At 53.4% G+C, this 115,343-nt stretch carries 102 protein-coding genes and 1 pseudogene (2 of these 103 running past the window's edge); 61 read left to right on the forward strand and 42 right to left on the reverse strand.

Annotated elements, in window-relative coordinates:
• Positions 1 to 523, forward strand: the 3' portion of a protein-coding gene (locus tag H6G13_RS04260; protein ID WP_190481938.1) for an SPFH domain-containing protein. The gene continues 767 nt to the left of window position 1, outside the view; the window shows 523 of its 1,290 coding nt (coding positions 768-1,290); the start codon falls outside the window, past its left edge; it ends in the stop codon at positions 521 to 523.
• A 191-nt stretch (positions 524 to 714) separates the two neighbouring features.
• Here the strand turns inward: H6G13_RS04260 and H6G13_RS04265 are convergent, their stop codons facing one another.
• On the reverse strand, positions 715 to 1,092 hold the full coding sequence (locus H6G13_RS04265; RefSeq protein ID WP_190482872.1) for a nuclear transport factor 2 family protein: 378 nt from the start codon (positions 1,090 to 1,092) through the stop codon (positions 715 to 717).
• 397 nt (positions 1,093 to 1,489) lie between these two features.
• On the opposite strand from H6G13_RS04265, the gene H6G13_RS04270 reads away from it, so the two are divergent.
• Complete coding sequence (locus H6G13_RS04270) at positions 1,490 to 1,804, forward strand: hypothetical protein (RefSeq protein ID WP_190481939.1); 315 nt, start codon at positions 1,490 to 1,492, stop codon at positions 1,802 to 1,804.
• Between the two features lie 35 nt (positions 1,805 to 1,839).
• Here the strand turns inward: H6G13_RS04270 and H6G13_RS04275 are convergent, their stop codons facing one another.
• Positions 1,840 to 2,817, reverse strand: a complete 978-nt coding sequence (locus H6G13_RS04275; protein WP_190481940.1) for a hypothetical protein — start codon at positions 2,815 to 2,817, stop codon at positions 1,840 to 1,842.
• A gap of 893 nt (positions 2,818 to 3,710) precedes the next feature.
• Between H6G13_RS04275 and H6G13_RS04280 the strand changes: the two genes are divergently transcribed.
• The 6 genes from H6G13_RS04280 (at position 3,711) to H6G13_RS04305 (ending at position 7,903) form a co-directional block, all read left to right on the forward strand.
• On the forward strand, positions 3,711 to 3,956 hold the full coding sequence (locus H6G13_RS04280; RefSeq protein ID WP_190482967.1) for a hypothetical protein: 246 nt from the start codon (positions 3,711 to 3,713) through the stop codon (positions 3,954 to 3,956).
• Positions 3,957 to 4,036: 80 nt separating this feature from the next.
• The gene (locus H6G13_RS28555; protein WP_242028145.1) at positions 4,037 to 4,267 is read left to right on the forward strand and encodes a hypothetical protein; all 231 of its coding nucleotides are present in this window, start codon (positions 4,037 to 4,039) and stop codon (positions 4,265 to 4,267) included.
• A gap of 568 nt (positions 4,268 to 4,835) precedes the next feature.
• Positions 4,836 to 5,726 (forward strand): AraC family transcriptional regulator, encoded by an 891-nt coding sequence (locus H6G13_RS04290; protein ID WP_190481941.1) that lies wholly within the window; start codon positions 4,836 to 4,838, stop codon positions 5,724 to 5,726.
• A gap of 434 nt (positions 5,727 to 6,160) precedes the next feature.
• A complete protein-coding gene (locus H6G13_RS04295; RefSeq protein WP_190481942.1) occupies positions 6,161 to 6,847 on the forward strand; it encodes a hypothetical protein in 687 nt (228 codons plus the stop codon).
• A 134-nt stretch (positions 6,848 to 6,981) separates the two neighbouring features.
• Entirely contained in the window at positions 6,982 to 7,149 is a 168-nt protein-coding gene (locus H6G13_RS29360; RefSeq protein WP_347277448.1) for a hypothetical protein, read from the forward strand.
• Between the two features lie 160 nt (positions 7,150 to 7,309).
• The gene (locus tag H6G13_RS04305) at positions 7,310 to 7,903 is read left to right on the forward strand and encodes a hypothetical protein (RefSeq protein ID WP_206756510.1); all 594 of its coding nucleotides are present in this window, start codon (positions 7,310 to 7,312) and stop codon (positions 7,901 to 7,903) included.
• Between the two features lie 19 nt (positions 7,904 to 7,922).
• On the opposite strand, the gene H6G13_RS04310 is transcribed toward H6G13_RS04305, so the two are convergent.
• Together H6G13_RS04310 and H6G13_RS04315 are read right to left on the reverse strand one after the other, a co-directional pair.
• Complete coding sequence (locus tag H6G13_RS04310) at positions 7,923 to 10,025, reverse strand: pentapeptide repeat-containing protein (RefSeq protein WP_190481944.1); 2,103 nt, start codon at positions 10,023 to 10,025, stop codon at positions 7,923 to 7,925.
• Between the two features lie 49 nt (positions 10,026 to 10,074).
• Complete coding sequence (locus tag H6G13_RS04315; RefSeq protein ID WP_190481945.1) at positions 10,075 to 10,512, reverse strand: hypothetical protein; 438 nt, start codon at positions 10,510 to 10,512, stop codon at positions 10,075 to 10,077.
• Positions 10,513 to 10,761: 249 nt separating this feature from the next.
• Here H6G13_RS04315 and H6G13_RS04320 point away from each other — a divergent pair, with 249 nt between their 5' ends.
• Both H6G13_RS04320 and H6G13_RS04325 read left to right on the forward strand, forming a co-directional pair.
• The gene (locus H6G13_RS04320; RefSeq protein ID WP_190481946.1) at positions 10,762 to 11,190 is read left to right on the forward strand and encodes a thioesterase family protein; all 429 of its coding nucleotides are present in this window, start codon (positions 10,762 to 10,764) and stop codon (positions 11,188 to 11,190) included.
• Between the two features lie 174 nt (positions 11,191 to 11,364).
• A complete protein-coding gene (locus H6G13_RS04325; RefSeq protein ID WP_190481947.1) occupies positions 11,365 to 13,098 on the forward strand; it encodes a glycoside hydrolase family 15 protein in 1,734 nt (577 codons plus the stop codon).
• Between the two features lie 24 nt (positions 13,099 to 13,122).
• On the opposite strand, the gene H6G13_RS04330 is transcribed toward H6G13_RS04325, so the two are convergent.
• Positions 13,123 to 14,319 carry a Coenzyme F420 hydrogenase/dehydrogenase, beta subunit C-terminal domain gene (locus H6G13_RS04330; protein ID WP_190481948.1) on the reverse strand — a complete coding sequence of 399 codons (1,197 nt, stop codon included), beginning with the start codon at positions 14,317 to 14,319 and terminating at the stop codon, positions 13,123 to 13,125.
• 403 nt (positions 14,320 to 14,722) lie between these two features.
• Here H6G13_RS04330 and H6G13_RS04335 point away from each other — a divergent pair, with 403 nt between their 5' ends.
• Positions 14,723 to 16,747 (forward strand): serine/threonine-protein kinase, encoded by a 2,025-nt coding sequence (locus H6G13_RS04335; RefSeq protein ID WP_190481949.1) that lies wholly within the window; start codon positions 14,723 to 14,725, stop codon positions 16,745 to 16,747.
• 167 nt (positions 16,748 to 16,914) lie between these two features.
• Complete coding sequence (locus H6G13_RS04340) at positions 16,915 to 17,415, forward strand: hypothetical protein (RefSeq protein WP_190481950.1); 501 nt, start codon at positions 16,915 to 16,917, stop codon at positions 17,413 to 17,415.
• 17 nt (positions 17,416 to 17,432) lie between these two features.
• Here the strand turns inward: H6G13_RS04340 and H6G13_RS04345 are convergent, their stop codons facing one another.
• Entirely contained in the window at positions 17,433 to 18,407 is a 975-nt protein-coding gene (locus tag H6G13_RS04345; protein WP_242028147.1) for a phosphodiester glycosidase family protein, read from the reverse strand.
• Between the two features lie 87 nt (positions 18,408 to 18,494).
• Between H6G13_RS04345 and H6G13_RS04350 the strand changes: the two genes are divergently transcribed.
• From H6G13_RS04350 to H6G13_RS04405, 12 genes are all read left to right on the forward strand, one after another.
• Positions 18,495 to 19,469 carry a glycosyltransferase gene (locus H6G13_RS04350; protein WP_190481951.1) on the forward strand — a complete coding sequence of 325 codons (975 nt, stop codon included), beginning with the start codon at positions 18,495 to 18,497 and terminating at the stop codon, positions 19,467 to 19,469.
• Between the two features lie 13 nt (positions 19,470 to 19,482).
• Positions 19,483 to 20,694, forward strand: coding sequence for a glycosyltransferase (locus tag H6G13_RS04355; RefSeq protein WP_347277431.1), 1,212 nt, complete (start codon positions 19,483 to 19,485; stop codon positions 20,692 to 20,694).
• 33 nt (positions 20,695 to 20,727) lie between these two features.
• Complete coding sequence (locus H6G13_RS04360) at positions 20,728 to 23,061, forward strand: hypothetical protein (RefSeq protein ID WP_190481952.1); 2,334 nt, start codon at positions 20,728 to 20,730, stop codon at positions 23,059 to 23,061.
• A gap of 521 nt (positions 23,062 to 23,582) precedes the next feature.
• On the forward strand, positions 23,583 to 24,872 hold the full coding sequence (locus H6G13_RS04365) for a glucose-1-phosphate adenylyltransferase (RefSeq protein ID WP_190481953.1): 1,290 nt from the start codon (positions 23,583 to 23,585) through the stop codon (positions 24,870 to 24,872).
• 117 nt (positions 24,873 to 24,989) lie between these two features.
• Complete coding sequence (locus H6G13_RS04370) at positions 24,990 to 25,526, forward strand: AAA family ATPase (RefSeq protein WP_190481954.1); 537 nt, start codon at positions 24,990 to 24,992, stop codon at positions 25,524 to 25,526.
• A 43-nt stretch (positions 25,527 to 25,569) separates the two neighbouring features.
• Complete coding sequence (locus H6G13_RS04375) at positions 25,570 to 27,246, forward strand: iron ABC transporter permease (RefSeq protein ID WP_190481955.1); 1,677 nt, start codon at positions 25,570 to 25,572, stop codon at positions 27,244 to 27,246.
• Between the two features lie 59 nt (positions 27,247 to 27,305).
• The gene (gene purN, locus H6G13_RS04380; protein ID WP_190481956.1) at positions 27,306 to 27,968 is read left to right on the forward strand and encodes a phosphoribosylglycinamide formyltransferase; all 663 of its coding nucleotides are present in this window, start codon (positions 27,306 to 27,308) and stop codon (positions 27,966 to 27,968) included.
• Positions 27,969 to 28,058: 90 nt separating this feature from the next.
• Positions 28,059 to 28,265: a hypothetical protein gene (locus tag H6G13_RS04385; protein ID WP_190481957.1), complete on the forward strand. Its 207-nt coding sequence runs from the start codon at positions 28,059 to 28,061 to the stop codon at positions 28,263 to 28,265.
• 27 nt (positions 28,266 to 28,292) lie between these two features.
• Positions 28,293 to 28,700 (forward strand): biopolymer transporter ExbD, encoded by a 408-nt coding sequence (locus tag H6G13_RS04390; RefSeq protein ID WP_190481958.1) that lies wholly within the window; start codon positions 28,293 to 28,295, stop codon positions 28,698 to 28,700.
• Between the two features lie 207 nt (positions 28,701 to 28,907).
• A complete protein-coding gene (locus H6G13_RS04395; protein ID WP_190481959.1) occupies positions 28,908 to 29,363 on the forward strand; it encodes a transcriptional repressor in 456 nt (151 codons plus the stop codon).
• Positions 29,364 to 29,479: 116 nt separating this feature from the next.
• On the forward strand, positions 29,480 to 29,806 hold the full coding sequence (locus tag H6G13_RS04400) for a hypothetical protein (protein ID WP_190481960.1): 327 nt from the start codon (positions 29,480 to 29,482) through the stop codon (positions 29,804 to 29,806).
• A 13-nt stretch (positions 29,807 to 29,819) separates the two neighbouring features.
• The gene (locus H6G13_RS04405) at positions 29,820 to 31,241 is read left to right on the forward strand and encodes a 1-acyl-sn-glycerol-3-phosphate acyltransferase (RefSeq protein ID WP_190481961.1); all 1,422 of its coding nucleotides are present in this window, start codon (positions 29,820 to 29,822) and stop codon (positions 31,239 to 31,241) included.
• 19 nt (positions 31,242 to 31,260) lie between these two features.
• Here H6G13_RS04405 and H6G13_RS04410 read toward each other — a convergent pair whose 3' ends face one another.
• The 10 genes from H6G13_RS04410 to ureE all read right to left on the reverse strand — a co-directional run bounded on the left by H6G13_RS04410 (position 31,261) and on the right by ureE (position 40,782).
• Positions 31,261 to 31,998 (reverse strand): alpha/beta hydrolase, encoded by a 738-nt coding sequence (locus H6G13_RS04410; protein WP_190481962.1) that lies wholly within the window; start codon positions 31,996 to 31,998, stop codon positions 31,261 to 31,263.
• A 187-nt stretch (positions 31,999 to 32,185) separates the two neighbouring features.
• On the reverse strand, positions 32,186 to 32,602 hold the full coding sequence (gene mscL / locus H6G13_RS04415; RefSeq protein WP_190481963.1) for a large conductance mechanosensitive channel protein MscL: 417 nt from the start codon (positions 32,600 to 32,602) through the stop codon (positions 32,186 to 32,188).
• Positions 32,603 to 32,735: 133 nt separating this feature from the next.
• A complete protein-coding gene (urtE, locus tag H6G13_RS04420; protein ID WP_190482875.1) occupies positions 32,736 to 33,443 on the reverse strand; it encodes an urea ABC transporter ATP-binding subunit UrtE in 708 nt (235 codons plus the stop codon).
• A 50-nt stretch (positions 33,444 to 33,493) separates the two neighbouring features.
• The gene (urtD, locus tag H6G13_RS29050) at positions 33,494 to 34,618 is read right to left on the reverse strand and encodes an urea ABC transporter ATP-binding protein UrtD (protein WP_190481964.1); all 1,125 of its coding nucleotides are present in this window, start codon (positions 34,616 to 34,618) and stop codon (positions 33,494 to 33,496) included.
• Positions 34,619 to 34,651: 33 nt separating this feature from the next.
• Complete coding sequence (gene urtC / locus H6G13_RS04430; protein ID WP_190481965.1) at positions 34,652 to 35,842, reverse strand: urea ABC transporter permease subunit UrtC; 1,191 nt, start codon at positions 35,840 to 35,842, stop codon at positions 34,652 to 34,654.
• A 3-nt stretch (positions 35,843 to 35,845) separates the two neighbouring features.
• Entirely contained in the window at positions 35,846 to 37,018 is a 1,173-nt protein-coding gene (locus H6G13_RS04435; RefSeq protein ID WP_190481966.1) for a branched-chain amino acid ABC transporter permease, read from the reverse strand.
• A 460-nt stretch (positions 37,019 to 37,478) separates the two neighbouring features.
• Complete coding sequence (gene urtA / locus H6G13_RS04440; RefSeq protein WP_190481967.1) at positions 37,479 to 38,789, reverse strand: urea ABC transporter substrate-binding protein; 1,311 nt, start codon at positions 38,787 to 38,789, stop codon at positions 37,479 to 37,481.
• Positions 38,790 to 38,959: 170 nt separating this feature from the next.
• Entirely contained in the window at positions 38,960 to 39,586 is a 627-nt protein-coding gene (gene ureG, locus H6G13_RS04445) for an urease accessory protein UreG (RefSeq protein ID WP_190481968.1), read from the reverse strand.
• Between the two features lie 4 nt (positions 39,587 to 39,590).
• Complete coding sequence (locus H6G13_RS04450; protein WP_190481969.1) at positions 39,591 to 40,295, reverse strand: urease accessory protein UreF; 705 nt, start codon at positions 40,293 to 40,295, stop codon at positions 39,591 to 39,593.
• Complete coding sequence (gene ureE / locus H6G13_RS04455) at positions 40,288 to 40,782, reverse strand: urease accessory protein UreE (protein WP_190481970.1); 495 nt, start codon at positions 40,780 to 40,782, stop codon at positions 40,288 to 40,290. The genes H6G13_RS04450 and ureE overlap by 8 nt, the downstream gene beginning before the upstream one ends.
• A 332-nt stretch (positions 40,783 to 41,114) precedes the next feature.
• Between ureE and H6G13_RS04460 the strand changes: the two genes are divergently transcribed.
• The 6 genes from H6G13_RS04460 (at position 41,115) to H6G13_RS04485 (ending at position 49,893) form a co-directional block, all read left to right on the forward strand.
• Entirely contained in the window at positions 41,115 to 41,699 is a 585-nt protein-coding gene (locus tag H6G13_RS04460; RefSeq protein WP_190481971.1) for a helix-turn-helix transcriptional regulator, read from the forward strand.
• A gap of 183 nt (positions 41,700 to 41,882) precedes the next feature.
• The gene (locus H6G13_RS04465; protein ID WP_190481972.1) at positions 41,883 to 42,662 is read left to right on the forward strand and encodes a photosystem II S4 domain protein; all 780 of its coding nucleotides are present in this window, start codon (positions 41,883 to 41,885) and stop codon (positions 42,660 to 42,662) included.
• A gap of 119 nt (positions 42,663 to 42,781) precedes the next feature.
• Positions 42,782 to 44,122, forward strand: a complete 1,341-nt coding sequence (locus tag H6G13_RS04470; protein ID WP_199305732.1) for a hypothetical protein — start codon at positions 42,782 to 42,784, stop codon at positions 44,120 to 44,122.
• Positions 44,123 to 44,409: 287 nt separating this feature from the next.
• On the forward strand, positions 44,410 to 46,476 hold the full coding sequence (locus H6G13_RS04475; protein ID WP_190482877.1) for an NAD(P)H-quinone oxidoreductase subunit 5: 2,067 nt from the start codon (positions 44,410 to 44,412) through the stop codon (positions 46,474 to 46,476).
• A gap of 230 nt (positions 46,477 to 46,706) precedes the next feature.
• Positions 46,707 to 48,296 (forward strand): NAD(P)H-quinone oxidoreductase subunit 4, encoded by a 1,590-nt coding sequence (locus H6G13_RS04480; RefSeq protein WP_190481973.1) that lies wholly within the window; start codon positions 46,707 to 46,709, stop codon positions 48,294 to 48,296.
• A 166-nt stretch (positions 48,297 to 48,462) separates the two neighbouring features.
• Positions 48,463 to 49,893 carry a trypsin-like peptidase domain-containing protein gene (locus tag H6G13_RS04485; RefSeq protein WP_190481974.1) on the forward strand — a complete coding sequence of 477 codons (1,431 nt, stop codon included), beginning with the start codon at positions 48,463 to 48,465 and terminating at the stop codon, positions 49,891 to 49,893.
• Positions 49,894 to 49,909: 16 nt separating this feature from the next.
• Here H6G13_RS04485 and H6G13_RS04490 read toward each other — a convergent pair whose 3' ends face one another.
• The 5 genes from H6G13_RS04490 to H6G13_RS04510 all read right to left on the reverse strand — a co-directional run bounded on the left by H6G13_RS04490 (position 49,910) and on the right by H6G13_RS04510 (position 54,457).
• A complete protein-coding gene (locus tag H6G13_RS04490) occupies positions 49,910 to 50,116 on the reverse strand; it encodes a chlorophyll a/b-binding protein (protein ID WP_190481975.1) in 207 nt (68 codons plus the stop codon).
• Between the two features lie 402 nt (positions 50,117 to 50,518).
• Positions 50,519 to 50,974, reverse strand: a complete 456-nt coding sequence (locus H6G13_RS04495) for a GNAT family N-acetyltransferase (protein ID WP_190482878.1) — start codon at positions 50,972 to 50,974, stop codon at positions 50,519 to 50,521.
• A 72-nt stretch (positions 50,975 to 51,046) separates the two neighbouring features.
• Positions 51,047 to 52,891, reverse strand: coding sequence for a dihydroxy-acid dehydratase (gene ilvD, locus H6G13_RS04500; protein ID WP_190481976.1), 1,845 nt, complete (start codon positions 52,889 to 52,891; stop codon positions 51,047 to 51,049).
• A 146-nt stretch (positions 52,892 to 53,037) separates the two neighbouring features.
• Positions 53,038 to 53,199: a hypothetical protein gene (locus tag H6G13_RS28285; protein ID WP_199305734.1), complete on the reverse strand. Its 162-nt coding sequence runs from the start codon at positions 53,197 to 53,199 to the stop codon at positions 53,038 to 53,040.
• A gap of 331 nt (positions 53,200 to 53,530) precedes the next feature.
• Positions 53,531 to 54,457 (reverse strand): AraC family transcriptional regulator, encoded by a 927-nt coding sequence (locus tag H6G13_RS04510; protein ID WP_190481977.1) that lies wholly within the window; start codon positions 54,455 to 54,457, stop codon positions 53,531 to 53,533.
• A gap of 168 nt (positions 54,458 to 54,625) precedes the next feature.
• On the opposite strand from H6G13_RS04510, the gene H6G13_RS04515 reads away from it, so the two are divergent.
• Positions 54,626 to 55,996, forward strand: a complete 1,371-nt coding sequence (locus tag H6G13_RS04515) for an MATE family efflux transporter (RefSeq protein ID WP_190481978.1) — start codon at positions 54,626 to 54,628, stop codon at positions 55,994 to 55,996.
• A 176-nt stretch (positions 55,997 to 56,172) separates the two neighbouring features.
• Here the strand turns inward: H6G13_RS04515 and H6G13_RS04520 are convergent, their stop codons facing one another.
• Positions 56,173 to 57,258, reverse strand: a complete 1,086-nt coding sequence (locus H6G13_RS04520) for a PEP-CTERM sorting domain-containing protein (protein WP_190481979.1) — start codon at positions 57,256 to 57,258, stop codon at positions 56,173 to 56,175.
• Positions 57,259 to 57,699: 441 nt separating this feature from the next.
• Positions 57,700 to 58,794, reverse strand: coding sequence for a photosystem II q(b) protein (gene psbA, locus H6G13_RS04525; protein WP_190481980.1), 1,095 nt, complete (start codon positions 58,792 to 58,794; stop codon positions 57,700 to 57,702).
• Between the two features lie 180 nt (positions 58,795 to 58,974).
• Between psbA and H6G13_RS04530 the strand changes: the two genes are divergently transcribed.
• Positions 58,975 to 59,757: a TetR/AcrR family transcriptional regulator gene (locus H6G13_RS04530; protein ID WP_199305735.1), complete on the forward strand. Its 783-nt coding sequence runs from the start codon at positions 58,975 to 58,977 to the stop codon at positions 59,755 to 59,757.
• Between the two features lie 37 nt (positions 59,758 to 59,794).
• Here H6G13_RS04530 and H6G13_RS28570 read toward each other — a convergent pair.
• Positions 59,795 to 60,121: pseudogene (locus tag H6G13_RS28570) on the reverse strand (LysR family transcriptional regulator substrate-binding protein); the annotation flags it as partial.
• Positions 60,122 to 60,160: 39 nt separating this feature from the next.
• The gene (locus tag H6G13_RS04535; protein WP_190482968.1) at positions 60,161 to 60,301 is read right to left on the reverse strand and encodes a LysR family transcriptional regulator; all 141 of its coding nucleotides are present in this window, start codon (positions 60,299 to 60,301) and stop codon (positions 60,161 to 60,163) included.
• A gap of 425 nt (positions 60,302 to 60,726) precedes the next feature.
• Between H6G13_RS04535 and H6G13_RS04540 the strand changes: the two genes are divergently transcribed.
• Together H6G13_RS04540 and H6G13_RS04545 are read left to right on the forward strand one after the other, a co-directional pair.
• Entirely contained in the window at positions 60,727 to 61,584 is an 858-nt protein-coding gene (locus H6G13_RS04540) for a hypothetical protein (protein ID WP_190481981.1), read from the forward strand.
• A 296-nt stretch (positions 61,585 to 61,880) separates the two neighbouring features.
• The gene (locus H6G13_RS04545; RefSeq protein ID WP_190481982.1) at positions 61,881 to 62,924 is read left to right on the forward strand and encodes an S-layer homology domain-containing protein; all 1,044 of its coding nucleotides are present in this window, start codon (positions 61,881 to 61,883) and stop codon (positions 62,922 to 62,924) included.
• Positions 62,925 to 63,035: 111 nt separating this feature from the next.
• On the opposite strand, the gene H6G13_RS04550 is transcribed toward H6G13_RS04545, so the two are convergent.
• Positions 63,036 to 63,662: an FMN-binding negative transcriptional regulator gene (locus tag H6G13_RS04550; RefSeq protein WP_190481983.1), complete on the reverse strand. Its 627-nt coding sequence runs from the start codon at positions 63,660 to 63,662 to the stop codon at positions 63,036 to 63,038.
• Between the two features lie 360 nt (positions 63,663 to 64,022).
• On the opposite strand from H6G13_RS04550, the gene H6G13_RS04555 reads away from it, so the two are divergent.
• On the forward strand, positions 64,023 to 65,390 hold the full coding sequence (locus H6G13_RS04555; RefSeq protein WP_190481984.1) for a cyanophycinase: 1,368 nt from the start codon (positions 64,023 to 64,025) through the stop codon (positions 65,388 to 65,390).
• Between the two features lie 47 nt (positions 65,391 to 65,437).
• Here H6G13_RS04555 and tilS read toward each other — a convergent pair whose 3' ends face one another.
• On the reverse strand, positions 65,438 to 66,457 hold the full coding sequence (tilS, locus tag H6G13_RS04560) for a tRNA lysidine(34) synthetase TilS (protein WP_190481985.1): 1,020 nt from the start codon (positions 66,455 to 66,457) through the stop codon (positions 65,438 to 65,440).
• A gap of 322 nt (positions 66,458 to 66,779) precedes the next feature.
• On the opposite strand from tilS, the gene H6G13_RS04565 reads away from it, so the two are divergent.
• The 3 genes from H6G13_RS04565 to H6G13_RS04575 all read left to right on the forward strand — a co-directional run bounded on the left by H6G13_RS04565 (position 66,780) and on the right by H6G13_RS04575 (position 71,944).
• Positions 66,780 to 68,882, forward strand: a complete 2,103-nt coding sequence (locus tag H6G13_RS04565) for an FAD-dependent oxidoreductase (protein ID WP_190481986.1) — start codon at positions 66,780 to 66,782, stop codon at positions 68,880 to 68,882.
• A gap of 416 nt (positions 68,883 to 69,298) precedes the next feature.
• Positions 69,299 to 71,329, forward strand: coding sequence for a S8 family peptidase (locus tag H6G13_RS04570; protein WP_190481987.1), 2,031 nt, complete (start codon positions 69,299 to 69,301; stop codon positions 71,327 to 71,329).
• Positions 71,330 to 71,527: 198 nt separating this feature from the next.
• Positions 71,528 to 71,944, forward strand: a complete 417-nt coding sequence (locus tag H6G13_RS04575) for a hypothetical protein (RefSeq protein ID WP_190481988.1) — start codon at positions 71,528 to 71,530, stop codon at positions 71,942 to 71,944.
• 15 nt (positions 71,945 to 71,959) lie between these two features.
• On the opposite strand, the gene H6G13_RS04580 is transcribed toward H6G13_RS04575, so the two are convergent.
• Positions 71,960 to 74,569 carry a filamentous hemagglutinin N-terminal domain-containing protein gene (locus tag H6G13_RS04580; RefSeq protein WP_190481989.1) on the reverse strand — a complete coding sequence of 870 codons (2,610 nt, stop codon included), beginning with the start codon at positions 74,567 to 74,569 and terminating at the stop codon, positions 71,960 to 71,962.
• A 204-nt stretch (positions 74,570 to 74,773) separates the two neighbouring features.
• Between H6G13_RS04580 and H6G13_RS04585 the strand changes: the two genes are divergently transcribed.
• The 8 genes from H6G13_RS04585 to glmU all read left to right on the forward strand — a co-directional run bounded on the left by H6G13_RS04585 (position 74,774) and on the right by glmU (position 86,330).
• Positions 74,774 to 77,392, forward strand: coding sequence for a CHAT domain-containing protein (locus H6G13_RS04585; RefSeq protein WP_190481990.1), 2,619 nt, complete (start codon positions 74,774 to 74,776; stop codon positions 77,390 to 77,392).
• 39 nt (positions 77,393 to 77,431) lie between these two features.
• Positions 77,432 to 78,607: an alpha/beta hydrolase gene (locus tag H6G13_RS04590; protein ID WP_190481991.1), complete on the forward strand. Its 1,176-nt coding sequence runs from the start codon at positions 77,432 to 77,434 to the stop codon at positions 78,605 to 78,607.
• A 600-nt stretch (positions 78,608 to 79,207) separates the two neighbouring features.
• A complete protein-coding gene (locus H6G13_RS28290) occupies positions 79,208 to 79,879 on the forward strand; it encodes a PEP-CTERM sorting domain-containing protein (protein ID WP_199305736.1) in 672 nt (223 codons plus the stop codon).
• Positions 79,880 to 80,554: 675 nt separating this feature from the next.
• Positions 80,555 to 80,911 (forward strand): hypothetical protein, encoded by a 357-nt coding sequence (locus H6G13_RS04600; RefSeq protein WP_190481992.1) that lies wholly within the window; start codon positions 80,555 to 80,557, stop codon positions 80,909 to 80,911.
• A 473-nt stretch (positions 80,912 to 81,384) separates the two neighbouring features.
• Positions 81,385 to 81,618 carry a hypothetical protein gene (locus H6G13_RS04605; protein ID WP_190481993.1) on the forward strand — a complete coding sequence of 78 codons (234 nt, stop codon included), beginning with the start codon at positions 81,385 to 81,387 and terminating at the stop codon, positions 81,616 to 81,618.
• A 563-nt stretch (positions 81,619 to 82,181) separates the two neighbouring features.
• Complete coding sequence (locus H6G13_RS04610) at positions 82,182 to 83,621, forward strand: ATPase domain-containing protein (RefSeq protein ID WP_190481994.1); 1,440 nt, start codon at positions 82,182 to 82,184, stop codon at positions 83,619 to 83,621.
• Positions 83,622 to 83,624: 3 nt separating this feature from the next.
• Positions 83,625 to 84,713, forward strand: a complete 1,089-nt coding sequence (locus H6G13_RS04615) for an ATP-binding protein (protein ID WP_190481995.1) — start codon at positions 83,625 to 83,627, stop codon at positions 84,711 to 84,713.
• A 246-nt stretch (positions 84,714 to 84,959) separates the two neighbouring features.
• On the forward strand, positions 84,960 to 86,330 hold the full coding sequence (gene glmU / locus H6G13_RS04620) for a bifunctional UDP-N-acetylglucosamine diphosphorylase/glucosamine-1-phosphate N-acetyltransferase GlmU (protein ID WP_190481996.1): 1,371 nt from the start codon (positions 84,960 to 84,962) through the stop codon (positions 86,328 to 86,330).
• A gap of 99 nt (positions 86,331 to 86,429) precedes the next feature.
• Here glmU and H6G13_RS04625 read toward each other — a convergent pair whose 3' ends face one another.
• The 5 genes from H6G13_RS04625 to fabG all read right to left on the reverse strand — a co-directional run bounded on the left by H6G13_RS04625 (position 86,430) and on the right by fabG (position 90,544).
• The gene (locus tag H6G13_RS04625; protein ID WP_190481997.1) at positions 86,430 to 87,287 is read right to left on the reverse strand and encodes a DMT family transporter; all 858 of its coding nucleotides are present in this window, start codon (positions 87,285 to 87,287) and stop codon (positions 86,430 to 86,432) included.
• A gap of 16 nt (positions 87,288 to 87,303) precedes the next feature.
• Positions 87,304 to 87,891 carry a DUF2996 domain-containing protein gene (locus H6G13_RS04630; protein WP_190481998.1) on the reverse strand — a complete coding sequence of 196 codons (588 nt, stop codon included), beginning with the start codon at positions 87,889 to 87,891 and terminating at the stop codon, positions 87,304 to 87,306.
• 46 nt (positions 87,892 to 87,937) lie between these two features.
• Positions 87,938 to 89,011 (reverse strand): GDP-mannose 4,6-dehydratase, encoded by a 1,074-nt coding sequence (gene gmd, locus H6G13_RS04635; RefSeq protein WP_190481999.1) that lies wholly within the window; start codon positions 89,009 to 89,011, stop codon positions 87,938 to 87,940.
• Positions 89,012 to 89,357: 346 nt separating this feature from the next.
• On the reverse strand, positions 89,358 to 89,612 hold the full coding sequence (locus H6G13_RS04640; protein WP_190482000.1) for a hypothetical protein: 255 nt from the start codon (positions 89,610 to 89,612) through the stop codon (positions 89,358 to 89,360).
• A 170-nt stretch (positions 89,613 to 89,782) separates the two neighbouring features.
• Positions 89,783 to 90,544 (reverse strand): 3-oxoacyl-[acyl-carrier-protein] reductase, encoded by a 762-nt coding sequence (fabG, locus tag H6G13_RS04645; RefSeq protein WP_190482001.1) that lies wholly within the window; start codon positions 90,542 to 90,544, stop codon positions 89,783 to 89,785.
• Positions 90,545 to 90,718: 174 nt separating this feature from the next.
• On the opposite strand from fabG, the gene trxA reads away from it, so the two are divergent.
• From trxA to H6G13_RS04665, 4 genes are all read left to right on the forward strand, one after another.
• The gene (trxA, locus tag H6G13_RS04650; protein ID WP_190482002.1) at positions 90,719 to 91,039 is read left to right on the forward strand and encodes a thioredoxin; all 321 of its coding nucleotides are present in this window, start codon (positions 90,719 to 90,721) and stop codon (positions 91,037 to 91,039) included.
• A gap of 25 nt (positions 91,040 to 91,064) precedes the next feature.
• Positions 91,065 to 91,802: an adenylate/guanylate cyclase domain-containing protein gene (locus tag H6G13_RS04655; RefSeq protein ID WP_190482003.1), complete on the forward strand. Its 738-nt coding sequence runs from the start codon at positions 91,065 to 91,067 to the stop codon at positions 91,800 to 91,802.
• A gap of 45 nt (positions 91,803 to 91,847) precedes the next feature.
• Complete coding sequence (folK, locus tag H6G13_RS04660; protein ID WP_190482004.1) at positions 91,848 to 92,345, forward strand: 2-amino-4-hydroxy-6-hydroxymethyldihydropteridine diphosphokinase; 498 nt, start codon at positions 91,848 to 91,850, stop codon at positions 92,343 to 92,345.
• 142 nt (positions 92,346 to 92,487) lie between these two features.
• Complete coding sequence (locus H6G13_RS04665) at positions 92,488 to 93,060, forward strand: NUDIX hydrolase (RefSeq protein WP_190482005.1); 573 nt, start codon at positions 92,488 to 92,490, stop codon at positions 93,058 to 93,060.
• A gap of 64 nt (positions 93,061 to 93,124) precedes the next feature.
• On the opposite strand, the gene H6G13_RS04670 is transcribed toward H6G13_RS04665, so the two are convergent.
• Together H6G13_RS04670 and H6G13_RS04675 are read right to left on the reverse strand one after the other, a co-directional pair.
• Positions 93,125 to 93,310: a DUF4278 domain-containing protein gene (locus tag H6G13_RS04670; protein ID WP_190482006.1), complete on the reverse strand. Its 186-nt coding sequence runs from the start codon at positions 93,308 to 93,310 to the stop codon at positions 93,125 to 93,127.
• Between the two features lie 241 nt (positions 93,311 to 93,551).
• Positions 93,552 to 93,719, reverse strand: a complete 168-nt coding sequence (locus tag H6G13_RS04675; RefSeq protein ID WP_190482007.1) for a hypothetical protein — start codon at positions 93,717 to 93,719, stop codon at positions 93,552 to 93,554.
• A gap of 167 nt (positions 93,720 to 93,886) precedes the next feature.
• Between H6G13_RS04675 and H6G13_RS04680 the strand changes: the two genes are divergently transcribed.
• Entirely contained in the window at positions 93,887 to 95,329 is a 1,443-nt protein-coding gene (locus H6G13_RS04680) for an FAD-binding domain-containing protein (protein ID WP_190482008.1), read from the forward strand.
• 25 nt (positions 95,330 to 95,354) lie between these two features.
• Here H6G13_RS04680 and H6G13_RS04685 read toward each other — a convergent pair whose 3' ends face one another.
• A complete protein-coding gene (locus H6G13_RS04685) occupies positions 95,355 to 95,711 on the reverse strand; it encodes a GNAT family N-acetyltransferase (protein WP_206756511.1) in 357 nt (118 codons plus the stop codon).
• An 83-nt stretch (positions 95,712 to 95,794) separates the two neighbouring features.
• A complete protein-coding gene (locus tag H6G13_RS04690) occupies positions 95,795 to 96,019 on the reverse strand; it encodes a hypothetical protein (protein ID WP_190482009.1) in 225 nt (74 codons plus the stop codon).
• Positions 96,020 to 96,352: 333 nt separating this feature from the next.
• Here H6G13_RS04690 and H6G13_RS29055 point away from each other — a divergent pair, with 333 nt between their 5' ends.
• Positions 96,353 to 96,487, forward strand: a complete 135-nt coding sequence (locus H6G13_RS29055) for a hypothetical protein (RefSeq protein WP_277882481.1) — start codon at positions 96,353 to 96,355, stop codon at positions 96,485 to 96,487.
• Positions 96,488 to 96,559: 72 nt separating this feature from the next.
• On the opposite strand, the gene H6G13_RS04695 is transcribed toward H6G13_RS29055, so the two are convergent.
• On the reverse strand, positions 96,560 to 96,793 hold the full coding sequence (locus H6G13_RS04695) for a hypothetical protein (RefSeq protein WP_190482010.1): 234 nt from the start codon (positions 96,791 to 96,793) through the stop codon (positions 96,560 to 96,562).
• Positions 96,794 to 97,336: 543 nt separating this feature from the next.
• On the opposite strand from H6G13_RS04695, the gene H6G13_RS04700 reads away from it, so the two are divergent.
• Together H6G13_RS04700 and H6G13_RS04705 are read left to right on the forward strand one after the other, a co-directional pair.
• Positions 97,337 to 97,870, forward strand: a complete 534-nt coding sequence (locus H6G13_RS04700) for a sigma-70 family RNA polymerase sigma factor (RefSeq protein ID WP_190482011.1) — start codon at positions 97,337 to 97,339, stop codon at positions 97,868 to 97,870.
• Positions 97,871 to 97,875: 5 nt separating this feature from the next.
• Positions 97,876 to 98,484: an LptA/OstA family protein gene (locus H6G13_RS04705; protein WP_190482012.1), complete on the forward strand. Its 609-nt coding sequence runs from the start codon at positions 97,876 to 97,878 to the stop codon at positions 98,482 to 98,484.
• A 311-nt stretch (positions 98,485 to 98,795) separates the two neighbouring features.
• On the opposite strand, the gene H6G13_RS04710 is transcribed toward H6G13_RS04705, so the two are convergent.
• Both H6G13_RS04710 and metH read right to left on the reverse strand, forming a co-directional pair.
• Positions 98,796 to 101,687: a Calx-beta domain-containing protein gene (locus tag H6G13_RS04710; protein ID WP_190482013.1), complete on the reverse strand. Its 2,892-nt coding sequence runs from the start codon at positions 101,685 to 101,687 to the stop codon at positions 98,796 to 98,798.
• Between the two features lie 340 nt (positions 101,688 to 102,027).
• Positions 102,028 to 105,735 carry a methionine synthase gene (metH, locus tag H6G13_RS04715; protein ID WP_190482014.1) on the reverse strand — a complete coding sequence of 1,236 codons (3,708 nt, stop codon included), beginning with the start codon at positions 105,733 to 105,735 and terminating at the stop codon, positions 102,028 to 102,030.
• Positions 105,736 to 105,893: 158 nt separating this feature from the next.
• On the opposite strand from metH, the gene uraH reads away from it, so the two are divergent.
• Together uraH and H6G13_RS04725 are read left to right on the forward strand one after the other, a co-directional pair.
• Positions 105,894 to 106,253, forward strand: coding sequence for a hydroxyisourate hydrolase (uraH, locus tag H6G13_RS04720; protein WP_190482015.1), 360 nt, complete (start codon positions 105,894 to 105,896; stop codon positions 106,251 to 106,253).
• 32 nt (positions 106,254 to 106,285) lie between these two features.
• A complete protein-coding gene (locus tag H6G13_RS04725) occupies positions 106,286 to 108,001 on the forward strand; it encodes a ShlB/FhaC/HecB family hemolysin secretion/activation protein (protein WP_190482016.1) in 1,716 nt (571 codons plus the stop codon).
• Positions 108,002 to 108,141: 140 nt separating this feature from the next.
• Here H6G13_RS04725 and H6G13_RS04730 read toward each other — a convergent pair whose 3' ends face one another.
• Positions 108,142 to 109,047 carry a protein-glutamate O-methyltransferase CheR gene (locus H6G13_RS04730; RefSeq protein ID WP_190482017.1) on the reverse strand — a complete coding sequence of 302 codons (906 nt, stop codon included), beginning with the start codon at positions 109,045 to 109,047 and terminating at the stop codon, positions 108,142 to 108,144.
• 249 nt (positions 109,048 to 109,296) lie between these two features.
• Between H6G13_RS04730 and H6G13_RS04735 the strand changes: the two genes are divergently transcribed.
• The 5 genes from H6G13_RS04735 (at position 109,297) to H6G13_RS04755 (ending at position 112,295) form a co-directional block, all read left to right on the forward strand.
• On the forward strand, positions 109,297 to 110,025 hold the full coding sequence (locus H6G13_RS04735; RefSeq protein ID WP_190482018.1) for a Crp/Fnr family transcriptional regulator: 729 nt from the start codon (positions 109,297 to 109,299) through the stop codon (positions 110,023 to 110,025).
• 6 nt (positions 110,026 to 110,031) lie between these two features.
• A complete protein-coding gene (locus H6G13_RS04740) occupies positions 110,032 to 110,430 on the forward strand; it encodes a response regulator transcription factor (RefSeq protein ID WP_190482019.1) in 399 nt (132 codons plus the stop codon).
• Positions 110,431 to 110,630: 200 nt separating this feature from the next.
• On the forward strand, positions 110,631 to 111,059 hold the full coding sequence (locus H6G13_RS04745; protein ID WP_190482020.1) for a response regulator: 429 nt from the start codon (positions 110,631 to 110,633) through the stop codon (positions 111,057 to 111,059).
• A 69-nt stretch (positions 111,060 to 111,128) separates the two neighbouring features.
• On the forward strand, positions 111,129 to 111,827 hold the full coding sequence (locus H6G13_RS04750) for a Crp/Fnr family transcriptional regulator (RefSeq protein ID WP_190482021.1): 699 nt from the start codon (positions 111,129 to 111,131) through the stop codon (positions 111,825 to 111,827).
• 54 nt (positions 111,828 to 111,881) lie between these two features.
• Positions 111,882 to 112,295 carry a hypothetical protein gene (locus tag H6G13_RS04755; RefSeq protein ID WP_190482022.1) on the forward strand — a complete coding sequence of 138 codons (414 nt, stop codon included), beginning with the start codon at positions 111,882 to 111,884 and terminating at the stop codon, positions 112,293 to 112,295.
• On the opposite strand, the gene H6G13_RS04760 is transcribed toward H6G13_RS04755, so the two are convergent.
• Positions 112,234 to 115,343, reverse strand: the 3' portion of a protein-coding gene (locus H6G13_RS04760) for a PAS domain S-box protein (protein ID WP_190482023.1). 31 nt of this gene lie beyond the right edge of the window; the window shows 3,110 of its 3,141 coding nt (coding positions 32-3,141); its start codon lies beyond the right edge, outside the window; the stop codon is at positions 112,234 to 112,236. The genes H6G13_RS04755 and H6G13_RS04760 overlap by 62 nt on opposite strands.

Genomic DNA, 115,343 nt, shown 5'->3' on the forward strand with positions numbered 1-115,343 from the left:
AGCCGCAATCTCTGAAGCCGAATCAGAAATTGCCGCCGAAGTTGCTCGCACCGAAGCGGCTCTAGCCGTGCAGCGGGAACGCCGCAACCAGGTAGAGCAGCAGCTCCAGGCCGATGTAGTCGCTCCTGCCGAAGCTGCCTGTAAACGTGCTCAAGCCGAGGCCAAAGGCGAAGCTGCCAGCATCATCGAGGATGGTCGGGCCAAGGCCGAGGGTATTCGAGAGCTGGCCGAAACCTGGAGAGCCGCAGGCGACAGCGCCCGCGAGATCTTCCTGTTCCAGAAGCTAGAAACGCTGCTGGGCAGCCTAGTTGCCACTGTGCCCGATATCGAAGTCGAAAAAGTCACGGTGATCGACCCCGGCGGTGGAAGCAGTGCTACTAAGCTGGCCTCGTTTATGGAGCAGCTACGCCAGAGCACAGGCCTTGACTTGGCTCAGACTGTTCGTGGTTTGGGCGGCAATGGGAATGGCAACGGCAATGGTAGTGCATCGTTGCCTAGCGATCGCAAAGATACTGCTAGTTAAAACTGTCGGTTTCTGCTAGTTAAACCCCAGGGTTCTTAGAGAACTCTGGGGTTTTAGATTTTGCTTTTGCGATCGCACCCTAAGCAGCGTTTGTCTGTCTGCTGCCATGATGCATTGGTCGGATAGTGCCACTGATAGCTTTCAACGGCTCAAACTCCCGCTACTGTACGAGATTTAGGGAGTTTAGGCCTTTAGACCGTCGCACTGGCGCTGCCACCAACGATTTGCCAGCCGTTTTCGCCTTTGTGCCAAACTCTCATGTAGCGATAATCGCCTGAGAAGGCATTGCCTAAATACGTGACGCTCAGGAAGATTTTGGCCGCCACAAGAACAACGTTCTCACTGCAGACCCGTATTTCTAATTCTTTAGGTACAAACTCGTGAAACTGTGTGCCACCAGTACGGTGCAGCTCTAAATCCATCGCTTTAGTGGCCAGTTCGCCAGTTGGTCCCACGAAAAGCAGATCATCAGCGATGAGCACGTCCAATTCAGACACGTCTGAGGCTGCCATTGCGGTGTAGAGTCGTGCTTCGCATTCGCGAATTTGGGTTTCAATTTCTAAATTCAGGTTTTTCATTGTCATCTAGATACGAATTGCGTACCTACCGATAGATCGAGGCGGCCTAACGGTCGCGCTCACCGGACACAGATAACCTTTGCAACTCAACCGAAAAAACTGGGTGTTCCGGTGCAGCGCGGTTGTTAGCTGGCGGTCATTACGATAGAACACCACTAAGTTCAGCTCCAGATCTCGTATTACTCTTCCAATTTTTTACTTAAATTTTACCGAGAGTTTAGTGCAACAGCAGAAAATAGTGCTAATGTACTATATGAAGTGCATTTGCTTCGACTTCGCTTATCTGCGCTGCATCTACTTAAATTTTAATAAAGCAGAACGAATTATCCTGATTCTTGAGACTCTCCTGTGGAGAACTATAAGTCTCTCATTGCAGGATAGTACTTGTATGAGTTCCAATGATCAGAAGGCAAAAGCGAAAGTTTTCATTTCTATAGTTTTTGAAATTGTAGGTGAGAGTATTAGTGCAATGCCTAATCACGAAGAGATTAAAAGTTTAATTGCTCAAGCAGATTTAGAAATAGAAGGAAATCAAACTTTCAGTGATCTGCTTGAGCAATTAGCATCAAATATTGAAAACGATGAGGAAACGCTTGCTATGATTGCAGAGAAATTGGACGAGTACAAGCGACGTATATATAACGCTTTGGAAAATGATCTACCAGATTATCCCGATCGTGAGAGTTTTTACAAAAAGCCCTAAATCATAAATGTTAAAGAGCGAAATCTTGTAAGCTGCTATGATTTTGCAGCTTCGCTGTAAGAATATTGATCAATCAATTCAATGAATTGATTTAGATAATTAACGACTGTAATCTTGGTAAGATTGGAGGACAAAGGATCGTTGTCTGGATAATCCTTAAGATTTTTGAACTGGCTGTTTAGGATAGAGTTTGCTATCGCTCGAATAATCTTTTTATAAGCTTCTTTGTCAGGAACACCAGATTCATTCATATGCCTCATGCCAATACAGCCTATTGGCATAAGAAATCCAAGATCGTTGTCAATGCTGCAAACTAGCCAAGCACTAAGATATGCATATATATCAACTCTTAGTGAATGAAGATCATTTCCTGCCCTAATTCTTTCAGAAACCTCCTCGAATTCCAATTCAAGCCCATCCATGATACCTTGTACGGCAAGTTGATCTAGAAATCTTTCAGGCAAGTCGTGAATAACGCATCTTACCTCTCTCGATGCTTTATTATTTCTAAATTCCTCATCTAATTTTTTCCCAAACGCGAGCCTGTCTTCAGAGTAGGCTTCTTTTAATTCTGAGTTAACTTCTTGAAGTTTTAGATTTTCATATCCAAGAGATTGCTTCAGATAAGAAAGATAATTTTGATCTAAGCGTTGTCTAATATTCGAGTTATTTAGCTGGTTTTGGAGTGATTGTATCTCCTGGAGAAATTTATTTCTTACACCTTCTTCAATGTTTTTAGTCGCAGCATCGAATTCGGTCGCTATCACATCCTTAACGAAGTCGTATCCCAGTACAACTAAAGTTGCAGTAGTGATAATTCCAAGGACACCCTGTTCAATTGGGCTTTTCCAAATACTTATTGCTGCCAAGAAGAAGGACAGAATGACAGAGAATAGATAAAACCCCAACAAATGAGTTATCGTTTGCTCCCTCGTTTGAACTATTCTCTTACCTCTGATACGACTATATATCCTCCACCAGGGTTTAGTGATAACACTTCTCAGCTTATTCATGATGGTTTGCTAGTTGTGGTAGATAGAAAGAGTCTAAGGATAAAACAGCCTATGCAACCTTGATATTTCCCGCTATCTTATCAAATTCTTCTATCAGGGACTATGATCTACTCAAAACAAACCTCAGCTAGATAGCTTCAACCCCTCACTACGACGGCTAACGGCACAAGTCAGCGGTTGCAAATGAACTTGAACGTTGATGAGATTGCCCCTCGTCACTGCCCTCACCGACAATCTTCTGGGCGATTTCGCTACCACAGATAACACTCAAACCACCGCCTCAACAGACTATATTCTGGGTGTTTTCGGGCTGACCGATAACCTCCAAGCACGAGTGCAAAGACTGGATGCGGAGCCAGCTAACTCGTTATTAGAGGGAAACTTTCCACCTAATCACCCTGTACAGGTGATTAGGTGGAATTCTGTCAGCCTAATACCCCTATAGGGGAGATTAGGTAGAAACACGTCAGCCTAATACGCCTGTGGAGGTGATTAGGTGGAAAAATTCAGTATAACCACCCCTTTTTCTGACGGGCTAGGTTGCTTATGTTTTATTTAATGTTCAGTTGGTATGCCTCTAACCCTGTGGAGCCTAATCAACTCCTGCCTTCAAACAAAATTTCTCGATACGCTTGACGCCTGCTTAGCGCACACCGTATTCTCAGTCATTAAGCTGTCAAGTCCGACAGTTGAGACACAGAACTCATGGACTTAGCGCCGCCTGCAAGTGTTGGAAGCACAAACAGGCGACTATTCCCCCGAAGCTGTTCCTGCCAGTTCGGAGGCTTGGAGGCCACTATACCTCCCCAGCCGCCCCGATTGCACACATCTAGGGGCTGCTAGGAAAGTGAGTTCTGGTTTCCTAAACCACAACATAGGAACCCAGAACCACCATGTTTCAATCAACCGAAACGGGCGCTCAACCGCCCACAGTTTCACCTACCCAATTAACCAAGGCCAAACCCAACCGCCAAAAAGTCACTAACGTACTCTACGGCAGCCTAGAAGCCCTTGACCGCATGACCAAGTACCTCCATACCCTCCAGTACACAGACCCCGACGACTGGAGCGACCCCATCCCTAGCGGCAAAGATTGCCAGTGGATGGTCGTGCACATAAAGCACCTGCTGATTGAGTAGGGTCTGAAGGCCAGTCCTGGCTTGGAGGAAACCCAACAAACTGCTGACAGCGTTAGGTTTTGCCGAGCTTGGCGCTGTTGATGAAATCAGCATTTTGCAAAATACTCTTGGGAAAGCTGCTATCGCTATACCTGCCATATTTGCGATCGCACGTTCCCAACAGTAAGACGAACAGTCCCCTTGTGCTGAAATACCCCCACGCCCAACCAGGCCGAGAACCCCTGCGCCATATCTTGATCGGCTCTCCCGACGGTGTGCAGCAGGCCATCCACACCCCACACATTCTTAACCACACCGACCAACTCACTTGAAGCAAAATTTTTCGGGTGCCTCCCACCGGCATTTTGATTACTCCAGAGCAGGGCAAAGTGTTCCGCTATTTGTTGCGCTACTGCACCCTTAGCCAACGAGAACGGTGTGCGCCATACTGCACTGTGGTGCACACAAGCTAATTTTTGGGGGTTGCGATCGCATCGCTAAAAACATTTAAAAATTTCCCTGTGATTTATCTAAAGCAGAATATTATGCAGAGGTGTTCCAATTAATCCGCCAAAGCCTTGATGTGGCGGAATTGTTTTATACAAGTACTCGGCTATAAATCTTAGGCAGCAACAAATCTGCCTAACCTACCAACTTGGAAGCTTAGACAACAATTTCCCTTCCAAGAATGAGTTATGTGAGCGTTCGAAGTCTTTCGGAACGCTGGAAAGGGCTTTTGAATACTTTCCTCAAGCGTTCAGGTGAATACCTGTATCGGAGCACTTAATCTAGGCTACGTAACCTCTCGAATGAGTTCTAAAAGAGCTAAGGCAAGGTTGCTGCCATGCCATGAATCCTTGATAAAGCTTCGTTAATTCAATAATCCACAGGGTGAGTGATATGTCAGAGAATCAGTCTACTTTTGAGCAGAGCTATCGCTGGCAATACCCCGATGTTTTCCCCCGAACACCTGTACTGACAAGCTATGAAACGGATTGGAACAGCATCAGTCTAGAGTATCAACATCAGCCAGCCGGAGGAACGCCCACAGTTTGCGTTGACCACTATATGGTGGGTATCTATCTTGGGCAGAACTGTCAGCTAGAGCATATTTTAGATGGGCATCTGCAAACAAAAATGGTTTCTAGCGGTGCAGTGATGTTGTGCCCCATGCATCACTCCCACAGCTTTCGCTGGGATCGAGAGATCCACGCAATGGGCCTCAATTTAATGCCAGAACTACTCGCCCGCAATGCCTCGGAGCTGTCTGGATCCGAGAGGGTCGAATTTATACCGCACTTCGCACTTTACGATCCACTCATTCAGCACATTGGCTTAGCCCTCAAAGCCGATCTGGAGTCCCACAAACCCGGTGGTCGGCTTTATGCAGAGAGCATGGCAAACGCATTGGCCGTTCATCTGCTTAGGCACTACTCCTCTCACAACCACCAACCCACACGCAACTTTGAGGGTCTAGCGCCTCGTCAACTCAGACAAGTCATTGACTACATCAATGACAACCTTGAGCAGGACTTGGGGCTAGAAGAACTAGCTGCGATCGCAAAGCTCAGCCAGTTCCACTTCTCCCGCTCCTTCAAGCGCTCTACGGGCCTGAGCCCGCACCAGTACGTGATTCGTCAGCGCGTTGAACGGGCCAAGCAACTGCTGAAACAGGGGGGGATGAGCATTTGCGAAGTTGCGATCGCCTGCGGCTTCACCCACCAAAGCCACCTCAATCGTCACTTCAAGCGTCTGACGGGAATTACACCAAAGAATTTTTTGAAGCCATAGCAATTTTGTGCAAAAACAGCACACTTGTGCAAGATCTTCAAGCCTAGTTGATTTAATCTTAACTTCATTCGATAAATAATCGGAGAAGACTGCTGTAGCGTAATGCTAGTAGTAGAACAAAGTAGCTATCACGATCAAGTCGTCGGCCAAATCCTACCCGAAGAGTTATGAAGATCTCTGTAAAGTGGTTTTTACATGGAAGTTGCTGTACCTTAGCTGCATTGGCTCCAGTGTTAAATCTGGAAGGCGACTTGCTCTGGTACACGATTCTAATTCATATTAATTCTTAAACATGAAAAACCTTATTGAGACGGCATCAGTTGAACAGCGTATAGCTTGACCTTAGGCAAGCTTTTATCCACTGAAGCTCTACTTTTTTCAAGAGAACAAACAAGTATTAGCCAGAGAAAGTCCAATTTAGGTAGGGGAGAGCAATGTCACAAAGTCTGTCAATTACTGCTCTCATAGCAGGCGTCATCTTCATCATACTTGGTTTAACTGGAGGAGGCTTCAAGATTTTTGGAGCTGAGATAGCATCATCTATCTCCAATAAATACTTACGCTTTATAGCAACCGCGTTTGGCATCATTTTCCTCATAATCTCATTTCCACAAGTTCTTTCTGAACAACAAGTAACAGAGCCATTTAGAACGAGCAACCAAACTTCGGCTTCCATCAACAACTTATTCGACAAGACAACAATTACAAATAGCATACTAGAACCAGTAGACTTTACGGCGCAGGGGATCCCAGTCGTTGCAACAGAAAACGGCAACGGAGCAAAGTTGTCAGTCAGAGTAAATAACCTTTCTGGTGATATAAACAAAAATGATTATAAGCTTGTCTCTTTTGCAAGAGTTAACGGAAGTAGTAATTGGGATTATCAAGGATCAAAGATTTTATCAGAATCCCCCTCTCCTTTCGAACTGACACTCTGGCATGATCCAGAAGCCAACGCAGGCAATCAGAAGTTGTACGAAGTAATTACAATTATCTCTTCAACACTCAGTAGTTCTGCCCCCAAAACTTTCACTGAAGATGATGTAGAAAGATTTCAGATTACAAGAAGTGAGACTTTGGTATTTTACCGGGACGATTCACGACGATCTATTCCCCAGTAAGTAAAACCATAAGAAGTAATCAATGTACATCGATTACTTCTTATATCTAAAGTGATAATGATCATAGAAGTTATAGGTTAAATGGCTGGGCTGCCTTTAGCGGCAACTCTGCTGCTGCACCTCAGTTAGCAGGCATTTTCGCCTTGATGAGGCAGGCGAATTTTGACTTGTCTCATACCAGAATTAAGCAGATTTTGCAGCACACTATCACTGATGTGTCGAAAGGAGTTAGCAATCCCTGCAGCAGCGATGCATCTGATCGTGATGGTCTGGATTTAGCTTCGGGTTTATGGTGTAGCTGATGCTTATGGTGTGATTTGAGGAGTGGCGCGTACTAAATTTTCTGTTTGAAAGCAGTAACTTGTGGTGGTTCGCCCAGCCTACCAATTGAGGTAGAAATAACTTGGAGAAACTTCGAAATCAAGACTCAGTTCAAAGTTTTTGTATCGGGAGTTAGCATACATGACCATGAAATCTGATTATTTAAAACTCAAAGAGCATTTAGACGAGATTTTGTGGGAATTTGAGAAGATTCTTGAGGAAAAAGGAATTAATGGAATAGAAGTTGTGTTAACCGAGGCTAATTTCGTATCTCGCTCACGCAAATCGAAGACAGCTTTTTCACTGCGAAAAATTCTGGAAGAGTGCTTTCCGTTAGGAGCCAAAAATATTGAAGAAAAACATATTTTGGCAACTCAAAGTTTGTTAAATTTGAATAAATATTCGGAGACTGCCATTAAAGTTTTGCTTGAGGTAGTCAACAGTCCAAATAATTATTCATCCTCTTTACAGGGGCTAGCAGTTAAAATCCTTGAAGAGTTACCTGATCTACACAAAAAAACTCTGCAAAAAACCGGTTCTAAACAGTCAGATAACCCAATTCCCTTAGAAGAGACGTCAGTACAAGTACTTGAAGATTCAGTCAGCTTAGATAGTGTCTTCTTCTCTAAAGATGCTCCTGTTGCAACTCCTAAGAATTGCACAAACCTAAACGACAAAAACTATACTAAGGATACGTGTTGCACATCATCTTCATCTAAGGAAAAGGCAGAATAGGCTTTAAAGTAGTAAAACGTTAGAGTCCTAGCTCCCTACAGTCCCGATTAGGGTCTAAAGAGAACTTCTCAGGGAGGTTTGCTTGGCACAGTATTGACTGTTCAAGTTGCGATTGTTGAAGCCCCTTGGCTGTTTCAAAATTTGTCTTGTATGCGAAACTCTCCTCAAACTTGGCATCTTCTAATAAAGCTTCACTGAAATCGGCGCTTTTAAGGTTGGCTTTACTAAAATCAGCCCCCCTAAAATCAGCGGAACTAAGATTGGTTTCGGCTAGATGCGCCGCCCTGAAATTTGCCCTCCAAAGGGTCGCCCCACTTAAATCCATACCGTTTAGAACATCATTACAAAAATTAGCTTCTTCTAAGTTGTCCTTCTGGCCTACGAAAATCATGTATCTAACCAGTATCGGAATGCCACGGTTTTGCTGACAATCGTCATCCTTTCGATCAATAATTCCTTCTATAAAACCAAGTAGGGCAAAGTGTAAAATAGCTAGTGTTCCTGCAAAAGGAAAAATCGCAAAGACAGAACTCACTTTCAAGAGACTTTGTCGCTGCTTTATTCTACTTGCGCGTATAAATTGTTCTGCCAAACTGGACAAGGCAGTTTCGGAATTGTTTTTGTTTGTTTGAAGAAAGCTTCTAGCATCACGCAAAGACCGCCCCTGCAATAAGCAATCTTTAGCTCTCTGCCGATCACTCCACTCGATCGCTACCTGTTCAATTCTGCGTTTTTGCCGTAAAGTCTCCCAATGTTCCTTCAGCCAGTCCTGCAGCTCCTTCCAGTTACGGATCAGGGCTTCGTGGGCAACTTCGAGCATTTCAACCTGCTGCTCGTTGCAGGACGTGACTAAGATCCAAACGCCGGGCCGGGCAAAGCAGTCGATCACTTCTCGAACGAGGGCTTCGCTGCTGTCTCCCGTGATAAGTTCAGAAATCGCGGCGCGGCGGCGAGTGTTTTTGTTGTCTTCGTTGATTTGTACCAGGGCGAGAAACGTGCAGCGAGCGACTCTTTGCTGATCGGGCGTTAAGGACTCATAGAGCCGTTTGGCTTCGCTGGCCAGTGCTCCGCCCACGCCGCCGATGTGCTTCAGCGTGTCTGCGGGTTCCACACCATTGCGAAGCCCCTCCCAGATTTGAGTCAGCGCAAACTGCAGCAGGGGGAGGGCGGCTTCTTGGCCTTCGGTTTCTCGAATTAGCCACTGCACGGTGGCTTTATCTAAGGCGTGCCCGGCTCGTTTTGCTGGCTCGGTGATTGCGATCGCAAGCTCCTCTGGCTGCATAATAGGTACTAAAAACCCTTGGGAAGAAAAGAGCTTGTTCAATCGCGGGTGTTGCTGAGTAGCTCCCAAAAAATCACTCCGCAGCGTCAAAATAATCGAGACTCGTTGGGAGCGATTGCTGGCTGCACACAGCAAATTCTCCACAAAAGCATCCCGCTCCGCTGCATCTGTGCAGAGCGTGTAGATCTCCTCAAACTGATCCACCAAAACGATGAGCGGTGAGAAGCTAATATCAGGAAAGACATCTGCAATCCGGCGCAGCCCGTCAAATTCCTTCTGACTATTGGCCTGAAGCAATTCCTCCTTAAACTCGCGCGTTTTAGCAACGGGCATGGGATCACTTGTCGCAATTCGAGCCAGCACTGTGGCTAAGGCTTCGAGGGGATGGTTGCCAGGGGTTAGCACCACGACGCGAGTGCGATCGCATCCCGGCAATAGCTGCTTACCCAAAGCAGGAATTAACCCTGCCCGCGCTAGAGATGACTTTCCCGAACCGGATGGGCCGTATATGGGTAAGACTCGAACCGTGTTGCGATCGTTATACAGCTGTTGAAATCGTTGCCACAATTGCTCAACGTGAAGCGATCGTCCGAAGAAGCGATCGCCATCGGTTTCCCGAAACGTCAACAGACCCTGATAGGGATTTTGTCCTAGTTCTTCAGAAGGCGTTTCTGCCTCTGTTGTAGTCGGAATCTGGGACAGATAGACGGTCAGTTGCCCAACCGCTAAACCTCCTACCATTTGAGCAATCGCCTGTCCCTGATTTTGATCTACCGTTTGGCGAACTTGATTGGTAGGATCAGGGGCTAAAACCGAGCCAGAGTCTGAAGAATCCGACATGATACAAATGCACCCAGTTTATTTAGTTCACCTACATTTATAGGTCCACCTATAGGTTCACGCCGTCTTGAATATTACCGTCAATTCGGCCAATGGCTTTGCCACCAGTCATTTGCCCAATTACCTGCCCTTCATTATTCGTAACCGTCTGATTAATTTGCACTCCCGCTGTTGTTAGGGGGCTTTCTTGCATAATTCGAGCAATCGCCTCTTCCAGATCTGGATTCTCCTTCAGCAAGGTTTCTAGCTCTTCTTGAAAGACCGCTTTACGAGCCTCACTTTCTGGCTTTGCTGCCACCTGTTCTGCTGCAATTCTGGCGTCGTCTTTCGCCACCAACTTAGGATGCAATTTGCCCCAAATTTTCTTCGCTGTTTCCCAAGCATCCGGACCAATCTGACTACCTGCACTTTCAGCAGCCTTCTCACCCAGCTTCATCAGAAAAGGCATACAGGAATTAAGAAGAGCCGCCAGCGCTAAAATATCCATTTTATTTCTACCTGATGGTGCAGCAATAACTTCTCTCTACCACATCCAATCAAGTTAATTCAATAGTAGCCATGTTCTGAAAGCTCCCTAGGTGAACAGGGAGATGCGATCGCACTGCTTACCAAGAGAAGAATCATAGCTGTCAGAGCCGAGTTAGCCTTCTCCTGCTTTGTCACCTATGCGTGACTGCGATACTGTTTAGTGGACAGCGCTGGCAGTTAGCTGATCTCCTCTAGGTGAAAGCACATCATGCAAAAAATTCTTTTTGATCTAGATATTTATCCTTACCAGATTGACTACCTGGGTCACGTTAATAATGCTGTTTACATTCAGTGGATGGAAATTGGGCGCATAAAATTGCTAGAGGCAATTGGCCTGCCTATTCATGAAATCTCGGAGCAGGGGTTTGTACCCGTTCTGGTTCACACCAGCATCACCTACAAAGTGCCTCTGTATGTTAGCGATCGCGTTCAGATAGAGCTATGGTTATCTGAGTTGCGCCATGCTTCTGCCATCTTGCAATTTCGCTTTCGCAGCGACCAACAAACGCTTGCAGCTGAAGGCATGCAAAAAGGTCTATTTGTGGATAAGCAAACTATGCGACCAAGGCGGCTTCTCCCAGAAGAAAAAGCTTTGTTTGTCCCATACCTAGACACGATTTTAGGTACGAACCAGTAGGTGTGCAGAGTTTTGGTAGAGGCACGTCTCCTACTCTAGATAGAACAAGTCTGACAGAAAACTTTATATCCTTTGATGGAAAGATTTTGCAAAGCTACAGGCAGTTAAAGAGATTCATGACACAACTTCTGTAGCGAATGGTGGACTAATGCAAGTTATTGAGCAAGGAGCATAATGGGTGGCAGCTTTCCCGCCATTCGAGATTTAGCAATCATTGGCAATCGTCGGACTGCGGCCCTGCTGACACATACGGGTGAGATTGTCTGGTACTGTCCAGGGCGGTTTGATCGTCCGTCTCTTTTAGCCGCCTTGCTCGATCCGTCGCAGGGCGGCAGTTGGAAGTTGAACATTCCGGAGGTTGCCTGCTCTGGGCGGCGCTACCTGGAGGATAGCGGCATTTTAGAAACAACCCTCACCCTGCCAGCGGGTGAGCTGCAAGTTACCGATTGGATGCCGATGGGAGAAAATGTTCCCCACGGAATTTGCCGCCAATTTTCATCAGCTCCTACCGATATTGCCGTCACGCTGCACCCTGCCCCCAATTATGCAGAGCGACGCCCTACTCTTAAGCCCCAAGAGCACGGCATTCAAATTGATGGGCAGCATTACCTGTACGCATCTCATCCTCTCATTATTCAAGATGGGCGAGTTAGCTTTCTTCTTCCTCAAGGCGAAACCGGATGGAGCGTTTTGGTAGATGCTCCATTAACAGGTCTTGACGAATATCAGCTCAAGCTCTGGCTTGAAGAAACTCTGCAGTGCTGGCAGCAAATTAGCGCTCGTATCACCTACCGTGGACCTTACGAGGAGCAGGTGGTGGCTTCGATTCGGGTGCTGCGGCTGCTCACCTTTGAGGACAACGGCGGCATTATCGCAGCTCCCACAACCTCCTTACCTGAAGTCATTGGAGGACGACGGAACTACGACTACCGCTATGTCTGGCTCAGAGATGCCGGCATGATTGTCAGCGCCCTAACCCGAGCCGGAAGCGACGGCATTGAAGAAAGACGCTTTTTAGATTTTATCTGTGGGTACGATCGAGATTCTGGCAGCCAGCCTCTAATGCCTTTTTCCACGCTCGATGGCAAACCGGCTCCCCCTGAAACAACGCTGAGTTTGTCAGGCTATTGTCATAGCAGGCCTGTGGTCATCGGCAACGATGCTAAAGACCAGCTACAGCTCGATGCTTACGGTAACGTCCTACTAGCAGCCAAGCTGATTTACAACCGCTTTGACACCCGCGAGCACTGGTCACTCATTGCAGAAATTGCTGATTTTTTAGCCGATCACTGGCACGAACCCGACTACGGCATTTGGGAGGAACGGGAAGAACATCAATACACTTCTAGCAAAGTCGTTGTCGCCTGCGGTTTGAAGTTCATCGCTGAAGTTAGTCAAAATGAAGCCCAAGCTGAGCGCTGGCGAACTGCAGAGCAAGCCATCCGACAGTTTGTTGCCCAACACTGCCTTACCTCCGAAGGAGCCTATGCAGTCATCGCCGGTAGCGAAGCTGTGGACGTGACGGCTGCCCTGTTTCCCGTATGGGCCTACACCGAGCCCGACAGCCCCGAAATGCTGGCAACGATGAGGGTGTTAGAACGCGATTATGCAACCGATCACCTTTATCGTCGCCACCTGAGAAACTTCGATTCTCAACAGGAAGGCGCATTCCTCGCCGGGACATTTTGGGTGGCCCAGTACTGGATCATGCGCCAAGACTACTTGCGATCGCAAGCCATCATCGACGCCGCCTTAAAATTTGCTAACGACCTGGGGCTGTTTGCTGAAGAAGCCGACCCCAAAACCGGACAGATGCTAGGCAACTTTCCTCAAACCTTTGTCCATGCTGCTTTCATCGGCGCAGTGATCGATCTCAAAAACGCAGAGTCATTCGCAGAAATGGAGTAGGACAAAGGCCAACGACCCAACTTTCTAATCCGGCAACTTGTACTGCCTCACAATGCGCTTAGCAAACTCCGGTACGTGGGCCGCCAGCTTTTCTGGGTAGTTGCGCTTAACAAACAGGTAGTTGCGCGTGAAGTGAGAGTCAATAGAGAAGCGAGCATACTCCAACCCCTTAGGGCCAATGCGCTCAATGAAAACGCCCATTAGCTTGGCGGCCCACATCGGCAGAGTAACGCCTTTGTCGTAGGCAGGGATGCTCTGCTGCACAGCGGGTTTGCGATCGCCCTGAGACATCACGGGCTGAGTTTCGATCTGATCCTGCACCAAGTCCAGCATTTCCTGTCCCCGATCGTTGCGAACCACGATCCACTGCCAGCCAAAGGGCGCACCCATGTAGCCCACCACTAGATCAGCTAGACCATTGACATAGTCAAAGCAGCTCATGCAGGAGGGAGCAAACACATCCTTCAGCTGGTTGGTCTTGAGGCCAAAGAAAGGTACTGTCTCGGTCGAGCCGTCTTCGTGCTTAAAGTGCACCCGGAAATCCTGCATGAACTCGTAATACACCACTGTTTCTGGAGAGCGGCTGGTGGTATCCAAAAACTTTTGTAGGCCGGCTCGGTCAACATTGTCCACACAGGGCATGCCCAGCACGTAGAGCTTTTCTAGCCCCAGCCGATGCTCCACAGCCCGCAGCGCCTGAATCTGACAGCCCACCCCAATTACCAGCAGGCGCTTCATGTTCGACTGCTCCACCAGCTCCAGCACCGACAGGTTGGGAGAGAGCGTAGGTTTGTTGACCTTCGCCGCCAAAATTTCTTCCGGCGTGGTAGCCAGCACCGGCTTGGGCTGGAACCGATCTTCCTGCGTATTTTGAACGCAAATGACCCCTTCTACCAAGCCTCGATTCAGCATCTCAATGGCAATGCTGCTGACAATGCCAGTCCACTGAGCCCCTTCAACGGGCTGGGTTTTGCGGGCCGTCATCATGTCCTGATGCACCCCAAAGTACCAGTCATTTTCCTGCTCTAAATCGCGGCTGCGCCCGTGGGTTTGGGTCTCTAGCTCGGGAAACTGCTGGTTGATAAACGCGCAGGCTTCTTTGACGTAGTGAATGTAGTAGGTATCGCAGAGGCCGCATTCGCTGCACAGTTCTTTGGCGGGGCGACGGGCTCCGGGGCGCAGGGCTTTGGCTTTCTTATGGGGCGGCTGGGCCAGGGTCATACTAAACAGTTTTATGAACGTTACAACTGTATGATCACCTTACATCAGGGCTTTGATTGATTGAAAAGGGTGCCGATATTTGTTACGAAATGCTGCAAAGGAATGGGTCGACTCGTTGCTTAAGGCCAAAGCTTGGGCCTAAAGGGCAATGAGACCATTACTCTGTGATTTGAATCTCGGTTTTACAGTGATCGCTAGACCATAGAGCAAGCCTCAGGATCAGCGTAATTCTTAGCGCTCTCCCCTACACTGAAGAAAACTGGTGTTTGGCCTTTTGCTTTTGGGGATCGAGCCCTATTTACGCTGCTCAGGGCGTCTGCCTCTCGAAAAGCTTGTGGTTACAGCCCTCTCAACCCCTTTTCTATGTGCGCTTCTTACGCCGTCCCTGACACCGCCTAAGCTGATGATCTGTTGTCTAAATCCTAACTGCACCCGGCCTGAAAATCCTGACAGTGGTAAGGTTTGCCTAAGCTGCGGAACTCTTTTGATTCAGCAGCTTAGAGGTCGCTACCGGCCGGTTAAGGTGATTGGTCGGGGTGGATTTGGCCGCACTTATCTCGCTACAGACACCGATCGGTTAAATACTTACTGTGTTGTCAAGCAGTTTGCTCCGCAAACTCAAGGCACAAAGTCGTTTAACAAAGCTGTCCAGCTTTTTGAGCAAGAGGCCCTACGCTTAAATGAGCTGGGCGAACATCCTCAAATTCCTACTTTGCTGGCCTATTTTGAGCATGAGCAGTACCTCTATTTAGTGCAGCAGATGGTTGAGGGGCGCACCCTTTACCAGGAAGTGCAGAAGACTGGCCCTTACAACGAATCTGCCATTCGCGCTCTGTTGAATGATCTATTGCCGGTGCTGCAGTTTATCCATGAGCAAGGAGTGATTCACCGCGACATTACCCCAACTAATGTGATTCGCCGCAAGGTAGACAGCAAACCGGTGTTGATTGATTTTGGCGTGGCCAAGCAGTTTTCTGAAACGATTCTCTACGAGCCGGGAACTCGCATTGGCACCGAGGGATTTGCGCCTATAGAGCAGCTGCGCAGCGGTCAAGCCTACCCTTCCAGTGACCTGTATAGCTTGGGTGCGACCTGCCTGCACCTGATCACGGGCTGTAAACCTGAAAGTCTATACAACCCGCTAGAAGGCCGCTGGATGTGGCGAGAAAAGCTGCAGCAAATAGGCCGCAGCTGCCATCCTGAACTGGGTAACCTTTTAGACCGCTTGGTCAAAGATCTGGTGAGCGAGCGTTTTCAGAGTGCAGGCGAAGTGGTAGCAGAACTGCGGCGAATTCCATCGCTGGAGGGGGCAGTGCCGGGTTGGGTGTCTCAAGGGTCGGCCAGCAGTCGTTTGCCTAGTGGCGGTAGTCTGCCGCTGGGTAAAGAGCGCAAGATCTCCATTCCACCGATGCCGACTACGAAGCCGCCTAAGATGTCTGTGCCCTCCCTTTCTCAGCCCCGGCTGACGAAACCACCCGGTTCGCTGTCAGGGCTGTCGGGGCCTGGCCGCAGCGGTCTGGTTTCGGGCACTAAAGGAACCGGCTGGCAGTGCGTTCGAGAACTGACGGGCCATAGCTCTTGGGTGACTGCTGTGGACTTTAACCCTAAAACGCCGACTCTGGTCAGCGGCAGCTTGGATGACACGCTCAAGATTTGGAACTTGCAGTCAGGGCAGGTGTTTTATAGCCTGGAGGGCCATGCTCGCGGGGTGAATGAGGTCAAGGTGAGTGCCGGAGGGCAGGTGTTAGCCAGCTGTGGTGACGATGATGTGGTGAAGGTCTGGAACCTGGCTGAGGGGGCTTTGCTTTATGTGCTTAAGGGCCATCTGCGAGACGTTACGTCGATTGCCATTGGGGCCAAGGGGTTTTTGCTGGCCAGCGGCAGTGAGGACATGACGATTAAGCTTTGGAAGCTGGATAAGGGATCGCTTTTGAAGACCCTGACCGGGTCGTCTGGCATGGTTAAGACGGTGGCGATGACCTCGGATGAAGGGACTTTGGTCAGCGGCGGGCTAGACAATAAGGTGCGGGTTTGGGAAGTGGGGACGGCCCGGCAGGTGCGCGTTTTGTCTGGTCATATGAATACGGTTAACCAGGTTGCGATTAGCCGCGACAACCGGCTTCTGGCCAGCGCTAGCAAGGATCGCACCATTAGACTCTGGAGCCTGCGGTCGGGGTCGCTGATCCACACGCTGAGCGACCACACTCAGGAGGTCAATGGGGTTGCGATCGCAGCCGACAACCGCACCTTAGTCAGCGGCAGCAGCGACGGCACCCTCAAAGTGTGGGATACGCAAACTGGACAGCTCAAGTACACCCTGACCGGCCATACCAACTCTGTGCTCGGCGTCGCCTTCCATCCCAATGGCCGGGTGATCGCCAGCGCTAGCGCCGACAAAACCATTCGTGTGTGGCGCTGGGCTGGGTAGGTCGTAGGGAGATAACCCTCTCTTCTTTCTAAAACCGTGGGAGTCTCTTCCTTTACTTGGGCACTCTACACCTCATAGGGGGCCTTTGGTTTTAGGAAGACATGATCTTGACTCAGCCATATTCAGCGTATCGTTCCTCTGCAGGTTCAGCTTCAGGTGTAAACCCTATGGAAGCTGATGCCTATGGTGTCAAACTTCCGGCCTTTGGAAGTGAGACCCTTATGGAAGCTGACGCCTACGTTGTCAAACTCCAGACCTATGGAAATGAGCCCCTTTTTGGTGATTTAGTCGAGGGGTCCGTCATTCTGAACTCAATGGGCCAAATTGTTGCCGACGAGTGGATCAGTGCCTCTCAAAATTATCGAGATATTAGGCTTGATCGTTGGATTGTCATGCCCAGCTACATTCGAGGGATAGTACTGCTGCCTGCTCAAGCTGGCGAGCTGGCTGGCCATACGCTCCCAGCTCCATCAGTCTCTGGCAAACCTCGGCTATTGTCCTCGTTTGTGGCGGGTTTTAAGGCTGCGGCAGCGAAGCGGGTTAACCTTTACCGAAATCAACCTGCACTGCCACTCTGGCAGCGCAACTACAGCCAAACACTGATTCCCGATGAGGTGGCGCTAGGGCGTATCCGCCGCTGGCTGCAGGAATCTTCAGAGCAGCCTTAAGAAGCAGTCTGAATCTACTATGGCTGAGCTACCCAAAAAATAGACTTGACTGGGCGGCGTACCCAGTTGCCGTCTTGATCTAGCCGACCATAGTGAGTTGTACCCGCCTGAAAGAGGGACGATGAGCTGCCCCCATCCAGGTTGAGGGCTTTTTCTACGCCTAGGCTAGTGAGAAAGTCGCTCAGGTCGGCAAAGCTCATGCCGGAGGGCGAGACGCCCGGCTTCTGAGCTGCCATCACCAGAACTAAACTGCCGTCGGGTTTAATGCCAATCGCTGAGCGAGCATTGCGAGAGCGGCTGCCGAGAGCATCTCGGTTAATCGCTCCATCGGCCCCGTAGCCGATAAAAGCTTCTTCATAGGCGGTGCTTTGGGGCAGCAGTTGGGGGCCTGCCCCTACCGCGTCAATCAGGGTGCAGTTAGCTGGCACTGGGGCACTGTGCAGCGTGATGTCGTATTGAGCTGCGCCCTCGCAGTCGTAGCGGCGAAATTCTGAGCGATTGAGGATTTGGTCGAGGTAGCGGGTGAGATCGGGGTTGCCCATGAGCCGGGGATTTTGTCGGGGGTCGGCCACCAGTTCTTGGCTGCTGACAACGTAGGATGTAGTCTGACCGTTATTAGGGTCAAAAAATCCGGCATTGATGGCAATTAAGGCATTGAGACGCTGAGCCATCTGGTCAAGCGGCACCAGGTTTTCGGGCAGGCTGACTCTAATTGGGTAGGCTTGAGGATCGGCAATGGTCACCGTGTAAACCTTGCTATGGGGTAGCTCTATGACCTCAAACTGGGGCGGTAAGGCGGGAGCCGGAGCCACTATTGCTTCTTCTGGAGGGATAGCGTTGGCAGTGGGCTGGGGCGCGAGGTGCAGCTGAGCTGAGCTTAAAGCCCCCGCGAGCAAACCCAAGGCCAAGCCCAGACTGAGACCGATAAAGAGTTGAAGAGTTCGCCGCTGCCTTGGCATCATGGGAGAAAGTAGGGCTGTCGATGTCTGCAAATCTCATCCCAGGGTACTCTAAATTTTTTCCTGTTTCGTTTGAACAGTGGCCAGTTCCCGGCATAGAACTCCTTGAGCTCCTTTGGCATGACTTCCTCTACCCCTGCTGATCTGCCGATTAACCTTGCCCCCACAGTGTCGGTGATTGTGCCCGTCTACAACGGCGAGCGAGACTTGCCAGAGTTAACACGTCGGCTGCTGGCTCAAACCTATCCGGCGGAGCGGCTGGAGGTGCTGTGGGTGGACAACGGCAGTTGCGATCGCACTCCCACCCTGCTCCAGTCTGCCGTAACCGCCGCTACGGCCCAAGGCCGCCAGATGCAGGCCCTAACCTATTGCGGCGTGCAAAGCTCCTATGCTGCTCGCAACCACGGCATTCGGGTGGCGACAGGGGAAATTTTGGCCTTTACCGATGCCGACTGCTACCCAGCTGAAACTTGGCTGGAACAGTTGGTGCAGCCCTTTACCGACCCGGCGGTGGGGTTGGTGGCTGGAGAGGTCGAGGCGTTTCCGGGTGGCAACTGGCTAGAGCGCTACGCCGATCGCAAACAGACCCTCTCTCAGAAAAGTACGCTAGCCCACCCGTTTTGCCCCTACGGCCAGACAGCGAACTTGGCCGTAAGGGCCACAATCTTTAAGCAGGTGGGCCTCTTTCGGCCACACTTGACCAGCGGCGGCGATGCCGATTTTTGTTGGCGAGCCCAGCGGGAAGGGGGCTGGCAGCTGGCCTTTTCTGAGCAGGCTATTGTGCAGCACCACCACCGCGATACGCTAGAGGGGCTGCGCCGCCAGTGGTACCGCTACGGCTGCTCCAACCGCTACCTGCACGAGCTGCACGGCATTGATCTAACGCGGGAGCTGACGCAGAAGGAACGGCGCTACCGACTCGGTCGATGGCTGCTGAAAGAACTGCCGCTAGCTGCCGTGAGCTGGGCCAAAGGGCAGGGCGCAGCTATCGATCTGCTGATCACGCCCCTCGATTTGGTCTGTTTTGAGGCTCGCACTCGCGGGCAACGGCAGGCCCGGCTGCCTGAAGCAGCTCACCAAATAGAGGGGCTTTAGGAGAGCCCATGACGTGAAAAACATTTTAATGATTTCTGCGACCTTTCCCTACCCGCCCACCCTCGGCGGTACCCCAGTTCGCACTTTCAATCTGCTCAAGTACCTAAGTCAGAACCATGCAGTTACGCTGGTGACGCAGCGGTCGGCAGCAGTGAGCGACGACGAGGTGGAGGCGCTGCGGCAGTGGGTCCATCACCTGCAGGTCTTTCCCCGACCCACCGAGCAGAACTTGACGCCAGGACTGGTGGGGAAAGCCAGCCGCTTTGCTCGCTTTGCGGCCCAGGGGCGGCCCTCCAGTGTTACCTACGTGGCTCTGCCAGCTATGCAGGAGTGGATCAGCCGCTGGGTAGAAGCGGGTAAGGCCGATGCAATCACCTGCGAGCACAGCGTCAACGAGGTCTTTGTGCAGCCTCATTTTCGCCATCGGGTAAATAAAGTGGTGGCCAATATTCACAGCTCGCTCTACGGCACGCTGATCAATCAGCTCCAGACCGGCACGGCCGAGAAACCGCTGCGAGACTTTTTTAGCGTGGCGCTGATGCGCCGCTACGAGCGCCGCTTTGCTCGCAAGTTCTCCGATCTGGTGCTGACCACCGAAGAAGACCGTCGCTTTTTCGAGCCTCTGAGACACCCAGCCACGCTCCAGATCGTGCCCAACGGGGTCGATTTGCAGGCCTTTCCTTACCGCTCTGCTGACCCTGGTGGGCAGAATCTGGTCTTTGTCGGCGCGCTGGACTACATCGCCAATGTTGATACGGCTGTGTATCTAGCCCAGACGCTGCTGCCGGCACTGCAGCAGCGCTATCCTGACGCAACCCTGACTCTGGTGGGGGCTAAGCCTACAGCCCAGGTGCAGGCGCTGGCCCAGCTGCCGGGGGTAACGGTGACGGGGCGAGTGCCGTCGGTAGTAGACTACCTGCACCAGGCAACAGTCTGTGTGGTGCCGATGCGAATTGGCTACGGCATTAAAAACAAAACGCTGGAGGCGATGGCAGCAGGGGTGCCGGTGGTGGCCAGCGATCGCGGGTTGGAGGGGCTCGCGGTAGAGCATCCGCTGCGGGCGTTACGGGCCAACACCACCGAGGACTATGTAGAGGCTGTCGGGCGTTTGTTTGAGCACCCCGAGCTGCGCTCTGATCTGTCTTGCAACGCGCGAGCGTTGATCGAAGCCGAGTTTACCTGGGAGCAGGCCGGACAGAAGTACGAGCAAATTTTGCTGTCCTAAGATAGAGTTCTGGTGTCGGTTGGCACAGACTGGATGACAAATTTACCGAAGGGTCGGCGAAACCGATCCAAATCAGCTGGATGGCTCCGGCGACAAGGCCCTAAGCGGCTGCCGCCGGGGGGTGAAGTGCGACTGTTGGTGCGATCGCACCCTCCCTCTCGGCCTTGGCTGCGGGGGCTCAGTCTGCTGCTCATTGCCCTCATGCTGTGGGGTGCCATGACACTGCTGGTCTTTAGCCTGCGTCTGGGCTTTCAGCTGATGGTTAACCCAGAGGCACTGCCCTGGCTACAGAGCGGCTTACTCGTTTTCAACCGGCAAGCTGAGCTGACTGAGACGGTCACCTTAGAAGCTCTTGAGGTTGCGATCGCAGCTGAGAGCCAGCAGCTAGGAGAGCCGCTGCGATTGAGAGATGCCAAGACGGAGACAGACTTTTGGCTGTTGCCAGTGCAGGCAAATCCTACCCAAGCGACGGGCCCAGCAAATATTTTAGAACTGCGCCTCTATCGTCTGATCCCTGAGCTGCCCGTCCCGCTGCTCAGCCCTGTTGCTAGCTTCCCAGTAACTCCCCTGGACGACGAGGTGGTGCTAGCACCGCTGCGCAACACCCCCCAAAAGATTGACCCTACCCGGCAACCCTTTCCCCTCACTAACGTGACTCAGCTCACGCCTTTTCCGACAGAGGGTTTTTGGCTGATGCTGCAAGGGCAGTGGCAGCGCAGCGGTACCACTTTGCGCTACGGGCAGTTGGTCTACTTCGATCCGCGCAGGCAAGCGCTGGAAAGTCTAATCCGCTGGAGCACGCCCGCTTCACGGCTACCCCGCTGGACAGACCTAGATGGAGTCGAGCCGGCCGATTTGCTGATTGATGAAACTGTGGGGCTAGAGCCGGCTTTTCGCGGCTATCGGCTACAGCGTCGTCAGGGTCTGGGGCCTGCTGTGCAGCTGCTGCCCATTACCTTAGATGTGCCTGCCGACATGATGGACAGCGATGGAGCCTATTATCGGGCTCTCAGCCAGTCCCGCAGCGGCCTCTGGTCAGCCGCTTTTAAGCAGCTCAAGGCTTTAAAGCCCAAGCTGGCTCAGAAATGGACCCCGGCTGCTGAAGCTCAGCTCAAGCTAGTGCAGCTCCACGCCGATCTCACCCAACAGCAGGCCGAGCGCAGATGGTCTGTACCCAGCCAACAAATTTTGGCCAGCCTAATTGATGGTCGCTGGGAAGCTGCCCTAAAGCAGCTAGAAGCCGCCCCCCAAGCCCAAGAAGCTTTAATGCGAACTCTGGCCAACGAGGAAGGCCGCTTTTGGAATCGGATAACGGCGGCGCTGCGAGGGCAGGCCAAAGACCCGGCGGCGCTGGTTTGGGGCGGGCTGATTCTTAAGGCCCAGCAGGATCAGCAGACCGCCCTGGCCTGGCTGAATGAGCAGAAGGCATCTGCTGCTGCCCGCTCCCGTTTTGTAGCCGTAGCCAATCCCCCGGTGAGACTGGCGCAATCGCCACAGAACTCAGCCGCAGTCCCTGTATCGGCGGCAACGTCGGTTGATCGGCTGGCAGTTCAGGCGTTGGTGGGGGCAGCTACTGGGCTGCCCACAGTTGATCTAGCCCAGTGGCAGCCCTGGGAAACTTCTCAGGCCATGAAGCTGGCCGCCGCAGAATCTTGGTATGAGATCGCGGTAGTGGGCTGGCAGCTGGCTGGCAGCTGGAGCCTTGAACAGCAGGGCAGTGAGCCCTGGATAGGGACTACTCCAGCAGCGCTCAAGCAGAGTTTGGCCCTGGCCCTGCCAGAACTTTCCCTGCTGCCGCAATCGGGCCAAGGGGCTGAAATTAGGCTACGGGTGCGGGGGCTGCGGCTGGACAATGGCCGCCTAAAGCTGCTAGCGGTAGGGTCTGGGCAAGCTACAGGACTGGCCTATTCCACCCATAGTCTGTTGCGGCTCAACGCGGCGGACGGCTCTTCTGCCATTGGTAACGGGGCTGTGGCAGCTGCCCTGCAGAGCCAGATTGAGCCCTTTGTCTCGGTGTCGACAGAGGATCTGGCGGCGCTGCTGGCCGGTGCGCCGCTGCACGCTCTAGACGTGACGGGCGACGGGCAGCAAGAGTGGTTGCTAACGTTACCCAGCTCGGTTCTAGACAAATTGACAGCGCTGGCGGGATGCGATGGCCTTTGTGAGCCGATCTTCAACCCTCGTGCTGCTGCCAAAACGCTAATCGTTAGCTCTGAGGGGCAAATCCTCTACAGCGATTTATTTTTACCCCAAACTCTAGCAGCGCTGACTCAACCGCAACCGTCCCAGCCTGTGGCGCTGTTGGTTGAGCAAAGTAATCAATACTGGTTTCAAACCTATGCTTCGGAGCGGCAGCAATTTGACTAGTTGAGGCGCAGATGTGTAGCGCTTGGGATTAGTTCAAGTGTTCGTTAAGCCGCTGATTATGACATCTCAACCGCTTCACCTAGAGGCGGGACTAGCGCTTTTGCTATGGATAGATCTGGATCGCTCCAGAACGGGGTTTGTGCTCCTCTTGAAGAGCTTTTCAGACCATCTAATTAGAGGTCTTTGACAGAATAGACAAGTCTCAATTCTGGCCCTTTTATGGGTGAATCGAGATTTAAAGCGTTTTTTATGCCTACTAGACGATTAGAAAAACCGCAGTAATGGTATACGATGTAGGATTATTTTCTGTTGACTGGAACGGTTCATTTCTAAATTGAATGTCAACTTTCCTAACATCTCTCTAGTGAACTCAAGAAATAAATCCGTCTCGTAGTGGTTCTGAAGTTGTTTGCGTTACATCGGAAGGCATAAATTTGAAATGCCCCTTGCCAAGAGGCCCCTACGGTCACACACTTAAGGTGGAAAGCAAGGGTTGTTAGAAGGCAGTTCCGAGGTCTTTCGTGAAACGAGTATTATCAATCATTCTAGGGGGGGGTGCAGGCACCCGTCTGTATCCTCTAACCAAGTATCGCGCTAAGCCAGCCGTCTCTCTGGCTGGTAAATATCGGCTTATTGATATTCCAGTTAGCAACTGTATCAATTCCGAGATTACAAAGATCTACGTTTTAACCCAGTTCAATTCAGCCTCTCTAAACCGCCATATTGCTCGAACTTACAGCTTTTCTCAGTTCACAGAGGGTTTTGTGGAAGTGCTAGCAGCACAGCAGACCCCTGAGAGCCCTAGCTGGTTTCAGGGAACAGCAGATGCGGTACGCCAGTACATCTGGATGCTGGAGGAATGGGACGTCGATGAGTACCTGATTCTGTCAGGGGATCATTTGTACCGGATGGACTACGGCCTGTTTGTGGAGCGCCACCGCAGCACAAATGCAGATGTAACGCTCTCAGTAGTGCCCATTGGCTACAAGGCAGCTTCTTCCTTCGGCCTGATGAAGATCGACAACACGGGTCGGGTAGTCGATTTCTACGAGAAGCCTAAAGGCGATGCTCTAGAGACGATGAAGGTGGACACTACCACCTTGGGATTAACCGCTGATCAGGCCCAAGAGAAGCCGTTTATTGCCTCAATGGGCATTTACCTGTTCAAAAAACAGGTGCTGATCGACCTGCTGAAGAACAATCTGGATCAGACAGACTTCGGTAAGGAGATCATCCCGTCTAATGCTCGCGACTACAACATGCAGGCCTATCTCTTTGATGGGTACTGGGAAGATATTGGGACAATTGAAGCATTTTATGAGTCGAACATTGCGCTGACTAAACAGCCTCAGCCTTCGTTCAGCTTCTATCACGAAGATGCCCCGATCTATACCCGCTCTCGCTATCTGCCGCCCAGCAAAATGCTGGATGCCCACATTACAGAATCGATTGTGGCAGAGGGCTGTCTTCTCAAAAATTGCCGCATCCACCACTCAGTGGTTGGCCTACGGCAGCGGATTAATGCTGACTGTCTGATTGAAGACTCTCTATTGATGGGGGCTGACTATTACGAACCCCTCTCGGAGAGCAGCCAACACCTGACTCGCAGCAAAATTCCTATGGGCATTGGGGAAGGCACAGTGGTAAGGCGGGCTATTATCGACAAGAATGCTCGCGTGGGCCGCAACGTCAAGATCGTCAACAAGGAAAATATCCAGGAAGCGGAACGGGAAGACCTAGGCTTTTACATTCGTAGCGGCATCATTGTGGTGCTGAAGAATGCGGTTATTCCTGACGGGATGGTGATCTAGGCACTAGTTTAGTTTGAGGGTGCTTCTTGGGCTAATTTGTAGAAGCTAATTTGTAAGCGTGGGCTTTGAGCCCCCTACCCCCCTTTGTAAGGGGGGTTTTTAGGTTGAACTAGGTATATGGCCGGCATTCCCCTAATACTGCTGATTGGGCTGCCCGGTAGCGGCAAATCTACCTGGGCCAAACACTTTGTCTTCCAGTTTCCGACTTACCACTGGATTTCCACCGACGGCATTCGGCAACGGCTCTACGGCAACGAAACTGAGCAGGGAGACTGGCTAGCAATCTGGCGCACTGTGCAGGCCGAGTGGCGGGCAGATGTCGCAGCCATTCGCCAAGGCCATCTGGCAGGCACAGTCTACGATGCTACCAATGTGCGGCGACGCTACAGAAGAGATGCGATCGCAACCGCCCAGCAGTGTGGCTTTACCCACATCACTGGCTGCTGGTTTGATGTGCCGCTGCCGGTGTGCCTACAGCGCAACCGACAGCGGTCTCGTCAGGTGCCGGAGGAGATTGTGCAGCGGATGCACCGCCAACTCAGCGGAGCACCTCCTAGTGCCGCTGAGGGCTTTGATGAACTAGCGCGGCTGATCACTGTGCCCTCAGGCGATTCCCCCTGCCCCGCCGCCAGGATGCCCCTGCCTGTGCGGTAAGGTTAAGGGTGCACAGCAGCGCTCAAGAGGGCGGCGAGAGGGCATGGTGAACTGGCAAAACACACTCAGCAAAACCTGGGGCACCTTCAATGGCTGGGTTGTGGCCGTGGGTGCGATCGCACTGCTGATGGTGTCGCCCATTCTGGTGGTGCTCAGCAGCATTTTTGCCAACTCCAGCGAGATCTGGGCGCACCTAGCGGCCACTGTACTGCCCCAATACATCCAAAACTCAGTTTTGCTGATGCTGGGTGTGGGGTCTGGAGTGCTGCTGCTGGGCGTTAGCACGGCCTGGCTGGTGACCCTGTGCCGCTTTCCGGGTAGTCGCCTGTTTGAATGGGCGCTGCTGCTGCCGCTGGCAGCTCCCACCTACCTGCTGGCCTACACCTATACCGACGTACTGGACTATTTTGGGCCGGTGCAGACTACGCTGCGGGCGCTGTTTGGCTGGGAGCGAGCGACAGACTACTGGTTTCCGGCCATTCGCTCAGTCTGGGGGGCTATCTTGCTGTTTAGCCTCACCCTCTATCCCTACGTCTATATGCTGGCGCGGGTGGCTTTTTTAGAACAGTCTATGGCTACGTTAGAAGCTAGCCGTTCCCTGGGCTGTGGCCCCTGGCGGGGGTTTTGGACGGTAGCGCTGCCTTTGGCGAGGCCTGCGATCGCAACTGGCACTGCCTTGGCCTTAATGGAAACCCTAAACGACTTTGGCACCGTCGAGTACTTTAGCGTGCCAACCTTCACCACCGGCATTTACCGCACCTGGTTTGGCATGGGAGATCGAGTGGCGGCCGTACAGCTCGCGGCAGTGCTGCTTCTGTTTATATTTGCCCTGATTTTGCTAGAGCGCTGGTCTCGGCGGCAGGCTCGCTATTACCAGAGCCACGGCCGTCCGGCGCGGCAGTCGGCTTATGCTTTACGCGGTTGGCGAAGCGCTTTAGCCTGTTTGGTTTGCCTGCTGCCGATTACCTTGGGTCTGCTGGTGCCCCTAGGGTTGCTGCTCTCCATGACCCTACGGAACCTCGATGAAACGCTGAACCGCAGCTTTTGGACCTTAGGCAGCCACAGCCTAATCCTGGCTAGTTTGACGGCGGGGTTGGCCATGCTGATGTCCCTGGTGATGGCCTACGGAGTGCGGCTAAACAACACCCCACCCCTGCGGTTGGGGGTGCGGCTGGCCTCTCTGGGCTACGCCATTCCGGGAGCGGTGATTGCCGTCGGTATTTTGGTACCCCTAGCCCAGTTTGACAACGCAGTCGATGCCTGGATGCGGGCCACCTTTAACCTCTCCACCGGGCTGCTGCTGAGCGGCACGATTGTGGCTCTAGTCTTTGCCTACCTGGTGCGCTTTCTGGCGGTGGCCTTTGGCACCGTGGAAGCGGGTCTGGGTAAAATTCGCCCGACCCTCGACGATGCCTCGCGCAGTCTGGGTTACGGCCCCGCTCCTACCCTAGCCAAGGTGCATGCTCCGCTGATGGGCAGCAGCTTGCTAACGGCCCTAATGCTGGTGTTTGTAGACGTGATGAAAGAGCTGCCTGCAACGATGGTGATTCGCCCCTTCAACTTCGATACCCTAGCGGTGCGGGTCTATCAATATGCTGCCGACGAACGCCTGGTGCAGGCGTCGGCCCCGGCTTTAGCGATTATTCTGGCCGGACTGCTGCCTGTGATTCTGCTGAGCTGGCAGATGACAGCAACCCGTTCTCAAAGCAGGAGCCAATAAAGATGCAGGCTAGGCGCTCTGTCGTTATAGGATGAAGGGCGATTGCAAGGATCCGCCCTATGTCTTTGTTTCCTGATGTCGTCTCTAAGAACGCTAGCTCAATTATTTCTCCGCCCTTGCCCGACTCCCTGCCTGAGTTTGATAGTCCGCTGAGGCTAGGCATTTTAGCGTCGGGCAGCGGCAGCAATATGGAGGCCATTGCCCAAGCCATTCAGTCCGGCTGGCTCCAGGCCCAAATCCAGGTAGTGATCTACAACAATCCCCAGGCTCATGTGGCTCAACGAGCCCAACAGTGGGACATTCCTTCGATGCTGTTGAATCACCGTCACTTCGCGTCCCGTGAGGCGCTGGATGAGCAGATTATTCAGACCCTCCAAGCCTATGAAGTGGACTGGGTGATTATGGCGGGCTGGATGCGGCGGGTGACAGAGGTGTTGATTGGGGCCTTTCCTCGGCGGGTGCTCAATATTCACCCCAGCTTGCTGCCTAGCTTTCCAGGTATCCGCGCTGTTGAGCAGGCTCTTCAGGCAGGGGCTAAGGTGGCGGGCTGTACGGTGCACTATGTCGAACTTGAAGTAGACAGTGGCCCGATTGTCATGCAGGCGGCGGTGCCGGTGCTGCCTGGAGATACGCCGGAAACCCTGCAGGCCCGGATTCAGCAGCAGGAACACCGGATCTATCCAGTGGCCATTGCCTTGGCAGCGACTGTGCCACCTAAATAATTGTCACGGCTGTTCCGGAGATCTCGACCACATCCCTGAATAAAGCAGTAGTAAGCCAAAAGGGTGCGTGTGTTGTTGAGACTAAAGAATATGCCTTCTACACCTGTTTCCATCGAAGCAATTGTTCGCAATGCCCTAACGCTCGGTGAACTTTCCTCTGGGGCAGAGGCCGCTATTAATCAGGCCCGTGCTCAGGGTCGGTTGACGGCCAAAGACCAGCGCGTGCTGGAGATTTTGGCAGATGCGATCGCAGATAACTGCATCAAGCGGGTTGGTCTGGAGCATTCCCGGCTATAACAGGGGAGATCCTTTTTAAAGGTTCCCATGCGTTTGCCGGATGAACCCGAATCCAAACCTCAGGTCAACATTGTGCCGCTGGTCGATGTCGTCTTTGCGGTACTGGCCTTTTTTATTCTCTCTAGCCTATATTTCACCCAGTCAGAAGGACTGCCGATTAATCTGCCGTCAGCGGTTACGGGCGAACCTCAGGCTGCAAGAAAAGTTAACTTAACTATCAGCGCCGAAGGGGAGATCTTTCTAGGGGATCAGTTTGTACCCTCAGATCAGCTGCTCAATGCCGTGCAAACCTTGATTCCAGCGGGTCAAACAGGCTTAGTGGTGATCCGGGCTGATGCTCAGGTGCCCCATGGTCAGGTGGTCACGGTGATGGATACGCTGCGGCGGCTGCGGGGTGTGCAGCTTGCGATCGCAACCCAACCGGCTCAGCCATAATCAGCTTTTTTCTGTCGAAAATCCGCCTAAAGAGAGGTTTGAGGCCAAAATATTAGCCCTAGCGCTGCTCAAAAGCCTTCTTTCTATTGCCTATTCAGGCTCTCATTCCTTACTGAAGACGATTCTCAATAAGCTGCCCCTCTTGCAACTAAGGGGGTTTATCAACTAACATTCTCAATAAGTGACACTTATTGCGAGGTAGACGGCATGACCGCCTATACCACTTCCGCCCTCAAAGCCGAATTGAACGAACGGGGCTGGCGTATGACGCCCCAGCGAGAGATCCTTTTAACCACCTTCCAAAACTTGCCTGAGGGGGAACACCTGAGCGCAGAAGACCTGCGTGAAGTGCTCAGGGACAAGGGTGAAGATGTCAGCCTATCTACTATCTACCGCAACCTCAAGCTGATGGCCCGCATGGGCATTTTGCGCGAGCTGGAGCTAGCCGAAGGGCACAAGCGCTATGAAATGAACCAGCCCTCACCCCACCACCACCATCACCTGATCTGCGTTCGCTGCAACAAAACCATTGAGTTTAAAAACGACTCAGTGCTTAAGGTCGGCGCTCGGACTGCCGAAAAGTCAGGCTATCACCTGCTCGACTGCCAGCTGACCATCCATGCTGTGTGTCCCACCTGTCAGCGATCGCTGCTGCCAGCTTAACGAGAGCAGCCGCTCACCCTTTCCATATAAATATTTCTTTCCTCCAGGGGAGGGAGGAGCTCCGCGAAGAGATGCAGTAGCCTGAGGAAGACTTAGGGCGCACAGGGGTGAGCGCGATGGATCAACTGCTGCAACTTTCGGTTTTGGTGATTGTCCGCCTGGTACAGTTCATTCAGCCTTTTCTCGTGCCGCTGTGTTTTGTCACAGCCTGGCTAGTAGTGGGGCTGACGGTTTGGAATTTAGTGGCTGCTGCACGGGAGGGGATCTCCCAAGCCAAACAGATGCACCAAATTCCCTGTGCCAACTGCACCTACTTTACTAACAGTCACTTTCTGAAGTGCCCTATTCACCCGGCGACAGCACTTTCAGAAGAAGCCATTAATTGTTCTGACTTCGAACCGGCTAAATCGCTTGGCAAAATAAAAGACCCTACTAGCGTCTGAGTCGAATCTTCCTTTGGTCAACCCACCTCGGGTTCAACCCCGTCTAGACTTTATTCCCCCGCGCTTTACGCCTTGGGTGCTGCGGGCAACGCAGCTGACGTTGCCGTTGTTGCTGCGAGTGCGGCTCCGGAGCTGGCTTCCAGCTGGAATTCGGCAAGTGAAATGTCAGCAGGTAAAGAACCTAGCCGACTACTATGCCCAGTTTCAGCAGGGCAAAGTCCGGCTAATTTTAGCGTTTCGCCATTCTGAGGTAGACGATCCGCTTTCCATGGCGGTTCTCTTTGCCCGCGACCTGCCCAGAGTGGCGCAGCAGCAGGGCATTACCTTAAAACCTCCTCTCCACAGCCACTTCATGTACGACCGGGGCATGCCGCTCTGGGCTGGGCGCTGGCTGGGCTGGTTCTTTTCCCGTCTAGGCGGCATTCCCGTCCATCGTGGGCGGCGGCTAGATCTAAAGGCGATTAAGGCTGTGCGAGAACGCCTCGTATCGGGAAAGCTGCCCCTCAGCATTGCGCCGGAGGGCGCTACCAACGGCCATGGAGAAGTGGTTAGCCCGCTCGAACCAGGAGCTGCTCAGCTTGCTTTCTGGTGCCTTGAAGACTTGAAAAAGGCAGGACGATCTGACAGGGTAGTGCTGTTGCCAATTGGGCTGCAGTATCAGTATCCCGACCCCAACTGGGCTGCGCTCAATCGCCTGATGAGTCAGCTAGAAACCGACGTGGGTCTGCCGGTGAAGGACTTCGCCGACCCTCAGCAAGCCCCTGCTGAGGCTTACTATGAGCGCCTGAATTGCCTGAGCCAGCACTTGCTGGTGCGCATGGAACAGTTTTACCAGCGATTTTTTCAGCGGTCCTTGGCCCAGTCAAAAACCAGCGCCCCAAGTGACCTGAGCGCTCCGACGGACGGCCATGATCTGGCTCAGCGCCTAGAGCGGCTGTTGCATGAGGCCCTAACGGTCGGCGAACAGTTCTTTGGTCTGCCCAGCACAGGCAGCCCAATCACCCGCTGCCGCCGCCTAGAAGAAGCCGGGTGGGCCTACACCTATAGAGAAGACATTGACTCCATTGCTGCCCTACCCCCCGTCGAGCGAGGACTAGCCAACTGGGTCGCCGAAGCCGCCAGCCTCCATACCCGGCACATGCGGCTGGTAGAGAGCTTCGTTGCCGTCACGGGCCATTATGTGAAGGACAAGCCTAGCTTTGAGCGGTTTGCCGAAACTACCCTAATTTTGTTTGACCTAGTAGAACGGCTCAAGGGAACCAAAGTGCCCAGCCGCCCTCGCCTGGGCTGGCGAGACGCCACCCTGACCGTGGGGGAACCTATCGACGTGAGCGAACGCTGGCCGATCTATAGTGAGGGCCATCGCGCTGCTAAGCAGGCCGTGGAGACGCTGACACAGGATTTGCAGGGGGCCTTGGAGGGGCTGATTTTTTGAGGAGGACGCGGGGTCTTCTTCACCCAATCACCTTCTCTAACAAAGCCGACACCTCCCTGGCCTGATGCATCACCATTAAATGGCCGCCGTTGGGCAGCATGAAGTCGGGTTCGACGAAAAGGGTGGGGAAGATGCGATCGCAGCTCCCATGGATATGCGTGACATCCTCTGGAATCTCTTCGTTTTGCCAGAGCACGACTCGGTGTAAGGCCCACTTGAGGAAGTGGGGGTCGGTCTCTAGCAGGATTGTCTTGAGCAGCTTGCGCTCATCAGGGACACTGACGCCAAACACCCAGTAGGCAAACCAACAGATAGCCCAGAGCACGCTTTTGAAGGGAAAGATGCGGTGGATGGGAAGCCAGCGAAAGATCCGGTAATAGGGCGGCACTTCGTAGCGGTCTTTGACGCTAGAGAGCAAAATCACCTTTTCGACAGGAATTTGCTTGGCAATTTCTACAGCAATCATGCCCCCAAAAGAGAGCCCAATAATGACGGGTTTTGAGGTTTTGATCTGAGCGGCAAGCCGCTGGGCGTAGGCTTCGATAGGTTCGCTGGGCTGTGGTTCTAGCCAGCCTAGGTGAACTGGGCGGTAGCCTTCAAACTTAAGCAGGCGAAACACCCGCTCATCGGCCCCCAAGCCGCTGATGAAGTAAATCTCCTTGAGAGATTTCTCAATTTGCTTGATTTCCTCAAAAGCAGAGATCGTAAAAGCTCTAGAGCTTTGCAGCGAACCTGCCTTTTCTGGCGGGGGCACCATGCCTTTTGACTCCAAATCTCGCTTGGCTGAGCAGTGAATCGTAGGAGCCGTTGTTCGAGCAGAGAAACATTCCCCTGGCTCGGCGGCTCTTTCTACAATACAAACTTAATTAAATTTAACGAAAAAAGCGAAGACCGTGGTGCTGCTACGGCCTTCGCTAGCGATTTCAATAAAGTTTGGAGCAGGTCTATAGTTTGGACTCTAGAAAAGCGTTCAGGCGCTCCAGGGTGGCGTTGAGCTTTTCCTCGGTTGTGGGTTCGGCCTCGACCTCCTCTTTGCGCTTGAAGCGTTCATAGGTTTTTACGACCAAAAACAAGACAAAGGAAATGATCAGAAAATCGACAACCGTGCCAAAGAAGTGACCAAGGCGAATGCCCGGCCCGACAACGGCTTCGCGCCAGTCTGTCCCAGTCTGAGACAATATCGGGTTAATCAGGGCCGGCATCAAAATATCTTCTACAAAACCGCTGACAACTGCCCCAAAAGCAGCCCCCAAAACCACGGCTAGGGCAAGGTCAATGACATTGCCCCGCATAACAAAGGCTTTAAAGTCATCCAAAAAATTGCGGGCGCGGGTTCCTACTCGTCTTCCAGTAACAGACATGTCAAAACTCCTTGATCAGCGCCTAAAGGTTCAGAGGCGGATGCCGCTTTAGGCAAAGCTTATAGGACTTATAGCAAACCTGCCCCAATCACTCAAGCTGGTGGGTAATACAACCGCCATCCAGCCTAATGGGTTAAACCGCTAGGAACTGCTGAATTACTTCATTGGTCAGTTCCTGGGTGGGGCCAGAGGCAACAATGCCGCCCTTTTGCATGGCGTAGTAGTAGTCAGCCTGCCGCACAAAGTGGAGGTGCTGCTCCACCAGCAAAACTGATATTCCAGCAGTAGAAATGATCCGGCGAATCGCCGATTCAATATCCAGGATGATCGAGGGTTGAATGCCCTCAGTGGGTTCATCTAGCACCAACAGCTTGGGCCGCCCCATCATGGCGCGGGCAATGGCGAGCTGCTGCTGTTGTCCGCCACTGAGGTCACCGCCCATGCGCTCTAGCATGGTCTTGAGCACTGGAAACAGCTCAAAGATTTCTTCGGGAATGGCCTGACGGTTGACGCCTTGGCCCCGGCTGCCCAGCGCCTCATAGCCCACTAGCAGGTTTTCGCGCACGCTCAAGCGGGGAATAATTTCTCGTCCCTGAGGCACGTAGCCAATGCCGCGCCGCGCCCGCTGATCGGGCGATAGGGCCGTAATCGACTGCCCTTCGTACTGAATGTCGCCTTTGCGAGGCCGCAGCAGGCCCATGATGTTTTTTAGCAGGGTGGTTTTGCCGACGCCATTGCGACCAATGAGACAGACCATTTGGCCCTTGGGCACAGTCAGATCCACATCCCGCAGAATGTGGCTTTCTCCATAGAAAAAGTTCAGCCCTGAAATTTTGATCATGGGGGCCGTCAGGGGATCGGCGATGGGCGGGGGAGTAGCAACGCTTTGGCTCATGACTTCAGGCTCTCTAGGGCGGCAGCTTCGAGGCGGGCAACGGTTTCGGGCGGCAGATTTAGCAGCGACAGCAGGTGCTGATAGACTCCGGCTTCGGTTTCGTTAATGGTGTTGGAGCTGATGACTTCGTAGCTCAGCTTTACAGCGAGCTCCTGCTGCTGCGGTGTCTTCAGCAAGGGCACCAGTTCCTCCAGGGGAATGCGCTTAGCTAGGAGACCTTGCAGTTCCTCCCGCAGGGCTTCCTGGCTGGCTGAATCGGGAGCAAACTGGCGGCTCAGCTCTGACAAGATCACCTCTTGCTGCACTGGGTCAAAATTATCGTCGGCCCAAGCCATCGCAGCGGCAATTCGCAGGATCAGCATCTGCTCGGGGGTAATGGTTGTTTCCCGGCCCAGGTACACCTCGATCACTTTGGGATCGGTTTGCACCTGATCCATCGTGCCTTCAAACAGCACCGATCCTTCGTGCAGTACGGTGACCTGACGGGCAATTTGGCGAACAAACTCCATATCGTGCTCGATCACGATGACGGAGTGGCTTTCGGCTAAGGCCATCAGCAGGTTGCCGGTTTTTTCGGTTTCTTCGTCGGTCAGACCGGCCACCGGTTCATCGACGAGCAGCAGATCGGGAGACTGGGCCACGAGCATACCGATCTCAAGCCACTGCTTTTCGCCGTGGGAGAGCAGGGCGGCTGGGATGTCGCCCTTTTCGTAGAGGCCAATAGTCTCTAGCAAGCTGCTGACGGTGCGTTTCTCCGGCGTTGGGGTCTGCTTGAACAGAGTGGGAAAAACGCTCTTTTGCCGGTTGGCCGAAAGCTCCAGGTTTTCCCTTGGGGTCAGGTTTAAGTAGACGCGCGGGGTCTGAAACTTACGCCCAATGCCCATACGGGAGATTTCGTGCTCTTTGTGCTTACTGAGGTCGTTGCCCTTGAAGGAGGCTTTGCCTTCAGTCGGCTTAACCTTGCCGGTAATCACGTCTAGGAAGGTAGTTTTTCCGGCTCCGTTGGGGCCGATGATTACCCTCAGTTCACCCTCATTCATAGAGAAATTGAGGTTATTGAGGGCTTTAAAGCCGTCAAAGCTGACGGTGACGTTGTCGATACTTAAAAGCGCACCGCTCACGGGGTCTGCCTCTCCTGCCTGCTGTTTGATGAGTTATTTGCCTAATTCTTGGTCTACTAGCTCTTTTTCTCGGTAGCTCTCGGCCTCTAACTCCATGTCTGCCATGTAGGCCGGAATTGCTGGAGAGCCACCCAATAGTGCCGGAAGTCGCTCGCCAAACTGCGATCGCACCCAGCCCACAATGCCGTCGGGCAGAGCCGTTACCACCAGTAAGAACAGTGCTCCCTGGAAAAACAACCACACATCGGGGAAGCGCTCACTCAGCATAGTGCGGGCTATATTGACCAACACCGCACCCAGAATGGCCCCAATCAGGGTCGCACGGCCCCCTACAGCCACCCAAATCACCATCTCGATGGAGAAGGCAATGTCCATCGCCTGGGGTGAAATAATGCCTGACTGCACCGTGTAGAGCGCTCCAGCAACCCCTGCGATCGCACCCGAAACGGCAAACACCAACACCTTAAAGCTGGCTGGGTTGTAGCCTGAGAAGCGCACCCGGTTTTCGTCATCGCGAATAGCTACCAGCATTCTGCCGAAGCGACCGCTAGTAAGCCAGCGACACAGCGCATAGGCCAGCACCAGCGCAATCACGGTGGCTACGTAAAAGAAGTAGCGCATTTCAGGGCCACCCACCTGCTGGCCTAGAAACACGCTCGTCGCGGTCTTAAGGCCGTTGGTGCCGTTGATTAGCTTTTGCTGGCCATTGAAGAAATTGAAGAAGACGACCAGCGCCGCCTGAGTCAAAATCGAAAAGTAAACGCCGCGAATCCGGTTGCGGAAGACCAGGTAGCCAAACAGCCCCGCCACAATGGCCGGAATCGTCACCATCGCCAGCAGCGTAAACGGCAGGCTGTAGAACGGCTGCCAAAACCAGGGCAGCGACGACACCCCGTAAAGGCTGAAGAAATCTGGCAACTCCCCTGCTGGCAGCGACACCAGCTGCAGATACATGGCAAAGGCGTAGCCGCCCAAGGCAAAGAAGATGCCGTGGCCCAAGCTCAAGAGCCCGGTAAAGCCCCAAATTAGGTCAATGCCCAGGGCCACGATAGCCAGCGACAGAAAGCGACCCAGCAGACCCAGCCGAAACCCGCTCAGCAGCAGGGGCATGACAAGGATGAGCACAAGTGCGATCGCAACCACAATTCCGGCTTCGATCAGCAGGCGCTTTTGCCGGATACCTTTGGAGGTGCGACGCGGTTGAATGGGTAAATCGAGAGCCATGACCTACACCTCTACCGAACGGCCTTTTTGAGGGAACATGCCCGCAGGGCGAACCTGCAGGAAAGCAATAATTAGCGCAAATACCATGACTTTAGCCATGCTAGTGGTGGCAAAGAAGGTAAAGAAGTCGGTTAGAGGCTGCAGCGCCGCAAAGGGCGACAGTACCAGTGCTAGGGTACCGGAGCCGACCAGATACGTCACAATGCCGATCACCATTGCAGCCACGATGCTACCGACCAGCTTACCGACGCCACCGACCACTACCACCATGAAGGCATCAACAATATAGTTGCCGCCCAGGTTAGGCCCAACGGAGCCCAGCAGCGTCACAGCGCAGCCTGCAATTCCGGCTAAGCCAGAGCCTAAGGCAAAGGTCAGCGCATCGACCCGCTCTGTAGGAATGCCTAGACAGGCGCTCATGCTGCGGTTTTGCGTCACCGAACGGATGCGCAGACCCCAGACCGATTTCTGCAGAAACCAGTAAACGCCCGCCAGGCACAGAACTGTCAGCACAATGATAAACAGTCGGGCATAGGGAAACTGCAGCACCGTACCCAAGGCCAGACCGCCCCGCAGCCAGCTTGGTGGCGTTACGTCTACGTTGCGGGCGCTGAACCAGGCGCGGGTAAACTGGGCGCTACCGGAATTTTGAATGATGAAGCCGGCTAGGGTTGCGATCGCAAACGACAGCAGGAAAAACACCGGGTTAGCCCAGTTCCGAATGCGCTCCCAGTCGGTATAGCGCTTGAGCACCCACAAACCCACTACGAATAGCGCCGCAAAGATAACCAGGCCAATGGCCATGGGCCAGTTCACGCTGCGCACAAACTGCCGCAAAATCAGGCTCACGCCCCAGGTGGCCAGCAGCGTTTCCAGAGGCCTGCCATAGAGGTGACGAATTACGCTGCGCTCCAGCAGCAGGCCCACCAGCGCCGCCACCAAAAAAGCCAGGGGCAGCGCCACGAAAATATAGCTTTCCACAGCCCAGCCGCCTAGGCCCTTAGCGCCGTTCTGCACCACGTAGGTGGTGTAGGCTCCGAGCATCATCAGCTCCCCGTGGGCCAGGTTAATAACGCCCATCAGTCCAAATACGATGGCCAAACCCAACGCCACGATCAACAGCACCGCACCGATGCTGATGCCGTCGAACAGGCCAGCAATTAAGCCCTCAATCACAGTCTTTACCTACCTAAGCTGAACTAAAAACAGACGCTCAAGACCAGAGCCGCTCTCTTTAACTGTCGAACCAGTTAACTGTTGAGCCAGTCAACTGTCAGGTCAATCAACTGTTAAGCCAGTATCGTATCGAGCCGCCAATTCCAAAAAAGTTCAAAGGCAACAGTCACCCTTTCCGGATTTTCCCTCCCTGTTGGGTAGTGCTTTAAAGGTGCTGCGGATTGTCCCTAACTGCACAAGCGCTTTTGGCTTAAGACAGCTTAGTTAAAGATCAACCCCCCTCAAACTATCGACCAAAGCCTTGGCGTGAAAAAGACATGCTACAGATAAAGGTGCGCTCAGACAACGAACGCACCCTGCATTGTGTACCTTGTTTGATAGAGAGTGGCTAATTCAGTTACAGAGAGATGACTTGGTTATTTCTCTGCCTGCTTAGCCCAAACTGACTATCTTGCCTAGACTACGCCTTGTACTTGCCGCCCTTAGCTGGGTCAGACCAGTCGCAAGCAAAGCCTTTGGTGTCAGCTACGTACTGGTTCCAAGGCACCGGATCAACCGGCCCTTCGGTAGACCAGACAATGTCAAACAGACCATCGTCACGCACTTCTCCAATTCTCACGGTCTTGGAGATGTGGTGGTTGGGGAACATTGTCACCGTTCCCTCAGGAGCGGCAAACTCTTGTCCGTAAGCAGCCTCCCGCACCGCTGCGATATCGAAAGAGCCGGCCTGCTCAACCGCCTGCTTCCACAGGTAAACCATGATGTAGGCCGCTTCCATCGGGTCATTGGTCACCCGGTCTTCACCGTATTCGGCCTTGAAGTCGGCTACCCACTTCTCATTTTCAGGGGTTTCTACGGTCTGGAAGTAGTTCCAAGAAGCGTACTGATTCAGCAAGAATTCCTTACCGATTTGGCGGACTTCTTCTTCAGCAATACTCACCGACATCACAGGATAGCGATCAGGGGTAAGACCAGCACCCTGCATCTGCTTGAAGAAGGCTACGTTGCTGTCGCCGTTCAAGCTATTGAAAATCACACCACCGTTTGGCAGAGCGGCTCTGATTTTAGTGATGATGGGAGTAACTTCGGTGTTGCCCAGAGGCAGGTAGTCTTCGCCCACAGTTCTGCCGCCCTTGGCTGCCAACTGCTCTTTGATGATGGTGTTGGCGGTGCGGGGGAATACGTAGTCAGAACCGACCAGGAAGAAGTCTTGGCCCTTGTTTTCTAGCAGCCAGTCAACTGCAGGCTCAATCTGCTGGTTGGGTGCAGCCCCGGTGTAAAAGATGTTCTTGGAACATTCTTGGCCTTCGTACTGCACCGGGTACCACAGCATGTGGTCCTTGGACTCAAATACGGGCAGCACTGCTTTCCGGCTAGCCGAGGTCCAGCAGCCGAACACGACCGAAACCTCGTCTTGGTCAATCAGTTTTTCAGCTTTCTCTGCAAAGGTAGGCCAGTCAGAAGCGCCATCTTCCTGAACAGCCTGAATCTGCCGACCTAAAACGCCGCCAGCAGCATTAATTTCTTTGATGGCGAGCATCTCAGCGTCTACCACAGTAGTCTCGCTGATCGCCATGGTGCCGCTCAGAGAGTGAAGGATACCGACCTTCACAGCATCGCCACTATCGCCCGATGCTGTAGTGGTTGCACCACCCTCGGTAGACGTTCCCGTGGTGGTACCACCACCGCCACACGCCTTCAAGAGTACGGCGGTTCCCATTGTTGCCGAACCGTACAACAGGAACTTTCTTCGATTAATTCGACTGGACATTCAAGCTCGCTCCTGACTCACAAAAACAACGCACGCCACTATGCGGAAAAAATTCTGCAATCAAGGTGAGATATTAGAGTCAGGGTCGGCACAAAAGTGTAGCTTACGCTACCAAAACGCCTAAAGCGTCTGTAGAGTAGATGAAGATTGCAAGTACCTTAGGGTAGAGGTCAGGCCGTCCCAGATGCTGAAGTTGCTTCTGGAAAAGCATAGTGCTGAATAAAGTCAATGACTGTTTCTAGCCCCTGACGAGTTTTAAGATTAGTGAAGACAAAGGGCTTGGTGCCCCGCATTTTCAGGGTGTCTCGCTCCATTACCCCTAAATCTGCTCCTACTAGGGCGGCCAAGTCAATTTTGTTAATCACCAGCAAATCAGATTTAGTAATGCCGGGGCCACCTTTGCGCGGTATTTTTTCCCCTGCTGCCACATCAATGACATATAGGGTCAAGTCCACTAGTTCAGGACTAAAAGTAGAGGCCAAGTTGTCGCCGCCACTTTCAACAAAGATCAGGTCTAGAGGGTGAAGGCGAGACTCCAGATCCTCAATTGCCACAAGATTGATCGAGGCATCTTCTCGAATGGCCGTATGCGGGCAGCCGCCGGTTTCTACCCCCAAAATTCGATCCTGGCTGAGGGCTTGGCTGCGAACTAGAAACTGGGCGTCTTCCTGGGTATAGATATCGTTGGTGACGACAGCAATGGAATATTGGCTTCTCAGTGCTTTGCAGAGCGCGTCTACTAGGGCTGTCTTACCCGACCCAACCGGGCCTGCAATGCCAACTCGAAATGGGCTCATAACATTAACTTCTAAACAACCGGCTGTAGAGGGTTTCGTGCTGCATGCTAGCTAAGCTTAGGCCCCAGCCGCTGCTTTCTAGCTGATCGTCTGTCAGTAGCAGCAGTGATTGGGTGGCTGTTTCTATGGTGGGGTACAGGTTCAGCAAAAGCTGTTGCCCGGCAGTTTGACCCAGAGGCACCAGCTTGATTGCAGCATTAACCAGGTTAGTGGCCCAGCTTTGGAGGTAGCCTAAAACGCTGGTTTGTAGGTCAATTTGCCAATAGGCAGCGGTAAGGCCAAAGGCAACCGCAAAGTTGCAGGGGCTGCCTAAAGCAGTGAGTTCGTCTCTCAATTCGGGATGAATCTGCTCCAACATGCGGATCAGGGCTCGTCCCATCTGCCAGCTTTGTAGCCGCAGTTCTTCGCTTTCTCGGGCGGCTGATAGCCAATCATTCCAGTAGGTGAGCGTGGTGCGATGGTCGAAGCTCGACCCATAGGGGCCATTGCTTTTCTGGAAAGCGCCATGAACTCGCAGCAAAACGGCGGCCTCTAAACGCACTGATCCCCGCTGCAGTTCCTGGGTAATCCAATCTTCCACCTGCTTTGGTGTAGGTAGTTTACCTGCATCCACCAGAGTTTCTAGACCTTCTGAATAGCTGAAGGCTCCCACGGGCAGAGCCGGACTGGCAAGCTGCAGCAGTCGTAGGAGTGCCTGTGTTTCAGTCATGAGTGTGTGGGGTAGATGAGTGGACGGGGTGAGGGGTGGACGGATGAGGGCCTGCGTGGCTGTGGCTGTAGGCTCCGGCTTCGGGGACAAAGGGCGCGAATTCGGCTTTCACTTCAAGACCAAGCTGGTGCAGCATGTCTTCCAGCACAGGGTCAGGTTCGAGCCTCAGGTAGTCGGGGGTTACTTCTAGAGCAATGTGGCGGTTACCCAAGTGATAGGCTGCCCGCAGCAGCTGCAGGGGGTGGTCGGCGGTCACAGTGAGCACAGGCTCTGGCTTGGCTAGAACGCGAATCAGGCTGCCATCTTCGGCTGCTAAGAGGTCTTGGCCCTGCAGAACGGTGCCTCGAGGCAGTCTGAGGTAGATGGGCTGGCCATCGTCTGCCGTGAAGTGGTGGCGCGATCGCACTCGTTCTGCGGCTGTTAGTGAGAGGGTGGTAACCACCGCAGCAGCGGAGTCGGAAGAGAGACGGTGAATCAGGATGTGCACGGCTAACTTGAGTGCAGTTGACCTAAATACTTAACACGATCTCTAGCAAGCTGCCGATTAGAAATCGGGCGCGCCATGATTGCGGATTGTAAACAAAATCTTGTTTCGAGCCTGCTTAAAAACTTGCTAAATTCACCTGAAAATCAGGAGTTCCACGGATTGAAAGCCTGCAAAAGGATGATAGAGCAGCGAAGGTCAGATCTTTAATTGGCACTTCATTTCCGGATCAGCCTTATATCAGCTTGGGGTCTCTCATACCAGAACCGAAAGCTTTCGGTTTCCCCCAGATGACTCAAAAACAACTTTGTTGTTACAAGGAGCCCCCACTGATTATGATTGCATCCCCTTTTAAGCAAGCATTACTAGAGCAGCCACGACCTGACACCCTAGACTTAGCAACCCCCATCTCAGTTTTAGCCACGATCCTGGAAGGTTTTTCCGATGGTGTTTTGCTTCTAACCGACCGGGGTGAATGCCTTCAAGTTAACTGTCAGGGACGCCGTCTGTGCCGCCTACTCAGCCCCAATCAGGCAGTTCCCTCAGAAGTTTGGTCCCTCTGCGAAAAATTAATCGAAGGCCGGAGCCTGCTACCCGACATCAACCTCGTGCTGTCAGACACCGTGACCAGCGCTGCTGGGTCCACTATTTCTATTCGGGCGCAGTGGATTGAATTTGGTGGTCACGGCGAAACCTGCCTCTTGGTGATGATGGAAGATCAAACGCAAACCGCCAAGGTCTCTGCCCTACTGGAATCTCGCCAGTACAACCTAACCCCCCGAGAAACCGAAGTCTGGCTGCTGCGGAAAACCAACTGCAGCTACGACGAAATCGCCGCAAGGCTGTTCATCGCCCTGAACACTGTCAAGCGCCACCTTAAGAGCATCTACGCCAAGCGTAAGCAGGTGTTGGAGGAGTAGAGGGTGAAGGGGAGGTGGGTGGATGAGTGGGAGGGTGACAGGAGGCAAACCCGCATTTCCCTACTTTCCCATTCTCCCTTACCTCCCCTATCTCCTCCACCTACCCATCCACCCCCTACCCATTTACCCATCCACCCCTCCCGCCCCCTGGTGTAGAGTCAAGAAAACGCTCTCACATCAATCATGCTGCCGAAGGACGAACTGCTCAAACACGTGGAAAACCGGGAGACGCTGGCCCGGATTTTAGACCAGACCGAACAGGCGATTCGAACCTGGGAGGTGGTAGTGACTGGGTTCTTGTCTCCTCCAGAGTTGGTGGAGGCGCAGGATCTGTTTCGGCGGCTGACGGAGGTGCATACTGCGGCTTGGGGAGGCTATCCTCAGGCAGAGCGGCAGCGGCTTGCGATCGCACGTATCGACCTGCCGCTAGAGCCTGAACAAATTCCTCTAGCCTTGATTGATTTGGCTGGCAATTTTCTTTTTGACCCGGCCAGTCACCGAGACTTTTTGGGCTCGCTTTTGGGTACAGGGCTGGTGCGCGACAAGATTGGCGACATTTTGGTGATGGGCGAACGGGGAGCACAGGCCATTGTGGATCCGGAGCTGGTGGAGTTTCTTGAACTCAACCTGACCCAGGTGCGATCGGTGCCGGTCAAGACCCGCGCCCTCGACTGGAGCGAGCTTAAGGTCAGGCCGCCCCAGAAGAAAGAACTTACGACCGTTGAGGCCTCTCTGCGCTTGGATGCTGTAGCCTCTGCGGGCTTTGGCATGTCGCGCAGCAAGATGGCCGACATGATCACGGCTGGCGATGTGCGGGTCAACTGGAAAACCATTACCCAGTCCAGCCACAACGTGCAGTCGGGCGATTTGGTAGCGATCCGCGGCAAGGGGCGGCTGGAGATTGGCGAAGTAGCTGTGACTAAAAAGGAACGCTATCGGGTCAACCTGACGCGTTACGTGTAGGCTTAATGATCCCAGTTGGCGGAGTGTTGGGCAGGAACGGTTGCCGGAAAAGCAGAATTTGCGATTGAAGAATCCTCTGGGAATTCTGTACTGAACGCTTTTTCGGATTAAAAACTATCATGCCTCGCCTGTGCGATCGCGCCTTTGAAATTCTCGCTGCCGAAGTGAAACGGCTCTGCGGCTCCGACCCGCTGCAAAAAGTTAGGCAAGACATCGTCTTGAAGCGGCTAGAGCGGTTCCGATTGGGAGAAGGGTCGCCGTTGACCCTGGCTGAAATGCGTCAGGCTGTCGAAGACATCTTTCCAGAGTTTAGTGAAAAGGTGCTCAAGCGAGCAGCCAAAGCCAATGGGGCCGCTGTGGTGCAGCGCCAGTTGGGCTGCGTTGGGGCAACGGCGTTGGGCTTGGTAGGGCTGACTGGGGCAGTCTGGCTTTTAAATCTGCCCTACCCGATGATCCGATGGCCGGTCGCCCGCGTTGCGCCGATCGTCCTGCTGCCCAGCTTTATTCGCATGGATCGCGACTATCGGCAAACGGTTTCTCTAGTGGCCCAGGCTGATCAGCTAGTCAACCAGGCTACCAGCGCTCAAGATATTGAGCTGGGCAACGAAAAAGTGACTCAGGCACAAAAGCATCTAGACGGCCTACCGGTTTGGTTTTTGGGCTACTATCCCCGGACCTACTGCACCTTCGCTAGCTGCACTTGGCGCTTTACCTTCGACGAGTTCCAAACCGCCCGATCCGAAGTGGGTCGCATGGAGGCCCGCGTTTTTCAGGAGAAAAATTCCCAGGATTTGCTGCAAACGGCTACAGCTACAGTCGAGACAGCTAAGCAGACTTACCGCACTTCCCAGGAACCCTCAGCTAAGACCGCTGCCCTAGTCGCCTGGCAGTCGGGTATGGACAAGCTCAACGAGATTCCGGCTGAGACCTTGGCTGGTCGCATGGCTCAAACTAAGCTAGCTGCCTACTCCCGCGATTACGAACAGGTGGCAGGTAGCGTGGCTGGGAGCACCCGATCTAATACGCTGATTGGAGCCGCTCGAGAATTCGCGCTGACCGCCGCCCAGGAGGGGCAAAACCCACCCCACAACGCCGACACCTGGCGCAGAATTGCAGCGCTGTGGGAGCAGGCCATTGACCGTCTAGAGCAGGTACCCGTAGAAGATGCCGGGTATACTGAAGCCCAGCGCCTGCTGGCAAGATATACCAACGACAGGGGCATTGTCGAAAACAAGATTTCAGCTGAAGAAGACTCTGTGAGGGCGTTTGAGTCTGCTCAAACAAAAAATCAGCAATTTCTGGCGCAGGACCTAGAGGCAATGGCTCCCAATCAAATTGCCAGCGATCTACAAGGCATTACCAATGACCTGAGAAAGGTGCAGTCGGGTACAACGGCTTACCAAGAAGCTCAAGAAATGTTGCGCTCGGCTGAAGGAAAATTGAAGCAGCTCAATCGTTAAGTCTTTAACAATAAGGCTTTTGAATGACGAGTAAAAACTCATAAAAGCTGAGATTTTTCTTTAAATTAACCCGCTGAGTTTGACAGCTCTTGCTGAAACCCTTTCATAGTCTGGAACATAGCGATCTTCCCTAAAAAGAAAGATTTCTCATATTTCATCAGATTTCGGGAATTTCCAGGCGGTCTAGGGTCAAACGAGAGATATCCGATCAGGATTGATGTGTCAAAATGTAAGCGGTTTTTGCCAAGCTGCTAAAACCGTCGGAGTAGGCATACGCAATGGAATCTATAGACGCTTTATATCAATATGCCTGGCTAATACCTGTGTTGCCCTTGATCGGGGCAACCGTGGTAGGAACGGGTCTAATTTCCTACAGCCAGAGCATCAACAAACTGCGACAGCCTGCGGCAATTTTCATCGTCTCCCTGACTGGGGCGGCGATGGTTCTGTCCTTCTTGCTGTTTTGGAGTCAGGTGCAGGGCCATGAACCCTACACCAAAATGATTGAGTGGGCCTCCGCTGGAGACTTCCGCCTACTCATGGGCTTCACCATCGACAACCTGGCTTCTTTGATGCTGGTGATTGTCACGACAGTTGCCTTTTTGGTGATGGTGTACACCCACGGCTACATGGCCCACGACCCAGGCTATGTCCGCTTCTACTCCTATCTGAGCCTTTTTACATCTTCTATGTTGGGGCTGGTAATTAGCCCTAACCTCGTCCAGGTCTACATTTTTTGGGAGCTGGTAGGGATGTGCTCCTACCTGCTGATTGGCTTCTGGTATAACCGCAAGCCCGCAGCAGATGCCTGCCAAAAAGCCTTTGTGACTAACCGAGTAGGCGACTTTGGCCTGCTCCTAGGTATTTTGGGGCTGTTTTGGGCCACTGGCAGCTTTGACTTTGCCGTCATGGGCGAACGCATGACCGCCCTGGTCGAAAACGGCAGCCTGAGCGCTGGCGTAGCGGCTATTTTTGCCATTTTGGTCTTTTTAGGGCCAATGGCCAAGTCGGCCCAGTTCCCGCTGCATGTGTGGCTGCCCGACGCGATGGAAGGCCCCACTCCCATTTCGGCGCTGATTCACGCAGCAACGATGGTAGCCGCTGGGGTCTTCCTGGTGGCGCGCATGTATCCGGTGTTTGAAGAGATCCCGGTAGCGATGAATGCGATCGCATATGTCGGGGCCTTCACTGCCTTTATGGGCGCAACGATTGCCATTACCCAAAATGACATCAAAAAGGGTTTGGCCTATTCCACCATGTCTCAGCTGGGCTACATGGTGATGGCGATGGGGGTAGGTGCCTACGGAGCCGGTCTGTTTCACCTGATGACCCATGCCTACTTCAAGGCCATGCTGTTCCTGGGCTCTGGCTCTGTGATTCACAGCATGGAGAGCGTGGTAGGTCACGATGCCGCCTACGCCCAAGACATGCGGATGATGGGCGGCCTGCGTAAATACATGCCGGTCACGTCTGCGACCTTCCTGATTGGCACCCTGGCGATCAGCGGGATTCCTCCCTTTGCTGGCTTTTGGTCCAAGGATGAAATTTTGGGAGCCACCTTCAACGCCAATCCGGCGCTGTGGGCGGTTGGCTGGGTGACGGCTGGCATTACGGCTTTCTACATGTTCCGGATGTACTTCAGCACCTTTGAAGGGCCTTTCCGGGGCAACGACCCGGCGGTGCGTCAGCAGATCAAGGTGGAGCAGCTACAGCGCATGGGCCTGTCGATGGGGCCAGGGGCGATGAACTCTCAGGAGCTCACGCTAGACACTGAAGAATCCGACGCTGATCATCACGGTCACGAGCCGCATGAGTCGCCGTTCTCGATGATTTTTCCGCTGATGGTGTTAGCGGTGCCCTCGGTTTTGATCGGTTTGGTCGGAACGCCTTTTGCCAACCGCTTTGAGGAGTTCATTCATCCGCCTAGCGAAACGCTTCAGGACGTGCTGGAAGCCTCTGAGTCTTTTGACCTGAATGAGTTTCTGCTGATGGGCGGTAGCTCGGTTGCCATTGCGGTGGTTGGGATCATTCTGGCGGTGCTGATGTACCGGACTCGGGTGATTGATCCAGGTGCGATCGCAAGCCGCATCAAGCCCTTCTACAGCCTCTCCCTCAACAAGTGGTACATCGACGACATCTACGATGTGGTCTTTGTTCAGGGCAGCCGCAAGCTAGCCAAACAGGTGCTAGAAGTCGACATCCGCATTGTCGATGGTCTAGTTAACCTGGCGGGCTTTGTCACCCTGATTACTGGAGAAGGTCTGAAGTACCTCGAAAATGGTCGGGCCCAGTTCTATGCCCTGATTGTCTTCGGGGCTGTGCTGGGGCTGGTGCTGCTCTCGGGCGTTACCTAAGTTCTGGTAGAAACCCGGTTCTTTGGAAGAACCGGGTTTTCAGTCCGACAACGGGTTTCTTTCCCGTGACAGATTTTGCCCACCGATTCTTTCTTTAGAATTTCTTCCGGTCGTATAAAAACTGTTGCAATTTTTCCAAACTTTAAATTTGTTCTTTTAGATTCGTTACTAAGCAGGCACACTGCTCAGGTTTTCGCCTCCCATAGATACCGTGAAGACAGGCAACCCCTATGGATCTCGCGCATTTTCCCTGGCTCACGACAGCCATTCTTTTTCCCATCACTGCGTCTCTGGCGATTCCCTTCCTGCCCGATGAAAATGGGCGGACGGTACGCTGGTACGCCCTAGTGGTGGGCCTGATTGATTTCATGATTTTGGTGGCGGCCTTTTACCTGGCCTATGACCCCACCCAACCAGGCCTTCAGCTGGTTGAAAGCTATACCTGGGTGCCCCAGCTCGATCTCAAGTGGTCAGTTGGTGTAGACGGCATCTCGATGCCCTTAGTGCTGCTAACCGGCTTTATTACCACCCTGGCTACCCTGGCCGCATGGCCGGTCACCCTCAAGCCCAAGTTCTTTTACTTCCTGCTGCTGGCTATGTACAGCGGTCAGCTCGGCGTATTTGCCGTGCAGGACATGATCTTGTTCTTTTTCATGTGGGAGCTGGAGCTGATTCCGGTTTACCTGCTGCTGGCTATTTGGGGCGGCAAAAAGCGGCTCTATGCAGCGACCAAGTTCATTCTCTACACCGCTGGCGGCTCCCTCTTTATTCTGGTGGCCGCACTGGCGATGGCCTTTTACGGCGACACCGTCACCTTCGACATGAGCGCTCTAGCCGCCAAATCTTACCCGCCCAACATGCAGCTGCTGCTGTACGGGGGATTTTTGATCGCCTATGCCATTAAGCTGCCCATCATTCCGCTGCATACCTGGCTGCCCGATGCCCACGGGGAAGCCACAGCTCCGGTGCACATGCTGCTGGCAGGTATCTTGCTAAAAATGGGCGGTTATGCGCTCATCCGCATGAACGTGGGCATGTTGCCCGAGGCTCATGCCTATTTCGCGCCAATTCTGGTGATACTGGGCATTGTCAATATCATCTACGCTGCCCTTACCTCCTTTGCCCAGCGCAACCTAAAGCGCAAGATTGCCTATTCCTCGATCTCCCACATGGGCTTTGTGCTGATCGGTATTGCCTCTTTCACCGATTTGGGCTTGAGTGGAGCAGTGCTGCAGATGGTCTCCCATGGTCTAATCGGGGCCAGCCTATTCTTCTTGGTAGGGGCTACCTACGATCGCACCCACACCCTGATCCTGAGCGAGATGGGCGGCATTGGCAAAAAGATGCCAAAAATCTTCGCCATGTTTACCACCTGCTCTCTGGCCTCCCTGGCCCTGCCCGGCATGAGTGGCTTTGTGGCTGAGCTAATGGTGTTTGTCGGCTTTGCTACCAGTGATGCCTACAGCTACTCCTTCAAGCTGGTGGCGGTGCTGCTGATGGCCGTTGGCGTCATTCTCACCCCGATCTACCTGCTCTCTATGCTGCGGGAGATCTTCTACGGCCCTGAAAACAAGGAGCTGGTAGAGCACGAAGACCTGGTTGATGCCGAACCGCGTGAGGTGTTTATCATCGCCTGTCTGCTGGTGCCCATTATTGGCTTTGGCTTCTATCCCAAGCTGCTGACCCAGGTCTATGACGCGACCACGCTGCGGCTGACGGCTCACCTACGCGATGAGGCGTTTACCAGTGCTGATGGTGCCAGCTCAGTTGTGCCGCTAGCGGCTCTGCCGGTGCTAAGAGCCCCTGCGATCGCACCCTGATCGAAGTTCCCTTTTGTAAATCCCCTGCCCTGTAGCGTTTGGCTCAGGCAGGGGATTGTTGCTGAAACCTTCAGATATCCCGAATCTCAGCCTATCTTCTGTATTAATAGAGCAGGCTCCTGTATCAATAAAGACAGGGCCAGTTCTCCAACTTCATGAGGCCTGTATGGAAAAAAGACTGTTGCGGACGTTGGCATCTGGTACATTAACCCTGACTGCACTGGCAGGAGTTTATAGCAGCGCCCCATCTACCTGGATGTCGCCGCTAACAGCCCGACCCGCTCTAGCCCAGGCTAATGATGAAGATACCAACATTCGCGTTTATGACATTGCTAGCCCTTCGGTGGTGTCAGTTGAGGTTGGAGAAAACGGCGGCAGCGGCAGCATTATCACGGCCAATGGCCTGATTCTGACCAACGCTCATGTAGTGGGCAATGCTCGAGAAGTCACGGTGCGCTTGTCGGATGGCCGAGTCTTTACAGGAGATGTGGTGGGTTATGGGGAGAGTCGCCTCGATCTAGCAGCGGTGCAGCTGCGGGGCAACCCTCGCAACCTACCTACTCTACGAATTGCTCCAGCAGGTTCAACCCGAGTGGGGCAGCGTGCCTTTGCGATCGGTAGTCCTTTTGGCCTGCAAAATACCTTTACGGTAGGAATTGTCAGCCGCATTGACCAAGAGCGGGGCCTCATTCAGACCGATGCTGCTATTAACCCCGGCAACTCTGGCGGACCGTTGCTCAATAGCCAGGGCCAGCTGGTGGGCGTAAACACCTCTATTTTCACGACTGGCGATACGGGCGGCAACATTGGCATTGGCTTTGCCATTCCCGTCGACCAGATAATGCCGTTTTTGGCCGCCGTTGAGAACGGCACAGCAGCAAGTTCGCCTACAGTTGCCAGCTCTCGCGCCGATAATCCGCCTGTCTCCATTGCAATCAATGGTCCAGCGGTTCGGGGGCAGCTAGACGATAAGAGCAACATCCTGCCCGACGGTAGCTACTTCAATGCCTACGTGTTTGAAGGGCAGGCAGGCCAATCTGTAGCTATTGAGATGGTCAGCCAAGACGTCGATTCCTACCTGATCATGTTCTCGCCCGACAGCGACTTTTATATCGAGGACGACGACGGTGGCGGCAGCCTCAATGCGGCCCTGACCACGCAGCTTCCTGCCAGCGGCAGATACATCATTCTGGCTAATTCTTATGCCGAAGGAGAAGCAGGAGCTTATCAGCTACGGCTGACCAGTCAGAGCGGTGGCGGCAGTCCGGCTTCCAGCACAGGCCGCTACCTTTTGCAGGAGCAGGGTTCGCTAGGGCCTAATAGCCCGGTGCTGTCTGACAATTCCCCCTATGCCGAGCACACATTTCAGGGAACGGCCGGGCAAACTGTACGCATCAGCCTAGAAAGTGCTGACTTTGACACCTATCTGCTGCTGGTCGATCCGTCCCAATCTGTGATTGCCGAAAATGATGATGCTGATGGGAGCACCACCAATTCTCAGCTAGCGGTTAGGTTACCTGCCAGCGGCAGCTATACGGTGGTAGTCAATGCCTTCGATAGCTCTGGTCGAGGCCGCTATCGGTTAACAGTAGAGTGAGGGCCACAGGCCAACCCTAGCGCAGGCCAACCCAGGTAAAGAAGTCTTGATGAGTGACAAACTCCAGAATTAGCAGAGCAGTAAAGCCAATCATTGCAAACCGTCCATTGATCGTTTCGGCATAGCGAGTCCAGCCAAAGGATGGATTGAGATCGCTAGGAGGCAGGGCGCTAGTCTGAGGCTCTTTGGGTTGGACTGGAGTGTTTTCGGTTTCGGTGCTCATGGGGAATTTACCTGGCGGCCATTTCGCGGGTAGGAATACGGTGAGGAAACTATTTAACTGGAGGGGCGCAAAGCTTGGCGCTCCCCCGGATGGGCTGCTGAGCCAGATTTCGCTTCACCCTATAAAACAGCAGTATTGTAACCTTTTGCTACAGCTTTCGTCGCCCTCGCAAGTTCGAGATCAAAGCTTTGGCTGTCTTTGGGAGCAATTGACGAGCCTAACGGCAAAACGCAGCGACAGCGGATATCCTCGAACTCAGCACCACCGTTTTCTGACCGTCTCTGACCATGCTGTTTGCATGACAAAACCGACTGCAGCGCCTGTCCCACAACGGTTAGAAAACCTGTCTCCTACGTTAGTTGAACCCATTGGGGGCATGGTTTTCGCGCCTAATTCAGAAACTTAGAGTTCCCTAGTCATGAAAACACTGTTTGGGTCTTCTTTGTAGGTGGAAAAAGGCCGGCAGTTCTTAAAGCCGTATTTTGTATATAAGTTGCGTGCCGGAGCAAAAAACGGCATTGAGCCGGTTTCCAAACTGATACGTCGATAACCTCGTAGCTTCGCTCCCTCCAAAATATGTTGGAGTAACCTCGATGCAACCCCTTTCCCTCGGTAAGAGACATCTGTTCGCATCGACTTAATTTCAGCGTGGTCTGCGTCTAGCTCTTTAATTGCTCCACAGCCGATTAAACGACCATTATCCCAAACCGTCCAAAATGTAATTTCCGGGTTTTTCAACCCTTCTAAATCTAGGGCATGCTTACTTTCTGGAGGTGAAACAGACTTCATATCTTTTATGTGCTCCTCAAGAAATTCAGCAATTTCAGAGCTACAAAGATCGTCAATCTTTATTTCCATAATGGACGCTGATAATGAAGTTCGAATAAAAATGCGCGCCTTGGCGCGCATTTTTCATTTCCAGGTATTTCTTTATTCGAGCATTTCCAGGTTGCGCACTGCGCCTTGATCTGCGCTAGTTGCAAGCAGGGCATAAGCCTTGAGCGCTGCTGTCACCCGTCGCTGCCGGGGCTGTGCGGGCTTCCAAGCATCTTTACCCTTTGCTTCCATTGCAGCACGACGGTCGGCTAATTCCTCCACTGATATGTCTACGTGGATGCTGCGATTAGGAATGTCAATCAAGATGCGATCGCCGCTCTCAACCAGAGCAATATTGCCACCCGCCGCTGCTTCTGGGGAGGCATGACCAATCGAGAGGCCCGAGGTGCCGCCTGAGAAGCGGCCATCGGTCAGTAATGCACAAGCCTTGCCCAGGCCTTTGGATTTAAGGTAGCTAGTCGGATAGAGCATTTCCTGCATGCCAGGCCCACCGCGCGGGCCTTCGTAGCGAATGATCACCACGTCGCCCGGCTCTACTTCATCATTGAGAATGCCTTTGACGGCAGCATCCTGGCTTTCGTAGATGCGTGCCTTTCCTTCAAAGACCAGAATGCTTTCGTCTACCCCTGCTGTCTTCACAATACAACCGCGCTCAGCCAGATTGCCATACAGCACTGCTAGGCCGCCCTCGGTGCTGTAAGCGTTTTCAAGGCTACGAATACAGCCGTTTGCTCGATCCAGATCGAGGGAGGGCCAGCGGGTGGATTGACTGAACGCCTGCTGTGTGGGGATTCCTGCAGGGCCAGCTTGGAAGAAGGTGTGAATGGCTTCGTCGTGGGTTCGCACCACATCCCAGCGGTCGAGTGCATCTTTTAGCGTCTTACTGTGGACTGTTGGCACGTCTGTATGCAGCAGCCCAGCTCGATCCAGCTCACCGAGAATGCTGGGAATGCCCCCAGCCCGGTGGACATCCTCGACATGATATTGGGGCGTGTTAGGGGCTACCTTGCAGAGCTGGGGAACCTTGCGCGAGAGGCGGTCGATATCGGTCAAAGTGAAATTGACACCGGCTTCATTGGCAGCGGCCAGCAAGTGCAAGATAGTGTTGGTGGAGCCGCCCATAGCAATATCCAGCGTCATCGCATTCTCGAAGGCTTTGAAGCTGGCGATAGAACGCGGCAGCACTGAATCATCGTCTTGCTCGTAGTAGCGGCGAGTAATGCTGACAGCGATTCGCGCCGCGTTGAGGAACAGATCCTTACGGTCGAAGTGGGTCGCCAGCACGGTGCCGTTGCCAGGTAGAGAAAGGCCGATGGCTTCCGTTAGACAGTTCATAGAGTTAGCGGTGAACATGCCGGAGCAAGAGCCACAGGTTGGGCAGGCGGAACGCTCATATTCGTCGGCAACCTCATCGCTGATCCTGTCATCGGCGGCAACCACCATAGCGTCCACCAAGTCCAGTTTGTGCTCCGAGAGCTTGGTTTTGCCCGCTTCCATTGGGCCGCCAGAAACGAATACGGCAGGAATATTGAGACGCAGGGCTGCCATCAACATGCCGGGGGTGATCTTGTCGCAGTTGGAAATACAGACCAGAGCATCGGCACAATGGGCGTTGGCCATGTACTCTACCGAATCAGCGATGATCTCGCGCGAGGGCAGGCTGTAGAGCATTCCGTCATGGCCCATGGCGATGCCATCGTCTACGGCGATGGTATTGAATTCCTTGGCGACACCACCGGCGGCTTCAATCTCACGACACACCAATTGGCCCAGGTCTTTCAGGTGGACGTGGCCGGGTACAAATTGGGTAAAGGAGTTGGCAACCGCAATGATAGGCTTCTCGAAATCCTCGGTGTGCATTCCGGTGGCGCGCCAAAGTGCGCGGGCACCGGCCATATTGCGTCCTTGGGTGGAGGTTTTGGATCGATAGGTCGGCATGACGTATCCTGTTCGTTTAAAGAGTTGTTTATAGTCAGGCTCTAGAGGGTAGAGATGCGAGTGAGGCACTAAACCGCAGTGACTACAATAGCTGACTATACGATTCAATTGAAGTGACAGGGTTAGGCGTGCTCCTCGCCACCGCCCTAGATCGTGTTCCAGCCCAAGTTCAACACTTCGCGAAAGACAACCTTATCATCGCCTGTTGTGTAGAGGGCGCGAATGCGCGCCTCCTCGTAGCGGCACTTTACACAGAATGCCCGCGTACGCTCAAAGTCCGGCAGTCTAGACGTTTCCACTGGCAGCATACGTCCATTGGTCCATTGTCATCGTCAATAATCCAGAAGTCCTCTGTATCGCCGTTTCCTTGCAAAGAATCAGTTAATATCTAGCGCAACAGCTTTTGCCCGCTCGGTGGGAAAAGTCCAGTTACATTCGCTATGGCAAGCAGAGCATCGTATCCTCAGCTATGGTAGTCGAAGCCCAGGCAATAGCAATCACGACTGGTCACCACACAATTGCGCTACAAGATACTACAAGTGTAGATAGTTCAGCTCCCAATCCTTACAGATAGCCTTCAGGAGGGAATTCTCGGGTTAACTGTAGCGAAAACCAGCTTACAGTTTTGGCCTTGTCAATTTACTGCTGGACTGCTGCGGGTTTGGCGGTTGTAACAGAGCGTCGAAATGCTTTAGGTGTCGTTCCTGTAGACTGGCGAAACCATTTACCTAAATGACTGTGACTGCTAAATCCACACAATAAAGCAATCTCCATCACAGGCAAATTTGTGGTCTTAAGCAGCTGCTTTGCTCGCTCTACTCGCTGTTGAAGGACATACTGATAGGGCGATATTCCCATTGATTGCTTAAAGAGGCGGCTGAAATGGAACTGGCTGAGGCCCAGTAGTTTAGCGAGGTCAGAAAGCTGAATATCACTGGCTAAACAATCATGAATGTAATCAGTAACGTGAAGCAGTTGGTGACTACTCAAGCCTCCCTGCTGGCAAGCAATACACGACTGCCCAGAAGAATAATTTCTGAGCAGATGGACGATCAACAAATTAGTCAACGATTCAACATAGAGCTTGCCTGCTGATCCACCGTTGCGCAGCTCCTTCAAAAGCATCATGCCAATTTGTTCAATTTCTGAGTGTCTCGATTGAAATTCAGGTATCAGCTCTATAGTGTTAGAGCCCTTGCCATTCTCCTGCTGAGCAATTTGATTTAAAAATTCAGAGTCGATCAGAATCTGCAAATATTGGTCATCTTGAACCCATCGGCTCAGCAAAAGTGACCCGGCAGGAGCAATGGATAGATCACCTTTAGTAAAGAGACTGGTGTGGTTGCGATCGCCCATCTTTTGAAACAAGCGAGAGGGACGCTGATTGAGCGATAGGCAAAGCAAGTGCTTATTTTCATTGTGATAGATTTCCTCGCTCGGGGGCTGGTGAAACTCCTCGACCAAGATGTTTTCCCAGCCATAAGATTGACTAGAAATAATTGGAGGTTGAAGCCCACTGCTGAGCAATTGAACGGTTTCTGCTGAAGGCTGAGCGGTTGACGGCATCAAAGAAACCTCTTTACACGCTTCGCTAGCTGAATTTTAGCGTGTTGACTGTCGGCTGCGAAAAACTACAGCAAGATCCTGATAGTTGAGCAATGTTTGAGTAGCCTGACAACACCAGTTCTTCTAGAGTGAAAACCGTAAGTCAGTTTTATTGGGGAACGCTACAGCATGGTTATTCAAGCAGATGTTCAGCCCAGCATTAGGGTAGAAACTAGAGCTTTTCTAAGGCTGTCTATCCCACTTGCCAGTGCCCAGGTTGCCCAGGCTGCTGTTGGCTTTGTCGATACGATTATGATGGGGCATTTGGGCACAGAAAGCTTGGCGGCAGGCGGGCTCGCTTCAACGACCTTTCAGCTTTTGTTGAATGTAGCCAGCGGCTTTGTGATGGCCGTAAGTCCACTGGTAGCTGAGGCATATGGAGCAGGTCGAAAGGGGCAAGTCGAGCAAATCGCCCGTCAGGGGCTTTGGCTGTCGCTGCTTCTTAGCCTTCCCCTTATGATTGGGTTGGCGCATCTAGAGCCAGCTTTGGTGAGGCTCGGACAGCCAGCACCAATTGCCACGCTGGCGGCTCCGTATTTTGAGTTCATTCTGTGGGGGATCTTTCCGGCGTTGGGCTTTGCCATGTTGAGGGGGTATGCCTCGGCCCTCTCTCAAGCTCAGATCGTGACAGCAGTTGTCATGATTGGAACGCTACTCAATATTGCCGGAAATTATGTTTTAGGGTTCGGCAAGTTTGGCTTTCCGCGCATGGGGCTAGCAGGGCTGGGGCTAGCTAGCGGGCTTAGCTTCTGGCTAATGTTTCTCATTTTCCTCGTTTACTGCCTCAAGCATCCGCAGCTGAAGGAATATCGGTTCCTGCAGGATCTAAAGCAGTTCAACTTCAAAATTCTTCGGCGGTTGGGGGCTATTGGGGTTGCGATCGCAGTCACCATCGCCCTGGAATATGGTCTGTTTGCCGTTGTTACATTCCTGATGGGCATTTTGGGAACCGAGATACTAGCAGCCCATCAAACGGTTTATCAGACCATGTACATCATTTTCATGGTGCCGCTAGGGATGTCCTACGCCGTTACCGCCCGTGTGGGCCAATGGTATGGGCAGGAAGATCTCAGAGGAGCACGACGAGCCGGATATGTGGGCATAGCTCTTGCAGGCAGCTTTATGCTCGTAACGGCACTTGTGTTGGTGGTCTGCCGTCAGCAGGTTATTGGGATTTATATCGATATTGAGAATCCTCAAAATGCCAGGGTACTGGCTCTGGCGCTGCCCATGCTGTTTGTCTCAGCGCTAGCGCAGCTTCTAGATGGGGTACAGCGGGTGGCGATGGGTGCGCTGTATGGCCTTCAAGATACGCGGGTGCCCATGCTCCTGAGCGGCGCTGCATTTTGGGGGGTGGGTCTCACAACAGGGTATCTACTGGGGTTTTCGTTAGGGCTAGAAGGGGTTGGGTTGTGGATAGGGCAGTCGATAGGAGTGGCGGTTGCCGGATTGATCTTCGTCTGGAGGTTTCATCGGCTAACTGCTGCAAAGCATATTTAGGTTATTCGTAATTAGATCAGTTCGCAGGTAGATATACCTTATCAATAGCCTCTGCTAGCCTTCATCAACCTACTCAATGCCCACCAATTCCTTAGACTGGTGGGCAAACTAAAGTCTCTATCCCTAGTAGAAGAGAGTGCGTCTCACAGTCGGACCCTTTGACCCCACCTTAATGCTTAAAACTTACGTCTTCGGGTTAGTGCTGTGCCAAGCAATCCAGCCAGCATCACGACCACGCCGACAGAAGGCTCAGGCACAGAGACAGGGGCAGCTGTCACTTTTACATTACCATCTGCTTCATCACCAAGAGAAGTATAGACATAATTCCAGGCACCGATATCGTTTAGCAGATGGGCACGAAGAAATGCTCCGCTCCAGCGTCCGATGGTTTCGGTTGTGACCGCTTGCTCAAGGGTAGGTCTAACAGGATCACGGAAGGAATCTTCGTTAGTGATGCCGTAGTGGTTTGCACCCTCTAGTTCAATCAAAACCTTCGGTGGGTTGAGAAGCTGCTCAAAAGTTTCGACGGTCTCTGCTGGAGGAGCGACACCGTCTAGGGTTCCGAAGATAAGTCCAGTGGGCACCTCATTACTAATAGGTGGAATGATTCCCGTATTAGCTGCATCAAAGTTAGTGCCATAGAAAATAGCTGCTTTTAGTTCTTCAGGCAGGCGATAACTTTCAGTGCAGAGAATAAAGAAGCAATTGTCTTGAGTGGAGGCAATGCCTACAGCACCTCCAAAAGAATGTCCTAGTAACCCTAGCAAATCTGTATTGAGCAACCCAGAGACTGGAGAATCACTATTAGCATTTTCTAGCGACATGAACTCCAATACCTCCTTTACCTGGTCTTGCTCAGGAAATAATCCCGAGAATGGAGGAACACCTGGTGCAGACAGCGTTCGCTCATTGTTGGGAACGACAACCGTAAATCCATAGCTGGAAACAATCTCAGCATAGTTACGGTAGTCCGCCTTATCGACGAGTGCCCCTTGAAACAGTAGGACAATCGAAGTTGATTCATCTGAGCTGGATACAACTGGATAGTAAATGTCTACTGGGTCGTCATCGATAAACGTTGAATACTGGTTAACCTCTGTAAAGATAGGGGCTCCTGCAAAAGAAGTCGCTATTGCAGGACTTGCCATTGAGGTTAGGAGCAGTAAGGTACCTGTGAGGGACTTAGCCGATAAAGAGCGGCTAGTAATGATTGCTTTTTGCATTGGTAGATGAAAAATCCTGATGAGGAGTTGGTTTCTCATCAAAATATCTCAGATGTTAGATGCTGTTATTTAAGACTTGGTGAAGTTCTTGAAGAAACCGATGGAATTCTGAGTTTTTGGAGAGTTTACAACCTGTTAGAAATCAAGGAGCGCTCGTGCGCTTAGCCGCTTCGTGAAAAGGAGTACAGCCAATCGGAACTTGCTCTCTAACTCCTTAAATCTTCTGTATCGATGCTTAGAGATGACAAATATATAAAGAAATTATTAAATTCAGAGTACTGAAAGTGTAAGAGATACGAACGATCCAACTAAGAATGGAAGGATAAGGTTGCTGCCCAGCATTGTTGAAAGTGCTCTGTGCTGCAATGTCGCCCCTCAATTCCGCAGAAGGCTTTTCCTTTGAGGGAGCGGTGCGTTGCCGCTTTAATGCAACGCACCCTCCGATTAGCGTCTCGTTTAAGTTTTGTCAGCTCCTTAGGTTTAGCTCAGCAGAGTTGGTGCCGTCATTGCTACTGGCTCCGCTGCACCTGCTGCTAGATCTAGGGGGAAGTTGTGGGCATTGCGCTCGTGCATCACCTCCATGCCCAGGTTGGCGCGATTGATGATGTCGGCCCAGGTGCCGATCACCCGGCCTTGGGCGTCGAGCACTGATTGGTTGAAGTTAAACCCGTTTAGGTTAAAGGCCATCGTGCTGATACCCAGGGAGGTGAACCAGATGCCAAAGACGGGCAGGGCCGCAAAGATAAAGTGGTTGGTGCGACTGTTGGCTTTGGCCCCAATGATTTCATTAGTTCTTCCCAGCAGGCGGCTCAGGAAACCGTGGGCAGCCAGCACGTTGTAGGTTTCCTCCTCCTGACCGAACTTGTAGCCGTAGTTTTGAGATTCGATTTCAGTTGTCTCGCGCACCAGGCTGGAAGTGACTAGCGAGCCATGCAGCACACTGAGGAGCGAGCCGCCGAAAACGCCAATCACACCTAGCTGGTGAAAGGGGTGCATGAGAATATTGTGCTCTGCCTGAAACACCAGCATGAAATTGAAGGTGCCGGAGATCCCGAGGGGCATGCCATCAGAAAAAGAGCCTTGGCCGAGGGGGTAGATCAGGAACACGGCAGTCGCCGCAGCAACAGGAGCTGAGTAGGCGACACAGATCCAGGGCCGCATCCCTAGTCGGTAGGACAGTTCCCATTCCCGCCCCATGTAGCAGAAAACGCCAATCAAAAAGTGGAAGATCACGAGCTGGTAAGGGCCGCCGTTATACAGCCACTCGTCGAGAGAGGCAGCTTCCCAGATGGGATAGAAGTGCAGGCCAATCGCATTGGAAGAGGGCACTACTGCGCCAGAAATAATGTTGTTGCCATACATCAGTGAACCAGCGACCGGCTCTCGAATGCCGTCGATATCGACGGGAGGTTCAGCCACAAAAGCAATCACAAAACAGGTGGTTGCAGCTAGCAGAGTGGGAATCATCAGCACACCAAACCAGCCGACATAAAGCCGGTTCTCGGTGCTGACAACCCAGTTGCAAAACCGCTCCCACAGCCCGACGGTTCCCCGTCTCTGTAGGGTAGTTGTCATATTTCAAATCGAAAAAACTGCATTCAGCCGCTAGCTAGCAGGCGCTCTCCGGTTCCTCATGAATACCTGTCGAAACCAAAGCGACGTCTTACTAACTAACTTGTTAGTTAATGTAAACAGTTCTTTTCGGTTTGTCAATAACTAACTAACTTGTTAGTTAAAAGCCTAGAGACTATAGCCATGAGACTGCCGCGCTTGGTATATCGAAGCAACCGACAAGGACAGCTTAAAGTTCTTAACCTGAAGCTAAAGACTGTGGCCGGGCCAGAGCCTGCCGCTGTATCCTGGGTGAGGAGATTGAGTGGAGCGCCTTTGGCTAAGTCGTCGGCAAAATCAGGACGGTCCCCTGCCCGGCAGGTTCGAGATGCAGAGGCGACTAGGACCGCCATTCTCGATGCTGCAGAGGAAGAGTTTGCCCGCTTTGGCCTAAATGGAGCTAGGACAGAAGCGATCGCAGCTAAGACCGGCGTCACCAAAGCGATGATCTACTACTACTTCGGCAGTAAAGAAGACCTGTACCAGGAAGTCTTAAAGCGCCCCTTTAGCGACCTATTTAACTCAGTAGCTCACCTGTCACTGGATGAGATGACGCCAGAGGCGGCAGTTGTGGCTCTGATTGAAGCAGGAATTTCCTATGAGGCCGCTCACCCCTACCAACAGATGATTCTGTTTCAAGAAGCTAGCCAGAATGAGGGTAAGTTTCTCAAAGAGGCGGGGCTGCAGCCAGTCTATACCAAAATTATCGAAATTCTAGAGCGGGGCATGGCAGACGGCAGTTTCCGCCCGCTTGACCCCTGGTTTACGGCGATTCAAATTGGCGGTGTTGTCAGCTTCTACTTCACCACCTACGAGAACATGAAGCACATCGCCCCCGACTGGTGGGACTTCCGCAACCCAGAAATGATTGCGCGCCACAAGCGAGAAGCGATTGAGTTTGTGCTGCGGGGCCTTCGGGCTGACTGATAGGGGTTAACTCTTCATTTGCCGCTAACTGTTGCTTCAGCAAGTTCAAGAAAGCGTAGATTGCGGGACCGTGCAACCCCTCGGCTGTGACCGCGACGCCAATCGTTCGAGCTAAAGGCACTGGCAGACTATACACCTGCACCCCGGTCGGAATGGGTTGGGCCGCCAGGTTCGGCAGGATAGAGGCCCCTAACCCCTGTGCCACTAGCGCGACAATTGTGCCATCGGTTTCAACTTCGTAGGCCACTTTGAGCAAGTAGCCAAAGCTTTGAGTGTGGGCATAGACCTGCTCCATCATGATGTAGTCTGCGGGGGGCATGACTAGGGGCTGGACGGCGATATCTTTCCAGGTGAGCTGATCGCCTTTGGCTGCAGGAAAGTAACACTACGTCTAGGTGTTGCTCTAGAGCTGCGATCGCATGACTCCTGCCGACTGCGATATCTCCAAAGACAGAGCCGCCTCGCTAAAACTGCCCTGCTCTGCCACCGCCACCAAAATCTTGAGTTGAGACAACTTCATCTGGTTTTGGTGATTTGTCTTCATGCTAAGCGACCCCCAAAATTTTCAGAGCCAGCCAGCGTTAACGGCTGCTTCTGCACCATCAAATTTACTCGCGCAAAAGACAAGAGCCAATGCCTTCATTTCCTGCTGCAGACTACGGGTGAGGCGGGTTGTCATCACGGATTTAATGGAAAATATGCATTTAGCTAGAGATGCAGTCTAATCTTCAGCATGAGGCAAGCACAAGAAGTCCATGCTTAGCTGGTATAAGCAGGTCGGAGCAGCTACTTGAATGACTCAATCTCATCCAAAGAGTCTGCAAAAAACCTGATCGATCCGGTCAATGCTTCCCATGTTAGAGAAGTGCTGCTATGCACTTTAACTGCTACACAGACTGCAATTATCAGGGGGAGTGTCACAAGACTGCCGGATAGGGAAACCGTTGAATTGAATGAGAGGATACCCCTGTGACTACACTACATAAGCGCCGTTTTGGTGCAGGATTTAGAGGAGGAGCTTTTGCCCTAGCACTGGCTGCATTTGCACTGACTGCTTGCGAAGTTCCGGGCGGTACAACAGGGCAAGACCAGGCTACCCCAGGCCCAGCTGCAACCCAGACAGACCCGGGAGAGCCCGAAGATTTTGATATTCAAGTGGGTGATCTAACTGGCAACCTAGAAGATTACGTGGGTCAGGAAGTCTCTGTTCGCGGTGAGGCCGTAGAAAGTATCGGCGAGAACGCTTTTTTGGTTCGCGATGACCAACTTTTTGGTGGACAAGAGGTTGTTGTCTTTAACGCCACCGGCGCTCCTCTAATCTTGCCTAGAGGTGGAGCTACCGAACGACTTCAGGTAACAGGCCAGGTGCGAGAAGTTGTTATTGAAGACTTGGCCCAGGAGTACGGTCTAACCTTAGATGAGGAGACCTACGGCAACTACGAAAACAGCCCTGCCATTATTGCTGAATCGGTTGCTTTGGCCCCTGAACCGGGCGAGATTAGCGATAACCCAGAGGCTTTTTACGACCAGCCTATTGCCGTTGAAGGTGCAGTAGGCGAACAGTACGAGCAAGGTACCTTTACCATTACCCAAGACCAGTTGTTTGGTGGCGCTGATGTGCTAGTTGTTGGCGCTACGCCCGGCACTGGTGATCTTCGAGGCGCTGAGGAAGTTGTCATTACTGGGGTGCTACGCCCTTATGTTGCCGCTGATTTTGAGCGCGACTACAACCTAACTTGGGATGAGGGTTTACAGCAAACCATCGAAGCGGAATATAGCGAGAAACCTGTCTTGGTTGCTGAGCAAATTTATCCTCTGGTGCGCTAGTACTGAGTTAGTGGAGAGACTATTAGCTTCTCAGCTAAGGCCACTCCACTCTCCGCGCTGTTAGCAAGGTCAATAATCGACTGACCTTGCTAACAGCGTTTTGTCTTGCAGGTGTTTCAATTGGGTGCGATCGCAAAGCTGTTTTTTCAGTCGCCTACTCAATCTTTTGCAGCGCAGTTGTTCAATCTATTTGCAGATTGAATTTGCTTAGTTTCTATCAGATGATAGACCGATTAAACCTCAACAGTCCGGTAGGTTGGGTGGCAAGGACGTGCTATGAATTTTTTGGAGAATACATGATGTCAGCTGCAAACCGTTGGTATGTGTTAGGTGGATCTGCTCTGGTAGGGGGCCTACTGGTTGGAACATTTGCCCCTCTAATATCTCTGCAGCGGTCTGCTGCTGTTGCCTCACCTGAGCAGGCTGCTGTTTTTCCTGATATTGCCAGTCATTGGGCACAGCCTTTTATTCGGCCTCTGACACAAGACGGTATCTTAGCAGGATACCCAGATGGTACTTTTAGGCCAGAAGAAACGATGGCTCGTGACGAATTTGCTGCTGTTTTGCGGCAGGCTTTTAATCAGGAGCCGGAGCGACGCATTGCCAGCGGTAGCGTTTATCAGGATGTACCAGCGGACCACTGGGCTGTTGATGCCATTGAAGAAGCTTATGAAATGGGCTTCATGAACGACTATCCAGGGGGTTATTTCCGACCTGATGACGCAGTTATCCGCGTAGATGTCTTGTCTTCTCTGGCTAAAAATTTAGAATTGGATGCAGCTGTGGAGGAAGACACGCCGACGGCGGCGGCCACCACCACCACCCCTACAGAACAGCCAGTTGCTCAGCAACCTGCCCCAGCAACTCGCCAGGCTCAGAGAAGGGCATTTATGATGCCAATGGCTATGACGTCTCTAATGCAGCCCTTTGTGACGCCTACCCAGCGCAATAGGACAGCTCCTAATAACAACGCTCAAACCGCAGCCGCCCCCACTGACGGTGCTCAAACCGCGGCGGCCCCCACTGCGGCAGCCACTAGTACCCAAACTGCACCTCCTTCCGCTGATGCCTCTACCATCGTCAGCAATCAGTACGTTGATGCGAACGAGATTCCTGAAGGGGCAGTGACTGGTGTTGCCGACGCTACCCAAGCCGGTATAGTTGTCAATTACCCCGAGCCTCAGGTGCTAGGTCCCAATCGCCCTGCTACGCGGGGAGAGATTGCTGCTTTTATCCATCAGGCTTTGGTGCAACAGGGCAGATTGGCCCCAATTGCTGAGGGTGAAGTCAATAACTACATCGTGAACACGGCTGGGCCGGAAGGTGCAGCGGGTCAGTAGCCATAGGCTAGTAGCCAATAGGTACAAACCGCAGACAGCTTGAATTACAAAAGAGGAAAGCATTTCTAGCAAATACTTTCCTCTTTTGCTGTTTGCAACCCTACTTGGCCTTTAACTAGCCTCAAGATTCTGCTGCATTACTTCTCCAACAGCTGAAGCAGTCGGATCGGGGTTTTGCTGTAGAGCCTGAGCTACGCTGTGCTGATCGGCGAAGCTGCGATTTTGGCTCAGCTTGTATTTCCCCTCCAACCGGCTCACGGCCATTTCAAAGCCCACAATTCCCCGCATCATGCCCTCTTGGTACTGGCTCGACAGGCTTTTCCATTGGGTTTTAAAGTCAGGCCCGTAGGCGTTGATCATGCCTTCGATCATCTGGTCCATCTGTTCAGGAGAATCATCAAGCGTGATTAACTGGGGCTTGCCGTAGGCGTGAACGGCAATGTAGTTCCAAGTGGGCACATTCTCCTGTTTTTCGTAGAGAGCCGGGTCAATGTAAGCATGGGGGCCGATAAAAATTGCTAGCGATTCTGCCGCTGCAAATGCTTGCCATTGAGGGTTGGCTTTGGCCAGATGGCCTGTCAGCTTTACAGTCTGATCTTCAATAGTGACGACCAGCGGCACGTGGGAGGCAAACGGCATGCCTTCAACCGTAGAAACCAGGGTGGCAAAACTGTTTGCCTGCATAAAGCCGACGAGCTTATCAAGGTTTTCTTCTTTAAAGGCAGTGGGGATGTACATGGCTGCAAATGAAAGATTTTAGCCTGTCACCCCTAATACCAGTTCCAGAAAAAAGCGCTGCAGATAGGGGGCTGGAAGAGTAGATGAGTGGATGAATAGCGGCTATTAGAGAATTGGTATTAGCAAGGGGCTTTAATTTCGGCCTGCTGATGGGGATTTGCAAACCGCTCCAGTTAAGGTCATTGACATCGGTGTCTTGAGTAAAGACTTACCTTAGCGCTTAAGTTTCTCTTAAGCCTAAAAATCGGGAGCCAGTGGTAAGTATTGAGGTGCGTCTGAATCGTAGCTGGGTTTGTCGGTGAGCCATGTTTTGGCGCATCAGTTACTGACCACTATCCCCTTTTAAGCACATTGCATCCTATGACCTCTTTTCGACCTCAGACCGCGACCGTAGTTAGCCTTGGCTGCGCCATTCTAGCCTTAACTATGAGTCCCAGTGCCCAGGCTGGCACGCTGGTGTTAACGGGGGGCAATTGGGCTTTTCCCGGCAGTGGTGGTGCTTCGGAGGCGTATGGGGTTTCTATCTATGAGGAGATCGTCAACCTAGCCGGGGGGCTAGACACGGCCAAAATTGGCATTATTTCTACTGCTAGCAGCACGCCGGAGCGGTCAGCCGGATTTTACCTTGAAGACTTTGATGCACTCTATGGCAGCGCCGTTGATGTAGAGTACATTCCCATTACTCGCAATGACTGTGCCAGCTATAAGAACGACAGCGGCTCGGCGGTAGTAGGGCAGATTCGCGATCGCAACGCCTTTATCTTCACAGGTGGCGATCAGTCTTTCATCACCGACTGCTTCTTTAACGAAGACCCAATTGCCGCTACCCGCACCGACACTGCTCTGATCGAGGCGCTGCGGGGACAGTTTGATGCAGGCGCAGTGATCGCAGGCACCAGTGCGGGCACGGCAGTGCAGCCCAGCGCCCCGATGATTACCAATGGCGAAAGCTACGAGGGTTTGCGCGATGGATCTTTAAGCTTCATCGGCAGCCCTCCTTTTGACAACACGCTTTACTACAATCCCCTAGGTGGCTTAGGCTTTTTTGACTATGGCCTGCTCGACAGCCACTTTAGTGAGCGGGGCAGGCAGGGCCGCATCATTCGCCTAGCCTCTGATTTGGGGGTTGATGTCGCCTACGGGGTCGATGAAAACACCTCGCTGATTGTCAAAAACCCTGGCACCGAAGACGTGATTTTTGAGGTGCTGGGCGAAGGCGGCGTGTTTATCTCCGATATATCAGGGGCGCTTGTCGGGGAGAAAGACGGCTTTTGGACTATCTCTGGGGTAACGGCCACCTACCTAACCGAGGGCGATCAGTTTAACCCCCTCACCAAAACAGCCTCTTTTATCGGCAAAACGTCACTGACGGGGCAGGAGGCGCTGGGTGAGGTACCCGACGAGGAAAATATCTTTAGCTACTACGACTTTGACCTACGCGATTGGACCAACCAGCGGGCGTTTACTGAGCAGGCGATCGATCTGGTCAACAGCACTGCCTCTATCGCCTTTGGCACTAGTCTGGAGAATAACCCGACCTACGGCGTTACCCTAAGCAAGATTCCTGGCAGCGAGGGATTTGTCGGCTTCGACAGCCAAGGGGCACCCCGCTACTCGTTTAGAACAGTGCGGGTAGACATTGCGCCCGTCCCTGAACCTGGGCTGATGCTGGGCCTACTTGGGGTTGGGGTCTGGGGGATTGGCGGCTTTTCGAAGCGGAGGGTTTAGCAGGGTTAACTCTTCTGTTGAGGCCCAAAGTACGTTGGGGGGTAAGGTCAGGCAATGATGATTAAATCCTGCTCGACGCGTGCGATCGCACCCCCTGGAAACGGATCGCTCTGACTGCGTTGGGGTGCATCAATCAAATACACCAGCTTTTCTACCTGCTCAAAGGTCACCTGCACCGACAGCACCTCCCGCAGCACTCGCCGCAGCACTCGCCGCTTCAGCGCCAGCGGAATTGTCTTGAGCGGCGCTCTGCGAATTTGCCAAGGGCCATCTGAACTGGGGTACAGCATAGCCTGCCGATATAGTGCCTCGGCCAGCTGATCTAAAAACTCAACTTCTGCGGCCAAGATTTCGGCAGTTTGAGCCAGACTGCGCTCCACATTGGGGTTGAAGTTTTCCCGCAGGTAGGGCATCACGTCTAGGCGCAGGCGATTGCGAGCGTAGGCCCGATCCTGATTGGTACTGTCGTCCCAAATTGGAATATTAAAGCTCTGGCAAAACGCTGCGGTTTCGGCCCGCGTTACCTCTAGCAGCGGCCGCACCAGCGAGATTTCAGGATACTCTGGGCTGAGCGATCGCAGCCAAGTCATTGCCTGCATTCCATCTGCCCCGCTGCCCCGAATTAGGTTGTAGAGCAGCGTTTCGGCCCGATCTGTAGCCGTGTGCCCTGTCACCACGTGCGAGCAGTTCAGCTCCAGCGCCAACGACTCAAACACCCCATAGCGCCAGTGCCGCGCCGCTGCCTCGCTGCCGGGCGCCGTCTCAGCCTGCACCACCCGGCAGAAAATGCCCCACTGCTGAGCCAAGTCCACCACAAAAGCCGCATTGTCTGCCGAGTCGGGTCGCCAGCGATGGTCGCAGTGAACTGCTTCAATCTGCCACCGCCACTTAGGCTGCAGATCTGCCATCAGCTTGAGCAGACAAAGCGAATCTTGCCCCCCCGACACGGCTACCAAGAGCCGCGCTCCAGTGGGAATGAGCGCCCCTGAAGACGAATGCAGCAGCGGTGTTTTATGCGCCTGCACAGTCTGGTGAATGCGGGCATGTAAGAGACTCCAGTCAGTCATGGCTGAGGGACGTGCTACAGCAGTTTTCAGATCAGTAAGTTACAGGCTTGGGGGGATGGGGGGATGAGGGGCCAATGCAGGCGAAAATGGCTGTATAGACGAAATGCTAAGAGGGAATCCTAGTTCAGAAGAGGGTCGTCTTAGGAGCCGGGCCGTTTCTTCACGAATTCGAAGCTGATTTCTTTACGAATTCGAGAAGATTGCAGCTGTAGCTAGCAAAGAGGCTAATCTCACTCTTATAAATTAAAGTGTTTTTCCTGGGGGCCTGTGGGGTAGGTCTGCCCCCTGGAAGGCACCCCCATTGTCATGCTAAGGAGTTACTATGCCCGGCCCTGTCACCCAAAAGAACGGTGTCTTTGCAGATCACGTCTTTACCCGACCTGCTCAGGGTGCGACGGTGACCTGTTCGCTGCTGGTGGTAGGTGGCTCGACGGCGGCGTATTCATCAACCCTAATGGCCCTACGGCTGAATCTAGATGTGTGCCTAGTGCAGCCGCTGATGGTGGTGGGTGGGCAGTTTACCGCCCAAGCCCTACCGGCTTCAGATGATGGCGACTTGCTTAAGGAAAAGGCTGGACTCTACAACGTAGACGGCGAACGGTTTGCGATCTCCAAGGCCCAGCGCGAGTTTCGAGAGCGGCAGCGGGAGATTCAGCCCGTCGCAGGCCGCAAAGACTTTAATCCTGGTGGCGGCTGGGTTAGCCCGTTTGCAACAACGCCGGTCGTGGCCTCCACGGCTATGAACGAAGCCCTTGCCCCCTACCTAACCAACGGGAAGCTGAAGTTAATTCCCTACAGCGAACCGGTGGAGGTGCTGTTTGGACCTACAGCCAGCGGCCGTCGTCGGGTCAAAGGCGTGGTCTTTAAAAATAGCCAGACCGGTGCGACCTTTACCGTAAATGCTCAGGTCACCATTGAGGCGACGGATTTGGGCGATTTGCTGGAGGTGGGCGGCATTGAATCTAGGGTGGGGCAAGAAGCTCGCCATGAAACGGGGGAAGCCATTTTGCCGGAGGATGCCCGGCCCCAGTGCCAGCAGTCTATTACCTTCGATGTGCTGGTGGAGCACACGCTTCCTGGTAGAGGTGTACCCGTCAGCGCCCCTCCCGGCTATGGCAAAGACCCCTGGCTCAACGTTCATGAGTTTACCGGACGGTTCTACACCAAAGATGGCGGGGGCAACTGGCAAAAATGGGAGTTTCTTAGCGACTTTGGTATTTTTCGCTATCGGCGGGTGTTGCGATCGCAACCCTACGAAAAGAAAGTCTCCCCCGGTGATGTCTCTGTGATTAACTGGGGCACCTCCCAAGAACCCGATCGCTATTGCTGCGGCAACGACTACCGCCCCGGCTATCTGGTGGGCGTTAGCCGAGAGGAGCGGCAGATGCACATCAAGCGGGCTCGCGATCGGGCTCAAGCCTACATCCACTTCCTGCAGACCCACGGCGTTCCTGATCTGAAGCTGCGCGGCGACCTCACCTGGACTCAAGACGGTATTGCCCTAGAACCCTACATTCGAGAAGCCCGCCGAGGCGTGGCCCTGACCACCATTCGCCACGAAGATGTAGCCGAGAGCTTTTTTCCCAAACAAGTCAGGGCCCGCTGCTTTGAAGACTCAGTAGGCATCGGCCAGTACCACTACATGGATTTGCACGGCAACGATCAAAGGGGCCACGTCAGCCCTCGCGGTAAAGATGTGGTGGCCCTGCCCTTTTCCCTGCCGTTAGGGGCGCTGGTGCCAGCCAACACCGACGGTCTAGTGCTGTCGGCCAAGAGCTTGGGCACTACCCATATCACCAACGCTGCCTACCGGATGCATCCGATGGAGTGGGCTATTGGTGAGGCCAGCGGCTGTCTGGCTGTGGTCGCAGCGTGGCTAGGCGTGCAGCCTCGCGACCTTGCCACCCAGGAAGCCCACGTTCGCCGCATTCAAGGCTATTTGGCCCGCAATGGCGTACCCATCTTCTGGTTTGATGACGTGGCCCACGATGACAAAGATTTTGAGCCGATTCAGGTGCTAGGGGCGGCGGGCATCATCCGCAGTGAGAGTGTAGACGACCTGCATTTCAAACCCTCTGGAAACGTCAGTCGGGCTGTTGTTGCAACCGCTCTGGTCAAAGTTCTGAAGCTGGCTAAGAAGACTCCCGCTCAGCCCACCTTTATAGACGTGCAGCCCGGCAAGCACTGGGCCTATGAATCGATTGAAACGCTATACGCCCACGGCCTGGTTTCGGGAATAGGGGAGGGCCGCTTTGGCCCCGATCAGGCCATCACCCGCGAACAGCTTTCCTTTTTGGTGAAGAGAGCCCTGCCAGAGGTGTATGCAAAAGCCTTTGCCCGCACCCCGATTGATCGCCACCATCTGCAGCGGCGGGAGCTTTCGCGAGTGCTGTACGAAGTGCTGAAGCAAAAGCTGGGGATTTAGCCCACCCTGTAGAGATGCATTAGCCCAGGCCCTAGCGTAGCCCTTCGCGCAGCATGCGCGAAGGGCTATTTGATCGTGCCCCCACATTCGAACAGATCAGGTCAGCTAATACCAACTCTCTAATAGCCGCTACTTATTCACCCATCTACTCTCCCACCCCCCATCTGTTTTTTCTGAAATTGGTATAAGGCCCTTCTCAAGCAATCCTTAACCTACCCAGAACCCTTTTTATTTGATTGCCTAAAAGTGAAATCTTGGCTGCAAAAAAGGCCTATCTTCGCTGCCGAATTCGGTAATTTAAGCTACTAAAAGAAACGCTTCAACCGTCTGAAAAAGCCAGTGTTTGCTCGCGTTCGCAGCCCTAAAGTTGAGTCAAAACCCCACTCAATCACACAAGGCAAAAGCGAGCAACAGTTATGTCCCCTAACTTAGTTCCCACCTCTTTTTCCGACGCTTCTCAGTTCGAAAAACCAGAATTACTCAATTCCCTTACCTTCAGCGATACTGGCGCTGCTGATCCGCTGGGTTTTCAGCCTTCCCAAAATCTGGCCTTGAGTACGGAGTGGTCGATGGAGAATGCGATCGCACTTGAAAGCCAAGCTACCGCCCTTGCCGCCACCGCTCAAATCCTTGAAAGCGATCCTGCAGCATTTGCCGTCAGTTCCCTGCCCTCCAGCACCCAACGTATCGCTGGAAAGGTCGCAACCATAGCGAACCCGGCACCCGATGTACTCACTGGCGTAGCCCAAGCTCAAGCCCTAGTGCTAGACCTCAAACCCAGCGTGTCTGACGTGTCCGATGCTTTCTTTGATCAGCTCGATGAGTGCGATGACTTTAACCCCACCCGGTTTGGCGCTTATAAAGATGACTATCTGCTGACCATGCCCGACAGCGGGTACCTGCAGCTTAACCTCGACTCCTGGGATTTTGACACTTACCTGCAGATCATCGACGCGGCCACCGGCACAGTTTTGATGGAAAACGACGACTTTGGCGGCACCAGCGACTCTCAAATCAGCTTTAACGTTCAGGCAGGCAGCCAATTCATTGTGCGAGCCACTAGCTACGATGCCTTTGAAATCGGGGAGTACGACCTCACTGCCTACCTATTTACCGACAGCCCCGATCCCGGCCCCGATCCTGACCCCGGCCCCGATCCCAATCCGCCCACCTTCGACTCTACCTACGGCTACGGCTTGGTCAACGCAGCTGCTGCCGTTGCCAAAGCCCTAGGCCTAGATAACTTTGAAGACATAGCCGACTTGGGCGGGCTGCAGTGGGGCAACGATTTGGTCAAAGCTCCTGAAGCTTGGGCTAAGGGCTACACAGGTCAAGGCATCACCGTTGCCGTGATTGACTCTGGTGTTGATATCTTTCATGAGGATCTGCGCGACAATATCTGGACCAACGCAGGCGAAATTGCCAACGACGGAATCGACAACGACGGTAACGGCTACACCGATGACTACTACGGCTGGAACTTTGGCGCAGGTCAAAACAACAACAACGTCACCCCCGGTACCAATAACATCGGCCAAGACCACGGCACCCACGTAGCAGGCACCATTGCCGCCGCCAACAACGGAATCGGCATGACGGGTGTTGCCTACGACGCCAAAATCATGGCCATCCGCATGGGCGACGTGGAAAACGGCTCTTTTACTAATGCAGGCAGTTTGGCCCAAGCCATTCGCTACGCTGTTGACGGGGGAGCCCAGGTGATTAACATGAGCCTGAGCTGGTCCGACTCGCCCGAACTGGCCGACGCCCTGGCCTATGCCGCTTCTAAGAACGTCATTACCGTGAGCGCAGCAGGCAACAGCAGCGAACTGTCTCCCGGCAACCCAGCCCGCTACGCTACTCAATACGGCATTTCCGTTGGAGCCATTGACAGCATCCGCAACATTGCCTCTTTCTCCAATTTGGCTGGCTCCGATAGTACTCTGCAGCATGTCGTTGCTCCTGGAGTCGAGATCTACTCAACCATCACCGGCAACCAGTATGGCTTTAAGCAAGGAACCTCTATGGCCGCTCCCCACGTTGCCGGCGTAATCGCCCTAATGCTCAGTGCCAACCGCAACCTTACCCATGCCCAAGTCCGAGAAATCCTCACCGGCACAGCAATTGACCTGAGCGCACAAACTCCCTGGGGCTTACCCCAGACCGATTACGCCCCTGCCCAAGCCATGCCCACAGAACCAATCACTACTTACTCACTGGTCCCGAACTCCCCCCTGTTCTCAAACTCCTCTGAGGCAGCAGCTGTCCCCGGCAGCGGCCAAGCTGTATTCCAGCCCTACCAGCTGAATCTAATGGCTCTAGAACAGTTCTCCTATATCACAGACCTGAGCGAGCCAGTATCCAACTCTGGTTTTTCCTTGGAGGACGACTTGCTGCCAGCTTTCCAGCAACCAGCCTGGGCCGCTAAGGAGTTTGCCCTAGCGTAAGAGGCCGCAGGGAGTAGGGAGCAAGAGATCTGGGGGAATAAGAAGGATTGATACTCCGTCTCCCCCACCTTCCCCATCTCTCCACCTCTTTCCCTTGCTCCCTTGCCTCCCATCCCTCCTGCTTCCCCGTTCCCCATACCCCACCCACCCCCTCGTAAAGCTATGTTCCTACTCAGTAGTCTCATTACCCTTGCCACTATGGCCTTTTCACCGTTGCATGAAAGCACTGCTCCAGTTACCCAGGGCATTCAAGGTCAGGTTTTGCGCCTGAGCGGCAACCAGATGCCCTCTGTTGGGTCTGCTTCATTGGGTCAGGCTGAACCTGTTCAAACTGTTGTCTGGATTTTCGCAGGCCAGATTCCGGCGACTGGCAGCCCCTATTGGCCTGTTAGTGAGGCCCAGGATCATCCTGCCCTTGTGGTTCGCGTGAGCGGCGATGAGGCTGGTCGCTATGCTGCTGAGCTGGCAGCGGGAGAATATACCGTCTTTGCAGAATCGGGCGAAAATCTCTATCTCAATCGATTTTCGGGCAGCGGTAACTTTGCCTCGGTGGTGGTGGAGCCAGGGCAGGCCGTTGAGCTGGATTTGCAAAACACTGAGGCCGCTTCTTTTTAAGTTAGAGAATGGCGGTTACTGGTTTTCTAGGCAGGTTCGGGCCAGTACGAGCCGACCATTGGCCAGAGAAGTCACCGCGTTGGGTTCTACGATGGGGTCGCCGGGCTGCCAGGGAGCGGAGCTGGTGGGGGTTGGAATAGCTTGAACTGAGCCGGTGGCAAAGGGCGCGGGCGCGGCTTCACCAGGGTGGGCCGGCAGGCTGTCGCTGCCGGTGATGACTAGAGAGGCGGTGCCTGCTACGGTCGGCGCGATGCAGCTGCCAGCAATGAGCTGATCGGGATTAACCACGGTATCGGGCAGTTCGCTTAGGCTGTTTTGAATGAAGCTGACGTCGGGCAGCGCGATCGCACCACTTGCGATCGCACCACTCGCATTCACATCTACTCGATCATTGCCGTCTAGCTCAATTGGGTTGGTGCCGCGCGGGGCGGGCTGGAAATTCTCGCCAAAAAAAGCGGGCGTATTGAGCACGATGTTGCCGCCGCTGCCGCCCACAGAAAAGGCCAGGATGTCGCTGTCGCCCAGCGCAATCACAGAGCGGGCCGTCATGAAGATGTTGCCGCCCCCACCCTCGCCGCTCAAGACCACAGTGGAAATGTCGCCGCTGTTTGAGAGGCGCACCCGGTCGGCATTAATGACGATATCGCCCCCGGTAGACTGCAGAGCTAGCGTCGTGATGTTGCTGGCATCGACTAGCAACAGATCTCGCAGGTTGAGTTCTAGGGTGCCGCCCTGGCCAGTGCCGCCGGTTGCCGCGTTGATGATGCCGCCCTGGGTGACAAAGAGCGATCTGCCCGTAACCAGAATATCGCCGCCCTGGCCTTGGGAGCCTTCGTCTGCCGAGCTAGAAATCCCGCTGAAGTCTTCATTGCGGCCGACGCCATCGATGATCACATCCTCGCCTGCTCTCAGGACAATATCTCCGGCGTCACCCTGGGCAGCCGTCGCTGTTACCAGGCGACCTCCCTGAATAAAGCGAGCGGTGCCGCTGATATCGAGATTGATGTCGCCCGCATCGCCTGTGCCGTTGGTCAAGGTCGTAATCACGGCATCGTTGCTAATCTGCAGCGAGCCTGCCCGGATATTCACATCGCCCGCATTGCCCGTGCTGTTGGTCAAGGTGGTGATAATCGCGTCGTTAGTGACCTGGACTGAACCAGCCTGAATTTCGACATCGCCCGCATTGCCTGAATTGTTGGTGATGGACTGAATCAAGGTGCCTTCGCCGCTGAGGCTGAACTGGTCGCTAGCCAGTATCCGGATATTGCCCGCATTAATCGCGGGTGAAAACGACGAAGCTATTAGCTGCGATCCGTCCGTCATGACCACCTTAGGAGCCTGAAGCGTCACGTTGCCAATCTGAGCAGTACTCTCCAGTTCGGGATCGATAATAAGGATGGTAGACGTGATTTGGCTGATCTCTCCGCTGGGGCCAGTGCCAGCGAGGCGAATCGTATCTTCGGCTTGAATGGTGATGTTGCCGGAGCTGCCCTGGCCCAAGGTAAAGGCCGCGATGGTGCTGCCCCCTAGCAGTTCGAGGGTTTGGGCTGCGATCGCAATATTGCCCGTACTGCCCAAGCCAAGATACACATTGTTCGACAGATCACTGCTTTCCGATAGCCGCAGTCGCCCGGTAGCGTTGATTTCAATATCGCCTGCCCGGCTGCTTTCATCGCCTGCCAGCGGCCCTAGCCCTGCCGCGATTTCGCTGTTTCCAGCGATGTCAATGCTGCGGCCATAAAGGGCTATCTCTCCCCGATCTGGGCCAATGACGCTAAGCTGCGCCCCGTTGAGCAGGGCAATGTCGCCGCGCTCGACAGCTGCCGGGAAGCTGAGCTGTAGATTGCCCCCAGATTGAGCCAGCCCTACAGAGCCTGTGCCTGCGATCGCACCTAGCTCAATGCGACCCCCAAAGGCGTTCAAGCCTCCGTTATCAATCAAAACCTGATCTCCCAGCAAAATCAGGCTCTGACCGTCAACTACCCGCAGCCCCTGAGCTGGGCTCAAGAAGTAGTTTGTGCCCGCATCGGCGCGAGAGGTGCTGACAATCGAGCCTGGGATTGCTTGAGTAAAGAGAAAAGCAGAGGGGTTGACCGTCAGTAGCGGCGACGGTGCCTCCTGGTTGAGGGCGCTAAACTGACCTGCTTCGCCAAACTGTAGGGTGTCGGCAGTGGTGGCGACAAAGGCTCCACCTACACTCAGCGCCGCCTCCTCGCCAAACACAACGCCATAGGGGTTAATCAAAAATAGGTTGGTGTCTGGCACCTCGAACCCGCCCCCTGTGTCCTGGACAATGCTGACCAAGCCATTAATTGAGGACGCTGCAGCGCCTGTAATGCGGGCAAAGATGTTGGCCAGATCACCAGGGGGCAAGAAGAAGTAAACCCCGTCTCCAGCCCCCACATTGAACGTTTCGAAGCTGTGAAACAGATTTTGGTCGCGGACTACACCGCCCTCAATCAGATAAGTCGAGGGAAAGGCGTCTACGGTCGTGCCCAGAGATCCGTCTGGGATCACCTCCGTCACCTGGGCCGATGCTGGTAAGACTGCGATCGCACTCCCGATCAGGCCACTTCCAATCGCAGCCAAAATAAACCGTGGACGAGATATAGTTTGCCAAATCATTACTTTTTCCCTTACGTCCCTTTGCTATGCTGAGGTGCATCTTTCAAAGCCCCTTCAATGCCCCCTAAAAGCCCCCTCAAGGGCCAGCCCTAAAGATTGTTTACAGTCGCCTCAGCCAACTCCCCTGTAGACTTGCCTACCATAACAACAGGGCCGCCTCACCCTGATCAAAACGTCATTCTCCTTTAAATACCCCATCTCCTCATGTTTCAGCGTTGGCCTCGCCGCACCGCCGCCCTTCTGTTTTTAAGCAGTCTCATTCTCACGCTCTGGCTGGGGCTGGCCCCACTGCCAGGGTTTTCTCAAGTGAGCAGGAGCACCGCTGTTCCGGGCCAGCTGGTGCAGTCGGGCGTGGCGGCCTACCAGAGCGGCGACTATGCAATGGCGATTCGGCACTGGCAGGCGGCGCTAGCGGCTTTTCCGGTCGGCATTGCTCTGGCAGAACAGGCCACTGTGCAGGAGAACCTGGCCCGCGCCTATCAGCAGATCGGGCAAACCCCAGAAGCCCTGAACTACTGGGAAAAGGCCACGGCGGCCCACAGACAGCTAGGCAACTTGGCACAGGTTAGCCACACGCTGACCGAACAGGCCCAAGTCTATACCAGCCTGGGGCAGCACCGCCGAGCCATTGCCCTACTCTGCCTGCCCCAGGGCGAAGCCGGAAGCGCAATGGACTGCGCGGCCAATACAGCGCTGTCGCTAGCCCAAGCCGCTGCCGATCCGGTAGGACAGGCTGCCGCTTTGGGCAGCCTGGGAGAAGCCTATCGCCTCAGGGGTGACTATGAGCAGGCGCTCAAGGTACTTCAGACCGGGCTGGCCCTGGTGCAGGCTCACGGGCTAGACCAGTATCAGGCCTCTATGCTGAGTGGGTTGGGCAATACCTACATCCGGCTGGCTCAGGCCAGCTATCGGCGGGCAGCTTCGTCTGAAAGCTTGGGCATTATTGAATTTGCTCAAACTTTGCAGGCCCAGGCCCAGGCACAAGAGGCCCAGGCGCTGACCTATCTGCAGCAGGGGCTGGAGGTAGCCCGCCAGCGGCAGGATGCTGGGGCTGAGGTGCGATCGCATCTCAGTCTGCTGCCCCTCTACCAGCGTCAGCAGCGCTCTGCCGAGGCTGACACTAGCCGTCAGCGGCTGGGTCAACTGATCGGCCAACTGCCTCCTAGCCGCGAAACGGCCTATGCTGCCATTACGTTGGCTAAGTCCTACCAGCCCAGTCGCGCCACGCTGAATTGCGTTCCAGGAGTTCACCAAGCCGAGGCCCAGCGTTGGCTAGAGCAGGCCCAGGCCATTGCTATCCGCATTGATGATGACCGAGCAGCGTCCTTTGCTCTGGGTGAACTGGGCCACCTGAGCCAGTGCCGGGGCGATTTGCCGACTGCTCTTAGCTTTACTCAGCAGGCACTCTGGGCCGCCGATCAGGCTTTGGTTTCGACCGACAGCACCTACCTGTGGCAGTGGCAGCTAGGGCGAATTTATCGGGCGCAGGGGCAGCAGGCGCAGGCCCTAGCGGCTTACCAAGAGGCTATAGCCACCCTAGAGGTGATTCGCAACGACATTTTGATTGCTGACCAGGAGCTGCAGTTTGACTTTCGAGACACGGTCGCACCGATTTACCGGGAGCTGATTGCTCTCCAGCTAGAGCCAGAAGGTGCGATCGCACTTCCCAAGCAGGCAACCTCAGTCAACCTGGAGGCCGCCCTGACTACCGCCGACTCGCTCAAGCTGGCTGAACTGCAGAGCTACTTTGGCAGCGACTGCGTGATTGCCCCCATCAGCCAAACGCGGGTAGACCAGGTCAGCGCCAGCTCGGCCACTACTGTCATCAGCTCCATCATTTTGCCGGAGCGCACTGCGCTTATTGCCCGCTTCCCCGATGGGTCGCAGCAGCTAGCTTGGGTAGACGACAGTTCGCTGCTGCAAAAGACTGTCGTTGACTTTCGCATTCGGCTGCAGCGCTACCGCGACCCCGCCTTTGACAGCAGCAGCAGCCAACAGCTCTACGCCTGGCTGATCCAGCCCTTTGAATCTGCCCTGCAGGCCAGCGGTACCACGACTCTAGTGTTTGTGCAGGATGGCGTGTTGCGCAGTGTGCCGATGGCGGCTCTGTACGACGGCCAGCATTACCTGATCGAGCGCTATGCCGTGGCCACTACGCCCTCTCTAACGCTGACCGATTTTCGGCCCCTGCGGGAAGAAAATTTGCAGGCCCTGGCCCTAGGTCTGAGTCAAAGTATCACGACCGCCGATGGTCAGTCTTTCATTCCCCTGCGCAATGTGCCCACCGAGATTAATACGGTGCTCACTCAGTTTCCGGGAAGTCAGGCGCTGCTCAATGGTGAGTTTAGCCGCGAGCGATTGGGGCAAACCTTGGCTCAGCGGCCCTTTCCGCTGCTGCATGTAGCCACTCACGGCCAGTTTGGGGGCGATCCTAAAGACACGTTCATCGTCACTGGCAAGGGCGAAAAGCTCACCTTTGGCGAACTGGAGCGCCTAATTCGCGGCAGCTCGCCCAATGCTGAGCCGCTTGAGCTGATCTCTCTGACGGCCTGCGAAACGGCCGTGGGCGATGATCGCTCGACCTTGGGGCTGGCAGGCGTGGCGATTCGTGCTGGGGCGCGCAGTGCGATCGCATCTCTCTGGACCATCGACGATGCCACCACCGCCCAGCTCGTCAGCGGTTTCTATACTGGGCTGATCAAGCCTGAGCTTAACAAAGCTCAGGCTCTACAGGCAGCCCAAAAAGCAGTCATTGCAGCGGGCGGCGATGGAGCCCACCCCGCTTACTGGGCACCGCTGATCGTAGTGGGCAACTGGCTATAGCGGCGACGGGATCAGCGGTAACTCAACTTGGGGGCATCGATGCGAATAGGGTCTGTAGCCATTTCTTGGCTGGCTTTGCTGCTTAGCGCAGTTGGGCTATTTCTGAGCCTGTGGATTGTGATTCCGGCCCCGGTCTTTGCGCTGCTGCCGCTCTCGGTTGGGGCTCCCGAAATTAGTCCCTGGCTGCTGGGGGCAAATGCGATCGCACTTCTCATTGCAGGCTGGGCGGGCAAAGCTAGGCTTAGCCGCATTGCTCTGGGTTTGAGTGCCCTGGCCCTAGTTCTTAGCAGCCTGCCCAGTCTGCAGCTACCCGCCGTTGTGCAGCAGGCCAATTTGACCTTTCAGCAGCAGCTTGGGGTTGATCCGGCGACCCCCATAGCAGCCTTTCAGCCCCGTCCCTTTCGCTGGCGTACTGCTTTTACAGGCATCCCCCTGCCATCTGTGCGAGAAACGGTCGGCATTCCCTTTGCTGAACCCGATGGTGTGCCGCTGACTCTGGCCGTGTACCAGCCCCTAGAGCGTGCTCCCCACCCGACTCTAATTGCTATCTACGGCGGCGCATGGCAGCGGGGCAGCCCCACCCAAGATGCCGATTTGAATCGCTACCTAGCCGGGCAGGGCTATACAGTCATCGCCATCGACTATCGCCATGCGCCCGAGTATCAGTTTCCGGCTCAGTTGGAAGATGTGCGGGGTGCGATCGCATTCATTCGCGCCCACGCCGCCGAATACGACGTTGATCCGGCTCGCATGGCAGTGTTGGGTCGTTCTGCTGGGGCGCATTTGGCTATGCTGCTGGCCTACAGCGATGAGGCTCCGCCGCTACGAGGTGTCGTTAACTTCTATGGCCCGGTCGATTTGGCGACGGCCTACCGCCAGCCGCCGGTGCCCGACCCAATTGATACCCGCGCTGTCTTAACGGCCTTTTTGGGCAACGGCCCTGACCAACAGCCAGAGCGCTATCAGCAGGCGTCTCCTCTGTATGCAGTGCGGCCTCAGCTGCCGCCTACTCTGATGTTCTACGGCGGGCGCGACCATGTTGTACAGGCCCAATATGGTAGGGCGCTAGCCCAACAGCTTCTAGCGGCGGGCAACTCAGCCCTCTATATCAAAATTCCCTGGGCCGATCATGCTTTTGATGCGGTCTTCAATGGCCCCAGCAGTCAGCTAGCGATCTACTACACTGAGCGATTTTTAGCCCAGGTGCTTAAGTAGGGTGGGCGCTGCCAGCCCTACCATTGCTGTCTTCTACTCAGGCCACAGTTCCCGCAAATTTAGGGTGAATCCTGACAGGATGGGGCTGCCGCTAAGGAAGTCAGGGGCTAATAGGGTGGTCACTGAACCGTCGGGTTCATAAATATAAACGGTCCTCTACTACAGAGACATGGATTGCAAGTACAAATCTCTAGGTGCAAAATCTGAGTTTGCTTACTTTTCTTCTCTTAATTCGTTTATCTCGATATGAGTCTAAGTAATGAAAAGGCTGGAAATTTCCGCTGGGTAAGGCTTTTAAGGGCCTCTCAAGTGTTAAGAAATATGCGTACAATGCATAGATTTTCATATAATTTGCCATCCCCAGAGGAGGAAGCAAGAGATGAAGCAATCGCTCAATTACATACTACGTAGACTCTCTAACTATTATTCTGTAAAGAAAGAAGCGATAATGCATAGCCTAATTACGTACATAATTATTTAGATCAAAATTAAAGAATTGATGAACACAGATAAAAAATTGATGAACATAGGTTTGTCTATAATTCTCTAGATGCAAATAAATTAATTTAAAATTACTAAATTTAGTACAGCCTGTAATTTATGACTTCACGAAAGTTCTCGCTAGAACTCCCTGTCCTACTAGCTGGAGTTCTCACTTTTGTAAGCAGTCTCTTCCTCCAGAGTAAAGCTGAAGCGTTTAGCTTCGTTACTGAAATTCCTAATTCAATTACAGGACAAAGCATTAGCTCAATTTTAGCTACAGATGGCCGGTTCGAGAATGTTGGCACAGCCAGTCTTAATCCGTCTCCAACTCTTTCAGTTGATAAGACGGTAGTGTTCAGTATATCTAACAATAAAACACCTTTACCTATCTCTCAACCAGGAGTTTTAACCTTTTTCGATCAATCAGATAAGTTTGTTGGGAACGAGCTACAGATTACATCTTTTACGGATAAGGTATTTTTTGGGCTTATAGATCCTGATGAGAACAATCGCTATGACATTTTTCTTAACGGCACTTTACTATTTAAGGATAAACAGTTTCTTGCAGGAACCGAAAGCGGAATCGTTGTATTGCAAATAGATCCTAGTGAGACTGTAAGAGTTATAACCTCAGTCCCATCAAATGGTTATTTAGGAGACGATGGACTAGGCGCTGTTGCCTTAGCCCGCACTCAGCCTGTTCCTGAGCCTACCTCTACATTAAGTTTTCTAGCCTTTGGCGCTCTAGGTGCAGGTTCAACCCTCAAACGCAAAAGGGTAGTGCGTTAATCTGCTGTGAGATTGATAGAGTAGAAAGGCTCATTAACGAGAAATCTGGTGCTGCAATGCCCGCTATATGTCATGGTAGAGCCCGTAAACATGGCTTAATGACCATTGGGCATTAACACTATCTTTGTCCTGCTTGCCATCAAATTCAGGATCACCTGCAAATGAGGCCGCCGTCCTCGGGGCCGATAGCGTTTCAGTTGCTCTCGCAGTGCCCCTCGAACTTGGCGAATCATCCCCTGCACTGACCAAGCGTAGTGATTGAGGAAGCGGCTCAGGGCACTAGCTGACTTTAGCTCGTTTGAGAAGTTTTCTTCGATGCACTCGCTTGACAAAGATCCCCCTAATCCCCCTATAGCCCTTACGGGCATGCGCCAAAGGCGTAGGAAAAGGGGGACTTTTTACCCCCTTTTCAAGGGGGCAGGGGGGATCCAGATAAGCTGTGGTACTTCTCAAACATCCTCTAAAGAGCCCCAGGTGTACCGAGAAATTAAACGGTTGCTCAAGGCGTTGAATAAGACCACCCTGTTATTTCCGGTTATCCGATCAATCGTGATTGGAGAATACATGGATGAACTAGAAACTCGTTGCTTGGTGATGGTTACAAATCTCAATGACTTTACAATCCTGTTTAATTCAAGCCACAAGCGATATTCCTAAAAGGTTCGAAATGCTTGGATGAACCTAGAAACCTTTTGTGGCTTAGATGAGAAGGAATATAAACCATTGTTTGTGTTCACATATCTGTTTGAGGGACATCGTGTCGAGTTTATTGTAGTCCCAGAGCTAATAGAGTACTTTGAGGATTTTTTGACGGCCCAGGAGAACTATCTGCAAACACTTGAGGTGTTCGGGGTGTCTGTGAAAGCGTTGAAAAGGTTTGACTTTATAGACAGCCTGAACTTAGAAGATACTTATAAAATATTTTCTTCAGATAATCGAAAGACTCTTAGAGAAGCAGCATATTTAAAGCACATAAAGGCTGAATTGAATTGTCTAATTGAAGGACGTTGGTCTTTGAACTATGAAGAGTAGCAGTTTTGTAAGGTGCGCTATTGCTTCAGCGGGACGCACCGAATTCTGAACTGGTAACAGAGTTCTCAAAGAGGCTAGAAGACTTTCAGCGCCAATACGGTTGACGCAGCCGCGCCCCTATCCTATGCTCAATCATTAAGCTGTCGCACGCGGCAGCGGTATACAGAACTCGAAAACCTTAGGCGCTGTCGGAAAGTGTTTGCGCCACCGACCGACAGCTAAATCCCCAAAACTGACCGTAGCAGCCTCGGAGATCTAGGGTGATGATACCCTGATCATCCTCCACTGCACTATGTAGCGGGATTGGTCAGGGTTTTTGAGTTCTGGTTTCCTCAACCTGACCTCACGCCTGTTGGTACGAGTGAGGCGAAGCTGTTTCAAGAGGGCTTACCCCCCAGAGATTGCTGTGCCAAGGCTCGCGATGACAGACGCAGGAAAGGTTTCTATCCACAAACCAAAGGAACCAGAACCCAATGTTTCAATCACCCGATTCGGGCGCACAGTCGCCCACCGTTTCTGCTGAGCAGGTACCCCACCGCGAACAAGGCCGCATCGTCGTCTACGGCAGCCTGCTCTACTGCGACAGGATCGTCAAAACCCTTCATACCCTCCACTTCGCCGACCCCAACGACTGGAGCGGCCCCATTCCTACAGGTCGCCCTAACGAATGGCTACGGATTCTGACCAAACACCTGCTGATTGAATAGCCTCTGCTCGGGTATCCAGGCTTCTGTCTGGGTACCTTCCCTAGTGGCTCTGCCGCTAATCTTAGGAGGCAGAGCCACTGGGGGCATTCAAATGCAGAGCATTGAAACGAGGAGACGAGGAAAGCACTGGAGCGAGGGAGGGCCTGCTTAGGCTGTAGTCAGTTGGCGACGCAGGCGTTTGTGTTGGGATTTTTTTGTAGCCAATGGCTGGGCCTCGTCGCTAGTAGAAATGCTGTGCCAGCTTGGTGGTCTACTGTGCTACATCGGCGATCTAAAAACTGCAGTTTAAGGATCTGCTGTGCCAGTTTAGTGACTTACTGTGCCACAGTGATGATCTAAGGCTGCAGTTTAACGACCTGCTGTGCCAGTAGTGTGTGTAATAGTGTGAGTCGGCAGTGTGTAGTGGTGCAGTCAAGGGTGTGAAGTAGTGCGTCTTTCCTAAAATTGTGGGTAGCTCTAGCGAGGTATCAGCGTTTTCAGAGGAGCTTTACCTACGGTTTTGGCCCAGACAGCCCTACTTCACTGTTTTGTAGTGTCAGTGGAGTCGAGGTGGCGGCTTGCAGATGTCTATCGATCGTCTATCTACAGGAATTTCGGGACTAAACGAAATTCTTTACGGCGGCTATGTTCCCGGTTGTGCTTACCTAGTTCGGGGGGGACCAGGCACCGGCAAAACAACGTTGGGAATGCACTTTTTAACGTCGGGGGTGGCAAACGGCGAACCTGTTTTGTTTATTACGCTGGCAGAAACTGTCGCCCAACTCCAAAGAACGGCTGAAGGATTGGACTTTGACACTCAAGGCATCACCTTTCTTGACCTTAGCCCGACTTCCGAATTTTTTGCTCAGGTGCAGACCTACGATATTTTCTCACCTGCTGAAGTAGAGCGCGAACCGACGACCCAGCGCATTGTGGAGCAAGTCGAAACCCTAAAGCCACAGCGAATTTTCATTGATTCGATGACGCAGTTTCGCTACCTGGCTACAGATACCTTCCAATTTCGCAAACAGGTACTGTCGTTTCTACGATTTTTGACAGAGCAAGACACGACGGTTCTATTTACTTCAGAACATAGCATCGAAGCCCCTGACGATGATTTGCAGTTCATGAGCGATGGAGTCCTCAGTTTGGATTTCAATGAGGGCGCTCGCACTTTGAGTGTTTCTAAGTTTCGAGGGAGTGATTTTCGAGACGGCTCTCACAGTCTTCGCCTCACTAGTAACGGAATGCAGCTGTTTCCAAGATTGCTGCCCGAAGTGTTTGGAGCAGCGATTACAACGGAAACCATTTCCTCTGGGATTCCAGAAGTTGACGAACTGCTGCATGGTGGCATTGAGCGCAGCACGATCACGATCCTCAGCGGGCCTAGTGGCGTGGGAAAGAGTACCCTAGGGCTTCAGTTTATGAAAGAGGCGGCCGGACGGGGAGAGCGATCGGTGATTTACACCTTTGAGGAAAACAGGGAAACGCTGTTGCATCGGGCTGTAGGCGTCAATGTTCCGGTTCACGCGATGCAGGAGCGCGGCACCCTCTCGATCGTGCAAATCGAACCGCTTCACTACACACCCGACGAATTTGCTAGCCTCGTGCGACAGGAAGTCGAGCACCAGCAGGTGCGAATTGTCATGATCGATAGTGTGTCTGGCTACCGGCTTTCAGTTCGAGGCGAAGACTTAACGCCTCACCTCCATGCCCTTTGCAAGTATCTGCAAAATATGGGAGTTGCTGTCTTGCTAATCAACGAGGTTGAATCGATTACGGGAGAATTTCGGGCAACTGAAATTGGCATTAGCTATTTAGCAGATACCATTATCTTTCTGCGCTACCTGGAAATACAAGGCGAATTGCGGCGAGTGATTGGTGTGCTCAAAAAGCGGATGAGCGATTTTGAGAAAACATTGCGCGAATTTAAAATCAGTCGCTACGGGATTAAGGTTGGCACTCCGCTCAAGCAGCTTCGAGGCATCCTCACGGGTATCCCCGAACTGCTGGAAGGTGAGTAAGCGATGAGCCGAATTTTGATCCTTGTTGAGCAAACGGAAAATCGCCGCCTCCTAGCAGAGTGGCTTGAACGATACTACGAGGTCGTAGTCGGAGAATCTGTGGTGCAGGCAGGGAAAGCCGTTCCACTGCTAAACGAACCGCTTGACCTGTGCATTCTAGATGGTTCGGCCTTACATCATTCATGGGAATGGGTACGGGCCAGAAAACAAGCCGAGCAGCCTGTATTTTTGCCAGTCCTACTGATTACGCTCCGGGCGGATGTCAAACTGTTGACGCGGCATCTCTGGCAAACCGTCGATGAACTCGTTAGCAAACCGATCGAAAAGTTGGAGTTGCAGGCACGGGTGGAAATGTTGTTGCGATCGCGACGGCTCTCCCTTGAGCTTCAAACTGCACTAGAGCAAGAACGCGAACTCAAAGAGCTAAAGTCTCGTTTCGTTTCAATGGTTTCCCATGAATTTCGCAATCCCCTCAATGTCATTTCTGGGTTTGCTCGCCTATTAGAGCAGCACAACTTGCCACCGGAACGCCGAACCGACTTTTCCCAACGGATTCAAACAGCAGTCGAATCCATGACGGCTTTGCTCGACGATGTTCTGGCGGTCGGCAAAGTTGAAATGAGTGGATTGGCTGCTAATGCTCCGCTGCTGGAGATCGAGCCGTTCTGCCGCAAATTGATTGAAGAAATCAAAGTCGGCACGGGAACCAATCACATAGTTCAGGTCGATTGCGAAGACGAGCGCTTGATGGCCAGCGTCAATGAATCGCTACTGCGACAGGTTCTGACGAATCTAGTGTCTAACGCGATCAAATATTCAGCGCCTCAAAGCACCGTCTGGCTTAAATTGAAGTGCCAAGCAGAGGCCGTAATCTTTCAAGTACAGGATGAGGGCATTGGCATTCCCTCAGTTGATCAAACACGGTTGTTTGAATCCTTTTATCGTGCCAGCAATGTCGGTAAGATTCCGGGAACTGGCCTGGGGTTGGCAATTGTAAAACAGGTGGTTGAGCAAGCAGGTGGAACGATCTCAGTAACCAGTGAGGTGGATGTTGGCACAACGTTCACCGTAACTTTGCCGACCAACAAATAAGCAAGATCTTTTAGCACACGACCCTAGCCGCCGATTAAGGCTTCAGTTTTATAGCAGAGGCAGAGTCTCCCCAAGACATTCCAATGCAGGGCGCAGTGAACGAGGAGCCATGTTGCTCCCCTGCCTCCTACCACCTCTTCCCACTCATTCACCCATCCACCCCTAACCCATCCACCCTCCCACCCCCCAACACCCCTAAACCGCGATATACTCCCTTGAGCAACCAGCCTAGGGAAACACAAGTCGATGGTAGCTGTCGCAATTTTGGCCGCCGGTAAAGGCACGCGGATGAAGTCGAGCCTGCCCAAAGTTCTGCATTCGGTGGGCGGCAAAACGATGGTAGAGCGAGTCTTAGAAGGGCTTTCTGGAATCAACCCAGAGCACCAGTTCATTATCTTTGGATTTGGCAAAGACCAGGTGCAAAACGCCCTGTCTCACCGGCCCAATTTGACCTTCGTCGAGCAGGCCGAACAGCTAGGTACCGGGCACGCCGTTCAGCAAGTGATCCCCCATCTGGAGGGCTTTGAGGGCGATCTGCTGGTGCTCAACGGCGATCTGCCCTTGCTGCGCCCCTCCACGATTGAAAACCTGGTGAAAACGCACCAAGAGAAGGGCAATGCCGCCACCCTACTCACCGCCCAGCTACCCGACCCCACCGGCTACGGGCGCGTCTTTTGCAACGACCAAAACATCGTCACCGAAATCGTCGAACACCGCGACTGCACCCCTGCCCAGCGCCAAAACCCCCGCATCAATGCCGGGGCCTACTGCTTTAACTGGCAAGCGCTGATGCAGGTATTGCCCCACCTCAAGGCCGACAACGACCAGAAAGAGTACTACCTGACCGACGTAGTCAAAGACCTCAACCCAGTGATGGCGTTTAACGTCGAAGACTACCAGGAAATTCTGGGTATCAACAACCGCAAGCAGTTGGCCGAAGCCTACGCCATTCTGCAAGATCGCATCAAAGACCAGTGGATGGCCGCTGGCGTTACCCTGATCGATCCCATCAGCACCACCATCGACACCACAGTGCACATCGAGCCCGATGTCATCATCGAGCCTCAGACTCACCTGCGGGGCGACACCACCATTGGCACCGGCAGCCGCATTGGCCCCGGCAGCCTAATCGAAGACAGCCAGATCGGGGCCAACGTGACCGTTGCCTTCTCGGTCATCTCCGACAGCGTGATCCAGGATGGGGCACGGGTAGGCCCCTATGCGCACCTGCGAGGCCATGCTGTAGTTGGAGAGAACTGCCGCATCGGCAACTTCGTTGAACTCAAGAAGGCCACGCTAGGCGATCGCACTAACGTCGCTCACCTGTCTTACCTGGGCGATGCCACGCTAGGAACTCAGGTCAACGTTGGCGCAGGCACCATCACCGCCAACTACGACGGCTATAAAAAGCACCCAACCATAATTGGCGATCGCACCAAAACCGGCTCCAACAGCGTCCTAGTCGCCCCCATCACCATCGGCTCCGACGTCACCGTTGGCGCAGGTTCTGTCATCACTAAAGACGTACCCGACGATTGCCTAGTCGTCGCCCGCGCCCCGCAAAAGAGCGTTCCTGGCTGGCGACCTCGGCATTTGCGAGAAGAGAAGAAGGAGTAGGAGGGTGGATGAGTGGGAGGGTGGTAAGGAGTTATACAGCGTAGAAGACGCTTTTTTCTATCTCCTACGCCTTCCCTATCTCCCCTACTCATCCACCCCCTACCCCTCACCCTCCCAATAAGTCGCCACCGTCGTTGTGCCTAAAATCAACAGCCCCCCGATCAGCGTTCTCGCATTGGGAATTTCCCCTAGCAAAACTACTGCCAGGAGAATGCCGTAGACGGGCTCTAAAGCGCTAATGACGCTGGCTAGCTGGGTGCGTAGCACTGCCAGGCTCTCGATAAAGAGGGTATGGGCCAGAGCAGTGCAGAGCACGCCTAGAACTAGCAGCAGGCCCAGGCTATAGGGGGTTAGCAGGGCTGCTGACAGGGGCGTGACCAGCAGAAGGCTGAGGCAGGCAAAGACATTTTGGTACAGCGCGATCGCAAATGCCGAATATCGCTGCCGGTAGCCCTTGTTAACGAGCTGCAGCAGCGCGAACGATAGACCCGACAGCAGGCCCCAGATCGCGCCAACGGTGCTGCTGGCGCTAAAGCTGTATTCAGGGATCACTAGAACAACGCCGAAGAGGACTGCGGTTGCGATCGCACCATCACGCCAGCGCCAGCGGGTCTTAAAAAACCAAGGCTCTAGCAGCGTGACAAAGACCGGAAAGCTGGAAAACGTCAGCAGTCCAATCGCCACCGTAGACAGCTGAATGGCTAGAAAAAAGCTGTACCAGTGAAAGGCCAGCAGCCCGCCCAACCCCACCAGTCCCAGCAAATCCCAGCGGCTTGTGGGCCGCAGAGCGGTTTGATACCGCAGCAGCCACAGACCCAGCGCCAAACTGGCAAAGCCCGTCCGACCTAAGACAATGAAGCTCGCAGGAAGGGTCAGAAACTTGCCAAAGAGCCCAGCTAGGCCAAACAAAAAGACCGAGACGTGAACCTGGATCAGTGCCCGCCGCTGAGAATCCATGCTGCCGCAGCAAAGCCTAGTTGCGGTTTAGCCACTTTTGCCCGTTCAGGCGCTGCAGAGTATAGAGCAACATCAGATCGAGCGTTATCTTGCGCTCATCGCCCATGAACTGCTCAACCGTGCTGCCCTTAAAGTCGCCACTGGAGCAGTAGAAGAGCTTTTGGCTACCGATATTTTCATCGGTAAAGGCAATGTTAAATTGCCGCTGGTTCTCCTGCCACTGACCGCTAACCTGCCAGTACTCCTCGCTATCAGACAGCCCGTGAACCTGCAAAGGTTGCTTCTTGAAAGACAGCGCAATTTCTCCCTTAGCATTTTGCTTCAGGGCCTTGTCTAGGCTTGGCAGAAAATCCTGCTGAATGAACTGCTCAAACGGCTTGTCTTCAACAGCAGGCGGCTTTTCCTTCTTGGGCTTAGCGTCACCGGCAGCCGCCTTGGGTTTGGCTTCACCAGCAGCGGCTTTCCCAGCGGCGCGAGCAGCAGGGGCCTTGCCCTCAGCCTCAGGGGCTTTGCCTTCAGCTTCAGGAGCATCACCAGCAGGAGCTGATGGATCCACCTGGGGCGTTACTTCTTTAGGCGGTTTAGGCGTTTGTTCTTCAGCCATGCAGATTACAGCTTCTCAATGCTATTGGCAGTTTAGCTGATTCAGTCTACCCCTGAGGAGCCAAATGCAGCATCTCCCGCCGCAGCGTAGCAATATCCAAGCTGGCAGCGCCGTTGTGCTGAACGCCGACGGCATCGAGATCGGCTTCTACCATCAGCTTGACTAGCTGATCAAAGGTAACAGTAGGTTCCCAACCAAGCTTCTCACGGGCCTTGGCAGGATCGCCAATCAACAGCTCTACTTCGGCGGGGCGCAGGTAGCGGCTGTCGAACTCGACATAGTTCTGCCAGTCCAAGTTGACGTGCTGAAAAGCAATATCGAGGAATTCTTTAATGGAGTGGGTTTCTCCGGTGGCGACGACATAATCATCGGGCTGGTCCTGTTGCAGCATCAGCCACATGGCTTTGACGTAGTCTTTGGCGTAGCCCCAGTCGCGCTTGGCATCGAGATTGCCCAGGTAGATTTTTTTCTGCTGTCCAGCGACGATGCGGGCAACGGCGCGAGTGATTTTACGGGTGACGAAGGTTTCTCCCCGGCGAGGCGACTCGTGGTTAAAGAGAATGCCGTTGCACGCAAACAGGTCGTAAGATTCGCGGTAGTTTACCGTTTGCCAGTGGGCGTAGACCTTGGCGCAGGCGTAGGGGCTGCGGGGGTAGAAGGGGGTCGTTTCTTTTTGGGGAATTTCCTGGACTTTACCAAACATTTCCGAGGAGCCTGCCTGGTAAAAGCGCACCTCTAAGCTGGTGCGCTGCTGGTAGTCGCGGATGGCCTCCAGCAGCCGCAGAGTGCCCATGCCAACGGTATCAACTGTGTATTCGGGGGAGTCGAAGCTGACTCGTACATGGGACTGGGCTCCCAGGTTGTAGACTTCGTGGGGCTGCACCTGCTCCAAAATGCGGCGCAGCATGGTGCCATCGGTCAAATCACCATAGTAGAGAAAGAGCCGAGCCCCTTCTTTGTGAGGATCTTCGTAAATGTCATCGATGCGGTCGGTATTGAATGTGGAGGTCCGCCGGATCAATCCATGCACTTCATACCCTTTTTCGAGCAGCAGTTCTGCCAGGTAGGAACCGTCTTGTCCGGTAATGCCGGTCAGCAGTGCACGTTTGGGTTGGCTCATTCAAATCACCATTCTGGTTAAGGTCAAGCAGGCAAGACTATGCCCAGGGAAGTGGGGCTTCCATTAGGTCAGATTACCCATGCGAAGTGTTTAAGCTACCATACCTGCTTATCGTGGCGCTGCAGCGGGGATCGGTTAGCTATTGGCTGTAAGTATTTATATCAATTCTTTGAATAGCAAATAGCCGCTACTCATCCACCCATCTACTCTCCCACCCCCTATTTGCAGCACTTTTTCTGGAATCGGTATCTAGACAGTGGGTGTTGGCTGTTTAAAGTGACAAAGGTCATTAGCCACTTAGGACAAGGGCCCAATGACTAATGACCAGTGCGTTTGAGCTGTAAATCTAGAGGTCCGCCAGATCTGCAGATTTGGTCAGAATTTTGAGCAGGGCTGCTTTTCTGACCTCAACACGGTCTGAAAACCGTCCAGTTTGCCGGGTAGTAGATAGCTCCAAAATGAGTTGCCTCAGTTCGTGAGCGACCTGCCGGTAGGACTGCATGCGGTTTTGAATTAACAAATCGACTTGAGCTTGAGTGTAGGTTGCTGAAAGTTGCCGCTTCCGAGACTTGGAACCGGGCCTGATGGCTTTGATCGTCATTGTTGTAAATGCTTGGAGGTGAGGGTAGCGTAATGACGACTTCAATCAGCCAAAACGATTGGCTAGAGGAACTCACGTAAATCTGCAGCACTCCCTCAGGCAATTCAGGATAGTTTGTCAACTTTTTACCCTAAAATTTTAGGGCTGCGGGCGCGTCATGAGCTGCCTTGCTACGCCATCACCATACCGCCGTCAACGTTGAAGGTTTGGCCGGTGATGTAGGCGGCAGCGGGATCTACAGCTAGAAAGCGCACCATCCCGGCGATGTCTTCTGGCTTGCCAAAGCGGCCCAGAGGAATGAACTTGAGAATGTCTTCGGTATTAGACAGGCCATCGGTCATATCCGTGGTGATGAAGCCAGGAGCAACGGCATTGACCGTGACGCCTCGGCTGGCCATCTCCTTAGCGATGGTCTTAGTAAAGCCGATCACTCCAGCTTTGGCAGCGCTGTAGTTAGCCTGACCGGGGTTGCCCATCTGTCCGGCCACGGAGGCGATATTAATAATGCGGCCCGATCTCTGCTTCAGCATGGTTTTGGCAACAGCGCGGGTGCAGAGAAAAACTCCCGTCAGGTTGAGGTCAATTACGGCCTGCCAGTCTTCTGGCTTCATGCGCAGCAGCAGGGTGTCGCGGGTAATGCCGGCATTGTTTACTAGGATGTCAACCCGGCCCCATTTCTCTAAGGTAGCGGCTACCAGAGCATCGACCTGATCGACTTTCGAAACATCGGCCTGCAGGGCTAAGGCACTGCCGCCCTGATGGGTAATTTGGGTCACTAGCTCCTCTGCTGCACCACTGGAACTGGCGTAGTTGACCACCACGCTGGCCCCTTCAGTTGCCAGCGACAGCGCCACTGCCCGCCCAATCCCACGGGAAGCCCCAGTAATGATGGCGACCTGGCCTTGGAGGGATTTGGACGCTGCTTCAGACATGGTGACAACCTCGGTGCAATGAATAAACGCTAGAAATATTGACGGCAAGAAGCCTTTCCGCCTGAATATCTTACGGCATTGAGACCTGCCTTCGTTAAAGGTTGTAGATCTCTGCCTGCCAGCGACTGGCAGCAAGGTTAGGATTTAGCCAGAGTGAATTTTTGGGGTAAGGTGATGGCTACTAAACAGCAATTTCAAAGCTTCAGCGATCTATTGACCGAATCTGATCGGCCTGTGCTGGTAGATTTTTATGCCAACTGGTGCGGCCCCTGCAAGATGATGGCGGGCGTTTTGGAGCAAGTAAACGAGCAGCTCAAGCAGCAGCTTAAGATCGTCAAGATCGACACCGAGCGCTATCCTGACCTGGCCAAGCAGCATCGGATTCATGCGCTGCCGACGTTAGTTCTGTTTAAAGCTGGACAACCTGTTGATCGAATCGAAGGGGTGTTGCCTGCCGACCAGTTAGTGCAGCGGCTGCAGCCTCACCTCGTCTAACGGTTTGATAGCTTGTCTAGCGTAAATGGATAGACAAAAGCAGCCTCTGCTAAGGGTAAATGCGATCGCAACTCTAGCCTGTCAGGCGATTTTCCTGCTGGGCGGCAGTGGCGTGGGTGCATCAGAACTGAAACCGAGTACTGATCCCCCTTGCCAAGATATGATGCAGCCCGCTTTGACCCTGGCTACGCTCGAAACGTTTGAGGCGCTGCTGGGGCAGCGACAGACCCATCCAGAGCAGGCGGCGGCTATTGATGCTCAGATAGAGGCTCTGTTTAGCCAGGAGCTAGCCGTCATGGTGATGGACATGGCGGGGTTTTCTCGGCTCACTGTAGATGCGGGGATCATTCCGTCCTTGGCTCAGATCTATCAGATTCGGTCGCTGACGGTGCCCTTAGTCGAAGCTTCTGGCGGACGCATTTTGAAGCTAGAGGCCGACAATGTCTATGCCGTGTTTCCCAGTGCTGAGCAGGCGCTGATGGCGATGGAGAGCGTGCTCAGTCGACTCCAGGCAGAAGACCTGCACGCCAGCATTGGCATTGGCTTTGGCGAGGTGCTGGTGGTGGGGGAGCGAGACGTCTTTGGCCACGAAATGAACTTGGCCTCGAAGCTGGGGGAAGACATTGCCGAAGACGATGAGATTTTGCTCACAGCCGCTGCCTTTGCTGCCCTGCCTGCCTTGCCCCCTGGTGTTGAACCCCTGCAGGCAGAAGTCTCTGGCCTAATGCTCCAACTCTACCGGGTGCCGCTCCAAGAGCGCTGAGGGGATGCGCTAGCATGAAAGACTACGGTTTACAGACCTGGTCCTATGGGGATGGTTTCTTGTGCGATCGCACTTGGCAGCAACTTAGGCGACTCCCGGTGCATCTTGCAAGATGCCCTGACTGCCCTGGATGCCACTGAGGGCATAACGGTCTTAACCCATTCCAGGTTTTATGAAACGGCCCCGGTTGGCCCGCCCCAGCCCGACTACCTCAACTGCTCTGTCCTGCTGCAAACCTGTCTGGCCCCAGAAGCCCTACTGCGAGAACTGCTGCAGATAGAGGCCAGCTTTGGCCGCGTGCGCCGCGAGCGTTGGGGGCCTCGGCTGCTCGATTTAGACCTGATCTTGTTTGGCGATCTGGTGCTGACTACCCCCACGCTGCAAATTCCCCACCCCCGGATGCACGAGCGGGCCTTTGTGCTGGTGCCCCTAGCAGAAGTTGCGCCAGACTGGGTCGAGCCGATCTCAGGCAAGACAATTGCCCAGCTGGTCGAACAGGTGGATTGCAGCGGCGTTCATTTACTCGGCGTTAAGGGAAGTTGAAGAACTGTAAAGTATTTTCCAGAGTCTCCGATCCTAGGCTGGCTAATCCTGGGGAACAGCGCTTCAATTGGTTAGACAAATTGCCGCTGCTTTTTTCAGCCAGCTCGGCAGCTAGTCAGCCCAGCTACCATCAGGAAATCCTATGCCCCTTGGTCATGAACCGCCCCAACTGCTCAAGCAGCGCTTGTTTTACGAGGGCCGCAAGTTTAACTTTGAAGTGATTCGCCTGCGCCTGCCCAACAAAGCTGTTGGCGATTGGGAATGCGTGCGGCACCCCGGCGGAGCACTGGTAATTCCGCTGACGGCAGAGGGCAAGCTGGTGCTGGTGCGGCAGTACCGATTTGCAATGCAGGGACGCCTGCTGGAATTTCCGGCAGGCACGATTGAACCGGGCGAGTCTCCGGCAGAGACGGTGCTGCGAGAAATCGAGGAAGAAACAGGATACCGGGCTCAGACCTGGAAAAGCCTTGGCAAGTTTCCCCTAGCCCCCGGCTACTCCGACGAGATAATCTATGCCTTTCTAGCAACAGATTTGGAGAAGCTAGAAATGCCCCCCGATATGGACGAAGACGAGGATATGGAGGTGGTCTTGATGACCCCTGCAGAGCTAGAAAAAGCAATTTTGGCTGGCGAAGCGATCGATGCCAAATCAATCTCTAGCTTTTTTCTGGCCAAGCCGTTTCTCGACTCGCTGTTACCCCAATTAGGTTTGTAGATCAGGTTGAGCATAGCGAAACCAAACCTACAGGAGCTACAGGAGCCGTAGCTTGGACGTGTTATTACACTTCGTGGTTGTACTTAGCGCCTCGGTAGGTTAGCTGCACCTGCCCGTGGTAAGCCTGGCTGAGCTTGAAGTGCTTGCGCTGCACCCGAGCGCCGCGATAGGTACCGATTTGTTCGGTATTGCTTTCCTGCAGGTTGGGCTGCTGGGCTTCGTAATGTGCGCCACGATAAGACAGTTGCATGATTAATTCCTCAAGGGTTTTCAGGTGCCTAGGTTTTTGGGGGCTGGGACGAAATAGACTGTTTTTCCCGGCATTCCTTACAAACCGTATCTATTTACACAGTTTATATAGGCTAACTGTGCAGCTCAAGGCGTGTAACCCGTAACAAGGGGGATTTTCACAATTCTTCTTATCGTTGAGGCGGCTTTGGGAGGTAATCCTGCTTGCCCTAATCGCTCTGTTGCAGGAAAACAACGTTGAATTAGCCTGCTTTAGCGGTGGCCTCTGCCGTTTGCAGCGCAAACTCTGCTTGGGTGAGCGTGGCCGCCACCTGATACATCACTTCTAGCGGCAGCTCGGGCTGGTTGGTTTGCAGATAGTCTAGGTAGCCGTTAAAGGTGCTGAGCACAATCTGTTTGGTCTGAAGCACAAAGCTGCCTCCTTGCGATTTACCCCAATACTGTATGCCGAAATCTTCCCGGTTGAATGGCCTAGCGAGAGGGTTAGGTGGGCTGCAGATTCACCTCGAAAGCGGCAGAGCATTGTCGTTATACTAAAACCCGGTCATTTTTAACGGGGCGGCGGCGACACAAGGGCATGGCTGATCTGATTCTGTTTTGGCATCGACGCGATCTGCGGATTTCTGACAACTTGGGGTTGGCCGCTGCTAGAGAACGCAGCCCTAAGGTGGTGGGCGTGTTTTGCCTAGACCCTGGCATTTTGGAGACGGGGGACGTGCCTGCGGTGCGAGCCACCTATCTGATGGGGTGTCTAGAGGAGCTGCAGAGCCGCTATGCAGCAGCAGGCAGCCGGTTGTTGATTTTGAAAGGCGATCCGAAGCAGAAAATTCCGGCTCTGGCTGCAGCCCTCGGAGCCCAAGCCGTATTTTGGAACCGCGACGTAGAGCCTTATTCTCGGGAGCGCGATAGAGCAGTGGCTCAGGCCCTTAAAGAGAAGGGCGTCGAGATGCGTACGACGTTTTGGGATCAGCTTTTGCATGGGCCGGGTGAGATTGTCAGCGGTTCTAATGCGCCCTATACCGTCTACACTCCCTTTTGGAGAAACTGGGTGAGGCAGCCTAAGGCGGCTCCAGCTCCGGCTCTAGCAGGCGCTGAGGACTTAACGGCGGCAGAACAGGCAGCGGCAGCAGGGGCGGGTGCGATCGCACTGCCCAGCGCCAAAGATTTAGGCTTTGTGTGGGATACGCCGCTGCTGTTGGCTCCTGGTGAAGCTGCAGCCCAAGAGCGGCTAGACTATTTCTGCAATAGCCAGCCGGTTGAGGAATATGGCGAACAGCGCAACTTCCCGGCTACCGAAGGCACTTCGCACCTGAGTGCGGCCCTTAAGTTTGGCGCGATTGGCGTTCGCACTGTGTGGGAAGCGGCGTTTTCGGCCTTTGAGCGCTCTCGCAGCGACGAAACTCGAGGCAATGTGCAGACCTGGCAGCAGGAGTTGGCCTGGCGCGAGTTTTATCAGCACGCAATGTATCATTTCCCGGAGCTGTCTCAAGGCCCATACCGCGACCCACTTAAGGATTTCCCCTGGGACAATGACGACGACCGCTTTCAGGCTTGGTGTGAGGGCCGCACGGGCTACCCCATTGTCGATGCGGCGATGCGACAGATGAACGAGATTGGCTGGATGCACAACCGCTGCCGCATGATTACGGCCAGCTTTCTCACCAAGGATTTAATTATTAACTGGCAGCTGGGCGAAAAGTACTTTGAGCAGCGGCTCTACGATTGGGATTTGTCGGCCAACAATGGCGGCTGGCAGTGGAGCGCTTCTAGCGGCATGGACCCCAAGCCCCTGCGAATTTTTAACCCAGCTACCCAAGCTCAAAAGTATGACCCCGACGGCGAATACATCCGCCAATGGCTACCGGAGATCCGCCATCTAGATACGGAGCTGCTGGTGACAGGCAAAATTCCTAAGGAGGAGTGCGATCGCACCGGCTACCCCACCCCAATTGTTGATCACAAGCAGCAGCAGGCTATTTTCAAAGCCCGCTACCAAGCGCAGCGGGCTCGAGTCGCCTGAATTAATTCATTCCGACTAAGCAGCATTACCGGCTCAAGGTCTCAAGCTCCTTCCTCATTCGGTAATGCGGCAGCGTCACCTCAATGAATTCTGACCCCTCGACCTGGTATCCCAGTTTTTCATAAAATGCAGTTGCCGTCTTGCGCGCGTGCAGAGTCACCAAGCGAACCCCCTGCTGCCGTAGAATAGCTTCGACCTGCTTTAGCAGCGCTCTCCCGCAGCCTTGCCCCTGATACTCTGGTGCAACCGCCATCTGCCGCAGTTTGGTGGTGGATGAATCCAGCGCGATCGCAACCACACAGGCGATCAGATCATCAGCCGTGAATAGACCAAAGTGCAGCGCCTGGTCTTCGTGGGCTAGATCTTCTGCTGATAGCTTCAAGCCTAAGGGTGCTCTGAGAATGCGATCGCGCAACTTACACTCAAGCGCATATTCGGGTGAGCCAAAGCAAATTCGTTGAAACCTTACTCCATCCAAAACGCTAACTCAGCAGATTGAGTAGAGTCTTTAACCAACTCTTGAGAACGGGCTAGAGAGCCGTTCAACACTAGAAAAGACAAGCTCAACGTCACACAAACAGCAGTTAGGCCGATTTCTAAGCCCGAAACGTGGCGAATTTTGTTGGCGCAGGGGGAGGGGGCGTTTTTGGCTTGCTGCATTTTAGGGGAGGGGGCATCAACACCTTTCATAATCGGTTATCTGCCCTTAGAAGGAGGTGACAGATGACCGGGTATCACCGTGATTTTGTAGGACTTTAGCGGTGATGCTTCCCACCCTTGCTGGTGACTGTAGGCCCGAGCAGACGTGACGCAGGATTGGCGATGAGAGTGATTCAAGTTTTAACTATGCGTGATCTAAATCATAACTGTGAAAGATGGGCTGTTTCTTGCCTCAATCTTCAGCCGCCGTTAACCAAATCAGCCTAAAGACTTAATCTCTAAGCTGTGCCAGGGCGCTAAAATAGAAAGTAAGTTCTGTAGTTATTGATACAGAAAGTTTTCAAAATTAGGGTTCCTCCAGCTATGACTACTCAAGATCGTGCTCGTCAACTAATTGCCCGTCAGCGTCAGCAAAGCCAAAACCGCCGCGCCGCGATGCTGGGTCGCTCTACCCATGAAATCAGCCGCAGCGAAGTAGAAAATGGCCCTCTAGCTTAGAGCTAACGGCTAAATAGTTTGCAAAAGGAGCGACAGCTAAGCTGTCGCTCCTTTTTGGTACAGGGTTAAGGGTTATTCAATCAGCAGGTGCTTGGTAAGCATTCGCATCCATTCGTTGGGTCGCCCGGTAGGCAGCGGATCTGTCCAGTCGTTGGGCTCAGCGAAGTGGAGGATATAGAGATTTTTGATAATGCGATCGCAAGCAATCAAGCTGCCATAAACGACGATATGGGCTTTTTCACGATGGGGCGAAAGCTCAGCAAAAACGGTGGGCGGCTGTGCGCCCGAGTCGGTTGATTGAAACATTGGGTTCTGGTTCCTTTGGTTTGTGGATAGAAACCTTTCCTACGTCTGTCATTGCGAGCCTTGGCGCAGCACTCTCCAGAGGGCAAGCCCCCCTCGAAACAGCTCCGTCTCACCCGCACAACAGGCGTGAGGTCAGGTTGAGGAAACCAGAACTCAAAAACCCTGACCAATCCCGCTACATAGTGCAGTGGAGGATGATCAGGGTATCATCACCCTAGATCTCCGAGGCTGCCTAGTTCAGTTTTGGGGATTTAGCCGTCGGTCGGTGCCGCTAACACCTTCCGGCGGCGTCTAAGGTTTTCGAGTTCTGTATACCGCTGCCGCGTGCGACAGCTTAATGATTGAGCATAGGATAGGGGCGCGGCTGCGTCAACCGTGTTGTGTGCTGAGGGCCCAGAAATTTTGGATTTGGCTGTTATCAAATGGCGCTTTTTTGCGACTTACCTATAGAAGTCCAATTTGGAAGCCTCATTACCCAGGAACGCATGAATGAAGTTTCTCTCACCTCGTTCACCTGCCAGCCAAAGTTTCTTAAATTTAAAAATGAAGTCAGATGAGGAACTGGCCCAGGAAGCACAGCACAGTTCAGAGGCTTTTGCCGAGCTTTACCGCCGACATCTCAAAGCCGTCTACCGCTACCAGTTTGCCAGACTTGGTAATGTTCACGATGCTCAGGACTTAACTGCCCAAACATTTTTGGCAGCCCAAGAAGGCATTGCCAGTTTTCGACGACGGGGCAAGTTTGCAGCTTGGCTCATGGGAGTTGCCTACCGAAAAAACGTAGACTACTTCCGCCGCAAACGCTCGACGCTGCCCTTAGAAGCAGCCACTAAAGTCGAGGATAATTCTATTGCGCCAGAAGACTTTGCTGAGCGGCAATTATCGCTTGATCAGGTGGCTCAAGCCCTTAGCCAACTGACTCCAGAACGAGCAGAAGCGATCGCACTTCAAATTTTTGGTGGGTTGAGCCTTGCTGAAGTGGCCCAAGTCATGGAAAAAAGCCCAGCTGCCGTCAAGATGCTAATTTCCCGCGCGTTGAAAGATCTCCGTAATTACTTAGCAACAACCTGTGAGTAAATATTATGAATTCTAAAGATCAGTCCAGTGAGCTGTCTCAGGCAGATTCAGCCTTACTTTCCCAACTAAGCCGCGCTGCAGAGGAAATTGAGCCAGATTCAACTTTTGAGGCCCAACTAGAAACCAAACTGTTGCAGGCTCGGCAGTCAGCATCGAGAGACACCCATCAACCGAAACTTCCCTCTAGAGGGTTGCGTCGGCGTGCTGCTTTAGTCGCGTATGCTTCGCTTGCGATCGCAGCTGGTTTAAGCATTACAACTATCACCTCCGGATGGCTGCCTGAGTGGGTAGTATCCGCTCTTACCTCAACAATTGATCCCCAAGCAAACGCACAGACCACTGCCCAACTTAAGGAAACGGGGCAAATTTTTGTGCGTGCAGATGCTCAGGAAGTCAATGAAGAGACACAGGAAGTAAGAGCAATTGGCAACGCTGCTTTTATCTATCCAGAAGCTCAAATTGAAGCTAATGCTGATGAAATTCGATATGTGCCAACAGATCAGCAGATTGTTCTCTTGGGTAATGTTCGAATTTCACAGAGAGGCGAGCAATTGCAAGGTACAAGCGCAATTTGTTCAATTGACAAAAAGCAGTGCCGCTTAAGTGAAGATTAAAAATGCGATTCTGCTTAACTTCTGCCAAACCTGTGAGCACTTTTTCTGGTGGGAGAGGTTGCGATCGCACTAAATCCAATAGAACGCCTATGGCAGGAACTCAAGCGGGCTCTAGCTTGGATGCATTTTGATCGCTATGACCTCAAAGCAGTCCAAGCATCAAGCTCGGCGCGGGGTTTCTAAACCTAGCATTAGCTACGTTAACCTGCGGCAATCTCGGACGTAGGTAGAAGTTAGCAACAAAACTGAGAGCGGCGTTTCAAATTAAGTTAAAACGCCGCTCTTAGCGCTGGCTCTTAAACTCCCGATCCTCAGCCAAAGCTAACGCGCGCTACCATGTCGTTGTAGTCAAAATCGCCACCCCCTAGAAGATCTTCAAAGGCAAAGGTGTTGTTACCCAAGAGGCGCACATGGTCTACCCCATCGGTATTGGCTCCGATGAAAGGCGTGTAGATGGTTGCCCCTGCGATCGCTGTTTCCATCGTGCCGTTAGCCACCAGAAAGGGAGCATATAGGGTGTTGCCGTCTAAAGTGGCGGTGAAGGAGGCGCTAGTGTTGTTCTTCACCGCAAAGGCAATGCCTTCCACCCGGTTGCGGAGAGCCGCCTGAAGGTAGCCCATTTCTCCCGGCAACACCGTGGTGCCTGTGAGGGTATCTAAAACGGCTCCCCGTTCATTTTGAACCCGATATAGCCCCAGGGTATTTTCAAAGGCAGCCGCTCGGAAGAGGGTAAAGGTTGCCTCCGTAGGGGTAGCAACTTCCCGCAAATCAATCAGTTCGCCCTGGGTAGTATCCTGAGTACCAATGCCTGAGATGCCGCTCGCGCCAACCGCCCCCAGATTCAGGGACAGTCGACGGTTGCGCGTGACCCAGTCCAGGTTATAACCGTTACCATTTTGAGTGGTGGTAAAACCATCACTGCCCGACAAAATAACGGCTCCAGTGGGATTTTTCCCTAAGCGGAGAGCATCTAGAGTGCCATCTTCTACCAGTAAAAACCGGATGCGATCGCTTGCCCCTAAGGTCAGAGTACGGGAGCTAGGGGCAAATTTATTGGGGGGAGCATTCAAAACCGAGAACACGGTTTTAGCTCGTTGCAAAGCGGCTGCCGAGTAGCCCGTCGTCCCTGGCAAAATGCCATCAATCGAACCCTGGTCGTCATCCACCAGAAATAAACCAATTTCGCTGATACCAGAGCCTCTGTAACCGGTTAAATTTACTTCCAGTGCGATCGCTCCCGTGGCCTGGAAGGTACCCAGAAATGGCTGCACTAAAGCGCCACCGGAGGGCTGGGGAGGAGTGGGTGAAGGCTGAGAAGGAGTGGGTAAGGTATCCCCGTCATCATTGACGATAATGCCGGTTCCCTGCCCGTCCAAGATGGTTGCGTTTGTGGCACTCGCCAGGTTCACTGTAAAGGACTCGTCGGGTTCTGTCACGGTGTCTCCGAGGACCGCAACGGCAACGGTTTGGGTGGTTTCACCAGGGGCAAAGAAGAGGGTACCGCTGGTTGTCGTGTAGTCTTCCCCTGCGATTGCCGTTCCGTTGGCCGTCACAAAATCCACTGAAACTGTCTCCGTGGTATTGCCAGAGCGGGTGACGACAAAAACGGCGTTGACTGTGCCAGCGTTACCTTCCGCCAGCGTGACATCGCCAATGGTGAGAAAAGCGGAAGACGGCAGTGCGCCATTTAGTTCAAACGCCCCGACATCATAGAGGAACGAGCCGTTGTTATCGCCATCTTGGGGGCGGGCAGTCCCCCGTTGATCAAACAGCACTGACCCCACAACTACCCCAGCATCGACGGCGGGGCTACCCGGTTGGAGGGGCCGCACAAGGGTGCCGTTCACGCTTTGGAGAGGCCCCAACTGCGGATCAACGATGAGAATGCCGGGTATGAGCTCTGGGCCGGCGGGGAATTGAATGTTGCCGCCGCCGTTGTTCATGGGGCGGTTGGTCTGCTGGTTGCCGTTGAAAGAAACGCCCGTATTGTTGGAGGTGTTGTTGTAAAAGATGGTGTTGGTAGCGGTGACCCCGCCCGTCTGACCGCCAGCGATCGCACCCGAAAATTCGGCGCTATTGTCGGCCAGGGTGACGTTGGTAACGTTCATTTGGCCGTCATAGGTGGTGATGGCCCCGCCAAAGTTGTTGGGGGCGCGGTTTCCCGAAAAGGTGGTGTTCACAATGTTGGAGTTGGTTTGGTTTACCCACAAACCACCCCCCTGCCCATTAGCCACGTTATTGACAAAGCTACTGTTGACTACCGCGAGGCTCCCCGTTGGGTTGAGGGAGTTGCGAACGTGGGCGACCGCCCCACCGTTGCCGCCGTTGCCGCCACCGGTCAGGGCCGCCACCTGGTTATCTCGAAAGACGGTGTTTTCAATCACCACCGTATCGTCTGGGTCAGCGAATAGGTAGGCCGCGCCCCCTTCGCCCTCAGCCCGATTGCCTTCAAATACGCTGTTGCGAATCACCAAGCTATCGTTCGCGCGATCGACATACACGGCACCACCGTAGCCCCGCAAAAAGTCGCGGGGTTGCCCCGTATCAAACACCGCAGCGGTGGTGTTATTGGCGATGAAGCGGGTGTTTTCGATGGTGATCCGCCCATTAATAACGTTGATGGCGGCTCCATTGATGCCCTGGTTGCCGATAAAGCTACTGTCGCGCACGATTAGCTCGCTACCTCCTGGCCCAAAACCAATGAAGGCAATGCCGCCCGATCCACGCTCATCGTTGCCTGCGGTGGCCTGGTTGTTGATGAAGCGGCTGTTGACGACGGTGACCCCGCCGGAGCGGGCGTTCGTCCAGATGGAAGCACCGCCATTGGTGGCGACATTCTCCAGGAAGGTCACGTTTTCTACGGTCAGGCTGCCCAAATCTTCCGTCTGGATGGCCCCACCGCGATCGCTCGATTGGCCGCGCGTCAAGGTCAGGTTGCGAATAACCTGATTGGTCTGAAAGTCTACATTGGAGCCAAAGCGAAAAATCCGGGAGGTGTTGTTGCCGCTGATGATCAGGTTGGGCGCACCTCCCCCATCAATAATCAGATTTTTTCCAGGAGTAACAAATATTTCACCGCTGGTTAACGTAATTGTCCGATTGGCCAGGCTGGCATCAAAGCGAATCGTATCCCCTGGGCTGGCATTTGCGATCGCATCTCGCAAAGAACCAGCACCACTGTCGTTCGTGTTTGTGACTAGCATGGAGTTATGGAGATATATGGCGGTAAACAGCAGCAATTAAAGGGGCAGGGCTGCTTGCTAACGATGACTAAAACTGATAAGCAGCTTCCTCAAGCAAGGCATAGTTACTTTCACGAACTGATAAGTATCCGTGAAACTACGTAAGTCTCGACACTAAGGCAGAAGCATTTGTAACTTTATTCCTTAGAAAAAATGCAAAATCCGGAATCTTTTTTCTGCAGAATGAGTAGGTCGTAGGATGGGCAAAGCAAAGCGTGCCCATCAAAGCCCATGATCCTTAGAAGATGGGCACGGGCTGTGCCCTTTGCCCATCCTACGAGGTGCTATAAGGTGTGATCTGTTATGAGGCGCTGAAGTACTTTGCTGATGGGTGATAGGCAATGATTGCTGTTGTGGACTGCTCTGGATAGAGCTGTTCGCTTTCATCCATGTGCATGCCGAGCCGATCAACTTGCAGTAGATCAAGCTGCACGTACTGGTCAGCCATATTGGGGCAGGCCGGATAGCCAAAGCTATAGCGCGACCCCTGATAGCGCTGCTGCAGCACATCTCGCAGGGTAGACGGCTCTAGAGCGCTAAAGCCAAGTTCCTGCCGAATGCGGGCGTGGCACCACTCGGCCATTGCCTCTGCCGTTTGCACTGCCAGACCGTGGTAGTAGAGATAGTCAGTGTATTGGTCGTTGGCAAAGAGTTTTGCCGCAAACTCCGTTGCGACTTCGCCCACGGTCACTGCCTGCATGGGAAACACGTCAAACTGCCCTGGTTGGGCCAGATCTTTAGGCAAGAAGAAATCGGCAATGCACAGCCGCCGCATTGATTTTTGGCGGGGGAAGGTGAAGGTGGCAATGGGGGTGGGTGGGTGGATGGCGTTTTCCTCACCACTAGGCCACTTAGCGTCGCTGTTCATCACGGCGGGGTCGTAGATATGCAGCGAATTGCCCTCTGCTAGGCAGGGAAAATAGCCGTAGACAAGCTGCGGCTGCAGCAGGTTTTCTGCTCTTACCCGCGCCTGCCAGTTCTGCAGAATGGGCTGCACCTTCTCCTGCAAAAACGTATCGTACTCTTCCCGCGACTGATCTTTGGGTTTACGGAACTGCCACTGTCCTGCAAAGAGCGCCTGCAAGTCTAGATACCAAAACACCTCATCCAGCGAGATATCCGTTGGGCCTAGCACGCGAGTGCCCCAGAAAGGTGGAGTTGGGCGAGCAATGGTGGGATCAACAGCTTCGGAGCGGCGGGTATCTATGGGGAGAGCGGCAGGAGCGAGGGGGGAGGGGTCTTCTGGTGCGATCGCAACTTCCTTCTCCTCTGCCTTTTGACCTTTGACCTCTGCAGTTCCTGCTGCTGCCTCATCCAAGAATCCTGTCCCGTCATCCCAGTTGCCTGCAGTTTTAGCAGGCATGAGCTTGTCCATGAAGTGCAGGTCAGAGAAGGCGTCTTTGCCGTAGACCACTTGGCCTTTGTAGGTCTGCTGGCAGTCTTCGTAGACAAACTTAGGCGTGAGGGCTGCCCCACCGAGAATGACTGGAACGGTAATGCCCTCCTGGTTAAAGGTTTCTAGGTTGTCCTTCATGAAGGCTGTGGACTTTACGAGCAGGCCGCTCATGGCGATGCAGTCGGCCTTGTATTCTCGGTAGGCCTTGATGATATTTTCCACGGGCTGCTTGATGCCCAGGTTGATTACCCGGTAGCCGTTGTTGGTGAGGATGATATCGACCAGGTTTTTGCCGATATCGTGCACATCGCCTTTGACGGTGGCAATGATAAAGGTGCCCTTGGCTGACCCGTCGGAGTCTGATTTCTCCATGTAGGGTTCGAGGTAAGCGACCGCTGACTTCATGGTCTGGGCCGACTGGAGAACGAAGGGGAGCTGCATTTGACCAGAGCCAAATAGCTCGCCCACCACTTTCATGCCGTCTAGCAAGAAGGTGTTGATGATTTCTAGGGGCGGGTGGATTTTGAGTGCGTCGGCGAGGGCATCTTCTAGGCCGATGCGTTCGCCGTCGATGATGTGCTGCTTGAGTCGTTCCTCAACGGGCAGATCTAGAGAGATGGCCTGGGCTCTTTTGACGGTCTTGCCTTCAAAGAGGGTGGTGAGCTTGGTTAGAGGGTCGTAGGAGCAGATGTCGCCGTCGTACTGCCTGCGGTCGTAGATCAAATCGCGGCAGATCTGCTGGTGGTCTGGCTCAATCTTGGCTAGCGGCAGGATCTTGGCAGCGCTGACGATCGCACCATCTAGCCCGACCTGCATGGCCTCATGCAAAAACACCGAGTTGAGCGCCACCCGCGCTGCTGGGTTGAGGCCAAAGGAGACGTTAGAAACGCCCAGCATGATGTGGCAGCCAGGCAGGTTCTCGCGGATCAACCGGATGGCCTCAATGGTTTCTCGGCCGTTGACCCGGTCTTCTTCAATGCCGGTGGAGATGGGCAGCGCCAGCGTATCAAAGAACAGTTCGTAGGGGGGAAGGCCATACTCTAAGGCATCGCGGTAGGCTCGCTGTGCGATCGCAAACTTCTGCTCTGCCGTCCGGGCCATGCCCTCTTCATCAATGGTGCCGACGACGATGCCTGCTCCATACTGCTTAGCCAGCTCTAGCACCTTAAAGAAGCGCTCTTCGCCGTCTTCGTAGTTGGTCGAGTTGAGGATGCACTTGCCTCCGGCTACCTTCAGGCCCGCCTCCATTTTGGTCCATTCGGTGGAGTCGAGCATCAGCGGCAGGGTAACGTTGGTGACGAGTCGCGACACCAGTTCGTGCATGTCTTTTTCGCCGTCTCGGCCCACGTAGTCTACGTTGACATCGAGCACGTGGGCTCCCTCTTTTACCTGGGCGCGAGCCAGGGCTACCAGGCCATCCCAGTCTTCGGCGTTGAGCAGGTCGCGGCACTTTTTAGAGCCGCTGGCGTTGAGCCGTTCGCCCACGATGAGGAAGGAGTTGTCTTGGTCGTAGGGCTGGGGGCTGTAGATAGAGGCGGCAGAGGGGATGTAGTTGAAGGCAGGGCGGGGGGAGGGGGGGAGGGGATGGGTGGATGAGGTGTCTTTTGTAGGAAGGGGGTTTTCTGGGCTTTTGGCTTGGAGCGTTAGGGGGGAGCGCACTGGGCGGGCTTTGGGGTGCAGATCTTTTGCTACCTCAGCGAGCTGCCCGATGTGCTCATAGCGGGTGCCGCAGCAGCCGCCGATTACCTGCACACCGAGGTCTTCGACGAAGTGCATGAGAGACATCCGCAGCTCCATCGGGGTGAGGCGGTAGACGGCGTTGCCACCGACGTTCTCGGGCAGTCCGGCATTGGGAATGCAGGAGATGACGAAGGGGGAGTGCTCCGAGAGGTAGCGAACGTGGTCTTTCATCAGGTCGGGGCCGGTGGCGCAGTTGAGGCCCAGAATGTCGATGGGATAGGGTTCTAGGATGGTGAGGGCAGCGGCCATTTCAGTGCCGACTAGCATGGTGCCCTGCTGCTCCATCGTTACGGAGACCATGAGGGGAATGCGATCGCATCCCTCCTCAAAGACCTCGATGATGCCGTTTAGGGCGGCCTTGATCTGCAGCACGTCTTGACAGGTTTCTACCAGCAGCAGATCGGCTCCTCCGTCGATCAGGCCTCGGGCCTGCTCCCTGTAAGCGTTTTTAAGCGTGTCAAAATCAATGTGGCCTAGGGTGGGCAGCTTGGTGCCTGGCCCCATCGAACCGGCGACAAAGCGGGGTTTTTCGGGGGTTGAATATTCTTGGGCTACTCGCTTGGCTAGGGCGGCAGCGGTTTTGTTTAGCGCGTAGGCTTGGTCGGTCAGATCGTACTCGGCCAGCACAATTGAGGTAGCGCCAAAGGTATCGGTTTCGATCACGTCTGCCCCGGCTTCTAAAAAGCCTCGGTGGACAATTTCAACCGCCTCTGGTTTGGTAAAAACTAGGTACTCATTGCAGCCTTCGTACTCGGGGCCGCCAAAGTCTTCTGCTGTGAGGTTTTGAACTTGCAGATTGGTGCCCATCGCTCCGTCGAAGACGATGACCGGACGATTGGGGCTGTGGAGGCGTTCGAGAAAGGCGCTGGGCATGGCTGATTCTGTCTGAGACGAAACCGTAACGACTGTCTGAATTTTCTATTATCAGACACAAGCCCAGCAATGACAGAGTTGATCCGGTTTTCTGCTTGACCATCACCCCTCCAGCATTGACTATTGTCTGTAGGTAACTCCATTTGTAGGGCTTTCGAATGGGCAAGCTGACTACCCACGTTTTAGATACTGCATCAGGGAAGCCCGCCGCTGGCATGCGCCTGACTCTTTGGGCGGTCAATTCCTCAGCCGATATCAAAACTGCGCTCAAAACGATTGAGACTAACAGCGATGGCCGTACGGATGAACCGTTGCTGACAGGTAACGAATTAAGAGTGGGCATCTATGAACTGGTCTTTGAAGTTGCGCCCTACTTTGCGAGCTACAGCACCCACCTCTCAAATCCGCCTTTTTTAGACCAGGTGCCGATTCGTTTTTCGGTGTCTGACCCGCTGGGCAGCTACCATGTGCCGCTGCTGGTGTCTCCCTGGTCTTACAGCACCTATCGGGGAAGCTAGGGCTAGGTTTTTCTTGAGATTGCGTTATCTCTATGATCCGTGCGTCTTTGGGTTGGGTTGGGGCTGGGGGAGTCTTGGGTTTTGTAGGGGGCTTGTGGGGGGTGGCGCTGCCTGCGATCGCACAGCAGCCCCCCACGCTGCCGCCTGATCTGCCCGATCCGGTAGAGCAGACGCTACCGCCGCCCAGCCCGCCCCCGGTGCCTATCCCGAGCGCTCCAGAGCCGCCCATTCTGGCTCCTGAGGTAAGCCCTGAAGGGCCGCCGCCCGCTGCTGCTGGGCCGACCTTTTTGGTGGAGCAGATTGAGGTGTTGGGCAGCACCGTTTTGCAGACAGAGATTGGGGCACTGGTTGCGCCGCTAGAGGGCCAAGAGCTAACGCTGGCCGATCTGCTAGATCTGCGAACTGACATTACCAATCTCTATATCAACAGCGGCTACATTACCTCGGGCGCGTTTGTGCCCAACAACCAGGATCTCAGTGATGGGGTAGTGCAGATTCAGGTGGTGGAGGGGGCGCTAGAGACGGTGCAGATCAATGGGCTGAGCCGCCTGCGAGAGTATTATGTGCGCGATCGCATTGCTCTGGCGACTCAGCCGCCGCTCAATGTAGACCGTCTAGAAGAGGCGCTGCAGCTGCTCCAAAATGATCCACTGCTGGCGCGGGTGAATGCAGAGCTGACAGCAGGCAGTGGGCCGGGGCAAAACAGCCTGATTTTGGATGTGGCTGAGGCCGACCCGTTTTTGACGAACTTGGGAGTAGATAATGCTCGCGCCGCCAGTATTGGCTCTGTGCAGGGCACAGTGGCCGCTACGCATTTGAACCTGCTGGGCTTTGGCGATCGGCTTAGCGCTGGCTATAGCTACAGCCAGGGGCTTGATCTGTACGAGTTTCGCTATGGGGTGCCGCTCAATGCTCTAGATGGCACTTTGCAGGTGCGCTACGAAAACGCCGACAGCCGCATTGTCGATCCGCGCTTTGTCGATATCGGCATTCGCAGCGAGAGCGAAACGCTGTCGGTCAACTTTCGGCAGCCCTTGACCCGGTCGCTGTCATCAGAGGTGGCTCTGGGCCTGGGCCTAGATCTGAGGGAGAGCCGCAGCTTTATTTTGAACAACGTTCCCTTTTCGTTTTCGGTGGGGCCAGAGCAGGGCGTGGCGAAGGTCAGTGCCCTGCGGTTTTCTCAGGAGTGGCTGACTCGCGATGTCAATAGCGTGGTGGCGGTGCGATCGCAATTTAGCCTGGGCCTAAATGCCTTTGGAGCCACGGTTAACCAGAGCGGCACCGATGGCCGCTTCTTAGCCTGGCTGGGCCAGCTGCAGTGGGTAGAGCAGTTTGCCCCCGGCACCCTGCTGCTGACCCGGCTCAATGCCCAGCTCACCCCCGACTCTCTGCTGCCGCTGGAGCGCTTTAGCCTGGGCGGTATCGATACGGTGCGCGGCTACGCCCAAAACCAGGTCGTGACTGATAATGCCGTGGTGGCTTCGGTGGAGTTTCGCTTTCCCCTAACGGCCAATCCTAATGAGCTACAGTTGGCCCCTTTTCTCGATGCTGGTGTGGGTTGGAATACGCAAACGATCAATCCCGACCCCAACTTTTTGATGGGAACGGGGCTGGGGTTGCTCTGGCGACCTGCGCCGGAGGTAAACCTGCGGCTAGACTACGGCATTCCGCTGGTGAGCGTGAGCAATCGGGGCGGCTCGCTGCAGGAAAACGGCTTTTACTTTTCGGTTAACCTGCAGCCGTTTTAGGTCAGCGCTGTTTGAGAAGCAGCAGAGCTTAATTGCATCCCCCCCTCCCCCTTTTTAAGGAGAGTTTTTAACCCTTATCAAAATGGGGGGAGGGGGGATACCTATCAATTAGGTGTGCGAAAGGGATTTTTTAGGCAGCCTCAGTTTGCCAAGGCAAAATCAAGGGTTGGAAACATTTGCAGGCGGTGATCGGGCTCTAGATCGGGTGCTTTTTTAAATGCCTTTGCTTGCCGATCAACAGCCGTAAAAAGTGCCCTTTGAGGACGGGTAATAATGTTTTCTGCCTGACCTAGCATTAGCAGACCCGACTGCTTTAAGCTGAAACGAAAATTAGCGAGTATCCGGGTCTGAGCCTCTGGCATGAGATAGATAAAAACATTTCGGCAGACAAGTAGATCAATCTGAGTCAAGGGAGAGGCTTGCAGCAGATTGTGGTGATGAAAGACAATGTCGTGACCGCGATCTCGTCGCCATTGGTAGCCATCAGCTGTGCATTCAAAATACCGCTCAAGCAGGTCAGGAGAGATTTCCTTAACTGAGTGAGGAAAATATCGGCCTCTACGAGCGTGCGTTATGGCACCTTGATCAATATCTGTGCCGTAGATCTGCACGCGCTGCTGATATTGCTCGGCACCTAGGGCTTCTGCCAGCAGCATGGCCAGTGAATAGGTCTCTTCTCCCGAAGCACAGCCTGCACTCCACACCCGAATCGGCTCATCGGGAGAACGGTCGGCAATAAGCTGCGGAATAACCTGATCTTCTAGATATTTCCAGACAAAGCGATCGCGAAAGAAGCTGGTGAAATTAATGAAAATGGTGTTTAAAAGACCAATGATCTCGCCAGGCTGCTTTAAATGGCCGAGATAATCTTGATAGTTTTTAGCTCCAGCTCGCTGCATTCTTACCTGAATTCGGCGCATGAGCGTGGAGCGCTTATAGCCAGTCAGATCTATCTGTTCAACTTGCTTGAGATAACTTAGTAAATCTTCTAGTTCAATTGCTTCTAGTGACGGAGTGATACTGTTAGCATAGGAAATAGTTTGCATAAATAAAGCAAAGTTATAATTTTGCTTAAGATTTTCTCTAGGAACCGTTTGTTTTCATCAGCTTACCTTTTACCTAGTCCATCCTTCTGTCCAGTTTCGTACGTAAGCACTACATATATAGAGAAACATTATGTAGAGGCTTTTATTCCTTGAACCAAGCGAGTTTAGCGGTTGGCTATTTTAGCTTGTGCTCGCATCGCTGTTTTAGCTTTGAGATACGCTTTATATATACGGATACAGAAATGGGTCATGGCTACTAAAAACTGGCTGCTTGAAGCCCTGCCCCCCGGACTAAATGAAAAGTTTGCTCCAGACTTTAAAAAAGTTTTTTTGGAGCGCGGGAAGCGGCTGCATGAGCCCGGTGAAGTCATCAAGGAGCTATATTTCCCCCTCGACTGCGCCCTCTCAATTACGCTCACGATGGTCGACGGGAGAACGGCTGAGACGGGGTTGGTCGGTCGGCGAGAAGTCATTGGCGTTAATGCCTTTATGGGGGGCAGAGAAACCACTCAGACCACCTACATCGTGCAGATTCCGGGCAATGCGATGAGGATCAGCTCCAAGGTCTTGCGGACTGAGTTTGACTGCAATCAAGATTTGCGCGATGTGATGCTGCGCTACACCCAGGCCTTGATTGCCCAAATCTCGCAGACCACTGCCTGCAACAGCCTTCATAGGCTAGAGCAACGAATGGCGCGCTGGCTATTAGAAGTGCATGACCGGGTTGAGGGCGACGATGTCGCACTAACCCAGGAATTTTTGGCAGAGATGCTGGGGGTGCGTCGGGCGGGGATTACCCAAACGGCGCAAAAGTTTCAGGAGAGCGGCCTGATACGATACCGCCGGGGACATATTCAAATTCTTGACCGACCCGGGCTAGAATCTTCTTCCTGTGAGTGTTTCGGTGTGGTTAGGGATGAATACGACCGCTTGCTTGGAGAAAAGCACGGCGCTTTTCCGGCAGCTCAAAGAAAGTAGCAGGGCATGAGCCAAAAACAGTTTGTATCGCCAACTATCTTGCTAGTTGAGCCGGATAGTGAAGTTCGCCCGCTGCTGCTGCACAATTTGCAAAGCTGGGGCTATCGGGTCGTTGTGGCCTTAGATGAAGCAGACGCAGTTCAGCGGACTCGAGATGGGCGAGAGCCCTTTGACCTGATTTTGCTCAATCAAGTTGGGCAATCAGTCGATAAATTTGCTGGTTTCGGGCGATACATCTGCCAGCGAGCAAAGCTGCCTAGCTCCACACCTGTTGTGGTCATGGCTGAGCAGTACGGGGCAGATTTAGAGGGGAAAACTATTCAGGTGGGAAGACACGAGTACGTGACCTACCTGGAAGATGGGCAGCAGTTAATGGACTTGCTGTATCAACTTTGCCCGGCGTAGAAGAATTGATACCTGGCCAAGCCTAACTGTACTTAAGTTTTTCTTTAGGGTACGAAACCGTACTGTCGTCTATCTTTAGAGAGACTAGATTGAATGCATGGCGAAAGATTCATTTCTCTGCGCTTTGCCCTCGATCAGTAGCTTTTACTCCCTGCCTCTCGTTGTATTGCACCCTTTTCCTGGGGCAACGTCTTGCGGATATGTGTAACTCAACTATCCCCCACAAGGGCCTCCGAGTGCTTGTTGTCGATAGCGATCTAGATTCTAGGGAGCTACTGATAGCGTTGTTTGATGGGTATGAGATTGAGACGGTAACGGCAACTTGCGTTAGCGAGTCGCTGGAGGCTATGCAAAATACTTTACCAGATCTCTTGATTAGCGAGATTGCTCTACCAATTGAAGATGGCTACACCCTAATGCGTAAGGTGCAAGCCTTTGAAACGAATCATCGGGTTCGGATTCCTGCGATCGCACTTACTGCCCGCACCGGAAACGAAAATCGCGCCCAGGCCCTAGCTGCCGGATTTTGCAGGCATTTGCCCAAACCGCTCGATATTGATGAACTGATTGCAGCAGTAGCCTGCATTACTGAGCCCAATCAGGAGGTTGCTGCGAGCACATGTAGCTAAGCAGAGTTTGTCGTTTAGTTTTGAGATGTGTTCTATGAAGGGCCTCTCTGGAGTTCTTTTGAGGCCCCCATGACCGTTGAAAATCAAATATTGGCTGCTCTGCCTTCTGAGGTCTTTAAGCGCTTAGACCCTCATCTCCATCAGGTCAGCCTTAAACAAGGTGAGTTTATTCATCGACCCGGTGAGCCTATGTCTTACCTCTATTTCCCGATGGGCTGTCTCTTTTCAGTGACGATAACGATGCAAGATGGATCGACTGCGGAGGTGGGCATGGTCGGTCGTCGGGAAGTGCTGGGCATTAATGCTTTTATGGGTAAGAGCGAAACTACTCAGACGGAGTACGTGGTACAGGTTGCAGGCAGCGCCATGAAAATTGAGGCCCAAATCCTGAGGCAGGAATTTGATCGCAATGGGGAACTGCGCGACGTGCTGTTTTACTATACCCAGGCGTTTTTGGCGCAGGTTTCGCAAACGGCTGCCTGCAACTCTCTCCACGTTTTAGAACAGCGCTTGGCTCGCTGGCTGCTAGAAACTCAGGAGCGAATTGGCTCAGATTATCTGCCGTTGACCCACGAGTATGTTGCGACGATGCTGGGCGTTCGTCGGTCTGGGGTGACCCTGGCGGCGCAAAAGCTGCAGGAGCGAAAAGTCATTCAGTATCGTCGGGGCAATGTTCAGATTCTCAACCAGTCTGGGCTAGAAGCCTCTGCCTGTGAGTGTTTCAAGACCATTAGAACTGAATATGACCGCCTGCTAGGATCCGTATAGTGGGCAACAGACCTTGTTTATTAGAAATACGTAAAAGCTGAACTAGTAGGTAAAATGGTGCCTTTCATTTTCGTTTTAGAGCCGGATGATGAAGTCCGGCCGCTGCTGAAGCATAACCTGCAAAACTGGGGCTATGAGCTGATCATCGCTCTCGACGAAGCAGATGCAATTCAGCGAATTCAGGGAGGACATGAGCACTTTCACCTGATTTTAATTAACCAAGCCGGGCAATCCATTGCACAGATGCTTGAAATCGGCAGTCGGATTCGCCAAAGCTCACAACTTGAAGATCCTGTCCCTATTCTCGTTATGGCCGAACGCTATGGGGCCGATCTTGAGGGGCAAGACATTCAGGTGAGTGAAAACGAGTATGTGACTTACTTGGAAGATGGGCAGCAGCTAAAGGTCATTTTGCAGCGCCTGTGCCCGGTTCCTGACGCTGATTCTGCTGCATTAGCTCAGCAATAGCTCTAACCAGCATCTCTGGCTCAACCGGTTTGGAAATATGTCGCTGAAAGCCTGCCGCTAGCGCCTGCTGGTGATCTACCTCTCCGGCGTAGGCGGTCAATGCGATCGCAGGAATGTGCCCGCCCTGTTCTGGCGGCAGCTTTCTGACCTGCCGCATCAGCATATAGCCATCTTGATGGGGCATACCGATATCGCTCAGTAAGACGTCTGGGCAAGCTTGGGTTAATAGGGTCAGTGCTTCGTCTGCAGAACTGGCTGTGAGAATGTGGGCTCCGGCTTGCTCCAGCGAAAAAGCGGCAACTTCTAGCGCATCTGGCTCGTCGTCTACAACTAAGATTTGGGTGCCCTTTAGGCTGAGGGTCTCTTTGAAGAAGTGACAGCTTGGAGGGTGTTTGCTAGGCGTGGGCGCGAGCGGCAGCCTGACGGTAAAAGTGGCTCCTTGCCCCTCACCTGGGCTTTCGGCCCGAATGGTTCCTCCGTGGGCTTCGACGAGCTGGCGGGTGATCGCTAGCCCTAGCCCCAGCCCCCCAAACTGGCGGGTGGTGGCGCTGTCTGCCTGTCGAAAGTAGTCAAATACGTGGGGCAAAAAATCAGCAGGGATGCCCTTGCCAGTGTCTCTTACGGTCAGTTGGGCGAACTGGTTAAGGGGTAGGGATGCTTGGCTATGGGCTGCGATCGCTTCATTTACCTCTAAGCCCTGATCAATCACCCGTGACAGCTTGACCTCAACCCGTCCTCCAGCTGGCGTGAACTTAACCGCATTAGACAGTAGGTTCCAGACTACCTGCTGAAGCCGGGTGACATCTCCTAAAACCGGCGGAATTTCCTGGTTGATTGCAGTCTCTAGCGTGATGGATTTGCTTTGGGCTGCCAGTCGTACAGTTTCAATGGCCGACTCGACGACTTGTGGCAAGCTAGCCTGGTTTACATCTAAGCTGAGCTTGCCGCGCAAAATGCGAGAGATATCTAGTAAATCTTCTACCAGTTGCGCCTGCAGCTTGGCATTGCGCTCAATGGTAGACCAGGCTTTTGCGGTTTTGGCAGCGTCTAGGTTGCCCTTTTGAATCAGCTTCACCCAGCCCAAAATTGGGTTGAGCGGCGATCGCAACTCGTGCGACAGTACGGCTAAAAACTCATCTTTCATCCGGTTGGCTTCTTGGGCCTGCTGGTATAGCAGGGCGCTGTCTAGAGCTAGCGCAGCTCGGTGGCCGAGTTCTTCTGCCAGGGATAGGTCTGCCGAGGTGTAGTGACGATCTGAGGAAGTGTCTAGGCAAACGGTCAAGGCTCCTAGCTGACGGGCATGGGCAATCAGGGGCACGGTGATTTGCGATCGCACCTGAGCCTGCCGAATAAAATTCCTGTGCTCCTCACCTGTCTCTGCTCCCTGCATCCAGGCCTCTGTAACGTGGGAGACAAAGACAGCCCGACGACTGGTTAGAACCTGCTCAACAGGATGGTTTCTTCGATCTTGGGGTAGCACAGAGCGCTGCAGCTGATCAAACCAGCCTCGCTTTGCCGGATCGCGGTGGTGCCAGGCAGAGCGCTCGATCTGTTGATTGGCATTAACAATATCAAAAAAACAAAAGTCGCCTAAAAACGGTACAGCCAGACGAGCAATGTTAAATAAGGTAGTTTTATAGTCGATAGATCCGGCCAATACGGCACTGGCTTCTGATAAAAACTGCTCCCGCTCTGCTGCCTGCCGCGACTCGGTCACGTCCCGCAAAATTTTAACCAGGCCCTGCAAATTGCCCTCATCATCCTGCAGCTGCGTCATCAGACCGCTAGCAAAGAAACGGCTGCCATTCTTGCGGATGTGCCAGCGTTCATCTTCTGCCCGTCCCTGAGTTAGAGCCGTCTGGATCTCCTGCTCGGCTTGGCTGTTCTCATTATCTTCAGGCGTAAAAATCACGCGGCTATGATAGCCGATGGCTTCTGCTTCCTGGTAGCCCAACAGCCTTTCAGCGCCAGGGTTCCAGCTGGTGATAATGCCATCTAGGTCAAGGGTGAAGATGGCATAGTCTTTAGCACTTTCAACAATCAGGCGAAAGCGCGACTCGCTCTCTTGCAAGGCAAGCTCTGCCTGCTGCCGTTTGGCTTCGGTGCGCTTGCGCTGAGTAATGTCTCGAAAATAAATACTAAAGCCAACCTCACAGGGATAGGCATGGATCTCTAGCCACAGCCTTAGCGATTCATCAAAAGCCTCAAAGTGCCCCACAAACTGCTCTGTCACAGTGCGCTGATACACCTGCTCAAGCACCGTACCGAGGGTCCAAGGCTGCATTTCCTGGCGCGTCTTGCCAATCAGCTTCTCTGGCCGCAGTTTGGTTAGCCGAGCAGCCTCCTGATTGACGTAAGTAATCCGCCACTCATGGTCAATGCAGACAAAGGCATCCGTAATGCTTTCTAGAATTTCAACAGCCCGCTGTGCCGATTCATTTAGGGCCTGACGGGTTGCTGCCGCTTCTTGACGAGCCGCCTGCTCTTTCTGCCAGGCCAGCTCAGCAGTCTGGCGCAGATGAATGCTTTGCAGCGCTGCCGTTGTAAAGTCGGCCAGGCTGGTCATCACTCGCACATCTTCGGCATCAAACCGCCGCGCCTCGTCATGAGACACAATCCAGAGAGCACCCAATGACTTATCAGCCCCTATCAACGGAATCACCAAGCCCTCAACGATCCTCGGACTTGTCTCCTGAAGGTAAGTAAAATACCGATCAGGATAAGCATACAGCTGCGGCGCTTGGAGGTCTAAGCAGGTGCCACAGGGGCTAAAGTCTCTGGGCGCTGTCCCCTGGTCGTAAGCTTCTAGCACACCGCAGAGCGCAGCCCAGCGAAAGATTTCTTCCCCCTCTGAGGTAGTTTCTAGTAAGCTGACTCCGGCGGTTCCTGCCTGACAAAGGTCTTTGGCAACCATCACCAGGGTTTTGAGCACCGTTTGACACTGCTCTGCTAGCTGCCGGGTCAGAGCGTGGAGCGCTTGAATCTCAGCCTGTAGATTAGGGGCTTTAGGTGGTCTTGTCGCTAACTCTGCCGTGATCAAAACATTGT

Origin of the sequence: Pseudanabaena sp. FACHB-2040 (assembly GCF_014696715.1) — a bacterium.
Classification (GTDB): domain Bacteria; phylum Cyanobacteriota; class Cyanobacteriia; order Phormidesmidales; family Phormidesmidaceae; genus JACVSF01.

Coding starts and splice junctions, on each gene's coding strand:
- tilS (WP_190481985.1), bottom strand. CDS start 66,457: ATGACTGACTGGAGTCTCTTACATGCCCGCATTCACCAGACTGTGCAG.
- H6G13_RS04305 (WP_206756510.1), top strand. CDS start 7,310: ATGACCATGAAATCTGATTATTTAAAACTCAAAGAGCATTTAGACGAG.
- H6G13_RS04680 (WP_190482008.1), top strand. CDS start 93,887: ATGGCTGATCTGATTCTGTTTTGGCATCGACGCGATCTGCGGATTTCT.
- H6G13_RS04670 (WP_190482006.1), bottom strand. CDS start 93,310: ATGCAACTGTCTTATCGTGGCGCACATTACGAAGCCCAGCAGCCCAAC.
- uraH (WP_190482015.1), top strand. CDS start 105,894: ATGGGCAAGCTGACTACCCACGTTTTAGATACTGCATCAGGGAAGCCC.
- H6G13_RS04730 (WP_190482017.1), bottom strand. CDS start 109,047: ATGCAAACTATTTCCTATGCTAACAGTATCACTCCGTCACTAGAAGCA.
- H6G13_RS04270 (WP_190481939.1), top strand. CDS start 1,490: ATGAGTTCCAATGATCAGAAGGCAAAAGCGAAAGTTTTCATTTCTATA.
- H6G13_RS04655 (WP_190482003.1), top strand. CDS start 91,065: ATGGATAGACAAAAGCAGCCTCTGCTAAGGGTAAATGCGATCGCAACT.
- H6G13_RS04330 (WP_190481948.1), bottom strand. CDS start 14,319: ATGACCCTGGCCCAGCCGCCCCATAAGAAAGCCAAAGCCCTGCGCCCC.
- ilvD (WP_190481976.1), bottom strand. CDS start 52,891: ATGCCGACCTATCGATCCAAAACCTCCACCCAAGGACGCAATATGGCC.
- H6G13_RS04570 (WP_190481987.1), top strand. CDS start 69,299: ATGTCCCCTAACTTAGTTCCCACCTCTTTTTCCGACGCTTCTCAGTTC.
- H6G13_RS04550 (WP_190481983.1), bottom strand. CDS start 63,662: ATGTACATCCCCACTGCCTTTAAAGAAGAAAACCTTGATAAGCTCGTC.
- H6G13_RS04710 (WP_190482013.1), bottom strand. CDS start 101,687: ATGCTAGTCACAAACACGAACGACAGTGGTGCTGGTTCTTTGCGAGAT.
- ureG (WP_190481968.1), bottom strand. CDS start 39,586: ATGAGCCCATTTCGAGTTGGCATTGCAGGCCCGGTTGGGTCGGGTAAG.
- H6G13_RS04515 (WP_190481978.1), top strand. CDS start 54,626: ATGGTTATTCAAGCAGATGTTCAGCCCAGCATTAGGGTAGAAACTAGA.
- H6G13_RS29055 (WP_277882481.1), top strand. CDS start 96,353: ATGACTACTCAAGATCGTGCTCGTCAACTAATTGCCCGTCAGCGTCAG.
- gmd (WP_190481999.1), bottom strand. CDS start 89,011: ATGAGCCAACCCAAACGTGCACTGCTGACCGGCATTACCGGACAAGAC.
- purN (WP_190481956.1), top strand. CDS start 27,306: ATGTCTTTGTTTCCTGATGTCGTCTCTAAGAACGCTAGCTCAATTATT.
- H6G13_RS04545 (WP_190481982.1), top strand. CDS start 61,881: ATGATGTCAGCTGCAAACCGTTGGTATGTGTTAGGTGGATCTGCTCTG.
- H6G13_RS04310 (WP_190481944.1), bottom strand. CDS start 10,025: ATGTCGGATTCTTCAGACTCTGGCTCGGTTTTAGCCCCTGATCCTACC.
- H6G13_RS04580 (WP_190481989.1), bottom strand. CDS start 74,569: ATGATTTGGCAAACTATATCTCGTCCACGGTTTATTTTGGCTGCGATT.
- H6G13_RS04520 (WP_190481979.1), bottom strand. CDS start 57,258: ATGAGAAACCAACTCCTCATCAGGATTTTTCATCTACCAATGCAAAAA.
- H6G13_RS28290 (WP_199305736.1), top strand. CDS start 79,208: ATGACTTCACGAAAGTTCTCGCTAGAACTCCCTGTCCTACTAGCTGGA.
- H6G13_RS04295 (WP_190481942.1), top strand. CDS start 6,161: ATGTCACAAAGTCTGTCAATTACTGCTCTCATAGCAGGCGTCATCTTC.
- H6G13_RS04495 (WP_190482878.1), bottom strand. CDS start 50,974: ATGGAAATAAAGATTGACGATCTTTGTAGCTCTGAAATTGCTGAATTT.
- psbA (WP_190481980.1), bottom strand. CDS start 58,794: ATGACAACTACCCTACAGAGACGGGGAACCGTCGGGCTGTGGGAGCGG.
- H6G13_RS04325 (WP_190481947.1), top strand. CDS start 11,365: ATGGGTGGCAGCTTTCCCGCCATTCGAGATTTAGCAATCATTGGCAAT.
- H6G13_RS04615 (WP_190481995.1), top strand. CDS start 83,625: ATGAGCCGAATTTTGATCCTTGTTGAGCAAACGGAAAATCGCCGCCTC.
- H6G13_RS04610 (WP_190481994.1), top strand. CDS start 82,182: ATGTCTATCGATCGTCTATCTACAGGAATTTCGGGACTAAACGAAATT.
- H6G13_RS04735 (WP_190482018.1), top strand. CDS start 109,297: ATGGCTACTAAAAACTGGCTGCTTGAAGCCCTGCCCCCCGGACTAAAT.
- H6G13_RS04750 (WP_190482021.1), top strand. CDS start 111,129: ATGACCGTTGAAAATCAAATATTGGCTGCTCTGCCTTCTGAGGTCTTT.
- H6G13_RS04465 (WP_190481972.1), top strand. CDS start 41,883: ATGCTGCCGAAGGACGAACTGCTCAAACACGTGGAAAACCGGGAGACG.
- H6G13_RS04470 (WP_199305732.1), top strand. CDS start 42,782: ATGCCTCGCCTGTGCGATCGCGCCTTTGAAATTCTCGCTGCCGAAGTG.
- metH (WP_190482014.1), bottom strand. CDS start 105,735: ATGCCCAGCGCCTTTCTCGAACGCCTCCACAGCCCCAATCGTCCGGTC.
- H6G13_RS04390 (WP_190481958.1), top strand. CDS start 28,293: ATGCGTTTGCCGGATGAACCCGAATCCAAACCTCAGGTCAACATTGTG.
- H6G13_RS04485 (WP_190481974.1), top strand. CDS start 48,463: ATGGAAAAAAGACTGTTGCGGACGTTGGCATCTGGTACATTAACCCTG.
- urtE (WP_190482875.1), bottom strand. CDS start 33,443: ATGATCAAAATTTCAGGGCTGAACTTTTTCTATGGAGAAAGCCACATT.
- H6G13_RS04585 (WP_190481990.1), top strand. CDS start 74,774: ATGTTTCAGCGTTGGCCTCGCCGCACCGCCGCCCTTCTGTTTTTAAGC.
- H6G13_RS04450 (WP_190481969.1), bottom strand. CDS start 40,295: ATGACTGAAACACAGGCACTCCTACGACTGCTGCAGCTTGCCAGTCCG.
- H6G13_RS04280 (WP_190482967.1), top strand. CDS start 3,711: ATGTTTCAATCAACCGAAACGGGCGCTCAACCGCCCACAGTTTCACCT.
- H6G13_RS04395 (WP_190481959.1), top strand. CDS start 28,908: ATGACCGCCTATACCACTTCCGCCCTCAAAGCCGAATTGAACGAACGG.
- H6G13_RS04315 (WP_190481945.1), bottom strand. CDS start 10,512: ATGGATATTTTAGCGCTGGCGGCTCTTCTTAATTCCTGTATGCCTTTT.
- H6G13_RS04665 (WP_190482005.1), top strand. CDS start 92,488: ATGCCCCTTGGTCATGAACCGCCCCAACTGCTCAAGCAGCGCTTGTTT.
- H6G13_RS04705 (WP_190482012.1), top strand. CDS start 97,876: ATGAATTCTAAAGATCAGTCCAGTGAGCTGTCTCAGGCAGATTCAGCC.
- trxA (WP_190482002.1), top strand. CDS start 90,719: ATGGCTACTAAACAGCAATTTCAAAGCTTCAGCGATCTATTGACCGAA.
- H6G13_RS04340 (WP_190481950.1), top strand. CDS start 16,915: ATGGAAGCTGATGCCTATGGTGTCAAACTTCCGGCCTTTGGAAGTGAG.
- H6G13_RS04740 (WP_190482019.1), top strand. CDS start 110,032: ATGAGCCAAAAACAGTTTGTATCGCCAACTATCTTGCTAGTTGAGCCG.
- H6G13_RS04555 (WP_190481984.1), top strand. CDS start 64,023: ATGACCTCTTTTCGACCTCAGACCGCGACCGTAGTTAGCCTTGGCTGC.
- H6G13_RS04755 (WP_190482022.1), top strand. CDS start 111,882: ATGGTGCCTTTCATTTTCGTTTTAGAGCCGGATGATGAAGTCCGGCCG.
- H6G13_RS04460 (WP_190481971.1), top strand. CDS start 41,115: ATGATTGCATCCCCTTTTAAGCAAGCATTACTAGAGCAGCCACGACCT.
- H6G13_RS04510 (WP_190481977.1), bottom strand. CDS start 54,457: ATGCCGTCAACCGCTCAGCCTTCAGCAGAAACCGTTCAATTGCTCAGC.
- H6G13_RS04725 (WP_190482016.1), top strand. CDS start 106,286: ATGATCCGTGCGTCTTTGGGTTGGGTTGGGGCTGGGGGAGTCTTGGGT.
- H6G13_RS04640 (WP_190482000.1), bottom strand. CDS start 89,612: ATGACGATCAAAGCCATCAGGCCCGGTTCCAAGTCTCGGAAGCGGCAA.
- H6G13_RS04690 (WP_190482009.1), bottom strand. CDS start 96,019: ATGAAAGGTGTTGATGCCCCCTCCCCTAAAATGCAGCAAGCCAAAAAC.
- H6G13_RS04695 (WP_190482010.1), bottom strand. CDS start 96,793: ATGTTTCAATCAACCGACTCGGGCGCACAGCCGCCCACCGTTTTTGCT.
- H6G13_RS04590 (WP_190481991.1), top strand. CDS start 77,432: ATGCGAATAGGGTCTGTAGCCATTTCTTGGCTGGCTTTGCTGCTTAGC.
- H6G13_RS04400 (WP_190481960.1), top strand. CDS start 29,480: ATGGATCAACTGCTGCAACTTTCGGTTTTGGTGATTGTCCGCCTGGTA.
- H6G13_RS04375 (WP_190481955.1), top strand. CDS start 25,570: ATGGTGAACTGGCAAAACACACTCAGCAAAACCTGGGGCACCTTCAAT.
- glmU (WP_190481996.1), top strand. CDS start 84,960: ATGGTAGCTGTCGCAATTTTGGCCGCCGGTAAAGGCACGCGGATGAAG.
- folK (WP_190482004.1), top strand. CDS start 91,848: ATGGGGATGGTTTCTTGTGCGATCGCACTTGGCAGCAACTTAGGCGAC.
- H6G13_RS04385 (WP_190481957.1), top strand. CDS start 28,059: ATGCCTTCTACACCTGTTTCCATCGAAGCAATTGTTCGCAATGCCCTA.
- H6G13_RS28555 (WP_242028145.1), top strand. CDS start 4,037: ATGAAATCAGCATTTTGCAAAATACTCTTGGGAAAGCTGCTATCGCTA.
- H6G13_RS04350 (WP_190481951.1), top strand. CDS start 18,495: ATGACTTCCTCTACCCCTGCTGATCTGCCGATTAACCTTGCCCCCACA.
- H6G13_RS04530 (WP_199305735.1), top strand. CDS start 58,975: ATGAGACTGCCGCGCTTGGTATATCGAAGCAACCGACAAGGACAGCTT.
- H6G13_RS04490 (WP_190481975.1), bottom strand. CDS start 50,116: ATGAGCACCGAAACCGAAAACACTCCAGTCCAACCCAAAGAGCCTCAG.
- H6G13_RS04320 (WP_190481946.1), top strand. CDS start 10,762: ATGCAAAAAATTCTTTTTGATCTAGATATTTATCCTTACCAGATTGAC.
- H6G13_RS04370 (WP_190481954.1), top strand. CDS start 24,990: ATGGCCGGCATTCCCCTAATACTGCTGATTGGGCTGCCCGGTAGCGGC.
- H6G13_RS04565 (WP_190481986.1), top strand. CDS start 66,780: ATGCCCGGCCCTGTCACCCAAAAGAACGGTGTCTTTGCAGATCACGTC.
- mscL (WP_190481963.1), bottom strand. CDS start 32,602: ATGTCTGTTACTGGAAGACGAGTAGGAACCCGCGCCCGCAATTTTTTG.
- H6G13_RS04335 (WP_190481949.1), top strand. CDS start 14,723: ATGATCTGTTGTCTAAATCCTAACTGCACCCGGCCTGAAAATCCTGAC.
- H6G13_RS04480 (WP_190481973.1), top strand. CDS start 46,707: ATGGATCTCGCGCATTTTCCCTGGCTCACGACAGCCATTCTTTTTCCC.
- H6G13_RS04275 (WP_190481940.1), bottom strand. CDS start 2,817: ATGAATAAGCTGAGAAGTGTTATCACTAAACCCTGGTGGAGGATATAT.
- H6G13_RS04535 (WP_190482968.1), bottom strand. CDS start 60,301: ATGAAGACAAATCACCAAAACCAGATGAAGTTGTCTCAACTCAAGATT.
- urtC (WP_190481965.1), bottom strand. CDS start 35,842: ATGGCTCTCGATTTACCCATTCAACCGCGTCGCACCTCCAAAGGTATC.
- H6G13_RS04410 (WP_190481962.1), bottom strand. CDS start 31,998: ATGGTGCCCCCGCCAGAAAAGGCAGGTTCGCTGCAAAGCTCTAGAGCT.
- H6G13_RS28285 (WP_199305734.1), bottom strand. CDS start 53,199: ATGCTGCCAGTGGAAACGTCTAGACTGCCGGACTTTGAGCGTACGCGG.
- H6G13_RS04360 (WP_190481952.1), top strand. CDS start 20,728: ATGACAAATTTACCGAAGGGTCGGCGAAACCGATCCAAATCAGCTGGA.
- H6G13_RS04600 (WP_190481992.1), top strand. CDS start 80,555: ATGAACCTAGAAACCTTTTGTGGCTTAGATGAGAAGGAATATAAACCA.
- urtA (WP_190481967.1), bottom strand. CDS start 38,789: ATGTCCAGTCGAATTAATCGAAGAAAGTTCCTGTTGTACGGTTCGGCA.
- H6G13_RS04625 (WP_190481997.1), bottom strand. CDS start 87,287: ATGGATTCTCAGCGGCGGGCACTGATCCAGGTTCACGTCTCGGTCTTT.
- H6G13_RS04700 (WP_190482011.1), top strand. CDS start 97,337: ATGAAGTCAGATGAGGAACTGGCCCAGGAAGCACAGCACAGTTCAGAG.
- H6G13_RS04605 (WP_190481993.1), top strand. CDS start 81,385: ATGTTTCAATCACCCGATTCGGGCGCACAGTCGCCCACCGTTTCTGCT.
- H6G13_RS04630 (WP_190481998.1), bottom strand. CDS start 87,891: ATGGCTGAAGAACAAACGCCTAAACCGCCTAAAGAAGTAACGCCCCAG.
- H6G13_RS04575 (WP_190481988.1), top strand. CDS start 71,528: ATGGCCTTTTCACCGTTGCATGAAAGCACTGCTCCAGTTACCCAGGGC.
- fabG (WP_190482001.1), bottom strand. CDS start 90,544: ATGTCTGAAGCAGCGTCCAAATCCCTCCAAGGCCAGGTCGCCATCATT.
- H6G13_RS04290 (WP_190481941.1), top strand. CDS start 4,836: ATGTCAGAGAATCAGTCTACTTTTGAGCAGAGCTATCGCTGGCAATAC.
- H6G13_RS04745 (WP_190482020.1), top strand. CDS start 110,631: ATGTGTAACTCAACTATCCCCCACAAGGGCCTCCGAGTGCTTGTTGTC.